This is a genomic window from Aeromonas popoffii, from assembly GCF_037818705.1.
In the GTDB taxonomy this organism is placed as follows: Bacteria; Pseudomonadota; Gammaproteobacteria; order Enterobacterales; family Aeromonadaceae; genus Aeromonas; species Aeromonas popoffii.
Window position 1 is genome coordinate 387,275 of sequence record NZ_CP149129.1, and the last position, 87,726, is coordinate 475,000.

General features: G+C 59.0%; 79 protein-coding genes, 4 tRNA genes and 3 pseudogenes (2 of these 86 only partly in view). 62 read left to right on the plus strand and 24 right to left on the minus strand.

Annotation, left to right across the window (positions count from 1 at the left end; genetic code table 11):
• Positions 1–249: the final stretch of a ChrR family anti-sigma-E factor gene (locus WJM78_RS01870; protein ID WP_339013081.1), read on the plus strand. Its footprint begins 429 nt before the window's first position; 249 of the gene's 678 nt are visible here — the last part of the coding sequence; the start codon falls outside the window, past its left edge; the stop codon is at positions 247–249.
• A gap of 63 nt (positions 250–312) precedes the next feature.
• Here the strand turns inward: WJM78_RS01870 and bacA are convergent, their stop codons facing one another.
• From bacA to galE, 5 genes are all read right to left on the minus strand, one after another.
• The gene (bacA, locus tag WJM78_RS01875; RefSeq protein WP_339013084.1) at positions 313–1,128 is read right to left on the minus strand and encodes an undecaprenyl-diphosphate phosphatase; all 816 of its coding nucleotides are present in this window, start codon (positions 1,126–1,128) and stop codon (positions 313–315) included.
• A 115-nt stretch (positions 1,129–1,243) separates the two neighbouring features.
• Positions 1,244–2,269 (minus strand): galactose-1-epimerase, encoded by a 1,026-nt coding sequence (gene galM, locus WJM78_RS01880; protein WP_339013085.1) that lies wholly within the window; start codon positions 2,267–2,269, stop codon positions 1,244–1,246.
• The gene (galK, locus tag WJM78_RS01885) at positions 2,266–3,414 is read right to left on the minus strand and encodes a galactokinase (protein ID WP_287146900.1); all 1,149 of its coding nucleotides are present in this window, start codon (positions 3,412–3,414) and stop codon (positions 2,266–2,268) included. Before galK ends, galM begins: the two co-directional genes overlap by 4 nt.
• Entirely contained in the window at positions 3,411–4,469 is a 1,059-nt protein-coding gene (locus WJM78_RS01890) for a UDP-glucose--hexose-1-phosphate uridylyltransferase (protein WP_339015718.1), read from the minus strand. The genes galK and WJM78_RS01890 overlap by 4 nt, the downstream gene beginning before the upstream one ends.
• Positions 4,470–4,551: 82 nt before the next feature.
• Entirely contained in the window at positions 4,552–5,565 is a 1,014-nt protein-coding gene (gene galE / locus WJM78_RS01895; protein WP_042035943.1) for a UDP-glucose 4-epimerase GalE, read from the minus strand.
• Positions 5,566–5,767: 202 nt separating this feature from the next.
• Between galE and WJM78_RS01900 the strand changes: the two genes are divergently transcribed.
• The 6 genes and pseudogenes from WJM78_RS01900 to WJM78_RS01925 all read left to right on the plus strand — a co-directional run.
• A complete protein-coding gene (locus tag WJM78_RS01900) occupies positions 5,768–6,775 on the plus strand; it encodes a substrate-binding domain-containing protein (RefSeq protein ID WP_042035945.1) in 1,008 nt (335 codons plus the stop codon).
• 190 nt (positions 6,776–6,965) lie between these two features.
• Complete coding sequence (locus WJM78_RS01905; protein ID WP_339013092.1) at positions 6,966–10,031, plus strand: beta-galactosidase; 3,066 nt, start codon at positions 6,966–6,968, stop codon at positions 10,029–10,031.
• A gap of 234 nt (positions 10,032–10,265) precedes the next feature.
• Entirely contained in the window at positions 10,266–11,252 is a 987-nt protein-coding gene (gene mglB / locus WJM78_RS01910; RefSeq protein ID WP_339013095.1) for a galactose/glucose ABC transporter substrate-binding protein MglB, read from the plus strand.
• Positions 11,253–11,305: 53 nt separating this feature from the next.
• Positions 11,306–12,826, plus strand: a complete 1,521-nt coding sequence (mglA, locus tag WJM78_RS01915) for a galactose/methyl galactoside ABC transporter ATP-binding protein MglA (RefSeq protein ID WP_339013097.1) — start codon at positions 11,306–11,308, stop codon at positions 12,824–12,826.
• A 16-nt stretch (positions 12,827–12,842) separates the two neighbouring features.
• Positions 12,843–13,853: a galactose/methyl galactoside ABC transporter permease MglC gene (mglC, locus tag WJM78_RS01920; RefSeq protein WP_017412477.1), complete on the plus strand. Its 1,011-nt coding sequence runs from the start codon at positions 12,843–12,845 to the stop codon at positions 13,851–13,853.
• Positions 13,854–13,949: 96 nt separating this feature from the next.
• Positions 13,950–14,189, plus strand: a pseudogene (locus WJM78_RS01925) (hypothetical protein); the annotation flags it as partial.
• A 615-nt stretch (positions 14,190–14,804) separates the two neighbouring features.
• Here WJM78_RS01925 and WJM78_RS01930 read toward each other — a convergent pair.
• Positions 14,805–14,996: pseudogene (locus WJM78_RS01930) on the minus strand (chromosome partitioning protein ParA); the annotation flags it as partial.
• 100 nt (positions 14,997–15,096) lie between these two features.
• The gene (locus WJM78_RS01935; protein WP_167335271.1) at positions 15,097–15,273 is read right to left on the minus strand and encodes a hypothetical protein; all 177 of its coding nucleotides are present in this window, start codon (positions 15,271–15,273) and stop codon (positions 15,097–15,099) included.
• A 747-nt stretch (positions 15,274–16,020) separates the two neighbouring features.
• Here WJM78_RS01935 and arcA point away from each other — a divergent pair.
• From arcA to WJM78_RS01955, 4 genes are all read left to right on the plus strand, one after another.
• Positions 16,021–17,241, plus strand: a complete 1,221-nt coding sequence (arcA, locus tag WJM78_RS01940; protein WP_042035951.1) for an arginine deiminase — start codon at positions 16,021–16,023, stop codon at positions 17,239–17,241.
• A 62-nt stretch (positions 17,242–17,303) separates the two neighbouring features.
• Positions 17,304–18,230 carry a carbamate kinase gene (gene arcC / locus WJM78_RS01945; protein ID WP_042035952.1) on the plus strand — a complete coding sequence of 309 codons (927 nt, stop codon included), beginning with the start codon at positions 17,304–17,306 and terminating at the stop codon, positions 18,228–18,230.
• Between the two features lie 100 nt (positions 18,231–18,330).
• The gene (gene argF, locus WJM78_RS01950) at positions 18,331–19,335 is read left to right on the plus strand and encodes an ornithine carbamoyltransferase (protein ID WP_042035954.1); all 1,005 of its coding nucleotides are present in this window, start codon (positions 18,331–18,333) and stop codon (positions 19,333–19,335) included.
• A gap of 122 nt (positions 19,336–19,457) precedes the next feature.
• Complete coding sequence (locus WJM78_RS01955) at positions 19,458–20,864, plus strand: YfcC family protein (protein WP_042035955.1); 1,407 nt, start codon at positions 19,458–19,460, stop codon at positions 20,862–20,864.
• 206 nt (positions 20,865–21,070) lie between these two features.
• On the opposite strand, the gene WJM78_RS01960 is transcribed toward WJM78_RS01955, so the two are convergent.
• The 4 genes from WJM78_RS01960 to WJM78_RS01975 form a co-directional block, all read right to left on the minus strand.
• Positions 21,071–21,562, minus strand: coding sequence for an arginine repressor (locus WJM78_RS01960; RefSeq protein ID WP_287146693.1), 492 nt, complete (start codon positions 21,560–21,562; stop codon positions 21,071–21,073).
• 201 nt (positions 21,563–21,763) lie between these two features.
• Entirely contained in the window at positions 21,764–22,228 is a 465-nt protein-coding gene (gene pyrI / locus WJM78_RS01965; RefSeq protein ID WP_005318436.1) for an aspartate carbamoyltransferase regulatory subunit, read from the minus strand.
• A gap of 17 nt (positions 22,229–22,245) precedes the next feature.
• Positions 22,246–23,166, minus strand: a complete 921-nt coding sequence (gene pyrB, locus WJM78_RS01970; RefSeq protein ID WP_042035958.1) for an aspartate carbamoyltransferase — start codon at positions 23,164–23,166, stop codon at positions 22,246–22,248.
• Positions 23,167–23,440: 274 nt separating this feature from the next.
• Entirely contained in the window at positions 23,441–23,983 is a 543-nt protein-coding gene (locus WJM78_RS01975) for a hypothetical protein (protein ID WP_042035959.1), read from the minus strand.
• A gap of 201 nt (positions 23,984–24,184) precedes the next feature.
• Between WJM78_RS01975 and WJM78_RS01980 the strand changes: the two genes are divergently transcribed.
• Together WJM78_RS01980 and WJM78_RS01985 are read left to right on the plus strand one after the other, a co-directional pair.
• Positions 24,185–24,261: transfer RNA gene (locus WJM78_RS01980), tRNA-Trp, on the plus strand.
• A 319-nt stretch (positions 24,262–24,580) separates the two neighbouring features.
• The gene (locus WJM78_RS01985; RefSeq protein WP_339013117.1) at positions 24,581–25,951 is read left to right on the plus strand and encodes a phosphatidylserine decarboxylase family protein; all 1,371 of its coding nucleotides are present in this window, start codon (positions 24,581–24,583) and stop codon (positions 25,949–25,951) included.
• A gap of 72 nt (positions 25,952–26,023) precedes the next feature.
• Here WJM78_RS01985 and WJM78_RS01990 read toward each other — a convergent pair whose 3' ends face one another.
• Entirely contained in the window at positions 26,024–26,206 is a 183-nt protein-coding gene (locus tag WJM78_RS01990) for a hypothetical protein (protein WP_275929349.1), read from the minus strand.
• Here WJM78_RS01990 and WJM78_RS01995 point away from each other — a divergent pair.
• Positions 26,205–28,094, plus strand: a complete 1,890-nt coding sequence (locus WJM78_RS01995; protein ID WP_287146695.1) for a methyl-accepting chemotaxis protein — start codon at positions 26,205–26,207, stop codon at positions 28,092–28,094. The genes WJM78_RS01990 and WJM78_RS01995 overlap by 2 nt on opposite strands.
• Positions 28,095–28,148: 54 nt before the next feature.
• Here the strand turns inward: WJM78_RS01995 and WJM78_RS02000 are convergent, their stop codons facing one another.
• Both WJM78_RS02000 and WJM78_RS02005 read right to left on the minus strand, forming a co-directional pair.
• Entirely contained in the window at positions 28,149–28,661 is a 513-nt protein-coding gene (locus WJM78_RS02000; RefSeq protein WP_339013121.1) for a lipocalin family protein, read from the minus strand.
• A 17-nt stretch (positions 28,662–28,678) separates the two neighbouring features.
• Positions 28,679–29,581, minus strand: coding sequence for an AraC family transcriptional regulator (locus WJM78_RS02005; protein WP_339013124.1), 903 nt, complete (start codon positions 29,579–29,581; stop codon positions 28,679–28,681).
• 157 nt (positions 29,582–29,738) lie between these two features.
• On the opposite strand from WJM78_RS02005, the gene yqhD reads away from it, so the two are divergent.
• The 8 genes and pseudogenes from yqhD (at position 29,739) to WJM78_RS02040 (ending at position 39,958) form a co-directional block, all read left to right on the plus strand.
• A complete protein-coding gene (gene yqhD, locus WJM78_RS02010) occupies positions 29,739–30,902 on the plus strand; it encodes an alcohol dehydrogenase (protein ID WP_275929350.1) in 1,164 nt (387 codons plus the stop codon).
• 505 nt (positions 30,903–31,407) lie between these two features.
• A complete protein-coding gene (locus tag WJM78_RS02015; protein WP_339013128.1) occupies positions 31,408–32,934 on the plus strand; it encodes a Re/Si-specific NAD(P)(+) transhydrogenase subunit alpha in 1,527 nt (508 codons plus the stop codon).
• 11 nt (positions 32,935–32,945) lie between these two features.
• On the plus strand, positions 32,946–34,430 hold the full coding sequence (gene pntB, locus WJM78_RS02020) for a Re/Si-specific NAD(P)(+) transhydrogenase subunit beta (protein WP_042035968.1): 1,485 nt from the start codon (positions 32,946–32,948) through the stop codon (positions 34,428–34,430).
• 202 nt (positions 34,431–34,632) lie between these two features.
• A pseudogene (locus WJM78_RS22760) lies at positions 34,633–34,709 on the plus strand (ABC transporter substrate-binding protein); the annotation flags it as partial.
• 184 nt (positions 34,710–34,893) lie between these two features.
• Positions 34,894–35,562 carry a helix-turn-helix transcriptional regulator gene (locus WJM78_RS02025; RefSeq protein ID WP_275929353.1) on the plus strand — a complete coding sequence of 223 codons (669 nt, stop codon included), beginning with the start codon at positions 34,894–34,896 and terminating at the stop codon, positions 35,560–35,562.
• A gap of 39 nt (positions 35,563–35,601) precedes the next feature.
• Entirely contained in the window at positions 35,602–36,894 is a 1,293-nt protein-coding gene (locus tag WJM78_RS02030) for a serine dehydratase subunit alpha family protein (RefSeq protein ID WP_339013136.1), read from the plus strand.
• Positions 36,895–37,133: 239 nt separating this feature from the next.
• Positions 37,134–38,534 carry an L-cystine transporter gene (locus WJM78_RS02035; RefSeq protein ID WP_287146700.1) on the plus strand — a complete coding sequence of 467 codons (1,401 nt, stop codon included), beginning with the start codon at positions 37,134–37,136 and terminating at the stop codon, positions 38,532–38,534.
• A 95-nt stretch (positions 38,535–38,629) separates the two neighbouring features.
• A complete protein-coding gene (locus WJM78_RS02040) occupies positions 38,630–39,958 on the plus strand; it encodes a CoA-disulfide reductase (RefSeq protein ID WP_275929355.1) in 1,329 nt (442 codons plus the stop codon).
• Between the two features lie 126 nt (positions 39,959–40,084).
• Here WJM78_RS02040 and WJM78_RS02045 read toward each other — a convergent pair whose 3' ends face one another.
• Positions 40,085–40,840: an outer membrane protein assembly factor BamD gene (locus tag WJM78_RS02045; RefSeq protein WP_042036042.1), complete on the minus strand. Its 756-nt coding sequence runs from the start codon at positions 40,838–40,840 to the stop codon at positions 40,085–40,087.
• Positions 40,841–40,957: 117 nt separating this feature from the next.
• Between WJM78_RS02045 and rluD the strand changes: the two genes are divergently transcribed.
• The 3 genes from rluD (at position 40,958) to clpB (ending at position 45,562) form a co-directional block, all read left to right on the plus strand.
• Positions 40,958–41,938, plus strand: coding sequence for a 23S rRNA pseudouridine(1911/1915/1917) synthase RluD (gene rluD / locus WJM78_RS02050; RefSeq protein WP_339013143.1), 981 nt, complete (start codon positions 40,958–40,960; stop codon positions 41,936–41,938).
• Positions 41,939–42,043: 105 nt separating this feature from the next.
• Positions 42,044–42,781: a peptidoglycan editing factor PgeF gene (pgeF, locus tag WJM78_RS02055; protein WP_339013146.1), complete on the plus strand. Its 738-nt coding sequence runs from the start codon at positions 42,044–42,046 to the stop codon at positions 42,779–42,781.
• A 207-nt stretch (positions 42,782–42,988) separates the two neighbouring features.
• Entirely contained in the window at positions 42,989–45,562 is a 2,574-nt protein-coding gene (gene clpB, locus WJM78_RS02060) for an ATP-dependent chaperone ClpB (RefSeq protein WP_339013149.1), read from the plus strand.
• A gap of 295 nt (positions 45,563–45,857) precedes the next feature.
• Here the strand turns inward: clpB and asnA are convergent, their stop codons facing one another.
• Positions 45,858–46,850 (minus strand): aspartate--ammonia ligase, encoded by a 993-nt coding sequence (gene asnA / locus WJM78_RS02065; RefSeq protein ID WP_339013152.1) that lies wholly within the window; start codon positions 46,848–46,850, stop codon positions 45,858–45,860.
• A 153-nt stretch (positions 46,851–47,003) separates the two neighbouring features.
• Here asnA and asnC point away from each other — a divergent pair, with 153 nt between their 5' ends.
• Positions 47,004–47,465 carry a transcriptional regulator AsnC gene (asnC, locus tag WJM78_RS02070; protein ID WP_345893612.1) on the plus strand — a complete coding sequence of 154 codons (462 nt, stop codon included), beginning with the start codon at positions 47,004–47,006 and terminating at the stop codon, positions 47,463–47,465.
• A 116-nt stretch (positions 47,466–47,581) separates the two neighbouring features.
• On the opposite strand, the gene WJM78_RS02075 is transcribed toward asnC, so the two are convergent.
• Entirely contained in the window at positions 47,582–48,346 is a 765-nt protein-coding gene (locus WJM78_RS02075) for a substrate-binding periplasmic protein (RefSeq protein ID WP_339013155.1), read from the minus strand.
• 85 nt (positions 48,347–48,431) lie between these two features.
• On the opposite strand from WJM78_RS02075, the gene WJM78_RS02080 reads away from it, so the two are divergent.
• Positions 48,432–48,968 carry a DUF2301 domain-containing membrane protein gene (locus WJM78_RS02080; RefSeq protein ID WP_042035984.1) on the plus strand — a complete coding sequence of 179 codons (537 nt, stop codon included), beginning with the start codon at positions 48,432–48,434 and terminating at the stop codon, positions 48,966–48,968.
• Here the strand turns inward: WJM78_RS02080 and WJM78_RS02085 are convergent.
• Positions 48,965–49,369: a CBS domain-containing protein gene (locus WJM78_RS02085; protein WP_042035986.1), complete on the minus strand. Its 405-nt coding sequence runs from the start codon at positions 49,367–49,369 to the stop codon at positions 48,965–48,967. The two genes, WJM78_RS02080 and WJM78_RS02085, sit on opposite strands and share 4 nt — an antisense overlap.
• Before the next feature lie 134 nt (positions 49,370–49,503).
• Here WJM78_RS02085 and WJM78_RS02090 point away from each other — a divergent pair, with 134 nt between their 5' ends.
• Positions 49,504–50,208: an SDR family oxidoreductase gene (locus WJM78_RS02090; protein WP_042035987.1), complete on the plus strand. Its 705-nt coding sequence runs from the start codon at positions 49,504–49,506 to the stop codon at positions 50,206–50,208.
• A 38-nt stretch (positions 50,209–50,246) separates the two neighbouring features.
• Here the strand turns inward: WJM78_RS02090 and WJM78_RS02095 are convergent, their stop codons facing one another.
• Positions 50,247–50,759 (minus strand): 2-amino-4-hydroxy-6-hydroxymethyldihydropteridine diphosphokinase, encoded by a 513-nt coding sequence (locus WJM78_RS02095; RefSeq protein ID WP_339013162.1) that lies wholly within the window; start codon positions 50,757–50,759, stop codon positions 50,247–50,249.
• Positions 50,760–50,885: 126 nt separating this feature from the next.
• Between WJM78_RS02095 and WJM78_RS02100 the strand changes: the two genes are divergently transcribed.
• The 4 genes from WJM78_RS02100 to WJM78_RS02115 all read left to right on the plus strand — a co-directional run bounded on the left by WJM78_RS02100 (position 50,886) and on the right by WJM78_RS02115 (position 54,285).
• Positions 50,886–50,978 carry a YnhF family membrane protein gene (locus WJM78_RS02100; protein ID WP_157013321.1) on the plus strand — a complete coding sequence of 31 codons (93 nt, stop codon included), beginning with the start codon at positions 50,886–50,888 and terminating at the stop codon, positions 50,976–50,978.
• Positions 50,979–51,083: 105 nt separating this feature from the next.
• Positions 51,084–52,484, plus strand: a complete 1,401-nt coding sequence (locus tag WJM78_RS02105) for a sensor histidine kinase (RefSeq protein WP_212512896.1) — start codon at positions 51,084–51,086, stop codon at positions 52,482–52,484.
• Between the two features lie 8 nt (positions 52,485–52,492).
• Positions 52,493–53,008, plus strand: coding sequence for a hypothetical protein (locus WJM78_RS02110; RefSeq protein WP_339013170.1), 516 nt, complete (start codon positions 52,493–52,495; stop codon positions 53,006–53,008).
• Positions 53,005–54,285: a sigma 54-interacting transcriptional regulator gene (locus tag WJM78_RS02115; protein WP_339013172.1), complete on the plus strand. Its 1,281-nt coding sequence runs from the start codon at positions 53,005–53,007 to the stop codon at positions 54,283–54,285. Before WJM78_RS02110 ends, WJM78_RS02115 begins: the two co-directional genes overlap by 4 nt.
• A gap of 55 nt (positions 54,286–54,340) precedes the next feature.
• On the opposite strand, the gene WJM78_RS02120 is transcribed toward WJM78_RS02115, so the two are convergent.
• Positions 54,341–54,823 carry a DUF1097 domain-containing protein gene (locus tag WJM78_RS02120; protein ID WP_275929367.1) on the minus strand — a complete coding sequence of 161 codons (483 nt, stop codon included), beginning with the start codon at positions 54,821–54,823 and terminating at the stop codon, positions 54,341–54,343.
• A 373-nt stretch (positions 54,824–55,196) separates the two neighbouring features.
• On the opposite strand from WJM78_RS02120, the gene msrP reads away from it, so the two are divergent.
• Positions 55,197–56,201 (plus strand): protein-methionine-sulfoxide reductase catalytic subunit MsrP, encoded by a 1,005-nt coding sequence (gene msrP / locus WJM78_RS02125; RefSeq protein WP_339013177.1) that lies wholly within the window; start codon positions 55,197–55,199, stop codon positions 56,199–56,201.
• Positions 56,192–56,818, plus strand: a complete 627-nt coding sequence (gene msrQ / locus WJM78_RS02130; protein ID WP_339013179.1) for a protein-methionine-sulfoxide reductase heme-binding subunit MsrQ — start codon at positions 56,192–56,194, stop codon at positions 56,816–56,818. The genes msrP and msrQ overlap by 10 nt, the downstream gene beginning before the upstream one ends.
• A 46-nt stretch (positions 56,819–56,864) precedes the next feature.
• Here the strand turns inward: msrQ and WJM78_RS02135 are convergent, their stop codons facing one another.
• A complete protein-coding gene (locus WJM78_RS02135) occupies positions 56,865–57,113 on the minus strand; it encodes a PepSY domain-containing protein (protein WP_042035998.1) in 249 nt (82 codons plus the stop codon).
• A gap of 63 nt (positions 57,114–57,176) precedes the next feature.
• Here WJM78_RS02135 and WJM78_RS02140 point away from each other — a divergent pair, with 63 nt between their 5' ends.
• The 5 genes from WJM78_RS02140 to WJM78_RS02160 all read left to right on the plus strand — a co-directional run bounded on the left by WJM78_RS02140 (position 57,177) and on the right by WJM78_RS02160 (position 62,592).
• Positions 57,177–57,509 (plus strand): PepSY domain-containing protein, encoded by a 333-nt coding sequence (locus tag WJM78_RS02140; RefSeq protein ID WP_042035999.1) that lies wholly within the window; start codon positions 57,177–57,179, stop codon positions 57,507–57,509.
• A gap of 82 nt (positions 57,510–57,591) precedes the next feature.
• Complete coding sequence (locus WJM78_RS02145; RefSeq protein WP_042036000.1) at positions 57,592–58,248, plus strand: response regulator transcription factor; 657 nt, start codon at positions 57,592–57,594, stop codon at positions 58,246–58,248.
• Positions 58,249–58,285: 37 nt separating this feature from the next.
• Positions 58,286–59,635, plus strand: a complete 1,350-nt coding sequence (locus WJM78_RS02150; protein WP_042036001.1) for a sensor histidine kinase — start codon at positions 58,286–58,288, stop codon at positions 59,633–59,635.
• A gap of 125 nt (positions 59,636–59,760) precedes the next feature.
• Complete coding sequence (locus WJM78_RS02155) at positions 59,761–60,222, plus strand: hypothetical protein (protein WP_042036002.1); 462 nt, start codon at positions 59,761–59,763, stop codon at positions 60,220–60,222.
• Between the two features lie 402 nt (positions 60,223–60,624).
• Positions 60,625–62,592, plus strand: a complete 1,968-nt coding sequence (locus tag WJM78_RS02160) for a DNA topoisomerase III (protein ID WP_339013185.1) — start codon at positions 60,625–60,627, stop codon at positions 62,590–62,592.
• A 73-nt stretch (positions 62,593–62,665) separates the two neighbouring features.
• On the opposite strand, the gene WJM78_RS02165 is transcribed toward WJM78_RS02160, so the two are convergent.
• On the minus strand, positions 62,666–64,021 hold the full coding sequence (locus WJM78_RS02165) for a TrkH family potassium uptake protein (RefSeq protein WP_108536530.1): 1,356 nt from the start codon (positions 64,019–64,021) through the stop codon (positions 62,666–62,668).
• Positions 64,018–64,671 carry a potassium channel family protein gene (locus WJM78_RS02170; protein ID WP_108536529.1) on the minus strand — a complete coding sequence of 218 codons (654 nt, stop codon included), beginning with the start codon at positions 64,669–64,671 and terminating at the stop codon, positions 64,018–64,020. Before WJM78_RS02170 ends, WJM78_RS02165 begins: the two co-directional genes overlap by 4 nt.
• A 127-nt stretch (positions 64,672–64,798) precedes the next feature.
• Here WJM78_RS02170 and murB point away from each other — a divergent pair, with 127 nt between their 5' ends.
• Together murB and birA are read left to right on the plus strand one after the other, a co-directional pair.
• Entirely contained in the window at positions 64,799–65,836 is a 1,038-nt protein-coding gene (gene murB, locus WJM78_RS02175; RefSeq protein WP_339013190.1) for a UDP-N-acetylmuramate dehydrogenase, read from the plus strand.
• Positions 65,833–66,798 (plus strand): bifunctional biotin--[acetyl-CoA-carboxylase] ligase/biotin operon repressor BirA, encoded by a 966-nt coding sequence (birA, locus tag WJM78_RS02180; protein WP_339013192.1) that lies wholly within the window; start codon positions 65,833–65,835, stop codon positions 66,796–66,798. The genes murB and birA overlap by 4 nt, the downstream gene beginning before the upstream one ends.
• Positions 66,799–66,878: 80 nt before the next feature.
• On the opposite strand, the gene coaA is transcribed toward birA, so the two are convergent.
• Positions 66,879–67,817: a type I pantothenate kinase gene (gene coaA / locus WJM78_RS02185; RefSeq protein WP_339013195.1), complete on the minus strand. Its 939-nt coding sequence runs from the start codon at positions 67,815–67,817 to the stop codon at positions 66,879–66,881.
• A 261-nt stretch (positions 67,818–68,078) separates the two neighbouring features.
• Between coaA and WJM78_RS02190 the strand changes: the two genes are divergently transcribed.
• The 21 genes from WJM78_RS02190 to tuf (WJM78_RS02290) all read left to right on the plus strand — a co-directional run.
• Positions 68,079–68,163: transfer RNA gene (locus WJM78_RS02190), tRNA-Tyr, on the plus strand.
• 38 nt (positions 68,164–68,201) lie between these two features.
• Positions 68,202–68,276, plus strand: a tRNA-Gly gene (locus tag WJM78_RS02195).
• A gap of 172 nt (positions 68,277–68,448) precedes the next feature.
• On the plus strand, positions 68,449–69,633 hold the full coding sequence (tuf, locus tag WJM78_RS02200; protein WP_033135315.1) for an elongation factor Tu: 1,185 nt from the start codon (positions 68,449–68,451) through the stop codon (positions 69,631–69,633).
• 53 nt (positions 69,634–69,686) lie between these two features.
• Positions 69,687–69,763 (plus strand) — tRNA-Trp (locus WJM78_RS02205).
• Positions 69,764–69,823: 60 nt separating this feature from the next.
• A complete protein-coding gene (gene secE / locus WJM78_RS02210; RefSeq protein ID WP_042036010.1) occupies positions 69,824–70,207 on the plus strand; it encodes a preprotein translocase subunit SecE in 384 nt (127 codons plus the stop codon).
• A gap of 9 nt (positions 70,208–70,216) precedes the next feature.
• Positions 70,217–70,768: a transcription termination/antitermination protein NusG gene (gene nusG / locus WJM78_RS02215; protein ID WP_005318554.1), complete on the plus strand. Its 552-nt coding sequence runs from the start codon at positions 70,217–70,219 to the stop codon at positions 70,766–70,768.
• A 133-nt stretch (positions 70,769–70,901) separates the two neighbouring features.
• Positions 70,902–71,330, plus strand: a complete 429-nt coding sequence (gene rplK / locus WJM78_RS02220; RefSeq protein ID WP_005318556.1) for a 50S ribosomal protein L11 — start codon at positions 70,902–70,904, stop codon at positions 71,328–71,330.
• Between the two features lie 4 nt (positions 71,331–71,334).
• Positions 71,335–72,036 (plus strand): 50S ribosomal protein L1, encoded by a 702-nt coding sequence (rplA, locus tag WJM78_RS02225; protein WP_042036011.1) that lies wholly within the window; start codon positions 71,335–71,337, stop codon positions 72,034–72,036.
• 256 nt (positions 72,037–72,292) lie between these two features.
• Positions 72,293–72,793 carry a 50S ribosomal protein L10 gene (gene rplJ / locus WJM78_RS02230; RefSeq protein WP_005318563.1) on the plus strand — a complete coding sequence of 167 codons (501 nt, stop codon included), beginning with the start codon at positions 72,293–72,295 and terminating at the stop codon, positions 72,791–72,793.
• Positions 72,794–72,844: 51 nt separating this feature from the next.
• A complete protein-coding gene (rplL, locus tag WJM78_RS02235) occupies positions 72,845–73,207 on the plus strand; it encodes a 50S ribosomal protein L7/L12 (RefSeq protein WP_042036012.1) in 363 nt (120 codons plus the stop codon).
• 222 nt (positions 73,208–73,429) lie between these two features.
• Positions 73,430–77,458: a DNA-directed RNA polymerase subunit beta gene (rpoB, locus tag WJM78_RS02240; protein ID WP_042036013.1), complete on the plus strand. Its 4,029-nt coding sequence runs from the start codon at positions 73,430–73,432 to the stop codon at positions 77,456–77,458.
• A gap of 91 nt (positions 77,459–77,549) precedes the next feature.
• Positions 77,550–81,854 (plus strand): DNA-directed RNA polymerase subunit beta', encoded by a 4,305-nt coding sequence (gene rpoC / locus WJM78_RS02245; protein WP_108536018.1) that lies wholly within the window; start codon positions 77,550–77,552, stop codon positions 81,852–81,854.
• Between the two features lie 196 nt (positions 81,855–82,050).
• Positions 82,051–82,767, plus strand: coding sequence for a helix-turn-helix transcriptional regulator (locus WJM78_RS02250; RefSeq protein ID WP_042036015.1), 717 nt, complete (start codon positions 82,051–82,053; stop codon positions 82,765–82,767).
• Positions 82,768–82,792: 25 nt separating this feature from the next.
• On the plus strand, positions 82,793–83,173 hold the full coding sequence (locus WJM78_RS02255) for a RidA family protein (protein WP_042036016.1): 381 nt from the start codon (positions 82,793–82,795) through the stop codon (positions 83,171–83,173).
• Positions 83,174–83,259: 86 nt separating this feature from the next.
• Complete coding sequence (gene tusD / locus WJM78_RS02260; protein ID WP_339013206.1) at positions 83,260–83,652, plus strand: sulfurtransferase complex subunit TusD; 393 nt, start codon at positions 83,260–83,262, stop codon at positions 83,650–83,652.
• An 8-nt stretch (positions 83,653–83,660) separates the two neighbouring features.
• Positions 83,661–84,017 (plus strand): sulfurtransferase complex subunit TusC, encoded by a 357-nt coding sequence (gene tusC / locus WJM78_RS02265; RefSeq protein ID WP_108536016.1) that lies wholly within the window; start codon positions 83,661–83,663, stop codon positions 84,015–84,017.
• A gap of 7 nt (positions 84,018–84,024) precedes the next feature.
• Entirely contained in the window at positions 84,025–84,303 is a 279-nt protein-coding gene (tusB, locus tag WJM78_RS02270; protein WP_042036020.1) for a sulfurtransferase complex subunit TusB, read from the plus strand.
• A gap of 183 nt (positions 84,304–84,486) precedes the next feature.
• Positions 84,487–84,861: a 30S ribosomal protein S12 gene (gene rpsL / locus WJM78_RS02275; protein WP_005306278.1), complete on the plus strand. Its 375-nt coding sequence runs from the start codon at positions 84,487–84,489 to the stop codon at positions 84,859–84,861.
• Between the two features lie 93 nt (positions 84,862–84,954).
• Complete coding sequence (gene rpsG, locus WJM78_RS02280) at positions 84,955–85,425, plus strand: 30S ribosomal protein S7 (RefSeq protein WP_005318583.1); 471 nt, start codon at positions 84,955–84,957, stop codon at positions 85,423–85,425.
• A gap of 74 nt (positions 85,426–85,499) precedes the next feature.
• Positions 85,500–87,605: an elongation factor G gene (gene fusA, locus WJM78_RS02285; RefSeq protein WP_042036022.1), complete on the plus strand. Its 2,106-nt coding sequence runs from the start codon at positions 85,500–85,502 to the stop codon at positions 87,603–87,605.
• A gap of 54 nt (positions 87,606–87,659) precedes the next feature.
• Positions 87,660–87,726, plus strand: the beginning of a protein-coding gene (tuf, locus tag WJM78_RS02290; RefSeq protein WP_042036023.1) for an elongation factor Tu. The gene runs 1,118 nt beyond the window's last position; 67 of the gene's 1,185 nt are visible here — the first part of the coding sequence; the start codon lies at positions 87,660–87,662; its stop codon lies beyond the right edge, outside the window.

Consider the following 87,726-nt stretch of genomic DNA (forward strand, 5'->3'; position numbering starts at 1 on the left):
ATCGAGGCAGGTGGCCGCATACCCGAGCATACCCATCAGGGCTATGAGTTGACCCTGCTGTTGGCTGGCAACATACAGGACGGGGAGACCTGCTATCAGGCGGGGGACTTCATCTGGCGCGATGCCAGCCATGCCCACAGCCCGCACACCCCGGACGGGTGCCTCTGTTACACGGTTCAGGATGCGCCGGTCCAGTTCACCAAGGGACTGTCGCGGCTGCTCAATGGCATCACCCATCGTCTCTATTGAGGTGGGGCAGCAATAGAAAAAGGGACCGAAAGGTCCCTTTTTCATTCGGCTATTTGCCTGCCATCAGGCCACAAACACCAGGTAGACGACGAAGGCCACGATAAAGCGATAGATGGCGAACGGAATGAAGTCGAGGCGACGGATCAGCGCCAGGAAGGTCTTGATGGCAATCATGGCGACCACGAAGGCGGTGACAAAGCCCACCGCAAACATGGGAAAGTCGGCCATGGAGAGGAGGTCGCGGCTCTTGTAGAGATCCAGCCCGCTTGCCGCCACCATCATGGGCACCGCCAGGATGAAGGAGAACTCGGCCGCTGCCTGACGGCTGATCCCCATCAGCATGCCGCCGCTGATGGTGGCGCCGGAGCGGGAGAAGCCGGGCCAGAGTGCCAGACACTGGAACAGACCTATGCCGAACGCCTGTTTGTAGCTGATGTCATCCAGGGTCTCGGAGCGTACCGCCGGGCGACATTTCTCGGCGATGATCAGCAGTATGCCGCCAGCCACCAGGGCGTACATCACTGTCTCGGGGCCGAACAGGTTGGCTTTGATCCAGCTGTGAATGGCGAGGCCGATGATCACGGCGGGCAGCATGCCGAGGATGATGTGCACCAGGGAGAGGGTGGCGTGATCCTGCGCTGGCTTCTGGCCAAAGTGGATGCCAATCAGGCCAAAGAGGCGGCGCCAGAAGACGGCCACGACCGCGAGAATGGAGCCCATCTGGATCACTATCTCGAAGGTGGCGGCCTTGGGGCCTTCGAAGCCCAGCAGGTGGCCGACGATGATCATGTGGCCGGTGGAGGAGACGGGGAGGAACTCGGTCAGCCCCTCGACGACGCCCAGAATAAAGGCGACCAGCAGGCTATAAGTGTCAGTCATCGAACAAACAGTCCTTAATTTCGTTGATGTAAAAACGCCCCGGGAAGGTCTCGGGGCGGTTTATCTTGCTCGATTGTGACAGATGAGGCCATGTAAATCTTAAGATCGGCCGATCTCAGTTGCGGATAAAACGGTAGCGGGTCTGGTGGTGGTAGTAATGTCCCGGCAGCAGCCAGGGATTGCCGAGCTCGGGCCGGTTGGGGCTGTCAGGCAACTGCTGCGCCTCCAGGCAGAAGCCGTCGTAATCCCGATACGGCTGGTCGTTGCGGCTCGGCGTATTGGCCAGCCAGTTGCCGGTGTAAAACTGCAGCGAAGGCTGGTTGGTGTAGACCTCCATCGCCAGCTGCCGATCGCCGGAGATCACTCGTGCGGCCCAGGTATGCTCAGGGTCAGCGAGCGGTAAAGAGGGGATCTCTAGGCTGTCATGGCGCAGCTGGTTGAGCAGGAAGGCGTGATCGTACCCCTTGGCCTGCTGTTGCTGGGGATGGCTCAGCCAATCCTGGCCTATTGGGCGCGGGGCGCGCAGATCGAAGGGGCCTTCCACCGGCGTAATGGCCAGCGGCAGACCGCTCTCATCGGTTGGCAAAAAGCGATCGGCGTTGAGGCTGATGGTGTGCTCGCGTACATCGCCGCCCCCATCCAGGTTGAAGTAGGCATGACTGGTGAGACTGACCGGGGTCGGTGCATCCGTGCTGGCCCTGAAATCGACCACCAGATCGCACAGCTCCAGCCGGTACTCCAGCGTCACCCGCACGTTGCCGGGGAAACCCTGATCGCCCGCCTTTGACAGCAGGACGAGTCTGACCCTATCAGCCTCCAGCTCCTTGATGTTCCAGCGTTGGCGATGAAATCCCTCCCGTCCGCCGTGCAGGCAGTGGGGCGCCTGATTGGCATCCAGCGGCCAGTGCTGGCCATCGCGCACCAGTTCGGCGCCGCCAATGCGGTTGGCAAAACGCCCGGCGACTGCGCCCAGCCACGCCTGCTGAGCAGGATAGGCCGCTTCGGCGCAGCCCAGCAGCACCTCGCGGTGCTTGCCCGCTACCGGCAGGGTGAGGGAGGTGAGGGTGGCGCCAAAATCGAGGCCGCGCAGGCGCAGCCCCTCTTCGTTTTCCAGCTCGAATGGGGTCATGGCGCCGCTCATAACTTGCCTGCCCCTGAACTGGCGCGGCAGACATAGCTATCGGCCTTGAGACCGAAGTGGGCCGGATACTCGGCGTCGACGGCGGCAATCACCTCGGCCACCTGCGCCGGGCGTAGCAGGGCAACCACGCAGCCGCCGAAGCCGCCGCCCGTCATCCGCACACCGCCTTCGCGGCCAAGCTTGGCCTTGATGATCTCCACCAGACCGTCGATGGGGGGCACTGTGATCTCGAAGTCATCGCGCATGGCAGCGTGGGACTCGGCCATCAGTTCGCCGAGGCGCACCAGATCGCCGGACTCCAGCGCATCGGCGGCGGCCAGAGTGCGGGCGTTTTCGCCCACCACGTGGCGAGCGCGGCGGTAGCAGATCTCATCCAGCCCGGCCTTGCCCGCTTCCAGCGCGGCCATGTCGAGGTCGCGCAGCGCCTTGACCCCGTAGTGGCGGGCGGCGGTTTCACACTGCTGACGGCGGGTGTTGTATTCGCTGTCCACCAGACCGCGCCACACGTTGGAGTTGACGATCAGCACCGCCAGATCGGGGGGCATGGGGATGAGACGGGTCTGGAGCGAGCGGCAGTCGAGCAGCAGGGCATGATCCTGTTTGCCGCTGGCGGAGATCATCTGATCCATGATGCCGCAGTTGCAGCCGACGAACTGGTTCTCCGCCTGCTGGCCATTGAGCGCGATCTCGGCCTGGCTGATGTCGAGCCCCAGCGCCTCCTTGAAGGCCTGGCCTATGGCCACTTCCAGCGAGGCGGACGACGACAGGCCGGTGCCCTGCGGCACGTTGCCCGAGACCACCAGGTTGAGGCCGCGCAGCGCATGGCCGCGCACCTGCAGGTATTTCACCACGCCGCGGATGTAGTCGCTCCAGCGCTGCTCGGCATGATGGGTGATGGGGTGGTTCAAATCGAACAGGTCGTGCTGGTTGCCATAATCGGCGGCGATCACGTGCACCAGGCTGTCATCCCGCAGGCCGATGGCGACGCAGGTTTCGAAGTCGATGGCGCAGGGCAGCACGAAACCGTCGTTGTAGTCAGTGTGCTCGCCGATGAGGTTGACGCGGCCGGGGGCACGCACCAGCAGGTCGGGTTGCTGCCCAAACTGCTCTGCAAAAACGGTGCTGACGTGTTGGCTGGGGGTCATAGGGTTTCCTCATTGGCTTGGCTGGTCTGGTTGTAGTGAATCGGGTTCAGGGCACGCAGCCGTTCTGCAGCTTGCTCCGGTGTGAGGTCGCGCTGGGCTTCTGCCAGCATCTCGAAGCCCACCATGAACTTGCGCACCGTGGCGGAGCGCAGCAGGGGCGGATAGAAGTGGGCGTGCAGCTGCCAGGCTTCCGGGCAGTCGGAGTGCGGCGGCGCGAAGTGCCAACCCATGGAGTAGGGAAAGCTGCACTCGAACAGGTTGTCGTAACGGCTGGTGAGCTCCTTGAGTGCCACCGCCAGATCCTGCTGCAGCTCGGGGGTGAGGCCGAGCAGGGAGGGCACATGGGTCTTGGGCAGCAGCAGGGTTTCGAACGGCCAGGCGGCCCAGAAGGGAACGACTGCCAGCCAATGTTCGGTTTCCACGACGATGCGGGTTCGATCCACCAGCTCCCGCTCCACATATTCGACCAGCAGCGGGCGGCTATGCGCGGCCAGCCAGTCACGCTGGTGCTGTTCTTCGCGGGCGATTTCGTTGGGCAGAAAATCGCTGCCCCACAACTGGCCGTGAGGGTGGGGGTTGGAGCAGCCCATGACGGCGCCCTTGTTTTCAAACACTTGCACCCATTGCCACTGGCTCGACAGCTCGGCCACCTGTTCCATCCAGGTGGTGATCACTGCCTCTATGGCGGGCAGCGGCAGCTCGGGCAGTGTCTTGCCGTGATCGGGCGAGAAGCAGATGACCCGGCTGGTGCCGCGGGCGGCCTCCAGTTTCAGCAGGGGATCCTGGTCGCCATCGGCGGGCGGCGTGTCCTGCATCAGGGCGGCGAAGTCGTTGGTGAAGACGAAGGTGCCCTGATAGTCCGGGTTCTTGTCGCCGGTGACGCGCTGGTTGCCTGCGCAGAGGAAGCAATCCGGATCATGGGAGTGATTCGGCGCCTGACTTATCTTCTCTACCTGGCCCTGCCATGGGCGCTTGGCCCTGTGGGGGGAGACCAGCACGTATTGACCGGTCAGTGGGTTGAAACGACGGTGGGGGTGATCAACCGGGTTGAACATCATCACTCCTCATTATCTGATGAAATGGATGGATTGGCCGCCTGCCGGGCGGACGAAGGAGGGCGAGTGGCACTGGGCATGTTCACGCCTCGTACCCCTGCGGATTGGCGGACTGCCAGCGCCAGCTGTCGGCGCACATGGTTGCGAGATCCCGACTGGCCCGCCAGCCCAGCTCGCGCTCTGCCTTGGCGGGATCGGCCCAGCACTCGGCGATGTCGCCGGGGCGCCTGGGTTCAATGCGATAGGGCAGCGGCCGACCGGAGGCGGCTTCGAACGCCGCGACCATTTGCAACACGCTCTGGCCCTGACCTGTGCCCAGGTTGTAGACGTGCATGCCCCCCTGCCGGGCGCAATGTTGCAGCGCTTTGACGTGTCCCTCGGCGAGATCCATCACGTGGATGTAGTCCCGCACCCCGGTGCCATCGACGGTGGGGTAATCGTTTCCAAAGACAGAGAGAGAGGCGCGGCGGCCGATGGCGACCTGGGTCAGGAAGGGCATCAAATTGTTGGGTATGCCCTGAGGATCTTCCCCTAGGGAGCCGGAGCTATGGGCGCCGACCGGGTTGAAGTAGCGCAGCAGCGTCATGCTCCAATGGGGTTCAGCCTGCTGCAGATCCTCGAGGATCTCCTCGATGATCAGTTTGGATCGCCCGTAAGGATTGGTGGCGCTGCGCGGGAAGTCCTCCCGGATGGGCGTGCTGGCCGGATCGCCATAGACGGTGGCTGACGAGCTGAACACCAGGCTGTCGACCCCGGCACGTTTCATCGCCTGCAACAGGGTGAGGGTGCCGCTCAGGTTGTTCTCGTAGTAGTCCAGCGGAATACGGGTCGACTCACCGACGGCTTTCAGAGCGGCAAAATGGATCACTGCGTCGATCTGTTGTTCGGCAAAGATCCGATCCAGCAGGACGGCATCGCGAATATCCCCTTGATAGAAGACGGGTTGCTGGCCGCTGATGGCGGCGATGCGAGCCAGTACGCCCGCCTTGCTATTGCAGAGGTTATCCACCACAACGGGTTTCATTCCCGCTGCCTGCAAGGCCAGACAGGTGTGGCTGCCGATATATCCGCAACCGCCGGTGACCAGAACGTTCATCTTGCTCTCCACTGAAAAAGTGTCTGGAAGGAGTCTAGCCGAGGGGGGGGCGACCAAACTGTGAGCTTGCTTGCAAAACAGTGTAAACGATTACATTGCTTTTGGGATTATTCTGGTAGCAGATATGCGCTTTACCCCTGTTTTCAATAGGTTTGCTGGGTATAATGGTGCGCTATTGCACAGTGAAATAAGTGAAAACAGCATGAGCACCATCAAGGATGTCGCCCGTTTGGCCAATGTGTCGGTGGCAACGGTTTCACGGGTGATGAACAACTCCCCCAAGGCCAGCGCCGCTTCTCGCGAGGTGGTGCAGAAGGCCATGGCCGAGCTGGGCTATACCCCCAACGCCAACGCGCGGGCACTGGTGAGCCAGACCTGTGACACCATGGGCGTGGTGGTCGGTGACGTGGCGGATCCCTTCTTCGGCGCCCTGATCAAGGGGGTGGCGGCGATTGCGGTGGGGCAGGGGTTGCACCTGTTGATGGGTAATGGTTTTCACAGGGCGCAACAAGAGCGGGAATCCATCGAGCTGCTGATCGGCAAGCGCTGCGAGGCGCTGGTGGTGCACAGCAAGGCGCTGAGCGACGAGGAGCTTATCGACTACGCCATGCGGGTGCCCGGCATGGTGCTGATCAACCGCGATATTCCTGCCCTCAAGGGACGCTGCATCGCCCTTAACAACCGGCTGGGGGCCGCTACGGCGACCCGTCATCTGATCGATCTGGGCCATCGCCATATCGCGTTTATCAGCTCGGATCACGCCATTGAGGATGCCACCTTGCGTCTGCAGGGCTATCAGGACGGGTTGATGGAGGCGGGTCTGGCAGCAAATCCGGAGCTGATCGAGAGCGGCACACCGAGCGAAGAGGGGGGCGAGCGCGCCATGCTCAACCTGTTGGCCAAGGGGCTCAGGGTGACCGCCGTAGTGGCCTATAACGACGCCATGGCGGCTGGCGCCATCTCGGTGCTGGCGGATAATGGCCTCAAGGTGCCGGAGGAGGTCTCTGTGGTGGGCTTCGATGACATCATCTATGCCAGATACCTGAGACCCAAGCTCTCCACCATGCGCTATCCCATCGAGCTGATGGCTGCCCAGGCTGCCAAGCTGGCTATTCAGCTGGCGGCGGGGGAGAGTGAGGCGACCCAGAGCCGGATTTATACCCCCACGCTGATCAATCGCCACTCGGTCGCACCGGTTCGGGCCGGATAGCGATCAGTCACGGCCTCGTTCGAGGTCGTGTTATGCGCGTTTATTTTTTTACCTGGTTTTTAATCATTTTTACTCCGTTTTACTTAACAAAATTGGTGTAATCGTTTACATCTGTGTGAGCAAGATCGCCGTTCCCTGCGTCATACTTCTCTAGACTGAATAGGTTTTCCAATCAGCAGGGAGAGAGTGAATGCTCAGGGAGATAGTGGCGCGTCAGGATTGGCAGACCCAGGCCATTACGTCGGTAAACCGGCTGGCTGCCCATACCCCCATGTTCAGCTGGCGCAGCGAAGCGGATGCCAAGGATGATCTGGCTTCTTCCTCCCGTATCTTGCTCGATGGCGAGTGGCGCTTCTCTTTCTTTGCCGCACCCGAGCGGGTGCCCGAAGGCTGGCTGGCGCAGGATCTGGCGGATGCCTGCCCCATTACGGTGCCGGGCAACTGGCAGCTGGATGCCGCCTACCCGGCATCGCGTCCGCTCACGGACAGCCCCATCTACACCAACATCAAGTACCCCTTCCCCTGCGATCCGCCCAGGGTGCCTGCTGCCAATCCGACCGGCTGCTACTCTCGCGAGTTCGAGTTGCCCGCCGACTGGCTGGCCAGCGGCCAGACCCGCATCATCTTCGACGGGGTCGACAGCGCCTTCTACCTGTTCTGCAACGGCCACTGGGTAGGCTACTCCCAGGACAGCCGGCTGCCCGCCGAATTCGATCTCAGCCCCTTTCTGCAGGCCAGCTGCAACCGGCTGGCGGTGTTGGTGTTGCGCTGGTCCGATGGCTCCTATCTGGAGGATCAGGACATGTGGCGCCTGAGTGGTATCTTCCGTTCCGTCAGTCTGCTGCACAAACCCGATCGCCACCTGATGGATGTGCGGCTGACGCCCGTGCTGGATGATTGCTATCGGGATGCTGGTCTCAAGATCGCGCTGCAGGCCGCCAACGCAATGGGTCTGTCGGTGGAGGTCAGCCTCTACGACGGCACAGAGCGGGTGGCCAACCTGCGCCAGCGGCTTGGCACCTCAACCATCGACGAGAAGGGGGCCTATGAAGATCGCAGCGAGTTGTGGCTGGCGGTCACGGCCCCTCGCAAGTGGAGTGCCGAGACACCCCACCTCTACCGGCTGACCCTGACCTTGCTCGGCGAGCAGGGCGAGCCCATCGAGAGCGAGGCCTATGATGTGGGCTTTCGGGCCGTGGAGATCAAAGGCGGTCTGCTGCGAGTCAATGGCCAGCCTCTGCTGATCCGTGGTGCCAACCGCCACGAACACGATGCGGCCCAGGGCCACGTGGTGACCCCCGCCACCATGGCGCGGGATCTGCGGCTGCTGAAACAGCACAACTTCAACGCGGTGCGCTGCTCCCATTACCCCAACCATCCGGAGTTTTACCGCCTTTGCGATCGGCTCGGCCTCTACGTGGTGGACGAGGCGAATCTGGAGACCCACGGCATGACCCCCATGGGGCGGCTGGCGCGGGATCCGGCCTGGAGCAATGCCTTTCTGGAGCGGGCGACCCGCATGGTGGCGCGCGACTTCAACCACCCCTCGATCATCATCTGGTCGCTGGGTAACGAGTCGGGCTATGGCCCGGCCCACGATGCCATGTATGGCTGGGTCAAGGGCAGCGACCCGAGCCGTCCGGTGCAGTACGAGGGGGGCGGCGCCGATACTGCGGCCACCGACATCATCTGCCCTATGTATGCGCGCACCCATCAGGATCAGCCCTTTCCGGCCGTGCCAAAGTGGGCGCTGGCCAAGTGGATCGGCCTGCCGGACGAGACCCGTCCGCTGATCCTCTGCGAATACGCCCATGCCATGGGCAACAGCCTGGGGGGCTACGCCCACTACTGGCAGGCGTTTCGTGATCACCCCCGGCTGCAGGGCGGTTTCGTGTGGGATTGGATGGATCAGGGGCTCGACAAGCAGACCGACGATGGCCGTCACTACTGGGCCTACGGCGGTGACTTCGGCGACCAGCCCAATGATCGCCAGTTTTGCTGCAACGGCCTGCTGTTCCCGGATCGCACCCCCCATCCCGCCCTGTGCGAGGCGAAACGGGCCCAGCAGCCGTTTCGCTTCAGCCTGCTCCAGCACACCCCGCTGCGGGTGCGGATCGAGAGCGAATACCTGTTCCGCGCCACCGATAACGAACGGCTTTGCTGGCAGCTGTGCGAGAACGGCCATGTGATGCAGCAGGGGGAGCTCTCCCTCATGTTGGCGCCACAAGGGGTAGTCGAGTTGACCCTGACCGGGACGCTGCCCACCTTTGCGGCGGGCTCCCTCGCCTGGCTGGATCTGGCCATAGTGCAACCCGCAGCCACGGCCTGGGCCGAGCCTGAGCATGAGGTGGCGCACCAGCAATTTATGCTGCCAACGCCTATGGCGATACCGGCGGCGTTTAACCCCGCCGCGATAAACGAGCAGCCGGATCATTGGCTTGTCTGCGCGGCTGGCAGTGAGTGGCAACTGGACAAAACCAGCGGCCGCATACGCAGTTGGCAGAAACATGGCCGCGAACGGCTGCAAGATGCCATCGCCGATCACTTCTATCGTGCGCCGCTCGACAACGACATAGGCGCCAGCGAGGCGGATCACATAGATCCCAACGCCTGGATTGCCCGCTGGCAAGGCGCCGGACTCAACGATCTGGAGCATCGTTGTCTTGGGCTGGAGGTGGATCCCCATCATGGCCGCGTGCTGGTCAGGCACGGTTACTTTGTCCAGGGGGTGCTCAAACTGTCGACCCGCTGGCAGCACGACTTCGGTGCAGACGGTGCCATGGCGCTTACCATAGCCGTCGAGGTCGCGGCCGGCATGCCGTCACTGCCCCGCATCGGCGCCTTGCTTTGGGTGGTCGACGAGGTGGCAGAGGTGAGCTGGCTGGGTCTGGGTCCTCACGAGAACTATCCGGATCGCCTGCTCGGCGCCGATCTCGGTCGCTGGCAGTTGCCGCTGGCGGCCCTGCATACCCCTTATGTCTTCCCGACTGACAACGGACTGCGCTGTGATACCCGCCAACTACAACTGGGGGATCTCGTGGTCGAAGGGCAGTTCCATTTCAGCGTCAGCCGCTACAGCCAGCAGCAGCTGGCCCTGGCCCGTCACCAGACAGATCTGGTGGCCGAGGGTGGCCTGTATCTCTGCCTCGATGGATTCCATATGGGAATTGGTGGCGATGACTCCTGGAGTCAGAGCGTGCGACCGGAATATTGGTTACAGCCAGGCGGCTACTATTGGAACTGTGTTCTACGCTGAATCTGAGCCATGGGTGGGTCGACTGAGGTGGCGGTTAAGCCTCAATGGAGATTCATTGCTCATAACCATATGATATTTAGTTTTTTTGTTGCCACGTAACAGATTGTAATCGTTTTCATTTTGTTGTCAGGTTCACAGAGCATTGCACAACAAATTGATTACATTAGGCTGGCGCCAGTTCAATAGGCGCACAGCATTCCCTACAAAAACAGATAGAGAGATCGGAGCATAACAATGAAAAAAATTACGACAATTGCCGCCGTGCTGATGAGCCTGATGGCAGGAGCCACTGCCCATGCCGAGACCCGTATCGGGGTGACCGTCTATAAGTACGACGACAACTTCATGGCGGTAGTACGCAAGGCCATCGAGAAGGAAGCGGCTGCCAACCCCGGGGTTGAGCTGCTGATGAATGACTCCCAGAACGACCAGTCCAAGCAGAACGACCAGATCGACGTGCTGCTGGCCAAGGGCGTGAAGGCGCTGGCTATCAACCTGGTTGACCCCGCTGCGGCCCCTGTCGTGATTGAGAAGGCCCGTGGCGAAGATATTCCGGTGGTGTTCTACAACAAGGAGCCGAGTGCTGCCGATCTGGCCAGCTATGAGAAGGCTTACTACGTGGGGACCGACTCCAAGGAGTCAGGCATCATCCAGGGTCACCTGATTGCCAAACACTGGCAAGCTCATCCGGAGTGGGATCTGAACAAGGATGGCGTCATCCAGTTTGTGCTGCTGAAAGGGGAGCCGGGTCACCCCGATGCGGAAGCCCGCACCAGTTACGTCATCAAGACCCTGAATGACGGCGGCATCAAGACCCAGCAGCTGCACATGGATACCGGTATGTGGGATACCGCCATGGCCAAGGACAAGATGGACGCCTGGATCTCCGGCCCGAACGCCAACAAGATCGAAGTGGTCATCGCCAACAACGACGGCATGGCGATGGGCGCGGTCGAGTCGCTGAAAGCACAGGGCAAGAGTGCCATCCCGGTGTTCGGCGTCGATGCGCTGCCGGAAGCGCTGGCGCTGGTGAAGAGCGGTGCCATGGCGGGTACAGTGCTTAACGATGCGGCCAACCAGGCCAAGGCGACCTACGAGCTGACCAAGAACCTGGCTGAAGGCAAGGCGGCTGGTGAAGGTACCAAGTGGAACATCGTCAACAAGGTCGTGCGTGTTCCCTACGTCGGCGTAGATAAAGACAACCTGTCCCAATTCGAATAATTCCCTCCTTCAGGGCAAGGGAGATCCCCTTGCCCTTTTTTCAACCAGATGTGATGGCTGATATGACAACACAGCAACAATCAGAATGGCTGTTGGAGATGATTGACGTCAGTAAGAGCTTTCCCGGCGTCAAGGCACTCGATAATGTCAATTTACGGGTCCGTCCTCATTCTGTGCATGCGTTGATGGGCGAGAACGGAGCGGGAAAATCCACACTGCTCAAGTGCCTGTTCGGCATTTACGAGAAGGATCAGGGCAAGATCTTCTTCAAGGGGCAAGAGATCAACTTCACCTCCTCGAAAGAGGCGCTGGAAAATGGCGTCTCCATGGTGCATCAGGAGCTCAACCTGGTGCTGCAACGCTCTGTAATGGACAACATGTGGCTCGGCCGCTACCCGACCAAAGGGTGGTTCATCGACCACGGCAAGATGTATGACGACACCAAGCGCATCTTCGATGAACTCGACATCGATATCGATCCCAAGGTGAAGGTCGCGTCCCTGTCGGTCTCCCAGATGCAGATGATCGAGATCGCCAAGGCGTTCTCCTACGACGCCAAGATCGTCATCATGGACGAACCCACCTCCTCCCTGACCGAGAAAGAGGTGAGCCATCTCTTCAAGATCATCAACAAGTTGAAGGAGAAGGGGTGCGGCATCGTCTACATCTCCCACAAGATGGAGGAGATCTTCCAGCTCTGTGACGAGATCACCATATTGCGGGATGGCCAGTGGGTGGCGACCCAGCCGCTCAAGGGGATGACCATGGATCAGATCATCGGCATGATGGTCGGTCGTGAGCTGACCCAGCGTTTCCCGGAAAAAACCAACCAGCCGCAGGAGGTGATCCTCGAGGTCGAACATCTGACGGCGAAGAACCAGCCCTCCATCCAAGACGTGACCTTCAACCTGCACAAGGGGGAGATCCTCGGTATCGCCGGATTGGTGGGGGCCAAGCGTACCGACATCGTCGAGACCCTGTTCGGTATCCGCGATCGCAGCCAGGGCAGCATCAAGCTGCACGGCAAAGAGGTGGCCAACCACAATGCCCACGAAGCGATTCGCAACGGCTTTGCGCTGGTGACGGAAGAGCGTCGCTCCACCGGTATATATTCGCGTCTCGACATCGCCTTCAACTCCCTGATCGCCAACATGGACAGCTACAAAGGCTCCATGGGGCTGCTCAGCGACAACAAGATGAAGAGCGATACCCAGTGGGTCATCGACTCCATGCGGGTCAAGACGCCGACCCAGCAGACCCAGATCGGTTCTCTCTCCGGGGGCAACCAGCAGAAGGTGATCATTGGTCGCTGGCTGCTGACCCAGCCAGAGATCCTGATGCTCGACGAGCCCACCCGCGGCATCGACGTGGGGGCCAAGTTCGAGATCTACCAGCTGATCCTGGAGCTGGCGAAGAAGGACAAAGGGATCATCATCATCTCGTCAGAGATGCCGGAATTGCTGGGGATCACCGACCGCATCATGGTGATGAGCAATGGCCGGGTCGCCGGGATCGTCAATACCAAAGAAACTGACCAGAGCGAGATACTGCGCCTGGCATCTCTGTACCTCTAGAGACAGGAAGACATTTATGGAGTCGGCTAAAAATTTCAATCTGATGCAGGCGCTCAAGGAAAACGCCATCTACTTGGTGTTGCTGGTACTGCTCATGGTCATCGTGATCCAGGAACCCTCCTTCCTGAGCCTCACCAACTTCAGCAACATCCTGACCCAGTCCTCGGTGCGAGTCATCATAGCGCTGGGGGTGGCGGGCATCATCATCACCCAGGGGACGGATCTGTCGGCCGGTCGTCAGGTCGGTCTGGCGGCGCTCATCGCGGCGACCATGCTGCAGGCGCTGACCAACGTCAACAAGGTGTTCCCCAGTCTGGGGGAGGTGCCCATTCCGGTGGTGATCCTGCTGGTGTGTGCCGTGGGGGCGCTGATCGGGCTGGTTAACGGCCTCATCGTGGCTTACCTGAACGTGACCCCGTTCATCACCACCCTGGGCACCATGATCATCGTTTACGGCATCAACTCCCTCTACTTTGACTCGGTGGGCGCTTCGCCGGTGGCCGGGTTTGATCCCCGCTTCTCCAGCTTCGCCCAGGGATTTATCCGGATAGGAGGATTCAAGCTCTCGTACCTCACCTTCTATGCGGCCATCGCCAGCGTCTTTGTCTGGGTGCTGTGGAACAAGACCCGCTTTGGCAAAAACATCTTCGCCATCGGTGGCAACCCCGAGGCGGCCAAGGTCTCCGGCGTCAACGTGGCAGTCAATCTGGTGATGATCTATGCGCTGGCAGGGGTCTTCTACGCCTTCGGCGGCATGCTGGAAGCGGGGCGGGTAGGCAGTGCCACCAACAACCTCGGCTTCATGTATGAGCTTGATGCCATCGCGGCCTGCGTGGTGGGTGGCGTGTCGTTTGCTGGCGGGGTGGGGACGGTCGCGGGTGTGATCACCGGCGTGCTTATCTTCACCCTGATCAACTACGGTTTGACCTATATCGGGGTCAGCCCTTACTGGCAGTTCATCATCAAGGGCGGCATCATCATTCTGGCGGTGGCGCTGGACTCCATGAAGTACGCCAAGAAGAAATAACGATTGGCAGGGAGGGTTGGCATTGCCAGCCCTCTCTTCCAGAGGGGGCCATGCCATTCAAGGTCGAGATTGACCTCTTGCTGAGACTGGACACCATTGATGCCTCGCGGCGCCGGCTCTGCCTACCTTTACTACCTCGACATGAGCGAATTCAAGAAGCGGCTGGAGAAGATGAGTGGTGAGGGGCGTTACTTTTCGCTGCTTGGCGTGGCCATAGTGGTGCCGGAGCCGTCCCATGGTAGTGGCGATCTCACTCGCCGTCTGACCGTGACCAGCTTGGCTTCAATGCAGCAGACCTATCACAGGCTGAGGGAAATCGTGGGGTCCTTACGGCAGGAGTAACGGCATCTGGAGTTGGGGTCCAGATAAAAAAGGTCAAAAAGATGGGGGCGACTTGCGTCGCCCCCGATAGTCTTATCGCTCATATCCTTGAACGAAGTTGCTCCCTGCAATCCCTGACTATACCTCTTCCTTTAGGTTTCCCCTTCCCAATCCTTTGGGGTGTCCTGTAGCCATCATGGCTTGACGAGTCGTCCGTTCCCGTCGCACTTTCTCCGTCCTGGGAGGTGTCCTTTACCACATCCTGTGGTGAGTCCATTTGCCCAACCCTGGCAGCCAGTCTTCCTGACCGACTTCATTGCGTCCGTGCATGAGTAACTATAAGGATTTCGCAGGGGACGACAACGGTAGCCTGAAAAACGTTTTTACGAATCTCGTTACGCAAGAAACTTGTTGCGTTTTTTGTCATTTAAAATCATATGGTTGAGTGTTTATGGTTCAGGTTAGTTGATCCCATCTTCCGACTATCTCGGGATTTTTTTCGGCGTTTTGCTCACAGAAGGGGTGGCGAATATCTCACACGCTGTTTAACTCGGGTTCAAAAAGGGGGGGAAGAGGCAGATGGCTGGTTGCCGGAAAGGCAAGAATGACTACCAATATGGTGGGCCAGCAGCGCTGTGCCCGGTTGCCCTCGCCGCCACAGTCGACGATGACGTAGTCATAGCGCTTCTTCAGGCTGAGCAAGTCGTTGCGAATATTGCCGTTGAGCTGAACGCCCTTTATCTGGTGCCGCTCCGGGTTGTCGTTGCGTGCCTGGATCCAGTCCGCTGTGGTGAGTTGTGGGTCACAATCGACCAACAGGATCATGACTATCTCCTATCCCTATGAAAACAGCTGCCTTGAATATAGGAGGAGGGACGCATGACAAGCCAAGAGGAGGTGACCTCCTCCTGGGCTTTCATTTTCAGTGGTGTTGGCGGCCACCGTACCACTTGCACACGTACTCTGGGACCAGCATCTGGGGAGCCTGGTCGACATGGCAGACCACCATGGGTATCGCGGGGGCGCCCGCAGCGCTGACCAGCGATGGGGTCATGGGCAAGGTCAGGGCGGCGAACAGAAACAGTGACTTGATCTTCATGGCTATCTCCTTGGTAACAGAACACGCTGTGATCTGGATCACTTTCTGAGTAAAGCCGAGCGGGCCTGCGACGCAAGGTGATGAAATAAATTCACCGAATGAAAAAAGTTTGAACAGAGAGGGTGGCAAGGGGGCTGAGAAATACATGACCAAGATGCGGGCTTTGTGCATATCCATATAACCGGCATGTTGTTGACAACGTCTGCCACGAGCCTGTACTGGCGGGTTGGGCACAATGCCATGATCTGGGACAAGAAGCAGATTATTCAGCGCGCCGCTCACTTATGACTATTTATCTCGATGTTCATCCCGTAAAAATCAGTGAAAAATTCAGTTTCATGCATATTAAATTCAGGTGATGCATTTTTATTTTGTATCACATTGAAAATAATGGTTTTTTGTTTTTTGTTATATCCTTTGGCAGATATGAGAAATGAATGAAATAGGATGAAATTTGAAATTAAAGCATGGGTTTATGCGTGTTGATGCATGATGGCTGAATGAGAGATTGTCAGTTCTGTTACCCTCATCAAAGAATAAACCGTGACTTTATTCAGTTCAGAGTGAATGTGATCAATGTCTAAGTTTATCGTGATTCGCAGGTCTAACCTCGGTCTCGAAAGGCAAGGGCAGGATAGAACACAAGCTGAGTACCCTACATAAAGAATATCCCGCCTTAGCCACGAGCATGAATAGAAGGAATCTATTCAATCACTCGCAGGGACCACTGCTAGACGGAATATAATCATGAGCAAATTTTATGTAGGTTCTGAAGTTGGCCAATTGCGCCGTGTCATGTTGCACCGCCCCAACCTCAGTCTGAAGCGTCTGACCCCTTCCAACTGCCAGGACCTGCTGTTTGATGATGTCCTGTCGGTTGAACGCGCCGGTCAGGAGCACGACAAATTCGCTCAGGTACTGCGCGATCAGAATGTCGACGTTTTCCTGCTGACTAACCTGCTGGCCGAGACGCTGGATGTGCCGGAAGCCAAAACCTGGCTGCTGCAACATCAAGTGTCCGATTATCGCCTCGGCTCTTCCCTCGCCAACGACGTGCGCTGCTTCTTGGCGGACATGCCGCACCGCGAACTGGCGCGCATTCTCTCCGGTGGCCTGACCTACTCAGAGATGCCTTACAGTGGCGTCAACATGGTAGTGGGCATGCACGCCCCGACCGATTTCATCATAGAGCCGCTGCCCAACCACCTCTTTACCCGTGATACCTCCTGCTGGGTCTATGGTGGCGTCTCCATCAACCCCATGGCCAAGGCGGCCCGTCGTCGCGAAACCAACCATGTGAAGGCTATCTACCGCTGGCACCCGCAGTTTGCCGGTCAGGATTTCATCAAGTACTTCGGTGACGAGGATCGTGACTACGACAACTCCACCATCGAAGGGGGTGATGTACTGGTTATCGGCCGTGGGGCCGTGCTCATCGGCATGTCCGAGCGCACCACGCCGCAAGGGGTCGAGCACCTGGCTCGCAGCCTGTTCAAACACGGTCAGGCCAAACAGGTCATCGCCATGGAACTGCCGAAACACCGCAGCTGCATGCACCTAGATACCGTCATGACTCATATGGATATAGATACCTTCTCCGTCTATCCGGAAGTCATCCGCAAGGATGTGAATTGCTGGAGCCTGACTCCGGGCGGTGCCACCGGCATGAACATCAAGGAAGAGGGTTACTTCGTGACCGCCATCGAGAAGGCGCTGGGCGTGGATCAGCTCAAGCTCATCACCACAGGTGGTGACAGCTTCGAGGCCGAACGCGAACAGTGGAACGATGCCAACAACGTGCTGACAGTGCGTCCTGGCGTAGTCGTGGGTTATGAGCGCAACACCTATACCAACGAGAAATATGACAAGGCCGGTATCACAGTGCTCCCCATTCCGGGTGAAGAACTGGGCCGTGGCCGCGGCGGTGCCCGCTGCATGAGCTGCCCGATGGAACGTGACGGCATCTAACAAGACGGCGTGGCGCCGGCAGAGGCTGGCGCCACACATACCAAGACTCGAGATCAACACTCATGAAGAAACCAACTGTCGTCGTCGCCCTGGGTGGCAATGCTCTGCTTCGTCGTGGCGAGCCCCTTGAAGCGGATATCCAGCGCAAGAATATCGCCACAGCTGCCAAGACCATCGCTCTGATCGCTCAGGAGTACAACGTGGTGCTGGTGCACGGCAACGGCCCGCAAGTCGGCCTGCTGGCCCTGCAAAACAGCGCCTATACCAAGGTTGCCCCCTATCCTCTGGATGTGCTGGGTGCCGAGTCCCAGGGCATGATCGGCTACATGCTGATCCAGGAGCTCAAGAACCTGATGCCGAGCCGCAACGTCACCGCGCTGCTGACCCAGGTGCAGGTTGATCCCCAGGATCCGGCATTTGCCAATCCGACCAAGTTTATCGGACCCGTCTATGACGAAGCCGAAGCCCGCGCCCTTGCCGAAGAGAAGCACTGGGTGGTCAAGGCCGACGGCAAGTTCTTCCGCCGCGTGGTGCCGTCTCCGTTGCCCCAGCGCATCGTTGAAGGTGATGCCATCGAAACCCTGATAGCCCAGGGCCACCTTATCATCTGTACCGGTGGTGGTGGCATTCCTGTGACTTGGGATGGCCAGTGCCTGACCGGTATCGAAGCCGTCATCGACAAGGACATGTCTGCCGCCTACCTGGCCAAGCAGATCAAGGCCGATGCCCTGCTGATCCTGACCGATGCCGATGCTGTCTACCTGGATTGGGGCAAACCGACCCAGCACCCGCTGCGAGTCACCAGCCCGGCCGAACTGGCTGGCGTCAAGTTCGATGCCGGCTCCATGGGACCGAAAGTCGAAGCCTCCTGTGAATTCGTCAAGGCGACCGGTGGCATGGTCGGTATCGGTTCTCTGGAAGATGGTCTGGCCATCCTCAAAGGTGAGGCCGGCACCAATATCGTCGCTATCCGCACCGTGAATGCCTAGTCAGCCACTGCCCGAATGGGGCCTGAACAACTTTGTATTGTGTATGCGTAGTCAATAACACTGCCCAAATTGGTCTGAACAAATATAGAGAGAACTCATCATGGCTTTTAATCTGCGTAACCGTAACTTCCTGAAACTGCTCGACTTCACCCCGCGCGAAATCCAATACATGATCGACTTGGCCATTGACCTGAAAAAAGCCAAATACGGTGGCTACGAGCGCAAGCATCTAAGTGGAAAGAATATCGCCCTGATCTTCGAGAAGACTTCCACCCGTACCCGTTGTGCGTTCGAAGTGGCGGCCTTCGACCAGGGGGCGCAAGTCTCCTATCTCGGCCCAAGCGGTTCCCAGATTGGCCACAAGGAGTCCATGAAGGACACTGCCCGGGTACTGGGGCGCATGTATGACGGCATCGAATACCGTGGCTACGGCCAGGAGATCGTCGAAGAGCTGGGCGCCCATGCCGGTGTGCCGGTCTGGAACGGCCTGACCAACGAATTCCACCCGACCCAGATCCTGGCCGACTTCATGACCATGCTGGAGCACGGCAAGGGCAAGCGTCTGGATCAAATCAAGTTCGCCTACTTGGGTGATGCCCGCAACAACATGGGCAATTCCCTGATGGTCGGTGCTGCCAAGATGGGCATGGACATCCGTCTGGTCGCTCCGAAAGCCTTCTGGCCGGAAGAGGATCTGGTTGCCAAGTGCCGCCTGATCGCCGAAGAGACCGGCGCACGCATCACCCTGACCGAGGATGTGAAAGAGGGTGTGCTGGGCACCGACTTCCTCTACACCGATGTCTGGGTCTCCATGGGTGAAGCGAAAGAAGCGTGGGATCAACGGGTGAAACTGATGACCCCGTATCAGATCAACATGGATGTCATCAACGCCACCAAGAACCCGGATGTGAAGTTCATGCACTGCCTGCCGGCGTTCCACAATGATGAGACCACCATGGGCAAGGAAGTGGCTGACAAGTATGGGATGAAAGGTCTGGAAGTGACCGAGGACGTGTTCGAATCCGAGCACAGCATCGTGTTTGACGAGGCCGAAAACCGGATGCACACCATCAAGGCAGTGATGGTTGCTACGCTGGGCGATTAAGGTCGCAGTAGTGGTGCCGGGGGGCAACCCCCGGCTTTTCGACCATGTGACGGCGGCATAATACCTCTAACCCTACAACCCGCAGCTTGCATGGATACCACACCACAGAAGGAAGCTGGACCATGACCAAATTCAAGTTCCCATCAGCCTACACCATACTGTTTGTGCTAATCGCCTTGGTGGCCGCCCTGAGCTGGGTAGTGCCAGCCGGCAAATATGACATGATCATGAATGAGGCCCTCGGCAAGGAAGTGCCGGTGACCGGAACCTACAAGCTGGTAGAGGCGAATCCCCAGGGGATAGTCGACGTGCTGTTGGCACCCATCGATGGTCTCTACAACCATGACACCTATCAGGCAGGTGCCATCGACGTCTCCCTGTTTATCCTGATCATCGGTGGTTTTCTTGGCATTGTGACCAAGACTGGCGCCATCGACGCCGGTATCGAGCGTGTTACCTACCGTCTGCGTGGCCGTGAAGAGTGGATGATCCCGATCCTGATGGCGCTGTTCGCTGCCGGGGGGACCATTTACGGCATGGCGGAAGAGTCGCTGCCCTTTTACACCCTGCTGGTGCCCGTGATGATGGCCGCCCGCTTCGACCCCGTGGTCGCCGCCGCGACCGTGTTGCTCGGCGCCGGTATCGGTACCCTGGGCTCCACCATCAACCCGTTTGCCACCGTGATCGCCGCCAACGCGGCCGGTATCTCCTTTACCGACGGTATCTGGCTGCGCATTGCCATGTTGGTGGCTGGCTGGTTGATCTGTGTTACTTACGTCATGCGTTACGCCAAGATGGTGCGCAACGATCCCAGCAAATCCCTGGTGGCTGACAAGTGGGAAGAGAACCGTGCTCACTTCCTCGGCAACAAGAGCGACCAGATGCTGGAGTTCACTCTGACTCGCAAGATAGTGCTGGGTATCTTCGTCGCCGCTTTCGCCGTGATGATCTACGGTGTGGCCGTGCTGGGCTGGTGGATGGCGCAGATCTCCGGCCTTTTCCTGGCTGCTGCCATCCTTGTCGGCGTCACCGCCCGCATGAGCGAAGAGGAGCTGACCACCAACTTCATTGACGGTGCTCGCGACCTGCTGGGTGTGGCCCTCATCATAGGTATCGCCCGCGGTATCGTGGTGGTGATGGACAACGGCATGATCACGCATACCATATTGCACAGTGCAGAAGGGATAGTGACCGGCCTCTCTACCGTGGTGTTCATCAACGTGATGTTCGTGCTGGAGCTGGTGCTCTCCTTCCTGGTGCCGTCTTCTTCCGGTCTGGCCGTGCTGACCATGCCGATCATGGCGCCGTTGGCCGACTTCGCCAACGTGGGCCGCGAGCTGGTGGTGACTGCTTACCAGTCTGCCTCCGGTCTGGTGAACCTGGTGACCCCGACCTCCGCCGTGGTCATGGGGGGGCTGGCCATCGCCAAGGTGCCCTATGTGCGCTGGCTGAAGTGGGTGGCACCGCTGCTCGGTATCCTGACCGTGCTGATCGTGGTCTGCCTTAGCCTGGGCGCCTTGCTCTCATAAGGAGTGCCCAGCAAGATGAAACGGGAGCCTGCGGGCTCCCGTTTTTTATGGCCAGGCACGGCGTCTTGCGCCACCTGCTCTACCCCTCTCATCCAGGATGGCACTACGTCAGGCAAGGAGGAACAGGCAAAGAGAGCAAGAAAAATAGAGCGTGCGGCAACAAAGAGGCGACCCAGGGGTCGCCTTGTGCATTCAGGGGCGGAACGTCAGCGGGCCTGCTCCAGGGTACGCACCACGGCCGCATGGGCCAGGCGGGTGCGGCTGATATGGCGTGGCGCGACCAGTACCACGTCGTTGCCAGCGACGGCGCCCATGATCTCGGGATTGGCGTTGCGATCAAGCAGGCGGGCCACCACGGTCGCAGCGCCCGGGGTGGTGTGGACCAGCACCATCTGCTGGTTGTGCACCACGTCGCGCACCATGTCGTGGATGGAGCGGGTGCTGCCAGCAGGTTCCAGCTGATCGTCCACCAGGGTGTAGACCTTCTTGCCGTTGGCATTTTGCGCTTTGGCGACGCCGAGGCGGCGCAGCAGGCGGGAGATGGTGGACTGGCTGATGTCGGCAAAGCCGCGCTCTGACAACTCGCGGCGGATCTCTTCCTGGGTGCTGTAGCAGTGCTGACCGATGATCTGGCGACAGGCACCCAGCTGGGCCAGGTCGGGCTCTTGTTCAACGGGACGACTGAGGGTTTTGACCACGGCGATTTCCTTTGACTGTGACCGAAGGCTATCGCTCGAAATCTGCCATCAGTGCCTTTTAATAGATAAAAGTTCTGATAGAAAGGAGCGGGACAGGGAATGAGCGATGTTTAGCCTTTATAGAATGGTAAATTATAGCTAAACGGAGAATCCGTGATGTGACAGGGGTCAAAAATGGGCCCAACAGGGCCCATTCAGATATCAGTAACGTTCGCTGACAATATCCTGGGTGAAGGACTTCTCGCAGTATTTGCACTTCATGCGCACCACACCTTTCACCTCCCTAACCCGGAAGTAGCTGTCTACCGGCTCGTTGTGGGAGATGCAGTTGGAGTTGGGGCAGTGGAACACGCCCGTGATGAACTCCGGCAGTTCCAGCTGATGCTTCTTCACCACGGCGAAGTCTTCGATGATGTTGACGGTTGCCTTGGGGGCGAACAGGGCCAGCTGGTTGGCCTGCTCTGCGGTCAGGCGGGTGTTCTCTATCTTGATGAGATCCTTCTTGCCCAGCGCGCCGGATTTCAGGTTGAAACCGACGGTGATCCGCTCCTGGGTCTCGATCAGCTGGAACAGCTTGAGGATCTTGATGCCCTGGCCGGCGGGGACGTGGTCGATGACGGAGCCGTGACGGATGGCTTCGACTTGCAGTTGATTCTTCTCGGACATGATGTTCCCCTTTTCCCTTAGACGGTTTCGTTCAGTACCAGAGCCAGCAGTGCCTGGCGTGCGTAGACCCCGTTTTCCGCTTGCTGGAAGTAGTAAGCATGGGGAGTCTTGTCGACCGCCACATCAATCTCGTCGACGCGGGGCAGGGGGTGCAGGATCTTCATGGTGGGCTTGGCCCCTTCCAGGGTGGCCAGCTCCAGCACAAACTTGGCGGCCATGTGCTTGTATTCAGTCTCGTCGAAGCGCTCTTTCTGGACCCGGGTCATGTAGAGGATGTCGAGCTCCGGCATTACCTCTTCCATGGTCTCGTGCACGCTGAACCGTATGCCCTTCTCTTCCAGCTCTTCGCAGATGTAGTCCGGCATCGCCAGCGCCTCCGGGGAGATGAAGAAGAAGCGGCAGTTGAACAGGCTGAGGGCCTGGGCCAGGGAGTGGACGGTGCGACCGTACTTGAGGTCGCCGACGAAGGCCACGTTGAGGCCATCGAGCTTGCCTTGCGTCTCATGAATGGAGAAGAGATCGAGCAGGGTCTGGGTCGGATGCTGGTTGGAACCGTCACCGCCGTTGATGACCGGCACGCGGGAGAACTCGGAGGCCAGACGGGCGGCACCCTCTTTCGGGTGACGCATCACCACGGCATCCGAGTAGGAGCCGATGATCTTGATGGAGTCGGCCAGGGTCTCGCCTTTCTTGGCGCTGGTGTTGCCACCGTCGGCGAAGCCGATGATGTTGCCACCCAGACGCTGAACCGCGGTCTCGAAGGAGAGGCGGGTGCGGGTGGACGCTTCGAAGAAGCAGCTGGCAACCAGCTTGTCTTTCAACAGGCGGGTGTCGGGCTCGGCCTTCAACCGCTGTGCGGTTGCGACCACCAGTTCCATGTCGGACCGGGTCAGGTCCGAAATGGAGATGACATGTTTCTTATAGAGTGGATTGGTCATCGTCTGCATTCCCTTTGACATCAATGAAGGTTTTTCGGGCACAAAAAAAAGCCCCTGAAACAGGGGCTTTTTTTAAAAATAATTGGGGGTCTGTGGGTCGGGAACTGGAAACAACGGGGCTGCTCTGGTGCGCTCCACCCGTCTGCAAGGCTGTTTTCTGAATCAAAAACTGCATCGTTTCGTCTCGACCTTTTTCAAAACCGGACAGATTATAGAGTCGTATTTTGAATTGTCAAAAATTTATTTCAAAGGTAAGATTTGCGCGGAAAAACGTTTAAGCGTCGTGAACGGGTCGGCAAACCCACACGCTGTGCTCCATTTGCAGGGGCAGGTCATCGTCGGCCATGCAGCGCAGATAGGCGAGTCTGTGGTGTCCTTCCAGCAGGCAATAGGGTTGCGGCAGCAGCTGTCCGTCCGGATAACGGCTATCCGGCGCGGTGGCCAGCACTATGATGGGTTCGGACCAGGTGCCCTGGGTCAGCATGTATTCGCCGAGCCAGGAGCGGCGTACGTAACGGTTGTGGCGCAGCATCTCGCCCCAGCGGTCGATCACCTCCATGTGACGCGATCCCGTCTGGGTCAGGACGCGGCTGGTGGGCCACTGCTCGCACTCGAACCGGTGACGGGCGAGGTCGAGAAAGCTCCAGTTAGACTCAAATCCGCGCCAATGGCGATAAATCCACTGGGAAAGCACGTTGTGGGGAATGAAGGGCACACGCGGCGCGACCCGGTCGAGATAGTCGGGCAGGTGCTCAGTCTTGCGTTCATCCCTGAAGTTGAGCGGTGCCAGTTGTTGGAGCAATCGGTAATTGAGCATGAGTCGCCTCCCGGAGCCAGACTTAACCCTACCCCCATTTATGTGGCTTTCCTACCCTGACAAGGCTGTAAATACAGCAAGTTACCCCGTCAGGCTGCGCAAATTACTGCGAGTTGCTCGTCATTTGTGCAATCGAATCGAAAGTGAGAAAAAAGCCTTTACCTTTGAACCCGGCTTTGTATAATTCGCCTCGTTTGTTGCAGGGGCGTAGTTCCAATTGGTAGAACAGCGGTCTCCAAAACCGATGGTTGCGGGTTCGAGTCCTGCCGCCCCTGCCATTTTCAGAAAAGCCAGCTCATTGAGCTGGCTTTTCGCATTTCTGCGATCCCGGTTTTTCCTCCCGTCACGCCTGCGCCGATGGCTGCCGTTTTTCGGCGGCGTCAGCCCATTCCCGGCACCTCTTTCCCTTCAGCTCCCGCCCTGCCCCTGACCGCTAGTTGCTATTGTGCCAGTTCGCCCTGTCGTTTCTGGCAATCGTGCTTCAGGGGACCGTGTGATACACAACATGGGCGGTGTCATTGCGTGTTGATGGCAAGCCGATAGCCAATGCTCAAGCCGTGGATTGTGGGCGTGAACATCACTTGAGGAGAGAGATTCATGAACAAGGCAGTTGAAACCCGGTTGAACAAGTCTCGCCCCGGTGGCTGGATGCCACAGGATAGTGCCCGTATCGAGCGCTGGATCCGGCGGATCAAGCACTATGTTGCCAACCAGCCGCGCGCGCTTGTGGCGCCGATCGCCGAATTGCGGGATCTGGTCAATGCCGACCCTTCGCTGCACGCCCAGGCCGAAGCCATGTTCAAGGAGGCTTGGCGCCACAAGCATCTGACCCCGCTCGGTCAGGTCGAGGTGCGATCCTTCGAGGAGTTTCTGGGGCTGCTCAACGGCATCATGACCACGGCCCCCGAGGCGTATCAGGATATCCCGACGCACGAGCCCTCCGGCCTCATCGGTTTTCCCATCAATGCGCTGCTCGACTGGCCCATGGCGACCCAGTCCGGTTATCACTTTTTCGCCAATGCCCTGATCAACCAGCAGTTCAAGAAGATCCTCGATTACTGGGCGCTGTTTCTGCAAAGCCCGGCTTCGCGATACGTGCTGAACGAGCCGGTCAGTCGGCTGGATCGGGAGACTCTGGTGGTACCCTGGCTCGGCAAGGTAGCCATGGCTGAGATGGTCAAGGTGGCAACCGGCGCCCTGGGTGAGGGTTCCAATCCCACGCCAGCCAGCTTCGGGCAGATCTTTCAGTGCGATCCGGCGGCTGAGTATTTTGGCTTCGGTAGCTGGGATGCGTTCTTCACCCGCACCTTCCGCCCCGGTGTACGGCCTGTTTCGGCGCCAGAGGATGACAACGTCATCGTCAACGCCTGCGAGTCTGCACCGCTGCAGGTGAAAAAAGAGGTGAGCCGCAGCGATCAGTTCTGGCTCAAGGGTCAGCCCTATTCGCTGGACAACATGCTCGATTTTGACGATCTGGCGCCTCGCTTCGAAGGCGGCACCGTGTATCAGGCCTTCCTCAGTGCGCTCAGCTATCACCGCTGGCATAGCCCGGTGAGCGGCATCATTCGCAAGGTGCGCATCGTCAACGGCACCTACTATCTGGAGAACCAGTTCGAGGGCTTTGGCGACCCGCAGGGGGCGGATCCCAGCGCCCCCAACAACTCGCAGCCCTTCCTTACCTCAGTGGCGACCCGGGCGCTGATTTTCATCGAAGCCGATAACCCCAAAATCGGGCTGATGTGCGTGGTACCTGTGGGCATGGCCGAGGTGTCGAGCTGCGACATCACAGTGCGGGCGGGGGATCGGGTGAAGAAGGGGGATCAGCTCGGCATGTTCCACTTCGGTGGCTCGACCCACTGCCTGCTGTTCCGCCCCGGGGTCGAGCTGGAGTTCGAGTTTTACGGCCAGACTCCGAGCCTGGATGCCGGCAACATGCGGCTCAACACCGCCATAGCCCGAGTACGCTAGATCGTTTTTTTGCGGGCTGGATACACACAGGCCACCTCCTGGAGGTGGCCTGTTGACAGCGGCGGAGGGGCGTCAGACGGGTTTTTGAGGGATTATTCCCATGCCGGATGGCAAGGGATATTGCCAGGATTTAGTTACTGATTCATTTAAAATCAACGGATTGAAATTCATGGTTCGGGATTTTCTGTCGATATAGTCCACACAGGGCGTGCAGCCTTGTTTGACGCCATTGAGACAGCCATAAGGATATCCCATGAATCTCTCCCTTCGCGGCAAGTTGTTGGCCACCAGTCTTGGCGTGGTCCTGATCACGGTCTGCCTGCTGGGCATGACTGCTTTCTATACTCTGAAAAACCAGACCCTGAGTGCCATCGACAGTGAGGCGCGCAACTACGCCAGCGCCTATGCGGAAGGGATAGGAAAATGGATGCAGGACAGGCGCGAGAGCCTGACCGCCCAGGTCGATGTCATCGCCAGCCACCCGACCTCCGAGCTGGTGCCCCATCTGCAGCAGACCTTGCGTTCCGGTGGCTTCGGGCTGGCTTACTACGGTTCGGAGGAGGGGGTGATGACCCGCAACGATCCCTCCCTCAACAAGGGTAACTATGACCCACGCGAGCGACCCTGGTATCAGGACGCGGTCAAGGCGGGCAAGCTCATCATCACCGAACCCTATGTCAGCGTGACCATGCAGCAACTGGTGGTAACCCTGGCCGAGCCCGTGATGCAGCAGGGTCGGCTGGCTGGCGTGGTCGGTGCCAACCTGGCGCTTGAACAGCTCATCAAGGATGTGCTGGCGATGCGGGTACAAGGGGATGGTTACGCCATGTTGCTGGACAAGAGCGGCCTCATCGTCGCCCATCCGGACAAGGCGCTGGCGCTCAAGAAGAGCCAGGATCTGGCCCCTGAGCTGGATGCCAGCCGACTGGTGAGCATGAGCCAGCAGGGCGGTCTGCAGCTGGTGCAGATCGGCGGACGCGATGCCCAGATGCTGGTGCTGCCCATTCCCAACACCGACTGGCTGCTGGCCATGGTGATGCATGAGGATGTGCTGATGGCGCCGCTGCAGAGCCTGCTGTGGGAGCTGTCACTCATCAGTGCCGGCCTGATCCTGGTATTTGGCCTGGTGCTGACCAGCACCTTCAACTTCCTGTTCCAGGATCTGGGGCGGGTGGCCGGGGCGTTGCACGATATAGCTCACGGCGAGGGGGATCTCACTGTCAACATCAACACTCGCAGCAAGGACGAGGTGGGCCAGCTGGCCGAGAGCTTCAACCAGTTCGTGGCGCGGCTGCACGGTATCGTCAGTCGCCTGCGTGACGTGACCCTGGAGCTGACGGCCCAGTCCCGCACCCAGGCGGCCGGTGCCCAGGCCCGCAGTCAGCGGGTGCGTCAGCAGCAGGACGAGATCGTGATGGTGGCTACCGCGGTGACCGAGATGGCTTCCGCCACTCAGGAGATCGCCGGTAACGCCGAGTTTGCCGCCACCACCGCCACCGATGCGGTCGCGCTGGCGGTCGCGGGTCAATCCCAGGTTGGCCAGAGTCAGCGCAGCATTACCGGCCTGGCAGATGAAGTGGCGGATGCCAGCCAGATCATCCACGAGCTGGATGCCCACGCCCAGAAGATCAGCGGTATTCTGGCAACCATCAGCGGCATTGCCGAGCAGACCAACCTGCTGGCACTCAATGCCGCCATCGAGGCGGCCCGGGCCGGTGAGCAGGGGCGCGGCTTTGCGGTAGTCGCGGATGAGGTGCGAGTGCTGTCGCGCCGCACTCATGATTCCACCGACGAGATCCAGCAGATGATCGAGACACTGCAGCAGACTACCCGTCGCGCCGTGGGTGGCATGGAGACCAGCCGCCAGCTGGCAGGCACCAGCGTGGAGGATGCAGAAGCCGCCAACCTGAGTCTTGGCCGGATCAACCAGGCCATAGGTTCCATCAGCGACATGGCGACCCAGATAGCGGCGGCGGCGGAGGAGCAGACCTCGGTCACCAGCGAGATCAGCCGCAATACCGAGAACATACGCCACGTTTCTCAGGAGTTGGCCGAGCAGGCGGGCGAAGAGGCCGCCCAGGCCGCCGAGCTCAAGTCGCTGACCGAGCGGCTGGAGCAGGAGATCGGCCGTTTCCGGCTCTGATCATCAGGCAAGAGAAAGGGCAGCCCGCGGGCTGCCCTTTGCTATTTCTGGCGCTTATCCCGGCTGTTTGACCCAAATCAGCTGGTCGGTGGCAAAGCCCAGTGCTTGGGCCTTGGCTACCAGCGCATCCACCTTCGCCTTGGGCGGATTGGGGGAGCGGGAGAGGATCCAGAGATAGTCGTGGTTGTAGCTGGTCACCAGCGAGAGCTGGTAGTCGGGGTCGAGATCGATGACGTTGTAGCCGCCGTAGAAGGGGCCGAAGAAGCTCACCTTGAGCCGTGCCTCGTCCGGGTTGCCCACGAAGTAGGCTTTGCCCTCGGCTTCGCGCCAGCTGCCATCGCTTTGTTTGCCGCGGTTGAGTACCTTGACGCCGCCATCGTCGCGCAGGCTGTAGGTGGCGCTCACCTGCTCCAGCCCCCGCTCGAAGCTGTGGTCGAGGCGGGCAATTTCGTACCAGGTGCCGAGATAGCGATCGAGCTGGAAGCCGGTGACGGGGCGGGTGCCATCGGCAATCCCGGTACAGGCCGTCAGTAGCCAAGCGGTGAACAGGCAAAGCAGTGAACGCATAGGTAATCCCTCTCTTGTTATCCCTCGATGATGCGCAGCTGGCCATCCCGGAAGCGGGAGGCTTGATCCGTCGGCGTGCTGCCGAAGAAGCGCTTGTACTCCCGGCTGAACTGGGAGTTGCTCTCGTAACCGACTCTGGCCGCCGCGGTGCCCGCCTTGATGCCATCGTGCAGCATCATGATGCGCGCCTTGTGCAGGCGAAACGACTTGATGTACTGCAGTGGCGAGGTGGCGGTGACCGCCTTGAAGTGGTGGTGAAAGGCGGAGACGCTCATGTTCACCTCTCGCGCCAGCTCCTCCATGGTGAGGTTTTCGGCATAACGTGACTCTATCATACGCAGCACCCGGGCGATCTGGCCCACATGGTTGTGGCGATTGGCGAGCGCCTGCAAGGCGGGGCCACCCCCCTCGGTGAGGGCGTGGAACAGCATCTCGCGCACCGTCTGCGGTCCCAGCACCTTGGCGTGCAGCGGGTTGTCCATCAAGTCGATCAGCCGCTCGGCGGCGCAGAACATCGCCTCCGACAGGGGCACCGAGTGGATGCCGCTCTTCTGCGGTGCCGCAGCGGGTAGGGCGTCTCCCAGCTCCAGCAACAGCGCTTGCAGGGTGACCATGTTGATCTCGATGGTAAAACCGATAAGCGGCTGCTCGGGGGAGGCGAAGCACTCGCACTCGCAGGGCAGCGGCAAGGTCATCAGCAGGTAGTGGTTGGGGTCGTAGCGAAACACCTGATCCGCCAGATAACCCACCTTGTGCCCCTGCAGGATCACTATCATCCGTGGCTGATAGAGCACCGGGGTACGGCCGTGGTACTCGGTGGTATAGATGAAATTCACCTGCTCCACCGGGGAGGGGGTGATGCCGGGGGCGGTGACGTGGCGAGTCACTCTGGCAGCGAGGTCGCTGTAACGGTTTTGCATGGGCGCTCTTTGATTCAACTGTTCCAGTTTTCGCTGCTTTGTAGAAATAGGCAAGAATCAAGCAGGATGTTGTCTTGATGGTAGAGGGGTTCTGGAGAAAAATGCAATCACGATTTCGCGGCCTGGCCGCCCTGACTATCAGAAGAAGGCAATGTCGATGAACAATTTTACTCTGCATACCCCGACCAAGATCCTGTTCGGCAAGGGCCAGGTTGCCCAGCTTCGTGAACAGCTCCCCAGCGACGCCCGCATCCTGATCACCTATGGCGGTGGCAGCGTGGTGCGCAGTGGCCTGCTGGAGCAGATCCGCTGCGAGCTGGCTGGCATGACCCTGTTCGAATTCGGTGGTATCGAGCCCAACCCCACCTATGAAACCCTGATGGGAGCGGTGGCGCTGGCCCGTGCCGAGCGGATCGACTTTCTGCTCGCCGTCGGCGGCGGCTCCGTGCTGGATGGCACCAAGTTCATTGCCGCCGCTGCCCATTATGATGAGGCCAGAGATCCCTGGCACATACTCGAGACAGTCGGCAGCGAAGTGCGCTCCGCCATTGCGCTGGGTTCAGTGCTGACTCTGCCCGCCACCGGCTCAGAGATGAACATGGGCGCCGTGGTGACCCGTCGTAGCACGGGTGACAAGGTGCACTTCTTCTCGCCGTTCGTGATGCCGCGCTTCGCCGTGCTCGATCCCGTGCTCACCTACACCCTGCCCGAGCGTCAGGTGGCGAACGGGGTGGTGGATGCCTTCGTCCATATCGTGGAGCAATACCTCACCTATCCGGTCAATGCCAAGGTGCAGGATCGCTTCGCCGAAGGCTTGCTGCTGACCCTGATCGAAGAGGGCCCGAAGGCACTGGCCGATCCGCACAATTACGAGGTGCGCGCCAACATCATGTGGAGCGCCACCATGGCGCTGAACGGCCTGATCGGTGCCGGTGTGCCGCAGGATTGGGCCACTCATATGCTGGGTCACGAGCTGACCGCCCTGCACGGTCTCGACCACGCCCAGACCCTGGCCGTCGTGCTGCCTGCCCTGCTGCAGGCCAAACGCCAGCAGAAGCACGCCAAGCTGCTGCAATACGCCGAACGGGTGTGGGATCTGCGCAGTGGCAGCGAAGCGGAGCGCATCGACGATGCCATCGCCGCCACCCGCGACTTCTTCGAGCGGATGGGGGTCAAGACCCGACTGCGCGACTACGGCCTGAACGATCTGGGTATCGACACCCTGATTGGCAAGTTGGGGGAGCACGGCATGACTGCCATCGGTGAGCACGGCGACATCGACTTGGTGCAGAGCCAACATATTTATGAAGCGGCCTGGTAAGGGCTCCCAATCGGCGCCACTCGGGCGAAGCGATTAAATTGTCGGGGCCGTCCTCCGCCATCTGGCGGCGGGGCGGCCCCGTTTTTGTTGGGAAAATGTTACTTTCCGCGTTTCGCTGCGGGAAGTGAGACGAAAGCGGATTTCGTAAGAACAAAAAACGCTAAGATAGAGGGCCGGTAAAACATTTTTTTGACTGGTTGGATCACTTTATTCAGCCGTTTTTACTGGTATAAGCCTCTAATTTGGTTTGTTTTTTTAAATTGTAGCCAGGGATGGGCTGAATTCTGTACGAGTGCCGTCGGGACTGCGGTTGTAATAAAACTCCAAAATTTGATACTAATCACCTTCGCGCCTGAAAAGCGGGGGCCTGACCATGACAGGAGGTTGAGGTAAAGCCTACTGATTTTCATAACAAAGAGCCCTGGACCTGCACTTTGGTCATGTCTTGTTTCGTCAGAAATGCGACACTGGGCAGCGATTGTTTATTAACCATCAGGGAATAGTCATGCAGATTGGAATACCGAGAGAGAGTCTCGCCGGTGAGACCCGGGTCGCAGCGACCCCGGCTACCGTCGAGCAGCTGAAAAAGCTCGGCTTCGAGGTCGCCATCGAGGCCGGTGCTGGCCAGTTGGCCAGCTTCGATGATGCCGCCTTCGAGGCTGCCGGTGCCAGCGTGGTGCCGAACGTCTGGCAAGCCGACCTTATCTTCAAGGTCAATGCGCCGACCGATGCCGAGATCGCACAAATTAAAGATGGCGCCACTCTGGTGAGCTTCATCTGGCCTGCCCAGAACCCTGAGCTGGTCAAGAAGCTGTCCGAGCGCAACATCAATGTGATGGCGATGGACATGGTGCCGCGGATCTCCCGTGCCCAGTCCCTCGATGCCCTCTCCTCCATGGCCAACATCGGTGGCTATCGCGCCGTGGTTGAAGCTGCGCACCAGTTCGGTCGCTTCTTCACCGGTCAAATCACCGCAGCCGGTAAAGTGCCGCCTGCCAAGGTGCTGGTGATCGGTGCCGGTGTCGCCGGTCTGGCCGCCATTGGTACTGCCGGTTCCCTCGGCGCCATCGTGCGCGCGTTTGATACCCGTCTGGAAGTGGCCGAGCAGATCGAATCCATGGGTGGGGAATTCCTCAAGCTGGACTTCGGTGGCGAAGACGGCGCATCCAGCGATGGTTATGCCAAGGTGATGTCCGATGAGTTCATCGCGGCCGAGATGGCGCTGTTTGCCCAGCAAGCCAAAGAGGTGGACATCATCATCACTACCGCCCTGATCCCTGGTCGTCCGGCTCCGAAGCTTATCACCAAGGAGATGGTCGACAGCATGAAGCCGGGTTCCGTCATCGTGGACTTGGCTGCCGCAACCGGTGGCAACTGTGAATACACCAAGCCGACCGAGTTGTTCGTCACCCCCAATGGCGTCAAGGTGATCGGTTACACCGATCTGCCGGGTCGTCTGCCTGCCCAATCCTCCCAGCTCTACGGTACCAACCTGGTCAACCTGATGAAGCTGATGTGCAAGGAGAAGGACGGCCAGGTTGCCATCGACTTCGACGACGTGGTTCAGCGCAACATGACGGTGATCCAGGCCGGTGAAGTGACCTTCCCGCCGCCCGCCATCGCCGTCTCTGCCGCTCCGCAGAAACCCGCCGCCGCCAAACCGGCCGCGAAGAAAGAAGAGGCCAAGCCCTCCAACAAGAAGTTCGTGTTTGGCGCCCTCGGTATCGCGGCTTTTGGCTGGATCGCCTCCGTGGCACCGGCCGCCTTCCTCTCCCACCTCACCGTGTTCATCCTGGCCTGTGTGGTCGGTTACTACGTGGTGTGGAATGTCTCCCACTCCCTGCATACGCCGCTGATGTCGGTCACCAATGCCATCTCCGGCATTATCGTGGTCGGTGCCCTGTTGCAAATTGGTCAGGGGTCTACGCTCGTCACTGCGCTCTCGTTTGTCGCCGTGCTGATTGCCAGTATCAACATCTTTGGTGGCTTCACCGTCACCCAGCGCATGCTGAAGATGTTCCGTAAGGATTAAGGGGGTTTAACGTGTCTCAAGGACTGGTAACAGCATCCTATATCGTTGCCGCCGTGCTCTTCATCCTCAGTCTCGCGGGACTGTCGAAGCAAGAAACGGCCAAGCATGGCAACTTGTTCGGTATCGCGGGTATGGCTATCGCCCTGCTCGCCACCGTCTTCAACCCGGAAACCAGTGGTGTGCACTGGATCATCCTGGCCATGGTCATCGGTGGTGCCATTGGTGTGCGGCTGGCACTCAAGGTCGAGATGACCGAGATGCCCGAGCTGGTCGCCGTGCTGCACAGCTTCGTGGGTATGGCTGCCGTGTTGGTAGGCCTCAACAGCTTCATCGATCTGCACCCCTCTGCTCCCGCCGAGGTGGTGGTTTCCGTTGGTTCCAATCTGGATGCGACTCTGGCTGCGGCCCGGGCGGCGTTCGAACAGGCGGCCAGTGTCGCTCAGGTCGAGCACCTCTCCGGCGCCATGCTGAACATCCACCTGGTCGAGATCTTCCTGGGCGTCTTCATCGGTGCCGTGACCTTCACCGGTTCCGTGGTTGCCTTCGGCAAGCTGCGTGGTCTCATCTCCTCCAAGCCGCTGATGCTGCCCCATCGTCACAAGCTGAACCTGCTGGCTGTGGTGGCCTCGCTGGTATTGATGATCTTCTTCGTCAACGCCGGTGGCTCCACCTTCGCCCTGCTGGTGATGACCCTGATCGCCTTCGCCTTTGGCTGGCATCTGGTTGCCTCCATCGGCGGTGCCGATATGCCGGTGGTGGTCTCCATGCTCAACTCCTACTCGGGTTGGGCAGCGGCGGCGGCGGGCTTCATGCTCTCCAATGACCTGCTGATCGTGGTGGGTGCACTGGTAGGTTCCTCCGGTGCGATCCTCTCTTACATCATGTGTAAGGCGATGAACCGCTCCTTCATCTCCGTCATCGCCGGTGGCTTCGGCTCCGATGGTGTGGCCTCCACGGCTGATCAGGAGATGGGCGAATACCGTGAAACCAACGCCGAGGAAGTGGCTGACCTGCTGAAGAACGCCAGCACTGTCATCATCACCCCGGGCTACGGCATGGCGGTGGCACAGGCCCAGTACCCGGTGGCCGAGATCACCCAGAAGCTGCGTGATCGCGGCGTCAAGGTGCGCTTCGGTATCCATCCGGTTGCCGGTCGTCTGCCAGGCCACATGAACGTGCTGCTGGCGGAAGCGAAAGTCCCTTACGATATCGTGCTGGAAATGGACGAGATCAACGACGACTTCAACGATACCGATGTGGTATTGGTGATCGGTGCCAACGACACCGTCAACCCGGCCGCCATGGAAGATCCGGGCAGCCCCATCGCCGGCATGCCGGTGCTGGAAGTGTGGAAGGCGCAGAACGTCATCGGCTTCAAGCGCTCCATGAACACTGGCTATGCCGGTGTCCAGAACCCGCTGTTCTTCAAAGAGAACACCCAGATGCTGTTTGGCGATGCCAAGGCCAGCGTCGAGGCGATCCTGAAAGCGCTGTAAGCGTTTGTCAGGTATGAAACGAGGAGGCTTCGGCCTCCTTTTTTCATACTTACTTTTTGGTTTACCCTCAGCCACTGCATGGATGGAGATCGCCGCATGATGTGGCGTAAGGGATGGATCCTGCTCTGCCTCTGGTAGGGGCTGGTGGTACAGGCAGAGGCACAGCTGACCCTGTTGACCGAGTTGTGGCCGCTATGTGATCTATCCGTTCTCCCTCGCCCTCAAGGCCTTCAAGCAGACTCCCGAGTACCAGGCCTGTTGACCCGTTACGGGCTCTGAACAGGGGCGTTCAGGTTCCGTGTGGTGAGTCAGATGACCCATTCAGACCTGCCGTTACATGCCCGTTCACAAACGGTGGCACTTTGCCGCCAGTTGGGCATAATGCCTGCGAACAAGCGATACGGCTCAACTTTATTTGAGTCCAATGGCTTTAGCGTTACCCCAAGTTGACCGGATGACTCCTATGATGCAGGCCACTCCATTACGCCAAGCCCGTGTGCTGACCGATGAAGAGCACCACCTGATCGCCAGCTTCGAACCTGCCGTGGAGGCGCTCTCTGCCCTGTTTGGCCCGGGTTGTGAAGTGGTGTTGCATGCCTTCGACAGCCTGCATGCCTCCGTCATCAAGATCGCCAACGGCCATCTCACCGGGCGGGAGGAGGGGGCAGCTGTCACCTACGTCGCCCTCAACAAGCTGCAGAGTGCGGCGGGCAGTCAGTGGAGCAGTTACTTCTCCCGTACTCGTGGGGGGGCGCTGCTCAAGTCCTCCTCCATCACCATCAGCAACAGAGAGGGCAAACCCATCGGCATGCTGTGCGTGAACTTCAGCCTGGAGACGCCGCTAGGCGCCCTGCTCGATACGTTCTCGCTGCCCGCCGCGCCGGCGCCGCTCAACAACGAGACCTTCGCCAGTTCGGTGGACGATCTGGTGGCCCAGGTGATCGACAAGGTGGAGCAGGATGCCAGCCTCGGCAGCAGCGTGCGCAACAAGGTGATCGTGCACCGGCTCTACGACATGGGCATCTTCGAGATCAAGGATGCCGCCCAGCTGGTGGCCGAGATGCTCGGCATCTCCCGTCATACCGTCTATCTGCATATCCGCAACCGCAAGGCGGATCTGACCGAACAATAAGAACCCGCCCGTGGGCGACATGAACATGGAAACATCGCAATGAAAGCACAATGGACCGACTTTATTACCCTGCTCAAGCGTGAAGTGGTGCCGGCCCTGGGCTGTACCGAACCCATGTCGGTGGCGCTGGCGGCGGCCAACTGCCGCAAGCTGCTGGGGCAGGATCCGACCCGTGTCAGCGTCTGGGTCAGTGGCAACCTGTTCAAGAATGGCATGGGGGTCGGTGTTCCCGGCACTGGCATGATAGGGCTGCCGGTGGCGGCGGCGGTCGGTTTCACAGGGGGCAACCCGGATGCGGGGCTGGAAGTGCTCAATACCCTGACCCCGGCCCAGGTGGAGGCCGCCAAGGCGCTGCTGCCCATCATCAAGGTGGACGTGAAGGATGTACCTGACGTGCTCTACGCCGAGGTGTTGGCGGAGGTGGAGGGCCACAGTGCCCGTGTGGTGATCTGTACCGACCACACTCGCATCGTCTTGATGGAGCTGGATGGCGAGGTGCTGATGGAGCAGGCCAGCGCCCCTGGCGTGCAGATCCAGCCCGCCAAATCCGGCAAGCCCGCCATGACGCTACGGGAGATAGTGGCGTTTGCGCTGGAGGTGCCGCTGGCGGAGATCGACTTCATTGGTGCCGCGGCCACCATGAATCAGGCGCTGGCGGATGAAGGGCTGCAGGGCTATGGCCTGCAGATTGGCAAGATCCTGACCGAGCAGGTGGAGCGCAAGCTGCTCTCCGACGATCTGATGACGCTGGCCATGCGGCTCTCGTCCGCCGCCTCCGATGCGCGCATGGACGGCGCCATGCTGCCCGCGATGTCTAACTCCGGCTCCGGTAATCAGGGCATCGCCGCCACCATGCCGGTGGTCGCCGCTGCCCGCTTCCTCAAGGCGAGCGACGAGCAGCTGACCCGGGCGCTGGTGATGAGCCATCTGGTGGCCATCTACATCAAGACCCATCAGAACAAACTGTCGGCCCTCTGTGCCGCGAGCACCGCCGCCATGGGGTCGGGGGCCGCCATCACCTGGCTGCTGGGTGGCCAGTTTGAGCAAATTAGTCACTGTATCAACAACATGATCGGTGACGTTTCCGGTATCATTTGCGATGGGGCGGGCAGTGCCTGTTCCATGAAGGTCTCTACCTCCACTTCGGCGGCGGTCAAATCGTCGCTGATGGCCATCAACAATCTGCACGTGCCCCAGAGCGAAGGCATCGTTTCCGACGACGTGGACGAGACTATCGCCAACCTGGGCCGCCTCTCCAAACTGGGGATGCTGGATACGGATATCGAGATCATCAACATCATGCGAGCCAAGCAACAGGGCAAAGCCCAGTGATGCAAGGGGTGGCGCAAGCCACCCTCTGTTTTGCTGCCTGCTGACGCCACCCCGGCCACGGGGCGTCCGATACGGTCTATGTCAGGGTTGTGCCTGTCAGGCGCTGCCCGGTTTTGTGTCACCCCGCTTGCACCGGGGGACAAGTCGCCACGATGCGGCAAGTTTCGGGGAGGAGTGTGCGTAGAGGACACTCGTCCGTATACCTCGGGCCCGGCCCGACTATTTTGGGGAATATCGTCATGACTCTTAGCGTTATAGGTAATCTGGCCATCCTGGTCATGTTGCTGCTGTTTCTCTATCGGTTGCAGCAAACCCACGTCAGCTTCACCCGTCGGGTCTTCTCGGGGCTGGGGCTGGGCATCTTGTTCGGCGCAGCCTTGCAGCTGCTGTATGGTGCCGGCTCCAGTGTGCTGGTGCAGACCGGTGACTACCTGGATATCGTCGGCAGCGGCTATGTGAAGCTGCTGCAGATGATCATCATTCCGCTCATCATGGTCTCCATCATAGGCGCCATCCTCAAGCTCAACGGCGGCACCGCCCTTGGCAAGATCAGCGCCATGACCATAGGGGTACTGATCTTTACCACCATGATCGCCGCCGGGGCGGGCATACTGATGTCCAACCTGTTTGGCCTGACCGCCGAAGGGCTCACCGCTGGTGCCGCCGAGACCGCCCGTGGCGCCGCGCTGCAGACGACCCTCGGCAGCGTCGAGAGCATGTCTTTTGCCAAGATGATGCTGGAGTTCATCCCGGCCAACCCCTTCCTCGACATGACGGGCGCGCGCAAGACCTCCACCATCGCCGTGGTGATCTTCTCCATCTTCATCGGCCTGTCAGCCACCGGTATCGCCCGCAAGAAACCCGAGATCTTCGAGAGCTTTGGTCGCTTCATGCAGGTGGCACATGCCATCGTGATGCGCATGGTGACCCTGGTGCTGCGCCTCACTCCCTATGGCGTACTGGCGCTGATGGCCAAGGTGGTCTCCGGCTCCAACTATGCAGACATCCTCAACCTGCTCAGCTTCGTCATGGCCTCTTACGGCGCCATCGCCATCATGTTTGCGGTGCACCTGCTGCTGGTGGGTCTGGTGGGGATCAATCCGGTCCGTTACCTGAAGAAGATCATGCCGGTGCTGGCCTTTGCCTTCACTTCCCGTACCAGTGCGGGCTCGATCCCGATGAACGTGCAGACCCAGACCAAGGCGCTCGGTATTCCGGAGGGGATCGCCAACTTCGCCGCTTCCTTCGGTTCCACCATTGGCCAGAACGGCTGCGCGGGCATCTATCCGGCCATGCTGGCGGTGATGATAGCCCCGACCGTGGGGGTCAACCCCATGGATCCCGGCTTCATCATGACGCTGATCGCCATCATCACGGTCAGCTCGTTCGGGGTGGCCGGGATCGGTGGCGGCGCCACCTTCGCCGCGCTGATCGTGCTCTCTGCCCTGGACTTCCCGGTGGCACTGGCTGGCCTGCTCATCTCCATCGAGCCGCTGATCGACATGGGCCGCACTGCGCTGAACGTCTCTGGCTCCATCACGGCCGGTACGGTTACCAGCCGGCTGATGGGCGAGACCGATATGCAGGTGTTCAACAGCGAGCACGAGGTGTGTCTGGACGGCGAAGAGTCCACCATCTGATCCGCTGATCCGCACGCCAGGGGAGGGGTCAGCCTCTGCCCATCTATAGACAGAAGGGAGGGCATGCCCTCCCTTCGCCATTGAAAGGAAAAACGATGAGAATCCTGATCATAGGTGGCGAAGCCGCCGGTATGAGTGCGGCGGCCAAGGCGCGCCGACTGGCCAAAGAGGCTGACATAGTGGTGTACGAGGCTTCCGAGGTGATCTCCTTTGGTGCCTGCGGCCTGCCTTACTTCGTCGGTGACGAGTTTCAGGAGCCCGGCTACATGGCCGAGTTCACCCCCGAGCAGTTCGCTGCCAAGGGGATCGAGGTCAAGATTGGTCACCGGGTGCTCAGCATCGACGCGGCTGCCCAGACCCTGGTGGTGGAATACAACGGCGATACCTTCACCGATCGCTACGATCGACTGATGATTGCCACCGGTGCCCGTGAAGTGATGCCCCCCATCCCCGGTTTGCAGCAGCAAGGGGTATTCGGTCTGCGCCGGATGGCTGACGGACTGGCGTTGAAGGAGGCGGTGCAGGACAAGCGCAACACCCGCGCCCTGGTGATTGGCTCCGGCTTTATCGGGCTGGAAGTGGTCGAGGCGCTGGTCCATCAGGGCAAAGAAGTGCGCCTGATCGAGCTGGCGGATCGGGTCATCCCGGATGCCTTCGACAGCGAGATCACCCATCACATCGAAACCGAACTGCGCGAGCAGGGCGTCTCTCTCCATCTGGGTGAGCGCGTTGAGGCGTTGCTGGGGGATGGCAGGGTGACCGGCGTGCGAACCAGCCAGGGCGAGTACGAGGCCGATATCGTGGTGGTCTGCACCGGGGTCAAGCCCAACACCGAGTTCCTGGCTGACACTGGCATCAAACGGCTGGCCAATGGCGCCATCGAGGTGGACAGGCAGGGCCGCACCTCGCTGGCCAACGTCTGGTCTGCCGGCGACTGCGCCAGCGTCTGGCACAGCGTCAAGCAGCAGCAGGTCTATGTGCCGCTCGCCACCATCGCCAACAAGCTGGGTCGGATGGTGGGTGAGAACCTGGCCGGGGGCGAGCAGACGTTCCCGGGCACCCTCGGCTCTGCGGCGCTCAAGGTACTGGGGCTGGAGGTGGGGCGCACCGGTCTCTGTGAGCAAGAAGCCCAGGCGATGGGCATCGACTATCGCACCGTGGTGATCAAGGACAAGTGCCACACCAACTACTGCCCGGGTCAGTCAGATATCCACGTCAAGCTGGTGTTTGATCCGGCCAGCAAGCGGCTGCTGGGCGGCCAGATCCTGGGTCGTAAGGGGGCTGTCCACCGCATCGACGCGCTGGCGGTCGCCATCACCATGGGAGTGACTACCGAGCAGCTTGGCATGCTGGACTTTGCCTATGCCCCCCCCTTCTCTCGCACCTGGGACGTGCTCAACGTGGCGGGCAATGTGGCGAGATAACAGGATAAGGAGGATGGCGCATAGCACTGCGCCATCCTCCTCGTCACGACCTGGACCACATGGCAGGCATAAAAAAACCGATGCCTGGGCATCGGTTTTTTGTTGCGACCGGTTTAGCCATTTCGCTCAGCCACGGCCGAGGCGGTTGTCCGGGTAGTTCTTGGCCAGCACTTCGCGGGCATTCTGGGTCAGGGCCGGCATCTTCAGGGTCTCGTAAGACCGGACCATGATCTCCAGCGCCTTCTCGGTTTCGGCCGTGTCGGGATAGGTCTCGACAATCAGCTTGGCACGGTTGGCGGCTGCGATCAGCGCGTTGCGCTTCACGTAGAACTCGGCCACGCTCAGGTCGTAGCGGGCAAGGCGGTTCTTCAGGCCGATCATGCGAGCACGGGCATCGGCGGCATAGACACTGTTGGGATAGTTCTGCAACAGCGTCTTGAAATCCTGGAAGGCCTGACGGGCATAAGAGGGGTCTTTATCGTCCCGATCGATGCTCAGGAGGTCCTGGAAGAAGTTGTAATCGCTGGCCATGTTGGTCAGGCCGCGCATGTAGAACACATAATCGATATTTTTATGCGCCGGATTGAGGCGGATAAAACGGTCGATATTGGCGATCGCCTGGGCGGTATCGTCCTGTTTGTAGTAGGCGTAAATGAGGTCAAGCTGAACCTGGTTGGAGTAGGCGCCGAAAGGATAACGCGAGTCCAATGCTTCCAATAATTCGATAGCATTCACGTAGTTACCGGCATCCAGCTTGAGGCGTGCTTTCTGGTACAGGGTCTCCGGCGGTTCGTCGGGGACCTTGGGTTTGGTGCTGGAACAGCCCGTGATCAAGGTAGCAACCAAGGCGAGCGACATCAGCAGGTGAGACTTCTTTCCCATCAACAACATCCGGTCCATTTCCACGAAATTGGCAAAGTATCCGTTATGCTTGGCTAAAAGAAAAGCTAGAATACCCGGATTATTTCGAATTGATACCCCCCGCTCAAGAGACCATACATGAGCCAGCATATTGAACTGACAGGCGAATTTCAGGATCACCAATTCGGGCAGAGACTCGACCAGGCCCTTGCTGAATTATTTCCAGACTACTCCCGAACACGCATCAAGGAGTGGATTTTACAGGACAGAGTGACCCTGGATGGTCAGGTTGCGAACACCCCGCGCGAGAAGGTAATGGCCGGGCAACAGGTACATGTAGATGTCGAGCTGGAAGATGACACCCGCTGGGATGCTCAGGACATAGCACTCAACATCGTCTACGAAGATGAACACATTCTGGTGATCGACAAACCGGCCGGTCTGGTGGTTCACCCGGGTGCAGGCACGCCGGATGGCACCATACTCAATGCCCTGCTGCACCGCTATCCCGGCATTGCCGAGGTACCCCGCGCCGGTATAGTGCACCGTCTGGATAAAGACACCACAGGCCTGATGGTGGTTGCCAAAACAGTGCCCGCCCAGACTCATCTGGTGGAGGCGCTGCAGGCGCGCCAGATCACCCGTGAGTACGAAGCCATCGCCATCGGTCACATGACCGCAGGCGGCACAGTTGATGCCCCCATCGGCCGTCACCCGACCCAGCGTACCCACATGGCTGTGGTGCCCAATGGCCGTCCTTCCGTGACCCACTACCGGGTACACGAGAAATTCCGTGGCCACACCCGTCTGCGTCTGCGTCTGGAAACCGGTCGTACCCACCAGATCCGTGTGCACATGGCGCACATCAAGCATCCGCTGGTGGGGGATCCCGCCTACGGTGGCCGTCTGCGCCTGCTGCGCAATGCAACCCCGGAGCTGACCCAGATGCTGCGCAGCTTCAATCGTCAGGCGTTGCATGCCACCATGCTGCAACTGGCGCACCCCATCACGGGTGAAGTGATGCAGTGGCACTCCGCCACACCGCAAGACATGGTGGAGCTGATGGAAGTGCTGCGCTCGGATACGCTCGCCAATCCGGACGATCTGGTCTGGAACTGATGCGATAGGGCCTGCGTCGGTTTCTGCCGTCATCCGGCCCGAATAGATGCCAAACGGGGTTCCCTTTCAGGAGCCCCGTTTTTATATGAATGAAAGGAGCCACAGATGAAATGGATCGAACCCGACTGGCCAGCCCCGGCTTGCGTCAGAGCCCTGTCGACCACCCGGGATGGCGGCGAGAGTGAAGGGGTGTTTGCCGGTCTCAATCTGGGCGCCCATGTGGGGGACGCGCCAGCGCGGGTCGAGGCCAATCGTGCCCGCTTGCAGCAGGCCGCCCGGATCCCCGGCCCCCTTAACTGGCTCAATCAGGTGCACGGTACCGTCGTTCATCCGGTCAGCAACCAGTATGATGCCGTGCCGGATGCCGATGCGGCTTGCGCCCATGAGGCAGGGCAGGCCTGCATAGTGATGACCGCCGACTGCCTGCCGGTGCTGTTTTGCGATCGGGCAGGTACTGTGGTGGCAGCCGCCCATGCCGGTTGGCGCGGGCTGCAAGGTGGGGTATTGGAAGCCAGCATCCGGGCCATGGGTTGCGATCCTCGCGATCTTCTCGCCTGGCTTGGCCCGGCCATAGGCCCGGCGGAGTTCGAGGTGGGGGGCGAGGTGCGCGATGCTTTTATGGCGGAGCAGGCCGAAGCGGAAGCTGCATTCGAACCTTCGCCCAACGAGGGGAAATGGCTGGCGGATATCTACCGGTTGGCCCGATTGAGGCTGGCCCGGGCCGGTGTGAGCGCGATTTATGGCGGCGAGTTCTGCACCTTCGGCGATAGCAAGCAGTTCTACTCTTATCGTCGCGATGGCCAGACTGGCCGGATGGCCTCCATCATCTGGTTGGCCCGCTAAGAACCGGATACGTATCCGGTCAGCAATCGTCCCGCCCCTGTCACTGCCAAGCCAGTCTGAGAGGGGCGGGTATTCTGCCTGTTCCCCACTTTGCAGAAAAAATAACCAACCCTTCCCCTTGAAATAGCCCGTACGGGCCTCATCTTTCATCTCAGAAAGTTATGTTGTTTGCCGCACGAGCGGCGTCTGTCTGAAAGGGGGAGCGCGATGCGCCTCGATCGCCTGACCAGCAAATTCCAGGTTGCTATTTCCGATGCCCAGTCCCTTGCACTGGGTCGTGATCACCAATTTATCGAACCCGTCCATCTGATGACTGCGCTGGTCAATCAGGACGGTGGCTCCATTCGTCCACTGCTCACCCTGACCGGGATGGATATCAATACCCTGCGCTCTCGCCTCGGTGAAGAGTTGGATCGGCTGCCCAAGGTGAGCGGTGTGGAGGGCGATGTGCAGCTCTCCAATGGTTTGGGTCGTTTGCTCAACGTCTGTGACAAGCTGGCTCAGCAGCGCAAGGATCAGTTCATCTCATCCGAGCTGTTCGTGCTGGCGGCCCTTGACGAGAGGGGCAACCTGGGCGAGCTGCTGCGTGCCCAAGGCCTGAGCAAAGAGAAACTTGAAACCGCCATCGACAAGGTGCGCGGTGGCAGAAAGATCGAAGATGCCAACGCCGAGGAGAATCGCCAGGCGCTGGAAAAATACACCATAGACCTCACGGAACGGGCCGAGCTCGGCAAGCTGGATCCGGTGATCGGTCGCGATGAAGAGATCCGACGTACCATCCAGGTGCTGCAACGCCGTACCAAGAACAACCCTGTGCTGATCGGTGCCCCCGGCGTCGGCAAAACCGCCATCGTCGAAGGGCTGGCCCAGCGCATCATCAACGGCGAAGTGCCGGAAGGGCTCAAGAACAAGCGGGTGCTATCGCTCGACATGGGCGCCCTGGTAGCCGGAGCCAAGTACCGTGGCGAGTTTGAAGAGCGGCTAAAAGCCGTGCTGAGCGATCTGGCCAAGGAGGAGGGCAACGTCATCCTCTTCATCGACGAGCTGCACACCATGGTCGGGGCCGGTAAGGGCGAGGGGGCCATGGACGCGGGCAATATGCTGAAACCTGCGCTGGCCCGTGGCGATCTGCACTGCGTCGGGGCCACCACCCTGGACGAGTACCGCCAGTACATAGAGAAGGATGCTGCCCTCGAGCGTCGCTTCCAGAAGGTGCTGGTGGAAGAGCCGAGCGTGGAAGACACCATCGCCATCCTGCGCGGCCTGAAAGAGCGTTACGAGCTGCACCACCATGTGCAGATCACCGACCCCGCGATTGTGGCGGCGGCCCAGCTGTCGCACCGTTATATCGCTGACCGTCAGTTGCCGGACAAGGCCATCGATCTCATCGACGAGGCGGCGGCCAGCATCCGGCTGCAGATAGACTCCAAGCCCGAGTCACTCGATCGGCTGGAGCGGCGCATCATACAGCTCAAGCTGGAGCAGCAGGCGCTGATGAAGGAGGATGACGACGCCAGCCGCAAGCGGCTCGATCTCATCAATCAGGAGATTGGCGAAAAGGATAGGGAATACAACGAGCTGGATGAGGTGTGGAAGGCCGAGAAGGCTGCCCTCGCCGGTACCCAGTACATCAAGGCGGCACTGGAGCAGGCCCGTCAGGATCTCGACGTGGCACGCCGCGCCGGCGATCTCGGTCGCATGTCAGAGCTGCAATATGGTCGTATTCCCGAGCTGGAGAAACAACTGGATCTCGCCACCCAGGCCGAGATGCAGGAGACCAGCCTGCTGCGCAACCGGGTCACAGACGTGGAGATAGCCGACGTGCTGGCCCGTGCAACCGGCATTCCGGTGGCCCGCATGCTGGAAGGGGAGCGCGACAAGCTGCTGAGGATGGAAGAGCAGTTGCACAGCCGGGTGATTGGTCAGGAGGAAGCGGTTGAAGCGGTTTCCAACGCCATTCGCCGCTCCCGTGCCGGACTCTCGGACCCGAACCGCCCCATCGGCTCTTTCCTGTTCCTGGGGCCCACCGGGGTGGGCAAGACGGAACTGTGTAAGGCGCTGGCCGAGTTCCTGTTCGATACCCAGGACGCCATGGTGCGGATCGACATGTCCGAGTTCATGGAGAAGCACAGCGTGGCCCGTCTGGTGGGTGCACCTCCCGGCTACGTGGGCTATGAGGAGGGGGGTTATCTGACCGAGGCGGTACGCCGTCGCCCCTACTCGGTGATCCTGCTCGACGAAGTGGAGAAGGCGCACCCGGATGTGTTCAATATCCTGTTGCAGGTGCTCGATGATGGCCGCCTGACCGATGGCCAGGGTCGTACCGTCGATTTTCGCAACTCTGTGGTGATCATGACCTCCAACCTCGGCTCGGATCTGATCCAGGAGCACCACTCCGAGAAGGATTACGACGAGATGAAGGCCATGTTGATGGAGGTGCTGACCCGCAGCTTCCGACCGGAGTTTATCAACCGGATCGACGAGACAGTGGTGTTCCACCCTCTCGACGAGGCTCACATCAAGTCCATCGCCCGCATCCAGCTCAAGAGCCTGATGGGCCGCCTGGAGGCCCAGGGTTACGAGGTGGAGGTGAGCGAGGCGCTGCTCGAGAAGCTGGTGCATGCCGGGTTCGACCCCGTCTACGGGGCGCGGCCCCTCAAGCGGGCAATCCAGCACAAGGTGGAGAACCCGCTGGCCCAGGCGCTGCTCTCCGGTCGCATTGTCCCCGGCAAGAAGTTGCTGCTGGGGGCCGACAGCAATGGCCTGACCATGACCCAGTAACCGATCTCGTAGCGATGTTTGCAACGCCAGCCCCCGGGCTGGCGTTGTCATATCTGGCGGCGGTGATTCGGAGGCAAAAAAACGGCAATCCGAAGATTGCCGGGAGGAATGTAGTAACGCGACCTTGCGTGGGTTGAGCGGGTCGCAGGGGCAAGCCCCGGTTTCGCAGAGGGTCAGGGTGACCCTCTCCTTACAGCATGCCCGTGATGCGCTCTATCATCCCGGGCGGCCACACACCTGTCAGGTCTGACCTGCGTGCCACAGCTCGCAGGTCAGACCCATTGAATTATCTTGCTTACAGCATGCCCGGCACGGCGGCCTTCATCTCGGGGGACCAGACGCCGACCTGTACCTGACCGATATGCTCTTTTTGCAGCAGCAACATGGCCAGACGGGATTGGCCTATGCCGCCGCCTATGGTCTGCGGCATGCGCGCGGCCAGCAGATCCTGATGCCAGTCATATTGCAGGCGATCTTCATCACCGGTGATGGCGAGCTGGCGGCGCAGGGCCTCGGCGTCCACCCGGATCCCCATGGAGGAGATCTCGAAACTGTCTTCCAGCACCGGGTTCCACACCAGGATGTCACCGTTCAGACCTGCCAGACCCAGCTCGCTGTGGCTGCTCCAGTCGTCATAGTCAGGGGCGCGTACATCGTGGCGCTCGCCGTGGGAGAGGGCCCCGCCGATACCGATCAGGAAGACGGCGCCCAGCTCCTTGGCGATGGCGCGCTCGCGCCCCTTGGCGTCGAGATCCGGGTAACGGGTCAGCAGCGCTTCGCTGTGCAGGAACTGGATCTCGTTTGGCAGGAAGGGGGTCAGCTCGTGTTCGGCACAGACGGCGCGCTCGGTGTCCTTGATGGCAGCCCAGATGCCACGCACCGTCTCCTGCAGATAGGCCAGATCGCGGCGCTCGCTCGGCATCACCTTCTCCCAGTCCCACTGATCCACGTAGACGGAGTGGATGGGGGTCAACTTGTCTTCGTCCGGACGCAACGCCTTCATGTGGGTGTAGATACCCTCACCCGGGCCAAAGCCGAAGCGACCCAGGGTCTGGCGCTTCCACTTGGCCAGTGAGTGCACCACCTCGTAGCTGTGTTCGGGGAGTGTCTTCACCTTGACCTGCACCGCATTCTCGTGGCCAGAGAGGTTGTCTTGAGTGCCATCACCGACCCGGCTCAGAATGGGGGCTTGCACCTCCATCAGACCCAGTTGCTGGGCGAGTTGGCGGGAGAACATCTCTTTGACGAAGCTGATCTGTTGTTGGCTGCGAATGTAGTGCTGTTTCATGCTGAATACCTGTCTCAAATTCGTTGGATGTGACGATTCTTCAACAGATTGCCAAGTAAATTCAATATTCGTTAATAGAAATAGGCTTTGTGTGTTTTTTTCTTCAAAATAAAGCCGTCATTAATGAGATATCGTCAAAGGGAGTGCAAAAAAGTGTCGGAAAATTATCGGATCGATAATCTCGATCAGGCCATCCTCACCGCCCTGATGGACAATGCGCGGATCCCTTACGCCGAGTTGGCCAAACAGCTGGTGGTCAGCCCGGGCACCATTCATGTGCGGGTGGAGAAGATGAAGCAGGCGGGGATCATCGAGGGTACACGGGTGCAGGTGAACGCGAAGAAGCTGGGCTATGACGTCTGCTGCTTCATCGGCATCAATCTCAAGAGCGCCAAGGATTATCCTTCGGCGCTGGCCAAGCTGCAGGCGCTGGACGAGGTGGTGGAAGCCTACTACACCACAGGCCACTACAGCATCTTCATGAAGGTGATGACCCGCTCCATCGACGAGTTGCAGACTGTGCTGATCCACAAGATCCAGACCATAGACGAGATCCAGTCCACTGAAACCCTGATCTCGTTACAGAATCCGATCCTGCGCGATGTGAAGCCCTGAAGCCTATTGCGCGTGGAGGGAAGTGCGATATCCATGTCACATGCGAAGCGCGCATTTCGCTGCAGCATCCGATATGGAGAGACGTGAAACCTTGATGAAAGAGTCTGACCGTCGGATCAGGGCGCGATATAGGGGATACCGTACTTGTCGTAGATGGCCTTGAGCCGGCCATCCTGCTTCATGTGCAACAGCTCGGCATCGTAGGCCGCCATCAGGGCCGGGGTGCCGGCATCGGCGCGGGCCCTGGTCCAGACGGTGTAGTAGGGGCTGGCCTTGAGGGGCTTGGGCAGGTAGTCGAGCTTGCCCTCCAGCCCCACCTCTTTGATCTGGGCGAAGGCGGTGACCAGCGGCATGGGCACGGCATCGATACGTCCGGCGTTCAGCTTGCGCAGTTGCAGCTGGTTGATGGGGATCTCCTGGAAGTGATATGCCGGATCGGCCAGGGCCGCCGTCAGTTCAGGGGTGTAGGAGAAGTCTTTGGTGACGCCGATGCGCCAGGGTTTGAGATCGCTCAGGGTGTCGTAGTGGATCTTCCGCATATCGGCCTTGCGCACGAAGAAGTGCCAGCTATGGCGCAGATGGGACTGCTTTGGGTAGAGCAGATAGCTCTCTCGCTCCGGCTTGTAGGAGTGGGTCATCACCAGGTCATACACGCCGGTTTCGGCATTACGGGTGAGGCGGGCGCCCGAGTCGGTCAGCTCGATCCTGATGGGGATCTTGAGCTTGCCGAAGATGGCGGTGACCATGTCCACATCCAGTCCACAGGGGCGGGCCTGGTCGTCCAGAAATTTCAGCGGTGGTTCCAGCGTGCCACCTATGACCAGTTCTTTGGCCTGGAGCCAGAGGGGAAGCAGCAGGCAGAGCAGAATGAACCTTCGCAAACAACATCTCCTGCCCTGAATAGGGAACCGTCCACGGGCATAATTCAAGTATAATGGCCCGGATATTCAACAGAGACGACCCCGGATGGCAAATCCTGAAATCGAAAGTCAACTGGACGGTATCGACAGGTTGTCGGTCTGCCTCTATCGCCTTGGCCTGAGTCTGGCAGCTTTATTACTGGTATGTCGAGGGGCCAGCCTGCTGATTGGGCAGGATTTTTTACCGCCAGCGATCTGGCTGGTGGCCATGGTGGTGGCGAGCGGGGTGTGCGGACTCTGTCTGCATATCTATGACAAGCGTATTCGCTTCATTTTGCAGGTGATGGCCTGGGGCGGCCTGATACTGAGCGCCAGCGGGGCGCCGGACATGCTGGTGCTGGGGGCGGCGCTGGCCACGCTTTCCGGCCTGGCCTTCAAGGAGCAGTTCTGTTTCGCCATTCCTGGCATCAAGGCGGTTCCCCTGTTGCTGCCATTGTTATGGGGGCTGGAATGGGCCCGGCTCGACTGGGCCGCCGCGCCGGTTTCCCTGGCGTGCGGCCTGCTGCTCTGTCTGCTGAGTCTGGCCAAGTGGCGCATGCCTCTGCACTTTGATATTGGTGACAAGGGGCGCTACCAGAGCTAGGTCTGCTGGCAGCCTTTCATCTGCTGATTGAGGGCCTGCATCACCTGATGGCGGCTGATGATACCGAGCACCTTGCCCCCTTGCAGTACCGGATAGATCTTGGGCTTGGCCTCGCTCATCTGGCGCGCCAGGTCCAGTATGCTGTCGTCCGGGGCGACCGAGAGCGGCGTGTGGCTCATGAGGTCTTCCACCCGGGTGCGGGTGTCGCAGTGGTAGCTGCCGGTGAGCAGGCTGGGAATACAGTCCTGCTCGGAGAGAAAACCGATCAGCCGTTTTTGCTCGTCCAGCACCGGCAGGCCGCTCAGCCCGGAGTGGTGCAGCTTGTCCAGCGCCTCGGCCAGGCCGAGTCGCGGGGTGAGGGAGTGGGTCAGGCGGCTCATGTGATCGCGGATCTGCAGCATATGGGTGGCTCCAAAAGGGGTAAAGTGGTGTCACTATGGCCGCAGGACGGCGGGCGGGGCCAATGGCTTGTGCCGTGGAGATTGATAGGCACGGCCTTGCCACGGATCTGCAAGCAATGACAAAAGGAGAGGTTATGCGTGCATTGGTGACAGGGTGTGGCCGCCGGCTCGGTTTTTATCTGTGTGAACAGCTGGTGGCGGCCGGCTGGCAGGTGACGGGCAGTTATCGCAGCGAGCGGCCCGAGCTGGCCAGACTGGCGGCGCTCGGGGTCGAGCTGGTGCAGGCGGATTTCGCTCGTGAAGAGGAGGTTGGCAGGCTGATCGAGGCACTGGCCGCCCATCAGGATCTGGCGCTGGTGATCCACAACGCCTCGGCTTTCGAGCCCCAGGCGGCGGATCCGGCGGCGCAACTGGCCCAGTTCGAGCAGTTTTATCGTGTGCACATGGCGGCACCCTTCCAGCTCAACCGGGCGCTGGCGCCCCGGTTGGCCAGCCATGGCAATGCCAGCATCATCCACATCACGGATATCTACATTCACGCCCCGGCCCCCCAGTTTGCCAGCTATGTGGCCACCAAGGCGGGGGCTCACTCCCTTGCCATGAGCTTTGCCCGCGAACTGGCGCCTGCCATCCGGGTCAACACCATAGAGCCTGGCCCCATACTGTTTCTCGACGAACATGGTGACGCGTGGCGCCAGCAGGTGCTGGCGAAAACGCCGCTGGCGCGGGAAGGAGGGCTCGAGCCCATCTGGCAGGCGGTGCAGCTGCTGATGGGGAACGACTACATGACGGGCGCCAGTATCCGGGTCGATGGCGGTCGCAGCCTGGCCGTCATCTGAGCTCTGATCCAGGGTTGCAATGGCGCCAGCCCTGATCTTCAGTTCCTGACGACAGAGACCTCTGTTGCCTGATACAGGGCGAGGGGGGTGAGGCCGACCCGCTGCTCCTCGATCACCTTGCCCTCCATCAGCCGGGTATGCAGTGGTAGCATCACCTTGTGGTCGTGCACCTCCCCCTGCCCATACAGTTCGGCCAGCAGCTCGTTGAGATAGGCATCGACCCGGGTGGCGGCGAAGTCATCAGTCGGGCTGCTGGCCAGAATGTCTATGTCCAGCGGCCGGTCGAGCACCTTGCAGTTCGGATCGCTGCGATCCCGACCGTGCGCCAGCTCCATGGCGATGAAGAAGGTTTTCAGCTGCTGGGGTGCCAGCGTGCTTTCGGTGACAAACAGGCAGTTGAGGAAGTCGTGACGGGAGTGCATTCCCACCGGCTTGGTCTGGATCACCGAGCTCAGATGCAGGCGACCGAAACGCTCGAGCAGTTCGCCGAGCGCCTGGCTGACATGCTGATGGGGATCGAGATTCGATCCAATGCTGCACAGATAGAACATCTTTATCGGTCCTTGCGTAGGGCTCATCTGAAATATATACACAGCTCACGATAATCGGATTAACTATGCATTAACATCAACTTGTCTGTTGTGATCAAGCTCTGTGTTGGCAAAAAGGAGGTTTGCATGAGTGTGGAACTGAAGTGGGCACTGTTGACCACGTCTGGCTCGTTGGCGATGATCCTGATTATTTGTGTGGTATCCGTCGGTCTGGCGTGAACCCTATCCCTCATTTTGCAGTATGAACCGGCCCCCTGGCCGGTTTTGCTTTTTGGGGGAGTGCGGATATGCTGGCCCACCCATGATGAATCGAGATAGTCCAAGATGACCAAGGTACGCCCACGCTCCCTGTTGCAAGTGGTATTGATGGGCTTCGTCCTGGTATTGATGCCGCTGGGCGGCATGATCTGGCACGACAGCCAGGCTCTCGAACACCTCAGCCAGTTGACCAGCGACGAGCTGGAACGGGCGGTGCGCGATACCCGACGGGCGACACTCTTCACCACTCAAGCCATTGATCTGGAACGTACTCTTCGTCGTTATGCCGTACTGGGGGATGATCGCATCCTGGCCAGTTATCAGCAGCAGCTGGCGAGCTATCGCAGCCTGCTCGCCGCCCATCAAAGTTCGATCCCGGATGCAGAGGTCTACACGGGGCTCGAGCAGGCGCTGACCTGGCTCGACAGCATGCAGGATCTGACCCGCGCCAAGGCTGAGTCGACCAGTCCGAAGTTTGATGAATTTAATCAATTTAATCAGCAGCTTGAGATAATTACCCGCAACCAGGTTGATGAGCATGTGAGCCGGGTGCGAGCCACTATCGCCGACCTGATGACGGAGATCTGGTGGGTCAGCGGCTTCGTGGCCGTGCTCAGCCTGCTGCTGGTATTGCTGTTTACCTATCTGATCATCCACCCGGTACGTCAGATTGAGTCGCGGATCTTGAGCCTGGGTGCCGGTGTGGAACCGGACAAGCGCCCGGTGGACGGGCCGGCTGAGCTGGTGTTGCTGGGGGAGCGGATCGGCTGGCTGCACGACAAATTGAAGGAGTTGGAGCAGCAGAAATACCAGTTCCTGCGCCACGTTTCCCACGAGTTGAAGACCCCGCTGGCGGTGTTGCGGGAGGGGGCGGATCTGCTCTCAGAGCAGCTTGTGGGGCCCTTGACCCCGGATCAGCAGGAGATCTGCCAGATGCTGGAAGAGAACAGCCGCCGGCTGCAGACCCTGATCGAACGCCTGCTCGACTTCAACCGCCTCAGCCAGCAGGAGGTGTTCAACTTGACCCCGGTGGCGTTGGCGCCCCTGCTGTCTGAATTATCTGCCGAGTACCGGCTGGCGCTGGAATCCAAACAAATCAGTGTACACTTGCCGACCGATCCAATCATGCTGCAGGCCGAGTCGTATCGCTTGCGGTTGATCCTCGACAATCTGTTTTCCAACGCGGTCAGTTATGGCGCCAAGGGTGGCCAGATCTGGATCCGTGCCGGGCAGGATGTCGATGGCGGCTGGCTGGAGGTGGCTAACGAGGGGCCCTCCATTCCGGTGGCCGAGCGGGAACGGATCTTCGAGCCGTTCGAACAGGGCAGCATAGTGCGACAAGGTTTGTTGAACGGCTCCGGTATGGGGCTCTCTATCGCTCGCGAGTCGGCGATGAGTCTTGGCGGCGAGCTGGTATTGGTTGAAGATGAACAGGCGGATGTCTGTTTCCGGTTGACGTTGAAGTGAAGCCTAAGATGAAACAATGTGTTGTTCCGGTATTGATGATGGGGCTGCTCACAGGCTGCTCCCTGTTGCCAGCGCGTGAACCGGTGGTGTCGTCGGATCTCGCCCTCGCCAAGCGGATGGAGTTTGCCAACAAGGAGATGCAGGTGCGCCTGCAGTACTCGGACTGGTTGCTGGCCAGCCATGCCCAGCAGCGGGTGCAGGAGCGTCAGCGCCTCAAGGGGGCGACCGATATCGAGAGCCGTGTCAGTCTGGCCATGGTCAACACCCATCCGTCCGAGTCGGTGGCAAGTCGCCGGGCCGGACTGGACAAACTCAAAAGCCTGCTGCCCGAGCTGGGGCTGGATGCCCAGGCCTTCCTGCGCAGCTGGATTGCCCTCGGTGAGGAGTTGCTGGTCCGTGATAGCCGACGCGACGATCAGAGTCAGGAGGTGCAGCGTCTGCATCGCCAGATCGAACAGCTCTCCGCCATCGATGAACAGCTCAATCAGCGCAAGCTGAACGGCAATGGCGAGGCGCTAAAATGAGTCGCATCCTGCTGGTCGACGACGATGCCAGCCTGCTCAAACTGATGAGCATGCGCCTGCGCAGCCAAGGCTACGTGGTGGATACCGCCGACAGCGCCGAAGGGGCGCTGGACAGACTGCGCCAGCAGCGGGCCGATCTGGTGCTGAGCGATCTGCGCATGACTGGCATGGACGGACTGGCGCTGTTCGAGCGCATCCAGTCCCAGTGGCTGGGGCTGCCGGTCATCATAATGACAGCCCACGGTACGATACCCGATGCCATTCAGGCCACCCGTTCCGGGGTGTTCAGCTTTCTCACCAAGCCCATCGACAAGGATGAGCTGTTTGCCACCATAGAGCATGCGCTGAGCCTGACTCGCCCAAAGCAGCGGCAGGATTGGCAATCGCTGATCCTGACCCGCAACCCACAGATGGAGCAGCTGCTGATCCAGGCCAACAGCATAGCCGGCATGGACGTGCCCGTGCTGATCATGGGGCCGTCCGGTTCCGGTAAAGGGGTGATGACCCAGGCACTGCATCAGGCCAGCAGTCGCTGTGACAAGCCGCTGCACGCCATCAACTGCGCCGCCTTGCCGTGGAATGCATTGGATCTGCAGCTGTTTGGCGAGGACGGTCAGTCCGGCCTGTTCGAGCAGGCCAAGGGGGCGACCCTGTTTCTCGACGAGATAGGAGGTCTGTCGGAGTCATTGCAGGCCAAGCTGCTGCAGGTGCTGCAGGAGTACGGTCAGGGTATCCCCGAGGTGCGGGTCATCAGCTCCAGTCATCAGGATCTGGTGGCGGCGATGGAGGAGGGGCGCTTTCGGGAGGATCTCTTCTACCGCCTCAACGTGGCGAACATCACATTGCCCCCCCTCAGTGCCCGCAGTGAAGATATTCCGCTGCTGGCCAGACAGGCGCTGGACGAATATCGCAGCCGTCACGGCGACTGCGCGGCCCTCGGCTTCTCGCCGGAGGCGCTGGCCCTGCTGGCCGCTGCGGGTTGGCCCGGCAACGTGCGTCAGCTCTACAGCGTGGTGGAACAGCTGGCCAGCCTCTGCTGCAGCCCTGTTATCGGCGCCGCCATGGTGGAGTCTGCCCTGAGCGGCGGCAGCGGCGGCATCCCCTCGTTCAACGAGGCGCGCGCCGAGTTCGAGAAGGAGTATCTGATCCGCCTGCTGCGTACCACTGAGGGCAATGTGACCCTGGCGGCCAACATGGCGGGAAGAAACCGTACCGATTTTTACAAGTTATTGAATCGGCACGGTATAGAAGCAGCAAATTTCAAGTCGAAGGGATAAGCCGGGCAGGAGAGGCCTGTGTGTCAGCGACGGATTATCCGCTGCTGAGCGTCATTCAGGCGGGATCGACCACGGCGGTAGCGGCTTGGGCTTTCTGGGTTTTATGGGAGAGCCAGAGGCCGCTCGCCTTCATCAGGTAACCGAACAGCGCGCCAATCACCAGGGAAGGCAGTATCAGTCGCCACTCTCCCGCCGCCCCGAAGGTGGCGCAGCAACCGGCGAAGGTGCCGGGAATATAGCCGAGCCACTGCTGCTTGGCTTGCACGCACATCAGGGTCGCGACCACCCCCGTCATCATGTAACCCGCCACACCGGCCCCCCACCAGGTATCCCCGTGGATCAGCAGCAGGGCCCACAGCATACCGCTCACATTGCACAGCATGGTTTGCAGCAGCGCCTTGTAGCCGCCGCTGGAGGCGAAGTAGCTGGTACAGCCGAGGAAGCCGACCCAGGAGATGAGCCCGAGGGCGACGGCGATCCAGCCCCAGATGGCGGAGAGGATCCCGGTCGTGATAGCGATGGCGATCAATGGGCTCATGGTGTGACTCTTCAAGAAGTGACGTCTGGAAAAAGGGGGAGCCTACCCCTCGCAGGGTGGGCGGCAAGCAGGGGCGAAATTGTGTGTGATCGTCATCACTTATTTCAACTCAGGAATACGCTTGCGCTCGCGAAAAAAATTCATTGGTGGCGTCTTTGACCCTGCACCATAGTTAGAGGCCCTGTCCTGCTCATGGAGTGAGTCTGATGGTGCCAAATGTGATCGTTCCTCTGCTGGTGTTCGTACTCCTGTTCCTTGTCGGAACCATGGCCAAGGCCCTGCCCCTGTACCAACTCATGTAAATGTGTGTGAAATAAAACTCGGCCGGGGCGGGTCTTATGGTTATCACCCTCATAGCCCCGGGAGTTTTTCCATGTTGATCAAGCGTCGCTCTTCCCATCATCCCACCGAGCAGGATGTCACCCCGGAAGCCGTCTATCAGGATCGCCGCCTCATCCTGAAAGGACTCGGGCTGGGGGCCGCAACCCTGGCGTTTCCCACTCAGGCGGGCGTGCTCGATCTCTTCTCCGCCGACAAACCGACCCTTGGCGCCACGACCAGGCCACTCAACATCCATGCTGCCACCCGGCCCGAGGGCGTGATCATCACCCCGGAGGAGAAGGCCACCACCCACAACAACTTCTATGAGCTGGGCACCGACAAGGGGGATCCGGCCCGTAATGCCCATTACCTCAAACCCGAACCCTGGCAGTTGCGGGTGGAGGGGGAGGTGGCCAAGCCGTTTACTCTGGACGTGTGGGATCTCATCAACAAGAGCACCCTCGAGGAGCGCATCTACCGGCTGCGCTGCGTGGAGGCTTGGTCCATGGTGCTGCCCTGGAGCGGCATCTCGCTGGCGGGGCTCATTCGCCGTGCCGAGCCCAACAGTCGCGCCAAGTTCGTGGCCTTCGAGACCCTCTATGACCCTGAGCAGCTGCCGGGACAGGCGTCCCGTTCTCTCGGTGGCGGCATCGATTATCCCTACGTGGAGGGGCTGCGCATCGACGAGGCGATGAACCCGCTCTCCTTCCTGGCGATGGGGCTCTACGGCAAGACATTACCCGCCCAGAACGGCGCACCCATCCGGCTGGTGGTGCCCTGGAAGTACGGCTTCAAGAGCATCAAGAGCATAGTTTCCATCCGGTTGGTGGAAGAGAGACCACCGACCACCTGGAATCTGCTGGCATCGAACGAATATGGCTTCTACGCCAACGTCAATCCACAAGTGGATCACCCGCGCTGGAGCCAGGCCAGTGAACGCTTCATCGGCGAGGGCGGCATCTTCGGCGCCAAGCGTCAGCCGACCCTGATGTTCAACGGCTATGCCGACGAGGTGGCCTCGCTCTATCAGGGGATGGATCTGAGAAAATGGTACTGAGATTGACGTCGATGCACATCAAGAGCCTGCGTGCCCTGGTACATCTGGGCTGCCTCGGCTTTCTGCTCTGGCTGGGATACGCCCTGCCAGCCGGATTACTGGGGGGAGACCCGGTGCAGGGGCTGACCCACTATCTCGGCAAGGGGGCGCTGAATCTGCTGCTGCTCACCCTGCTGGTGTCGCCGCTGGCCAAACGCTGGCGGCAGGGGCAGTTCATCAAGCTGCGCCGCCCCCTCGGACTCTGGTGTGCGGCTTGGGCCGTGTTGCACTTTATGGTCTGGCTGGGGCTGGATCTGCAGTTCGACTGGGGCTTGATGGGTGGTGAGCTGGTGAAGCGCAGCTACATACTGGTGGGGGCGCTGACGCTCTTGCTGCTGGTGGCCTTGAGCATCACTTCGATCCCGGCCCTGCTGCGGGCCATGGGGCCGGCCTGGCAGAAGCTGCACAACTGGATCTATGCCGTGGCCCTGCTGGTGCCTGTGCACTACTGGTGGTCGGTGAAGAGTGGCTGGCAGGAGCCGCTCATCTATTTGCTGCTGGCCTGTGTCCTGCTGTGGCCACGGCGGGACAAGTTGCTGCGCTCCTGGCGTCAGCGGCAGAAACTGAAAGAGGCGTGACTCGTTGCGCGCTCATCCAACGCGCAGCGCACATAGCAAAAGAGGCCTAGTCGGCCTCTTTTTTGGTGATGTCGCCCGTGTAGACATCGACCAGCAGCTGCACTCGCCGCTCTTGGGCATCCAGGGTTTCTACCTCGAATTTATCCCCTTCCAGCTCAACTTCCCGAATGTCGTGGTACCCTTGGGCCAACAGCAACTTGACCAGCGCCGGTATGTCTATACGCGCTTGGGCCGCCCAGCCAAGGGTGGAAAAGAGGCAAAGGATCAGCAGAACACTGCGTGGGATCATATTCATTCCGGATTCATGGCTGGCAGACTATAAACAGCATTATGTTAGGTTTTTGGAGATGAATCATCCATGAATAGAGCCCTGTCTCTGCTTGGGTTGCTGCTACCTGTGATGGCGCAGGCGACCACGCCGAACGAGGCCTTGCTGCAACAAGCGGTCAGCGAGGGTCGGATCAGGCCTTTTCATGAGGTGATGGACGTGGCCTCTCGCCTGCCGGTGCGCGTGCTGCGCGTCGACTTGGGGGAAGAGGATGGCATCTGGTTGTATGAGCTCAAGCTCATCGACAGCGAGAACAGCGTCATCAAGGTGGGCTATCGCGCCGACAACCTGGAGATGGTGTGGCTCAAGGGCCATCATCTTGAGCGGCTGTTCGAGCCCCGCCCTCCACAAGAAAAAGAGTGACCTCTGCTGGGCGCTCGGGCAGACATGGTTGCCCGACCCCTCTCCGCTGACGCAAGTGTAACCCTGCTTTGGATACCCATTTATGCGCATTCTGATAGTTGAAGATGAGAAGACTCTGGCAGGCCAGCTGGCGGAACAGCTGCGTCTGTCCGGTTTCGTGACCGACCTTTGTCATGATGGCAACGAGGCCGGCTTTCTCGGCGAGAGCGAGCCCTATGATGCCATTATTCTGGATCTCGGCCTGCCGGGTCGCGATGGCCTGAGCGTGCTGAAGGAGTGGCGCAGCAAGGGGATCGATACCCCTGTGCTGGTACTGACCGCACGCGGCCAGTTGCACGAGAAGATTGAAGGGCTCAATGCCGGCGCTGACGACTACCTCACCAAGCCGTTCCAGGTGGCCGAGCTGGTCGCCAGGGTGCAGGCGCTGGTCCGGCGGGCGGCGGGTAATGCCAGTTCAATCCTGGAGATAGGCGGAGTGCGGCTCGACATGGCGGCGTCTCAGGTATGGTACGAAGGCACCCCCATCAAGCTCACCGCCCACGAATTTCGGGTGCTGGGCTACCTGATGCAGCACAGGGGCAAGGTGGTGTCGCGTAGCGAGCTGATCGACCACATCTATGCCCAGGATTTTGACCGCGACTCCAATACTGTCGAAGTCTTCATCGGCCGGATTCGCAAGAAGACCCACTCAGATCTTATTGAGACTGTGCGTGGTCTCGGATACCGGATCAACGAATGAGTCAGGCCTTGATGCAGCCACGGCAAGGGCTCGCGCAATGAGGCTGATACGAACCCTGCGTGGGCGGCTGGTGGTCATCGCCCTGGTCTGGTGCGGCCTTCTCCTGTTCGCCACAGGTTTCAGCCTGCAGACCATGATGCGCAACTACTGGCAGGAGGCGGAAGCCGACTTCCTGCGCCTGCAGCTCTATGATCTGCTCTCCCGGCTCGAGATCCAGCCAGACGGCCTGCCCATCGTCACCGAGCCCATGGCGGATCCCCGTTTTCGCCAACCTTACTCCGGCTACTACTGGCAGCTGGAGCTGGGGGGGGAGGTCGTCAACCGTTCTCGCTCGCTGTGGGATGTGCACCTTGACGTGCACGGCCTGAGATCGGCGTTTGGTGATCCCGATCTCTTCGTCGGCAGGGGGCCCAACAAGGAGCCGCTGCTGATCATGACCCGCGCCGTGTTGCTGCCGGGCTCGGATCGGGAGTTTACCCTGGTGATGGCCAAGGACAGCAGTGCCCTGACCCAGACCTTGAAGAAGACCCGGATCAGCCTGTTCTTTGGCCTCGGTTTTGCCGCTACCGGTCTGGTGCTGGGCTTCATATTCCAGATCGTCTATGGTCTGCGCCCGTTGCATCTGCTGCGCCGCGAGCTGGGACGGGTGCATCAGGGTCATCAGGAGGGATTTCGGCTGCGTTATCCACTGGAGATCCAACCGCTGGTGGAGGATATCAACCGCCTGCTGCACCACTACGGTGAACTGCTGCAACGGGCCCGTTTCCACACCGGCAATCTGGCCCACGCCCTCAAGACGCCACTCAGCATAATGCGCAATCAGGTGGCCCAGTTGTCACCCGAGGATCAGGCCGCCATCGGCGAACAGCTCGACCAGATCCAGCGCCACATCGACTACCACCTCGGCAAGGCTCGGGTGACGGGCGCCGCCAAGATCCTCGGGGTCTCGACTCCGGTGCGGGCGCGGGTGGAGTACATCTGCCGCGCCTTCTCCCGTCTCTATCCGGGTAAGGCGGTGGATCTGCAGGTGCCAGCCAATCTGGCGGTCGGGGTGGAGGAGCAGGACTTCGACGAGATGGTGGGCAACTTGCTGGAGAACGCCTTCAAGTGGTCGGCCGGTCAGCTGCGTATCTCCAGCGCCGAGCTGGGGGGCTGGATCACGCTGCGTATTGAGGATGACGGTCCCGGCATGAGCGAGGATCAGATCGCCAAGGCGGTGCTGCGCGGGGTACGGCTCGACGAGAAGGTGCCCGGCTCGGGGCTTGGCCTCAACATAGTCTCCGATCTGGCCGAGGCCTATAGAGGTAATCTCATCATGGGCCGGGCAGAATTGGGTGGCCTGGCGGCGTCTCTGTCACTGCCCAAGGTGGCAAGGGTAGAGAGCTAGGTATCCAGCCTCGTTATGGGGCAGATGGCATTGGGTTAGCCCGCGCCCCGTCACCGCTCAAGGTGGCAAGGGGAGCGAGCCAAGCATAAGATAAGACACTGGTTAAAGCCTGAGGAAGGGTAGCAATGACAGATGATCCATGGGCACTATGTCATCTTGATGACTCGTTCGATTCCTCTGTACTGGGGATCAAGGGGGCTCAGCTCCAGTGGTTCGAAGACAGGGAGAGCCTGATCGCATTCCTGCTGGAAGATTTCATCGATCTGCTGGCCGATGTGGGTGAGCTGGACGAAGACGAAATCGCCAGCGCCCGCGAGCGCTTCACCCTGCTGGTGGAGCAGATCAGCGACGATCGTGCGTTGGTGGATGCGCTCAACGATCTCGCCTCCGGTCTGCGCCGGATCGCCTGGCTGGGGCCCCTCTCCGAGCTGGCCGAAGTCAGCGATGACTTCGCCGCCGGCCTGCGTCGCTATTTCTGGACCCAGTACGACGGCGACGAAGATGACCCGGATGCCTGGGTACCGGAAGAGCTCTGGCCCCAGCTGGTGGAGTGTGCGGAAGAGTACATGCAGGAAGGCGACTTCTGAGTCACTCTGTCCATGCTCTGGCGGCAGAGCGGGTGGAGTGTACGGAAGAGGACATGCAGGAAGGTGACTTCTGAGTCTCCACTGCTACAGCATATTGACAGCAACAAAAACGGCGCCTGATGGCGCCGTTTTTGTTGGTCGAGTGTGGACTCAGCCGTTGGCCGGGACCGCGTGGGCGGTGTTGGCCAGCACGGAGCCTGTGTCCTTCGGAGCGGGAATCAGGGTCAGCTTCATCATCTGGCCCGCATGCGCATCCTGAAGAGTCGTTGCATCCTTGACCCCGAGTCATGGTGCTGAACGATAGCGTGGTCACGATCACCGAACCCGCAGGTAGCCAGGCTTGGGCTTTGCAAAAGGCTCGGTATATACTGTTCACATATACAGTATTCAGGTGTGTTTGCCATGCGACTCTTTATCGCCGAGAAGCCCAGTCTGGGCCGCGCCATTGCCGATGTGTTACCAAAGCCCCACAAGAAGGGTGAGGGCTTCATCGAGACAGCCCAGGGGGATGTGGTGACCTGGTGCATCGGCCACCTGCTGGAGCAGGCCGAACCCGACGCCTACGACGCTGCCTTCAAGCAGTGGCGCATGGAGCAGCTGCCCATCATTCCCACCCAGTGGCAACTGGTCGCCAAGCCCAAGACCAAAACCCAGCTCAGCGTCATCAAGCGGCTGATCAAGCAGGCCGACTGTGTGGTGAATGCCGGCGATCCGGACAGGGAAGGGCAACTGCTGGTGGACGAGGTGATCGACTTTCTCGGCTACCCCAAGACCAGGCCGGTACAGCGTTGCCTCATCAGTGACCTCAATCCGCCAGCGGTGCGCCGCGCCCTCGACAAGCTGCGGGACAACAAGGAGTTCGTGCCGCTGGCGGTGTCGGCGCTGGCCCGCAGCCGTGCCGATTGGCTCTACGGCATCAACATGACCCGTGCCTACACCCTGCTTGGTCGTAAGGGCGGTTGCAGCGAGCTGCTGTCGGTCGGTCGGGTGCAGACCCCGTTGCTGGGGCTGGTGGTACGGCGGGATCTGGAGATAGAGGCCTTCGTGCCCAAACCCTTCTATGAGGTGCTGGCCCATGTGGTGACCGAAGGTAGCGAGCGCTTCAGCGCCAAGTGGCTGCCTTCCGAGGCCTGCCAACCCTGGCAGGATGAGGAGGGGCGGGTGCTCAACCGGGCATTGGCCGAGAAGGTCGTCAGTCGCATCAATGGCCAACCAGCATCGGTGGAAGAGGTCGAGGAGCAGGCTCGCAAGCAGGCGGCGCCGCTGCCCTACAACCTATCCAGCCTGCAGATCGATGCCGCCAAACGCTTTGGCATGGATGCCAAGCGGGTGCTGGATGTGTGTCAGGGACTCTACGAGCGCCACAAGCTCATCACCTACCCGAGATCCGACAGCCGTCATTTGCCGAGCGATCATTTCAACCGGGCGGCCCAGGTGCGGGATGCCATCGCCGCGACCGCGCCAGCGCTCGCCAGGGCGGTGAGCGAGGCGGACGGCAAGATCCGCAGCAAGGCGTGGAACGACAGTAAGGTGGATGCCCATCACGCCATCATCCCCACCGAGAAGCGCGGCAACGAGGCCAGCCTTAGCAGCGATGAGGCCAACATTTACGGTCTGGTGGCGCGCCAATACCTGCTGCAGTTCTATCCGCCGTTCGAGTACAACGACAGCAAGGTGCTGCTTCGTATCGCCGGCGGCCTGTTCCAGGCCAAGGCGCGGCGGATCCTCAAGGCGGGCTGGAAGGCCCTGCTGGGGGTGGAAGAGGATGACGAAGAGGAGGCGGGCACCCTGCCTGCCCTGCAGCGGGGTGACGAGTTGCAGTGCGAGCGCGGCGAGCTGCTGGAGAAGATGACCCAGGCGCCCAAATCGTTCACCGATGCCACCCTGCTGGCCGCTATGACCGGCATAGCCCGCTACGTGCAGGACCCCGAGATCCGCAAGACGTTGCGCGAAACCGACGGGCTCGGCACAGAGGCGACCCGGGCCGGCATCATAGACCTGCTGTTCAAGCGCCGTTTTCTGGTGCGCCAAGGCAAGAGCATCAAGGGCACCCCCACCGGACGGGCGCTGATCCTGGCGTTGCCCGCTACCGCCACCACACCTGACATGACGGCCCTGTGGGAGCAGCGCCTGGGTCAGATTGCCGAGCGGCACGCCAGCTACCAGCAGTTTATGGGGCCGCTTACCGAGCAGCTCAACGGCCTGATCGAGGGGGCGCGGCAGGACTCTGGCGCCAGTTTCAGTGCCCTGCCCAAGGCTGCGCCGGGGGCCAGCAAGCCGCGCTTCGCCCGCCGCAAGAGCGGTGCGGGGGCGGTTGGCACTGCTCGCAAGAGTGCGGGCAAGCGGCCGGCCAAGGCCAAGGTGGCCTGAGCCGTTGAACAGGGTGCCGATACCGAGAAAGAGAAAGGGGCCGTGATGGCCCCTTTCTCTTATGGATGTGGACTCAACCCGTATAGAGCCCCTCTTCCGGGTATTTGATGCGGGTCTCGACCGGGCGGGCCAGCATAAAGGCGAGGGTGAGGGGGCCAAGACGGCCGCAGATCATCACCAGCACCAGAATGAGCTTGCCAGGCTCGCTCAGGGAGGCCGTGATGCCGGTAGAGAGGCCGACAGTGGCAAACGCCGAGATGGTCTCGAACATGATTTTGTCGAACGGCAGATCCTCGGTCACCATCAGCATGAACATCGCCAGCATCAACACCATGGTGCTGACGATGATGATGGCCAGCGAACGGGTGACGATCTGGGGCGACAGGGTACGGCCAAAGGCGGTGACATGGGGCCGCTTGGTCAGAAACGCCTTGGTCGCCAGCAGCACGACCGCGAAGGTGGTGACCTTGATACCACCACCGGTCGAGGTGGTGCCGGCACCGATAAACATCAACATCATCAGAAACAGCAGGGCTGCCGGGGTCATCAAGCCGATATCTATGGTATTGAAACCGGCAGTTCGGGCGCTGGCAGACTGAAAGAAGGCCGCCAGCCACTGGTTGCCGAAGGAGGCTTTGCCGAGGGTGCCCGGGTTGTTGTGCTCCAACAGCCAGAACATCAGGGTACCGACCAGCAGCAGGGCCGGGGTCATGACCAGCATCAGCTTGCTGTGCAGCTTCAGCTTGCGCCAGCGGCGGTTGCGTACCAGATCGACGATAACGGTAAAACCTATGCCCCCCAGAATCAGCAAGAGCGCAATAGCCAGCGAGATCAGGGGATCATCCCGATAATCCATCAGGCCGTTGGAAAATAGCGAGAAGCCGGCGTTGTTGAAGGCCGAAACCGCGTGGAAGAAGCTGACATAGAGGCCGTGCTCCCAGCCCATCTCCGGCACCCAGCGGAACGCCATGAGGCCAGTGCCGATCAGCTGGGCGATGAAGGCGAACAGCACGATGCGCTTCACCAGCTGAATGATATTGACCGAGCCCTCCTGGCCCAGCGCCTCCTTGGCCAAGACCTGCTGGCGCAGACCGACACGCTGGCTGAACATGGCGATCAGCAGCAGGGTCATGGTCATCTGGCCCAGACCGCCAATTTCCATCAGTATCAGCAGGAAGATCTGCCCCTGCAGGGTGAAGGCGGTGCCGGTATCTACCACCCCGAGGCCGGTCACGCTGATGGCCGAGGTGGCGGTGAACAGGGCGTTGACGAAGGTGACCTCGCCTTTGTGGCTGGAAGGTTGCACCAGAAAGATGGCGCCAATCAGCAGGATGATCAGAAAGCTGCCGATGATCAGCCTTGCCTCGTTCCAGCGGGGGTCTCGCTCCCGATGGAGGGCGAAGGCGTAGCTGCTACGCCAACGTGTCATAAGGTTTCCAGCCAGTGGTCGATGGCATGCTTGTTGCCCGCCAGAATGAGGATGTCGCCCAGTTGCAGCTCCATCTTACCGGTCAGTACGTTGTGCAGCACTTCACCGCGTTTGATGGCTAGCAGTTGGAAATCGTTCTGCTGCAGCAGGTGCAGATCGCCCAGCACCTTGCCATTTTGCTGCAGCCCGATGACGAACTCGGTCAGTACCATGTTGTGACCCAGCTCCAGATAGTCGAACAGCCGGTTGTCCAGCATGCTCTGGGCGACCCGGCGGCCCATGTCCCATTCGGGGTTGATCACCTTGTCGGCACCGACTTTCTGCAGGATCTTGGCGTGGAACTTGTCGCGCGCCTTGACCCAGACCTTCTTCACCCCAGCCTCTTTCAATACGAGGGTGGTGAGGATGCTGGTCTCCAGGTTGTCACCGATGGCGACGAAGACGATGTCAAAGTTTGCCAGTCCCAGTTCGGCCACCGTGGCCTCGTCGGTCGCATCGGCGACGACGACATGGCTACACAGGGTGGCGATTTGGCGAGTCTTGTTCTCGTCTATATCAATCGCCAGTACCTCGGCATCCTGCCGTTGTAGTTCTTCGCACAGGGCGCTGCCAAACAGTCCCAGGCCGATGACGGCAAATTGGTTGTTCATGAGTACTTCCTCAAGAGTCGGATCCGCATACTCTACTCCAGCGGACCGAGTCCGAAAAGAGGGCCGGATTTTTCGTCCGGTGGGAATATAAGGTAGACTGCCCGCTTGCCATTGTCGGGACACGCAGATGAAACTCACCCCTCACGCCTCCTTGTTGACGTTCAACACCCTCGCCCTCGATGCCCATTGCCTCTGGCTGGCCGAGGTGGAACAGGTCGATGACCTGCGGCAGCTCGTGGTCAACCCAGAACTGAGCAGCCTGCCCCGCCTGGTGCTGGGTGGCGGCAGCAATGTGCTGTTTTGCAATGATTTTGCCGGTCTGGTGGTGCTTAACCGTTTGAAGGGCATTCAGCTGCAGGATGAGGGCGAGCACTGGCTGCTGCACGTGGCGGCCGGGGAGGGGTGGCATCAGCTGGTGTGCCACGCCTTGCAACAGGGCTGGTACGGCCTGGAGAATCTGGCGCTTATCCCAGGGACGGTCGGCGCCGCGCCTGTGCAGAACATAGGTGCCTACGGAGTCGAGCTGGCCAGCGTCTGTGCCTATGTCGAGGCGTTCAACTGGCAAAGTGGCCAGCTGGAGCGCATCAATGCTGTCGACTGTCACTTTGGCTATCGCGACAGCATCTTCAAGCATGCCTGTCAGCATTCCCATTTCATCACAGCCGTCGGCTTGCGCCTGCCCAAAGCCTGGACGCCAGTGCTGGGTTACGGGCCGCTGGCGGCGCTCGGGGACGCGCCCACCGCGCAGGCCATCTTCGATACCGTCTGCGCTACCCGCAGTGCCAAGCTGCCGGACCCCGCCGTACTTGGCAACGCGGGCAGCTTCTTCAAGAACCCCGTGGTAACGACGGCGCTGGCCGACACGCTCAAGCAGCAATATCCACATATGCCCTGCTACCCGGCCGGGGAAGGGCGGGTCAAGCTGGCCGCGGGCTGGCTGATCGATCAGTGCGGTCTCAAGGGCTTTGCCATCGGCCGCGCCGCCGTCCATCAGGAGCAGGCGCTGGTGTTGGTCAATCTGGGGGGAGCCAGCGCCATGGAGCTCATTGCCCTGGCGGCCCATGTGCGCGACAGCGTGGAGCAGAAATTCGGGGTAGTGCTGGAGCACGAGGTGCGCTTCATGGGCCTGACCGGTGAGACTTGGCTCGATGAGGTGCTGGCATGACACTGACTCCCATCAGACAAACACTGATCACCTTGCTCAGCGATGGCCAGTTTCATTCCGGCGAGCAGCTCGGCGAGCAGCTCGGCATCAGTCGTGCGGCTGTGAGCAAGCACATGGCCGCCCTCAAGGAGCTTGGGCTGGATCTGTTCAGTCTGACTGGCAAGGGCTATCGACTGGCGGTGCCCATGGCGCTGTACGATCAGGTGCAGTTGCAGGCGCTGGCCCCCATGGCGCCGGTGCACTGCTTCCCGGTGATCGACTCTACCAACCAGTACCTGCTGGAGCGGGTCAACCAGCTGCAGTCCGGCGAGAGCTGTCTGGCCGAGTGCCAGACTGCGGGGCGCGGTCGCCGTGGCAAGCCCTGGGTTTCCCCTTTTGGTTGTCAACTGATCCTGAGCATGTACTGGCGGATCGAGCAGGGCATGGCGGCGGCCATGGGCCTGAGTCTGGCGGTCGGGGTGTCTGTGGTGCAGGCGCTGGAGTCTCTGGGGTATCCGGGGGTAGAACTGAAGTGGCCGAACGATCTCTATTATCAGGGGCGCAAGCTGGCAGGCATTTTGGTGGAGATGAGTGGTAGTGCTGGTGCCAGCTGCAACCTGGTGATCGGGGTTGGCCTCAATCTGGCGATGCCGGCCCGGGAGGGCGAACGGATCGATCAGGCCTGGTCCGAGCTGCGCCATATACAGCCGGAACTGGTGGATCGCAATCTGCTGGCTGCCCGCATGCTCGAGCACCTGCAACAGGCCATGCTGACCTTCGAGCAGAGCGGTCTGGCCAGTTTTGTCGACAACTGGAACCGGCTCGATCACTTCGCCGGCCGGCCGGTGCGCCTCCTGATGGGGGAGCAGGAGATCCGCGGGGTAGCTCGCGGTATCGACGATCGCGGTGCCCTGCGACTGGAGACGGGCGAGGGGATAAGATTCTATCTGGGGGGAGAGATATCCCTGCGACGGGGTGACTGATATCTCTGTGTGTCAGAGACACCAATGGAAGAGGGGGCCTGTGGGCCCCCTCTTCGTTTATGTACTGTATGCATCGACCATCACTTGCGCAGCTTGATCTGCTCGATGGCGTGCTCGTGGCCCTTGGTCAGGATCAAGTTGGCCCGTTCCCGTGTCGGCAGGATGTTTTCCTGCAAATTCAGATAGTTGATATCTTGCCAGATGGTGTTGGCAATCTTGCTGGCTTCACTCTCCGCCAGTCTGGCGTAGTGATGGAAGTAGGAGTCCGGATCCGAGAAGGCGCCGCTGCGAAACTTGAGGAAACGCTCGACATACCAGGTGCGCAGCAACTCGGCTTCGGCATCTACATAAATGGAGAAGTCGACAAAATCTGACACGAAGACGCGATGGGGTTCCTGCGGGTAATCCATGCCGCTTTGCAGCACATTGAGCCCTTCCAGGATCAATATGTCAGGTTGCTCCACCACCTTCTTCTCATCGGGAATGATGTCATAGATGAGGTGGGAGTAGACGGGCGCCTCGACCTTCTCGTGGCCGGCCCGGATATTGGCGACAAACTCCACCAGATGGCGGATGTCATAGGATTCCGGAAAGCCTTTGCGACGCATCAGGCCGCGCTCTTCCAGCACCTTGTTGGGATAGAGGAAGCCATCCGTGGTGACCAGCTCCACCCGCGGATGTTCCGGCCAGCGCTCCAGCAGGGCCTGCATGATGCGGGCCGTGGTGCTCTTTCCTCCCGCCACACTGCCAGCGATGCTGATGATGTAGGTGCCCTTGCCGCGGGACTGGCCGAGGAACTGTTCCAGCACCCGACTGCGGCGCTGCTTGGCCTTGACGTAGAGATTGAGCAGACGGGAGAGGGGCAGATAGATCTCTTCGACCTCCTGCAATGACACCTTCTCATTGATCCCGCGCAGGGTCTGCAGATCGTGTTCGGTCAGGGTCAGGGGGACAGCATCGCGCAATAACGCCCATTGTTCGCGGGTGAATTGCAGATAGGGGTTATGCTCGGTCGTCATGGTGTCATCACTGTTTCTTGGGCAGGGCGACCATACACCAAGGGGTGGGGAGCGACAAGAGATGTGGCGGATTCGAGCAGAGAGTGAGTCCTTTTTTGCATGCTTCCCGGCAATAATACACATTTTGCAAGGCGCAATAGTTGCATCCCCAAAATCCTTACAATAAAATGCGCGACGCTTGGATGTCTGTCGCCTATTTGCCCGGCAAAAGCGACAAAACAACGGGTGCAAGCAGAATAACCGTTGTGGCATTTATGCATCGGAGGGGTTCCCGAGCGGCCAAAGGGATCAGACTGTAAATCTGACGGCTCTGCCTTCGAAGGTTCGAATCCTTCTCCCTCCACCATATTTCTCTGCGGTTTGAGTTCTTTGGGTGAGAGAAATGCGGGCATCGTATAATGGCTATTACCTCAGCCTTCCAAGCTGATGATGCGGGTTCGATTCCCGCTGCCCGCTCCAAGATGCTGATATGGCTCAGGCGATACCAAGAGTCACACCTCAGGGTGAGTTCGGCAATCGAACCTGGCTGTCAGCACCAACCTCTCTTCCCCACCAGATTCAAATCCATCATATAAACTGTTCTGTGGTTAGCTTGCCACCGCGTACTCAGCGTTAGTTTAGAGGGACGATCATGTCTAAAGAAAAATTTGAGCGTAATAAACCGCACGTTAACGTGGGTACCATCGGCCACGTTGACCACGGTAAAACCACCCTGACCGCCGCCATCACCAACGTGCTGGCCAAGCACTTCGGTGGTAAAGCTTTCGCCTTCGACCAGATCGACAAGGCACCGGAAGAGCGCGAGCGTGGTATCACCATCAACACCTCCCACGTAGAATACGACACCGCTACCCGTCACTACGCCCACGTAGATTGCCCGGGTCACGCTGACTACGTTAAAAACATGATCACCGGTGCTGCTCAGATGGACGGCGCGATCCTGGTAGTTGCTGCGACCGACGGCCCGATGCCGCAAACTCGTGAGCACATCCTGCTGGGTCGCCAGGTTGGTATCCCATACATGATCGTGTTCATGAACAAGTGCGACATGGTAGATGACGAAGAGCTGCTCGAACTGGTCGAGATGGAAGTGCGTGAACTGCTGACCGAGTACGACTTCCCGGGTGATGACCTGCCGGTAGTACGCGGTTCCGCGCTGAAAGCGCTGGAAGGCGACGCTGCATGGGAAGAGAAGATCATCGAGCTGGCTGGCCACCTGGATACCTACATCCCGGAGCCGGAGCGCGCAATTGACCTGCCGTTCCTGATGCCTATCGAAGACGTATTCTCTATCGCTGGCCGTGGTACCGTAGTAACCGGTCGTGTAGAGCGCGGTATCGTTAAAGTCGGTGAGACCGTAGAAATCGTTGGTATCAAAGATACCGTTTCTACCACCTGTACCGGTGTTGAAATGTTCCGCAAACTGCTGGACGAAGGTCGTGCAGGCGAGAACATCGGCGCGCTGCTGCGTGGCGTGAAGCGTGAAGACGTAGAGCGTGGTCAGGTACTGGCCAAGCCGGGCTCAATCAAGCCGCACACCAAGTTCGAATCTGAAGTGTACGTACTGTCCAAAGAAGAAGGTGGTCGTCATACCCCGTTCTTCAAAGGCTACCGTCCGCAGTTCTACTTCCGTACAACTGACGTGACCGGAACCATCGAACTGCCGGAAGGCGTAGAGATGGTAATGCCAGGCGACAACATCAAAATGGTTGTTACCCTGATTGCGCCGATCGCAATGGACGACGGCCTGCGTTTCGCTATCCGTGAAGGTGGCCGTACCGTAGGTGCCGGTGTTGTAGCCAGCGTGATTGCTTAATCTTTGGCTTACATAAATAAAGCAAAGCCCCTATAATAGGGGCTTTCTTGTGTAGGGGCGTAGTTCGAATTGGTAGAACAGCGGTCTCCAAAACCGATGGTTGCGGGTTCGAGTCCTGCCGCCCCTGCCACATACCTCGTCTCGTACGGGGCTTTTGTGTCTTTGGTTACGTCAGATACAGGTGGGTTGTATGAGTGTTAGTTCTGAGAGCCAGGGCGGAAGCAAGGATACCCTGCTTTGGGGCCTGGTTTTCATCATCCTGGTCGCAGCAGTTGGTGGAAACTGGTGGGTCGGTAAGCATTTCAATGATGTTAACGTTGCCTTGCGTGCTTTAGGCGTATTGGCTGCTATCGCAGGCGCTGGAATACTTGCAATACGCACTACTAAAGGTAAAGCCACAGTGGCATTTGCCCGTGAGTCTCGCCTGGAAGTCCGCAAGGTCGTATGGCCGACCCGTCAGGAAGCCATTCAGACAACCCTGATTGTGCTGGCGGTGACTGCCGTGATGGGACTGTTGCTGTTCATGCTGGACGGCGCCTTGGTCTGGTTGGTCAACCTGATTACCGGTGTGTAAGGATAAGCCATGACTGAACAACGTGAACAACGTATGAGATGGTATGTCGTGCAGGCATTCTCCGGCTACGAAGGTCGGGTTGCCAAATCTTTGCGCGAACATATCAAGATGCATGGCATGGAAGACATGTTCGGTGAAGTGCTGGTCCCGACTGAAGAAGTGGTCGAGATGCGTGCTGGCCAAAAGCGCAAGAGTGAGCGCAAGTTTTTCCCAGGCTACGTCCTGGTTCAGATGCTCATGGATGAAACCACATGGCACTTGGTGCGTAACGTACCGCGTGTGATGGGTTTCATCGGTGGCACCTCTGATCGTCCTGCTCCTATCTCTGATAAAGAAGCGGATGCCATCCTCAATCGTCTGCAAGATGCCCACGACAAGCCGCGTCCGAAAACCCTGTTTGAACCGGGTGAAATGGTGCGGGTTGCCGACGGTCCGTTCGCCGACTTTAACGGTACCGTTGAAGAGGTGGACTACGAGAAGAGCCGCGTGAAGGTCTCTGTTTTGATCTTCGGTCGCTCAACGCCGGTAGAACTGGATTTTGGTCAGGTCGAAAAGGGCTGATTAAACTCTGTACGTTAACGGTTGTCAGGGGCAGCGAATGTCACTATAATTCGCTGCCCCTTTATTAGTTGGGGAGCCGTTTGCAGGAGCATGTCTCCGAGGCGCTAGAACCCATTTCTGAGGTATTTTTCTAATGGCTAAGAAAGTCACAGCTTATATCAAGCTGCAAGTTAAGGCTGGCAGTGCTAACCCCAGCCCTCCCGTTGGTCCTGCTCTGGGTCAGCACGGTGTAAACATCATGGAATTCTGTAAGGCGTTTAACGCTCGTACAGAGAAGCTGGAAAAAGGTTCACCGACTCCGGTCGTGATCACCGTTTACAGTGACCGTTCCTTCACCTTCGAAACCAAGACTCCGCCTGCTGCCTTCCTGCTGAAGAAAGCTGCCGGGATCCAGTCTGGTTCGGCCAAGCCGAACAAAGACAAGGTTGGTAAGGTGACTGTTGCCCAGCTGCAAGAAATCGCCAAGACCAAAGAGCCGGATATGACCGGTGCCGATCTGGATGCAAAAGTACGTTGCATCGCAGGCTCCGCTCGTTCCATGGGCCTGGTAGTGGAGGATTAAGACAATGGCAAAACTTTCCAAGCGTATGCGCGTTATTCGCGAAAAAGTTGACGGTACCAAAGAGTATTCCATCAACGAAGCCATTGCCCTGCTGAAAGAACTGGCTACCGCCAAGTTCGTTGAAAGCGTTGACGTTGCTGTCAATCTGGGTATCGATGCTCGTAAATCTGACCAAAACGTTCGTGGTGCTACTGTACTGCCGCACGGTACTGGTCGTGATGTACGTGTTGCCGTATTCACCCAGGGTGCCAACGCCGAAGCCGCCAAAGCTGCCGGTGCTGAACTGGTTGGTATGGATGACCTGGCCGATCTGGTCAAGAAAGGCGAGATGAACTTCGACGTCGTGATCGCATCCCCGGATGCCATGCGTGTTGTTGGTCAACTGGGTCAAATCCTGGGCCCGCGTGGCCTGATGCCGAACCCGAAAGTCGGTACTGTAACTCCTAACGTTGCTGAAGCTGTGAAGAATGCCAAAGCGGGTCAGGTTCGTTACCGTAATGACAAGAATGGTATCATCCATACCACTCTGGGTAAGGTTTCTTTCGACGAAGTTCAGCTGAAAGAAAACTTGGAATCACTGCTGATTGCCCTGAAAAAGGCTAAGCCGTCTTCCGCCAAAGGTATCTTCATCAAGAAAGTCAGCATCTCCACCACCATGGGTGCAGGTGTTGCCGTAGACCAAGCTTCTCTGGAAGCTCAGGGCTAATTGATGAGTTTTACAAGGCGCAAAATTTAATCTATAATTTTGCGCCTTGATTGGTTGGGGGCTTCGACCTCCGTCCAAGACCGCAGGAGGCTGTAAAGCCTTAATCCTTCCTGCGTAGACGGTGCCGGAAACCCAGCGAGAAAGATTCTTTCTCTTCTGGAATCCTGCTACCGCATCGTTCCCCTCTGTTGTTAAGGTAGGGGGGATGTGTCAGTACTGAGTCATGAGACTCAGATTCAATCCAGGAGTTAAGCCAATGGCATTGGGACTCGAAGACAAAAAGGCAATTGTTGCTGAAGTCAACGAAGCTGCCAAAGGCGCCCTGTCCGCAGTTGTAGCCGATTCTCGCGGCGTGACTGTAGACAAGATGACCGTCCTGCGTAAAACCGCTCGTGAAGCTGGTGTGTACATGCGCGTTGTGCGTAATACCCTGCTGCGTCGTGCGGTTGAAGGTACCGAATTCGCGTGCCTGAACGACGTATTGACTGGTCCTACCTTGATTGCTTTCTCCAACGAACACCCGGGCGCTGCCGCTCGTCTGTTCAAAGAGTTTGCCAAAGCGAACCAAAAGTTCGAAATCAAGGCCGGCGCTTTTAACGGTGAGTTTATCGCCGCAGCACAAATTGATCGTCTGGCCACGCTGCCGACCTACGACGAAGCAATTGCGAAGTTGATGGCGACTATGAAAGAAGCCTCTGCTGGCAAGCTGGTTCGTACCATCGCTGCTGTGCGTGATCAGAAACAAGCTGCTGCTTGATTCTCGCCTATTTAGGCTGTTTGAGTTTATTCAACATCAGGAATTTTTGTCATGTCTATCACTAAAGACCAAATCATCGAAGCCGTTGCTTCCATGTCCGTAATGGAAGTTGTTGAGCTGATCGAAGCTATGGAAGAGAAGTTCGGCGTTTCTGCCGCTGTTGCTGTTGCTGCCGGTCCGGCTGCTGAAGCAGTAGAAGAGAAAACCGAGTTCGACGTAGTTCTGACTGCTGCTGGCGCCAACAAAGTTGCCGTCATCAAGGCCGTTCGTGCCGCTACCGGTCTGGGCCTGAAAGAAGCCAAGGACCTGGTAGAAGCCGCTCCTGCCAACCTGAAAGAAGCCGTCTCCAAAGACGAAGCTGAAACTCTGAAGAAGCAGCTTGAAGAAGCTGGTGCTTCTGTTGAGATCAAATAATCTGCATTTATGTAGATTAGCCTGATAAAACAGGCTAGGGCTGGTGAATATTTGTTCACCAGCCTTTTTGCGCTGTAGACTGAGAGCATTTCACACCGTTTACGACTCTCGGTGCACCAGCAATCCGGACCGTTTCATCGTCCGGGCCAACACAAAACGGTGTTGAGACAGAGCTGTCCTGCGGGACAGAGTGGGTCACTTATCAGCGAGCTGAGGAACCCTATGGTTTACTCTTATACCGAAAAAAAACGCATTCGTAAGGACTTCGGTAAGCGAGACCAGGTACTGGACACGCCTTATCTGTTGTCCATTCAGCTGGACTCCTTCAAGCAGTTCATCGAGGCTGACCCGGAAGGTGAATACGGCCTAGAGGCCGCTTTCCGTAGCGTTTTCCCGATCACCAGTTACTCCGGTAGTGCTGAGCTTCAGTATGTCAGCTATCGCCTGGGTGAGCCGGTATTTGACGTAAAAGAATGCCAGATCCGTGGAGTGACCTACTCCGCGCCGCTGCGTGTCAAGCTTCGTATGGTTCTATACGATCGTGAAGCAGCTGCCGGCACCGTCAAAGACATCAAGGAACAAGAAGTATACATGGGCGAAATTCCGCTCATGACCGAGAACGGCACCTTTGTTATCAATGGTACCGAGCGGGTAATCGTCTCCCAGCTGCACCGTAGCCCGGGCGTCTTCTTTGACCACGATAAAGGCAAAACCCATTCATCCGGTAAGGTGCTGTATAACGCCCGCGTTATCCCCTACCGTGGCTCCTGGCTGGACTTCGAGTTCGATGCGAAAGACAACCTGTTTGTCCGTATCGACCGTCGTCGTAAATTGCCAGCTTCCATTATTCTGCGCGCCCTGGACTTCAGTTCCGAAGAAATCTTGGCCAACTTCTTCGAGACCATAGGTTTCGAAGTGAAAGATGGCAAGTTGATGATGGATCTGGTGCCCGAGCGTCTGCGTGGTGAAACTGCGACCTTTGACATCGTGGCCAATGGCGCCGTGGTGGTTGAGACCGGTCGTCGTGTGACTGCGCGTCACATCCGTCAGTTGGAAAAGGATGCCGTTACCCAGATTGAGGTACCGGTTGAGTATGTTGTTGGCAAAGTTGCTGCCAAGAACTACGCACATCCGCAAACTGGCGAAATGGTAGTGACTGCCAACCAGGCATTGAGCCTGGAAGCGGTTGCCAACCTTTCCCAAGCCGGCTTCAAGCACTTCGAGGTTCTGTTCACCAACGAACTGGATCACGGTGCCTACATGTCCGAGACCCTGCGTATCGACTCCAGCTCCAGCCGTTTGGAAGCACTGGTCGAAATATATCGCATGATGCGTCCGGGCGAGCCGCCTACCCGTGAAGCGGCAGAACAGCTGTTCGAGAACCTGTTCTTCTCTTCCGAGCGTTACGACCTGTCTACCGTAGGTCGGATGAAGTTCAACCGCCGTTTGTCCCGTGAAGACGAGACCGGTGCTGGCACTCTGACCAAAGACGACATCGTCGAAGTCATGAAGCGCCTGATCGACATCCGTAACGGCAATGACGAAGTGGACGATATCGACCACTTGGGTAACCGTCGTATCCGTTCTGTCGGTGAAATGGCTGAAAACCAGTTCCGTGTCGGTCTGGTGCGTGTCGAGCGTGCGGTCAAGGAGCGTCTCTCCCTGGGTGACCTAGACACCCTGATGCCGCAGGATCTGATCAATGCCAAGCCGATCTCCGCCGCAGTCAAAGAGTTCTTTGGTTCCAGCCAGCTGTCTCAGTTCATGGACCAAAACAACCCGCTGTCCGAAGTGACCCACAAGCGCCGTATCTCTGCGCTGGGCCCGGGCGGTCTGACGCGTGAGCGTGCCGGTTTTGAAGTTCGAGATGTGCACCCGACTCACTACGGTCGTCTGTGCCCTATCGAGACTCCTGAAGGTCCGAACATCGGTCTGATCAACTCTCTGTCCGTGTACTCTCGTACCAACGAGTATGGTTTCCTCGAGACACCGTACCGTAAAGTCATTGATGGTGTGATCACCGACGAAGTGGACTATCTGTCTGCTATTGAAGAAGGCAAGTACGTGATCGCACAGGCTAACGCCGCGACCACCGAAGATGGCCGTCTGAAAGATGAATTGATCCCGTGCCGCCACAAAGGTGAATCCACCTTTATGAACGCCGACCAGATCCAGTATATGGACGTGAGCCCGCAGCAGATCGTATCTGTGGCAGCTGCTCTTATCCCGTTCCTGGAACACGATGATGCTAACCGAGCCCTGATGGGTTCGAACATGCAACGTCAGGCCGTACCGACTCTGCGTGCTGACAAGCCGCTGGTAGGTACCGGTATGGAACGCGCCGTGGCCGTGGACTCCGGTGTAACCGTAGTGGCCAAGCGTGGCGGCATGATCGACTACGTCGATGCCTCCCGTATCGTTATCAAGGTCAACGAAGATGAGCTGATGCCAGGCGAAGCCGGCATCGACATCTACAGCCTGACCAAGTACACCCGCTCCAACCAGAACACCTGTATCAACCAGCGTCCTTGCGTGATGTTGGGTGAGCCGGTCATGGCCGGTGACGTGGTTGCTGACGGTCCGTCTACCGATCTGGGCGAACTGGCGCTGGGCCAAAACCTGCGCGTCGCGTTCATGCCGTGGAACGGTTACAACTTCGAAGACTCGATTCTGGTGAATGAGCGTGTTGTTCAGGAAGATCGCCTGACCACCATCCATATCCAGGAACTGGCCTGTATCTCCCGTGACACCAAGCTGGGTCCGGAAGAGATCACTGCCGACATCCCGAACGTGGGTGAAGCCGCACTGTCCAAGCTGGACGAGTCCGGTATCGTCTACGTGGGTGCCGAAGTGAAGGGCGGCGACATTCTGGTCGGCAAGGTAACACCGAAAGGTGAAACCCAGCTGACGCCGGAAGAGAAGCTGCTGCGCGCCATCTTCGGTGAGAAGGCCTCCGATGTGAAGGACTCCTCCCTGCGTGTGCCGAACGGTGTGTACGGTACCGTGGTTGACGTGCAAGTCTTTACCCGCGATGGCGTGGAAAAAGACAAGCGCGCCAAAGAAATCGAAGAGATGCAGCTCAAGGAAGCGAAGAAGGACTTGACCGAAGAGTTCAAGATCCTGGAAGACGGCATTTTCGGCCGCTCCCGCAACCTGCTACTGGCCGCCGGTTACAGCGAAGATCGTCTGAACAAGCTGGATCGTACCAAGTGGTTTGAATTGGCCATCGAAGATGAAGCCAAGCAGATCGAGCTGGAACAGATCGCCGAACAGCACATCGAGCTGAAAGCCGACTTCGACAAGAAGTTCGAGAACAAGCGTCGCAAGATTATCCAGGGTGATGATCTGGCGCCGGGCGTACTGAAAATCGTCAAGGTTTACCTGGCAGTCAAGCGTCGCATCCAACCGGGTGACAAGATGGCGGGCCGTCACGGTAACAAGGGTGTTATCTCCAAGATCTGCCCGGTCGAGGATATGCCTCATGACGAGTACGGCCGTCCGGTCGATATCGTACTGAACCCCTTGGGCGTACCGTCCCGTATGAACATCGGTCAGATCCTCGAAGTACACCTGGGCCTCGCGGCCAAGGGTATCGGCGAGAAGATCGACCGCATGATCAAAGAACAGCGCGCGCTGCACGAGATGCGTGACTTCCTGCAACAGGTCTATGACCTGGGCGAGAAAGACACCAAGCAAGTGGACATCGCCGAGCTGTCTGACGACGACGTACGTACCCTGGTGGGTAACCTGCGCAAGGGTCTGCCGGTCGCCACACCTGTCTTTGATGGTGCCAAAGAGCACGAAATCAAGGCCTTGCTGAAGCTGGCCGATCTGCCGGAATCCGGTCAGATCTCCCTGTTCGACGGTCGTACCGGTAACGCCTTCGAGCGTAAGGTCACCGTGGGTTACATGTACATGCTGAAGCTGAACCACTTGGTAGACGACAAGATGCATGCGCGTTCTACCGGCTCTTACAGCCTGGTTACCCAGCAGCCGCTGGGTGGTAAGGCGCAGTTCGGTGGTCAGCGTTTCGGTGAGATGGAAGTGTGGGCCCTGGAGGCTTACGGTGCGGCATATACCCTGCAGGAAATGCTGACCGTCAAGTCTGACGATGTGAATGGCCGTACCAAGATGTACAAAAACATCGTGGATGGCGACCACCGTATGGAGCCGGGCATGCCCGAATCCTTCAACGTACTGTTGAAGGAAATCCGCTCTCTGGGTATCAACATCGAGCTGGACGAAGAGTAAGAGCTCGCTCTTATTGTTCGAGAATTGACGTGGGCGCCCCGCTGCTTTGGCAGCCGGGGCGCCGAGGTTAGACTCCTGACAGGGGAAACACGTGAAAGACTTACTCAAGTTTTTGAAGGCTCAGACCAAGACCGAAGAGTTTGACAGTATCAAGATCGGTCTGGCCTCTCCTGATATGATCCGCTCCTGGTCATTCGGTGAGGTCAAAAAGCCTGAGACCATCAACTACCGGACTTTCAAGCCGGAACGTGATGGTCTGTTCTGTGCCCGTATCTTCGGACCGGTGAAGGACTACGAGTGTCTGTGCGGCAAGTACAAGCGCCTGAAACACCGTGGTGTGATCTGTGAGAAGTGTGGCGTAGAAGTGACCCAGACCAAGGTCCGTCGCGAGCGTATGGGCCACATTGAGCTGGCCAGCCCGACTGCCCACATCTGGTTCCTGAAGTCCCTGCCGTCCCGTATCGGTCTGCTGCTGGACATGACCCTGCGTGACATCGAGCGCGTGCTGTATTTCGAATCCTATGTAGTGATCGAACCCGGCATGACCAACCTCGAGCGCAGCCAGATGCTGTCCGAAGAGAACTATCTGGACGCACTGGAAGAGTGGGGCGACGAATTTGACGCCAAGATGGGTGCCGAAGCAATCCTTGCATTGCTGCGTGCCATCGATCTGGAAGGCGAAGTCAAGACCATGCGTGAGGAGCTGGATCAGACCAACTCCGAAACCAAGCGCAAGAAGACCACCAAGCGCCTGAAGCTGATGGAAGCCTTCCTGCAGTCCGGCAACAAGCCGGAGTGGATGATCATGACAGTGCTGCCTGTGCTGCCGCCGGACCTGCGTCCGCTGGTACCGCTGGACGGCGGCCGTTTCGCGACTTCCGATTTGAACGATCTGTACCGTCGCGTGATCAACCGTAACAACCGTTTGAAGCGCCTGCTGGACCTGGCTGCCCCGGACATCATAGTGCGCAACGAAAAGCGCATGCTGCAAGAGTCCGTGGATGCCCTGCTGGACAACGGCCGTCGTGGCCGTGCCATCACGGGTTCCAACAAGCGTCCGCTTAAATCCTTGGCCGATATGATCAAGGGTAAGCAAGGCCGTTTCCGTCAAAACCTGCTGGGTAAGCGCGTCGACTACTCTGGTCGTTCCGTTATCACCGTAGGCCCGACGCTGCGTCTGCATCAGTGCGGTCTGCCGAAGAAGATGGCGCTGGAACTGTTCAAGCCGTTCATCTATGGCAAGCTGGAATCCCGCGGTCTGGCGACCACGATCAAGGCCGCCAAGAAGATGGTGGAGCGTGAAGAAGCTGTCGTTTGGGACATCCTGGACGAAGTGATCCGCGAACACCCGGTCCTGCTGAACCGTGCTCCGACCCTGCACCGTCTGGGTATCCAGGCGTTTGAACCGACCCTGATCGAAGGCAAGGCCATCCAGCTGCACCCGCTCGTCTGTGCCGCCTATAACGCGGACTTCGATGGTGACCAGATGGCGGTCCACGTACCGCTGACCCTGGAAGCCCAGCTGGAAGCGCGCGCCCTGATGATGTCTACCAACAACATCCTGTCGCCTGCCTCCGGTGAGCCGATCATCGTTCCTTCCCAGGACGTGGTCTTGGGTCTGTACTACATGACCCGTGCCCGTATCAACGCCAAGGGCGAAGGTATGGTGCTGGCCGGCCCGAAAGAAGCCGAGAAGGTATATCGCGCCGGTCTGGCCGATCTGCACGCTCGCGTCAAAGTGCGCATCACCGAATATCTCCGTCAGGAAGATGATTCGCTGGTAGAGCGTACCGAGATGAAAAACACCACAGTTGGTCGTGCGATCCTGAGCCTGATCCTGCCGAAAGGCATGGAATACGCCCTGATCGATGAGCCCAAGGTGCTGACTGCTGCAGAGCAGGCTGATCTGGATGCCAATCCGCAGAACTGGATCAAGTCCGTATCCAACAAGGCGTTGGGCAAAAAGCTCATCTCCCGACTGCTGAACACCTGCTATCGCAAGCAGGGCCTGAAGGACACCGTGATCTTCGCTGACCAGCTGATGTATACCGGTTTCCATTATGCGGCCCTGTCTGGTGCTTCCGTTGGTATCGATGACATGGTCATCCCGGATGCCAAGAAAGACATCATTGCCGCAGCAGAAGCCGAAGTTGCCGAGATCCAGGACCAGTTCCTGTCCGGTTTGGTGACCGCTGGCGAACGCTATAACAAGGTTATCGATATCTGGGCCAGCGCCAACGAGCGCGTCTCCAAGGCCATGATGGAGAACTTGTCCAAAGAGCGTGATATCAACTCGCTGGGTGAAGAAGAAGAGCAGGCGTCGTTCAACAGCATCTTCATGATGGCCGACTCTGGTGCGCGGGGTTCCGCCGCCCAGATCCGTCAGCTGGCCGGTATGCGTGGCCTGATGGCGAAGCCGGATGGTTCCATCATCGAGACCCCTATCGTGGCTAACTTCCGCGAAGGTCTGAACGTACTGCAGTACTTTATCTCCACTCACGGTGCCCGTAAGGGTCTGGCGGATACCGCACTGAAGACGGCTAACTCCGGTTACCTGACTCGTCGTCTGGTTGACGTGGCGCAGGACATGGTGATCACCGAGGACGATTGCGGCACTATCGAAGGTCTGTGGATGACTCCGCTGATCGAAGGTGGTGACGTGGTCGAGCCGCTGCGTGAGCGTGTGCTGGGCCGTGTGGTTGCTGATGACGTGATCAAGCCGGGTACCGAGGACGAGATCCTGGTAGCGCGCAACACCCTGCTCGACGAGCAGCTGTGTGACCTGCTGGAGCAAAACTCTGTTGACCGCGTGAAGGTGCGTTCTGCCATCACCTGTGAAACTGACTTTGGTAACTGTGCTCACTGCTACGGCCGTGATCTGGCCCGTGGTCACCTGGTGAACAAGGGTGAGGCTGTCGGTGTTATTGCCGCCCAGTCCATCGGTGAACCGGGTACCCAGCTGACGATGCGTACTTTCCACATCGGTGGTGCCGCATCCCGAGCCGCTGCCGAGAACAGCATCCAGGTGAAGAATACCGGTACCATCAAGCTGCAGAACGCCAAGTTCGTTCACAACAGTGATGACAAACTGGTTATCACCTCCCGTTCTACCGAACTGACCATCATGGATGACATGGGCCGTACCAAGGAAAGCCACAAGCTGCCTTACGGTGCCGTGTTGGAAGTGAAGGACGGCCAGGCCGTGAGCGCCGGTGACACTGTCGCTAACTGGGATCCGCACACCCACCCGATCATCACCGAAGTGGCGGGTCGCCTCCAGTTCGAACACATGATCGATGGCGTGACCATCACTCGTCAGACCGACGAGCTGACCGGTCTCTCTTCTATCGTCGTACTGGATGTCAACGAGCGTCCGAGTGCCGGTAAAGAGATGCGTCCGACCGTTAAACTGGTCGACCTGAACGGCAAAGATGTCATGATCCCCGGTACCGATGTCGCCGCCCAGTACTTCCTGCCGGGCAAGGCAATCGTGAACCTGGAAGATGGTGCCAACGTGGGTGTGGGTGACGCGGTAGCGCGTATCCCGCAAGAGTCCAGCGGTACCAAGGATATCACCGGTGGTCTGCCGCGCGTTGCGGATCTGTTCGAAGCACGTCAACCGAAGGAACCTGCCATCCTGGCGGAAATCTCCGGTACCATCTCCTTCGGGAAAGAGACCAAGGGCAAACGCCGTCTGGTCATCACCCCGACCGATGGTGGCGACGTCTACGAGGAGATGATTCCGAAGTGGCGTAACCTGAACGTGTTCGAAGGTGAAAAAGTTGAGAAGGGTGAAGTGCTGGCGGACGGTCCTGAGTCTGCTCATGACATCCTGCGTCTGCGCGGTATCAGCCCGGTCGCCAACTACATCGCCAACGAAGTGCAGGACGTTTACCGTCTGCAAGGCGTTAAGATCAACGACAAGCACATCGAAGTCATCGTTCGTCAGATGCTGCGCAAGTGCGAGATCCTGAGCGCTGGCGACACCGATCTGATCGAAGGCGAGCAGGTTGAAGTGGCGCGTGTGAAGATTGCCAACCGTAAGCTGGTTGCAGAGGGCAAGGCCCCGGCTACCTTCCGTCATATTCTGATGGGTATTACCAAGGCATCTCTGAGCACAGAGTCCTTCATCTCCGCGGCTTCTTTCCAGGAAACCACCCGTGTTCTGACCGAAGCGGCCGTTGGCGGCAAGCGTGATGAACTGCGTGGCCTGAAAGAGAACGTGATCGTGGGTCGTCTGATCCCGGCTGGTACCGGCTTTGCCTACCACCATAGCCGGATCAACCAGCGTGCCGCCGCAGCTCGTGCTGTCGGCGTACCGCAGGTGACTGCCGATGAAGCTCAGCAAAACCTGGCGGATCTGCTCAACGCATCCGGCAGTTTTGACGAAGAGTAATCTTCTGCTGCAGTGATTGAAAAGGGCTCCTTCAAGGAGCCCTTTTTGTTGGTCGCTTTCTCACCAACCCCAGTAGCCACGTGGATATTCGGATGATCCAGAGCAAGGTTGGGGAGTAAAAAATCAAAAAAAGTTGACATTGCCCCCTCGCAATTGAAAACTCGTGAAAGTTGAATGGTTATTACAGGGGTAGAACATGACTGTCGGTATCGAGGAAGTACTGCTTCCCGAAGAGCAGCTGAGCGGTCGCACTTTTACAGATGAAGACAGGGAATTGTTGCACTCCTATGGAGGGCTTATCGAAGGCTTGGCCGAACTGTTCGGCAAGCACTGTGAAGTGGTTCTTCACTCCCTGGAAAATCTGCATGAGTCCGTGATCAAGATTGCCAACGGGTTCAATACGGGACGGAATGAGGGGGCACCCATTACCGATCTCGCGCTGCGTATGCTCAAGGACATAGAGAATACCGGCCAGGATTACACCCAGAGTTATTTTGCCCGCAGCCGTACCGGCGCCCTGATGAAGTCGAGTACCATCGCCATCAGGAACAGTGACAAGCAGGTGATCGGTCTTATCTGTATCAACCTGCACATCAATGCGCCTTTTCACGAGTTTGTCGCCGAATTCTTCCCGACGCCCCAGCAAGTGGAGCGCCAGTCGCCGGAGACCTTTGCCAACAGCGTCGAAGAGCTGGTCGCTCAGACGGTGGACAACACCATCGACGAGATCAACCGCGATCCGACGGTTGCCAACAATGCGAAAAACAGGTTTATCGTGACCCAGCTGTTCGAGAAGGGCATATTTGATATCAAGGACTCGATCAACCTGGTCGCCGACAAATTGAATATTTCCAAACATACCGTTTATCTGTACATCCGACAGCGCAAGCAGGGTGAAGACGAGAACGAGTAAGCGCCATAGAAGGGGATAGATAAGAATGGCTAAAGAAGTGATTGCAACCGACAAGGCGCCTGCCGCAATTGGTCCGTATGTTCAGGCTACCAAGCTGGGCGAATTGGTCTTCACCTCCGGGCAGATCCCGCTCGATCCGGCCACCATGGAGATAGTGGCTGGCGGCATCGAAGCTCAGGCCGAGCAGGTGATGAAGAACCTGGTTGCAGTATTGAAGGAAGCGGGTGCCGATACCGGCAAGGTGCTGAAGACCACCTGTTTCCTCAGCGACATGAACAACTTCGTGGCCTTTAACCAGGTATATGCCCGTTACTTTGGCGACTCGGCCCCGGCCCGCTCCTGCGTGGAGGTGGCGCGTCTGCCCAAGGATGTGCTGGTTGAAGTCGAAGCCATTGCTTACGTCTGATCCACGGCTGAATGAAGAGCCCCTCCCAGGAGGGGCTTTTTTGTCTTTGGCGTAGAATGGACATACACCTGTACAGGAGTCCGGATATGAGTCTGAGTTTTGCCTTGCTGGTAACGGGGCCCGCTTATGGCACCCAGTCGGCCAGCACAGCTTATCGCTTCGCCTTGAGCCTCCTCGATCAAGGCCACCGGCTGTCACATCTGTTTTTCTATCAGGATGGGGTTTGCAATGGTAACGGGTTGCATGCCCCAGCATCTGATGAGACCGACCTGGTGGCCCTGTGGCGCGAGCTGGCCATAGGGCAGGGGATCCGTATCGATGTGTGCGTTGCCGCCGCGATGCGGCGTGGTGTGCTCGATGAGACAGAGGCGAAGGGAGCAGGCAAGGATCAATTCAACCTGCAGGCCCCCTTCCGCCTGAGCGGGCTGGGCCAGCTGGCCGAAGCCAGCCTGACCGCCGATCGCTTTGTCCAGTTTTAGGGGGAGAGATGAACAAGATAGCCTTTATGTGTCGTCGCGGCCCTCATGGCACGTCAGCCGGACGGGAAGGACTGGATGCCTTGCTGGCGACCTCGGCGCTGACCGAGTCGTTGGCTCTGTTCCTCGTCGGTGACGGTGTCTTGCAACTTGTCAGGGAGCAACAACCTCAAACCATCTTGCAGCGCCACTATGCACCGACTTTCAAGCTACTGGAGCTGTACGACATCGAGGAGGTCTATGTGTGTGCCGACTCACTGACCGAACGCGGTCTGACGGTGGATGACCTGCTGATCCCCGTCGAGTGCCTCTCTCGTGCCGACATCCGCCACCAGTGGGACCACTGCACGACTCACATCTGTTTCTGAGGTGATCATGATACAGCTGATATTGACCTCTCCCTTCCTGAGCCGGGATCTGGAACAGGCGCTCTGCTATCGCCAGCCGGATGATCTGCTGGTACTAATGCAGGATGCTGTTATCGCTGCCACGGTTCCGCAATGGGGTGAGCGACTGGCGGGTATTCCGCTCTATGTGATGCGAGAAGACTTGCAGGCAAGGGGATTGCAGCACAGGATCGGGATGGATCTGGATATGGCCGGCCTGGTCGCATTGATCGCGGAGAACGGGTCACCGCAGACTTGGGGTGGCTAGCATCCATTTTTATCGATGAAGTTCAGTTAGTTATGACTATTGACAGGGGAACCATTGTGCCCTTTTGCGGCACAGATTGTATAAATCTTGACTCCCTTGACAACAGGGCATAAAATTTCGCGTCCCCGTATCTGCGGGGAGGATTTTTCACATGTTTATGAAGTCATTATCAGGAGCCTTTTGATGGCAACTATTAACCAGTTGGTTCGCAAGCCACGCATCAAGCTCGTTGTGAAAAGCAACGTGCCTGCGCTGGAAGCGTGCCCTCAGAAGCGTGGCGTGTGCACCCGTGTATACACCACCACCCCGAAGAAGCCTAACTCTGCACTGCGTAAAGTATGCCGTGTACGTCTGACCAACGGCTTCGAAGTCACCTCCTATATCGGTGGTGAAGGTCACAACCTGCAAGAGCACTCCGTGGTGCTGATCCGTGGCGGTCGTGTCAAGGATTTGCCAGGTGTTCGTTACCACACCGTTCGTGGTGCGTTGGACTGTGCCGGTGTTAAAGACCGTAAACAGGCTCGCTCCAAGTATGGCGTGAAGCGTCCGAAAGCTTAATGGTTCTCCGTTAAGTAAGGCCAAACGTTAATTCGTTTCTAGTTAGATAACTTTCTAGTTTTGGGTAACCCCTGAAGTTACGGAGAATTTGAAATGCCAAGACGTCGTGTTGTTGGTCAGCGTAAAATCCTGCCGGATCCCAAGTTCGGATCAGAGCTGCTGGCTAAATTTGTCAACGTAGTAATGGTTGACGGTAAGAAATCTGTTTCCGAAGCCATCGTATATGGCGCGCTGGACATCATTGCCACCAAATCTGGCAAAGATCACCTGGCCGTATTCGAAGAAGCCCTGGACAACATTCGTCCGGCCGTCGAGGTTAAATCTCGTCGTGTCGGTGGTGCAACCTATCAGGTGCCGGTAGAAGTTCGTCCGGTCCGTCGCAATGCCCTGGCAATGCGCTGGTTGGTTGACGCCGCTCGTAAACGTGGTGAAAAATCAATGGCTCAGCGTTTGGCTGGCGAGCTGCTGGATGCCGCTGACAATAAGGGTTCGTCTGTCAAGAAACGTGAAGACGTTCACCGTATGGCTGAAGCGAACAAAGCCTTCGCTCACTTCCGCTGGTAATCCGCTTGCGCAGGGTCTCTTGGCTCTGCGCACCTTCAGTTATCTAGGGGTTCGCTCCTAGTAAGAGGATGACAATGGCTCGTACAACCCCCATTGAGCGTTATCGTAATATCGGTATCTCCGCTCACATTGACGCCGGTAAGACTACTACTACCGAGCGCGTTCTGTTTTACACCGGTGTAAGTCACAAGATCGGTGAAGTTCACGATGGCGCCGCCACCATGGACTGGATGGAACAGGAACAAGAGCGTGGTATCACCATCACCTCCGCCGCGACCACCGCTTTCTGGTCTGGCATGGGTAAACAGTTCCAACCGCACCGTATCAACATCATCGATACCCCCGGCCACGTTGACTTTACTATCGAAGTAGAGCGTTCAATGCGTGTTCTGGACGGCGCCGTGATGGTGTACTGTGCCGTAGGTGGCGTACAGCCACAGTCTGAGACCGTATGGCGCCAGGCTAACAAGTACAAGGTTCCCCGTATCGCGTTCGTCAACAAGATGGACCGTACCGGTGCCAACTATCTGCGCTGCGTTGAGCACATCAAGACCCGCCTGAAAGGTAACCCGGTTCCGCTGCAACTGAACATCGGTGCAGAAGAGAACTTCAAGGGCGTTATCGATCTGGTCAAGATGAAAGCCATCAACTGGAGCGAAGCAGATCAGGGCGTATCCTTCGATTACGAAGAGATCCCGGCTGAGCTGCTGGAACAGGCGCAAGAAATGCGCATGACCCTGGTCGAAGCCGCTGCTGAAGCGTCTGAAGATCTGATGGAAAAATACCTGGGTGGTGAAGAACTGACTGAAGAAGAGATCAAGAAAGCTCTTCGTCTGCGCGTTCTGAACAACGAAATCATCCTGGTTACCTGTGGCTCCGCGTTCAAGAACAAGGGCGTACAGGCCATGCTGGATGCCGTGGTTGACTATCTGCCGGCACCGACCGACGTAGCTGCCATCGACGGCCTGAAGCTGGACGGCGTCACCAAAGACGAGCGCCATGCTTCTGATGAAGAGCCGTTCGCTGCTCTGGCATTCAAGATTGCCACCGACCCGTTCGTGGGCAACCTGACCTTCTTCCGCGTGTACTCCGGCGTAGTTAACTCCGGTGACTCAGTGCTGAACTCTGTCAAAGAGAAGCGCGAGCGTTTTGGCCGTATCGTTCAGATGCACGCCAACAAGCGTGAAGAGATCAAAGAAGTTCGCGCAGGCGATATTGCTGCCGCCATCGGTCTGAAAGATGTGACCACTGGTGACACCCTGTGTGACGAAAAATCACCGATCATCCTCGAGCGTATGGAATTCCCGGAGCCGGTAATCTCCATCGCGGTTGAGCCGAAAACCAAGGCTGACCAAGAGAAGATGGGTCTGGCACTCGGCCGTCTGGCGCAGGAAGATCCGTCTTTCCGCGTATGGACTGACGAAGAATCTGGCCAAACCATCATCGCTGGTATGGGTGAGCTGCACTTGGACATCATCGTTGACCGTATGCGTCGCGAGTTCAAGGTTGAAGCGAACGTAGGTAAGCCGCAGGTTGCCTACCGTGAAACCATTCGTGAAACCGTCAAGGATATCGAAGGCAAGCACGCCAAGCAGTCTGGTGGTCGTGGTCAGTACGGTCACGTCATCATCGACATGTACCCGCTGGAAGCCGGCAAAGCCTATGAGTTCGTTAACGACATCAAAGGCGGCGTGATTCCTGGTGAATACATCCCGGGTGTTGACAAGGGTATCCGTGAGCAGCTGAAATCCGGCCCGCTGGCAGGTTATCCGGTAATGGATCTGGGTGTGCGTCTGCACTACGGTTCTTACCATGATGTCGACTCCTCCGAACTGGCGTTCAAAATCGCTGCTTCCATGGCCTTCAAGTCTGGTTACATGAAAGCCAATCCGGTACTGCTCGAGCCGATCATGAAGGTCGAAGTCGAGACTCCGGAAGATTACATGGGCGACGTTATCGGTGACCTGAACCGTCGTCGTGGCCTGATCGAAGGTATGGAAGACGGCCCGTCCGGCAAGATCGTACGTGCCCTGGTGCCGCTGGCCGAGATGTTCGGTTATGCGACCGCACTGCGTTCCGCTACCCAAGGTCGTGCTTCCTACGCAATGGAATTCGCTAAGTACTCCGACGCCCCGAACAACGTGGCTCAGGCAGTCATCGAAGAGCGCAAATCCAAGTAATTTATGATTCCCCGCCTACGACGGTAGGCGGGTTTAACCTAGAAGGACTACGTCGTGTCTAAAGAAAAATTTGAGCGTAATAAACCGCACGTAAACGTCGGCACCATCGGCCACGTTGACC

Coding starts and splice junctions, on each gene's coding strand:
- WJM78_RS02150 (WP_042036001.1), top strand. CDS start 58,286: ATGAGGCTGATACGAACCCTGCGTGGGCGGCTGGTGGTCATCGCCCTG.
- WJM78_RS02080 (WP_042035984.1), top strand. CDS start 48,432: ATGGCAAATCCTGAAATCGAAAGTCAACTGGACGGTATCGACAGGTTG.
- coaA (WP_339013195.1), bottom strand. CDS start 67,817: ATGACGACCGAGCATAACCCCTATCTGCAATTCACCCGCGAACAATGG.
- argF (WP_042035954.1), top strand. CDS start 18,331: ATGGCTTTTAATCTGCGTAACCGTAACTTCCTGAAACTGCTCGACTTC.
- WJM78_RS01900 (WP_042035945.1), top strand. CDS start 5,768: ATGAGCACCATCAAGGATGTCGCCCGTTTGGCCAATGTGTCGGTGGCA.
- WJM78_RS02040 (WP_275929355.1), top strand. CDS start 38,630: ATGAGAATCCTGATCATAGGTGGCGAAGCCGCCGGTATGAGTGCGGCG.
- pyrI (WP_005318436.1), bottom strand. CDS start 22,228: ATGTCCGAGAAGAATCAACTGCAAGTCGAAGCCATCCGTCACGGCTCC.
- WJM78_RS02110 (WP_339013170.1), top strand. CDS start 52,493: ATGAAACAATGTGTTGTTCCGGTATTGATGATGGGGCTGCTCACAGGC.
- msrP (WP_339013177.1), top strand. CDS start 55,197: ATGTTGATCAAGCGTCGCTCTTCCCATCATCCCACCGAGCAGGATGTC.
- bacA (WP_339013084.1), bottom strand. CDS start 1,128: ATGACTGACACTTATAGCCTGCTGGTCGCCTTTATTCTGGGCGTCGTC.
- galE (WP_042035943.1), bottom strand. CDS start 5,565: ATGAACGTTCTGGTCACCGGCGGTTGCGGATATATCGGCAGCCACACC.
- mglC (WP_017412477.1), top strand. CDS start 12,843: ATGGAGTCGGCTAAAAATTTCAATCTGATGCAGGCGCTCAAGGAAAAC.
- nusG (WP_005318554.1), top strand. CDS start 70,217: ATGACTGAACAACGTGAACAACGTATGAGATGGTATGTCGTGCAGGCA.
- WJM78_RS01990 (WP_275929349.1), bottom strand. CDS start 26,206: ATGGGATATCCTTATGGCTGTCTCAATGGCGTCAAACAAGGCTGCACG.
- asnA (WP_339013152.1), bottom strand. CDS start 46,850: ATGAAACAGCACTACATTCGCAGCCAACAACAGATCAGCTTCGTCAAA.
- rpsG (WP_005318583.1), top strand. CDS start 84,955: ATGCCAAGACGTCGTGTTGTTGGTCAGCGTAAAATCCTGCCGGATCCC.
- WJM78_RS01905 (WP_339013092.1), top strand. CDS start 6,966: ATGCTCAGGGAGATAGTGGCGCGTCAGGATTGGCAGACCCAGGCCATT.
- WJM78_RS02160 (WP_339013185.1), top strand. CDS start 60,625: ATGCGACTCTTTATCGCCGAGAAGCCCAGTCTGGGCCGCGCCATTGCC.
- WJM78_RS02165 (WP_108536530.1), bottom strand. CDS start 64,021: ATGACACGTTGGCGTAGCAGCTACGCCTTCGCCCTCCATCGGGAGCGA.
- WJM78_RS02090 (WP_042035987.1), top strand. CDS start 49,504: ATGCGTGCATTGGTGACAGGGTGTGGCCGCCGGCTCGGTTTTTATCTG.
- WJM78_RS02085 (WP_042035986.1), bottom strand. CDS start 49,369: ATGCTGCAGATCCGCGATCACATGAGCCGCCTGACCCACTCCCTCACC.
- tusC (WP_108536016.1), top strand. CDS start 83,661: ATGAACAAGATAGCCTTTATGTGTCGTCGCGGCCCTCATGGCACGTCA.
- birA (WP_339013192.1), top strand. CDS start 65,833: ATGACACTGACTCCCATCAGACAAACACTGATCACCTTGCTCAGCGAT.
- mglB (WP_339013095.1), top strand. CDS start 10,266: ATGAAAAAAATTACGACAATTGCCGCCGTGCTGATGAGCCTGATGGCA.
- WJM78_RS02155 (WP_042036002.1), top strand. CDS start 59,761: ATGACAGATGATCCATGGGCACTATGTCATCTTGATGACTCGTTCGAT.
- pyrB (WP_042035958.1), bottom strand. CDS start 23,166: ATGACCAATCCACTCTATAAGAAACATGTCATCTCCATTTCGGACCTG.
- WJM78_RS01975 (WP_042035959.1), bottom strand. CDS start 23,983: ATGCTCAATTACCGATTGCTCCAACAACTGGCACCGCTCAACTTCAGG.
- WJM78_RS01890 (WP_339015718.1), bottom strand. CDS start 4,469: ATGTTCAACCCGGTTGATCACCCCCACCGTCGTTTCAACCCACTGACC.
- WJM78_RS02045 (WP_042036042.1), bottom strand. CDS start 40,840: ATGGGAAAGAAGTCTCACCTGCTGATGTCGCTCGCCTTGGTTGCTACC.
- WJM78_RS02145 (WP_042036000.1), top strand. CDS start 57,592: ATGCGCATTCTGATAGTTGAAGATGAGAAGACTCTGGCAGGCCAGCTG.
- tuf (WP_033135315.1), top strand. CDS start 68,449: ATGTCTAAAGAAAAATTTGAGCGTAATAAACCGCACGTTAACGTGGGT.
- rplK (WP_005318556.1), top strand. CDS start 70,902: ATGGCTAAGAAAGTCACAGCTTATATCAAGCTGCAAGTTAAGGCTGGC.
- WJM78_RS02095 (WP_339013162.1), bottom strand. CDS start 50,759: ATGTTCTATCTGTGCAGCATTGGATCGAATCTCGATCCCCATCAGCAT.
- galK (WP_287146900.1), bottom strand. CDS start 3,414: ATGACCCCCAGCCAACACGTCAGCACCGTTTTTGCAGAGCAGTTTGGG.
- msrQ (WP_339013179.1), top strand. CDS start 56,192: ATGGTACTGAGATTGACGTCGATGCACATCAAGAGCCTGCGTGCCCTG.
- rplL (WP_042036012.1), top strand. CDS start 72,845: ATGTCTATCACTAAAGACCAAATCATCGAAGCCGTTGCTTCCATGTCC.
- WJM78_RS01935 (WP_167335271.1), bottom strand. CDS start 15,273: ATGAAGATCAAGTCACTGTTTCTGTTCGCCGCCCTGACCTTGCCCATG.
- murB (WP_339013190.1), top strand. CDS start 64,799: ATGAAACTCACCCCTCACGCCTCCTTGTTGACGTTCAACACCCTCGCC.
- clpB (WP_339013149.1), top strand. CDS start 42,989: ATGCGCCTCGATCGCCTGACCAGCAAATTCCAGGTTGCTATTTCCGAT.
- WJM78_RS02255 (WP_042036016.1), top strand. CDS start 82,793: ATGGCTAAAGAAGTGATTGCAACCGACAAGGCGCCTGCCGCAATTGGT.
- WJM78_RS02170 (WP_108536529.1), bottom strand. CDS start 64,671: ATGAACAACCAATTTGCCGTCATCGGCCTGGGACTGTTTGGCAGCGCC.
- WJM78_RS02105 (WP_212512896.1), top strand. CDS start 51,084: ATGACCAAGGTACGCCCACGCTCCCTGTTGCAAGTGGTATTGATGGGC.
- secE (WP_042036010.1), top strand. CDS start 69,824: ATGAGTGTTAGTTCTGAGAGCCAGGGCGGAAGCAAGGATACCCTGCTT.
- WJM78_RS02025 (WP_275929353.1), top strand. CDS start 34,894: ATGATGCAGGCCACTCCATTACGCCAAGCCCGTGTGCTGACCGATGAA.
- WJM78_RS01955 (WP_042035955.1), top strand. CDS start 19,458: ATGACCAAATTCAAGTTCCCATCAGCCTACACCATACTGTTTGTGCTA.
- tusB (WP_042036020.1), top strand. CDS start 84,025: ATGATACAGCTGATATTGACCTCTCCCTTCCTGAGCCGGGATCTGGAA.
- rpsL (WP_005306278.1), top strand. CDS start 84,487: ATGGCAACTATTAACCAGTTGGTTCGCAAGCCACGCATCAAGCTCGTT.
- pgeF (WP_339013146.1), top strand. CDS start 42,044: ATGAAATGGATCGAACCCGACTGGCCAGCCCCGGCTTGCGTCAGAGCC.
- WJM78_RS02005 (WP_339013124.1), bottom strand. CDS start 29,581: ATGCAAAACCGTTACAGCGACCTCGCTGCCAGAGTGACTCGCCACGTC.
- galM (WP_339013085.1), bottom strand. CDS start 2,269: ATGAGCGGCGCCATGACCCCATTCGAGCTGGAAAACGAAGAGGGGCTG.
- WJM78_RS02250 (WP_042036015.1), top strand. CDS start 82,051: ATGACTGTCGGTATCGAGGAAGTACTGCTTCCCGAAGAGCAGCTGAGC.
- WJM78_RS02035 (WP_287146700.1), top strand. CDS start 37,134: ATGACTCTTAGCGTTATAGGTAATCTGGCCATCCTGGTCATGTTGCTG.
- rluD (WP_339013143.1), top strand. CDS start 40,958: ATGAGCCAGCATATTGAACTGACAGGCGAATTTCAGGATCACCAATTC.
- WJM78_RS02000 (WP_339013121.1), bottom strand. CDS start 28,661: ATGCGTTCACTGCTTTGCCTGTTCACCGCTTGGCTACTGACGGCCTGT.
- rpoB (WP_042036013.1), top strand. CDS start 73,430: ATGGTTTACTCTTATACCGAAAAAAAACGCATTCGTAAGGACTTCGGT.
- WJM78_RS02100 (WP_157013321.1), top strand. CDS start 50,886: ATGAGTGTGGAACTGAAGTGGGCACTGTTGACCACGTCTGGCTCGTTG.
- WJM78_RS02030 (WP_339013136.1), top strand. CDS start 35,602: ATGAAAGCACAATGGACCGACTTTATTACCCTGCTCAAGCGTGAAGTG.
- rplJ (WP_005318563.1), top strand. CDS start 72,293: ATGGCATTGGGACTCGAAGACAAAAAGGCAATTGTTGCTGAAGTCAAC.
- WJM78_RS02135 (WP_042035998.1), bottom strand. CDS start 57,113: ATGAATATGATCCCACGCAGTGTTCTGCTGATCCTTTGCCTCTTTTCC.
- WJM78_RS02115 (WP_339013172.1), top strand. CDS start 53,005: ATGAGTCGCATCCTGCTGGTCGACGACGATGCCAGCCTGCTCAAACTG.
- WJM78_RS02120 (WP_275929367.1), bottom strand. CDS start 54,823: ATGAGCCCATTGATCGCCATCGCTATCACGACCGGGATCCTCTCCGCC.
- fusA (WP_042036022.1), top strand. CDS start 85,500: ATGGCTCGTACAACCCCCATTGAGCGTTATCGTAATATCGGTATCTCC.
- WJM78_RS01995 (WP_287146695.1), top strand. CDS start 26,205: ATGAATCTCTCCCTTCGCGGCAAGTTGTTGGCCACCAGTCTTGGCGTG.
- WJM78_RS01985 (WP_339013117.1), top strand. CDS start 24,581: ATGAACAAGGCAGTTGAAACCCGGTTGAACAAGTCTCGCCCCGGTGGC.
- tusD (WP_339013206.1), top strand. CDS start 83,260: ATGAGTCTGAGTTTTGCCTTGCTGGTAACGGGGCCCGCTTATGGCACC.
- WJM78_RS02015 (WP_339013128.1), top strand. CDS start 31,408: ATGCAGATTGGAATACCGAGAGAGAGTCTCGCCGGTGAGACCCGGGTC.
- arcC (WP_042035952.1), top strand. CDS start 17,304: ATGAAGAAACCAACTGTCGTCGTCGCCCTGGGTGGCAATGCTCTGCTT.
- arcA (WP_042035951.1), top strand. CDS start 16,021: ATGAGCAAATTTTATGTAGGTTCTGAAGTTGGCCAATTGCGCCGTGTC.
- rplA (WP_042036011.1), top strand. CDS start 71,335: ATGGCAAAACTTTCCAAGCGTATGCGCGTTATTCGCGAAAAAGTTGAC.
- yqhD (WP_275929350.1), top strand. CDS start 29,739: ATGAACAATTTTACTCTGCATACCCCGACCAAGATCCTGTTCGGCAAG.
- WJM78_RS02140 (WP_042035999.1), top strand. CDS start 57,177: ATGAATAGAGCCCTGTCTCTGCTTGGGTTGCTGCTACCTGTGATGGCG.
- mglA (WP_339013097.1), top strand. CDS start 11,306: ATGGCTGATATGACAACACAGCAACAATCAGAATGGCTGTTGGAGATG.